Annotated in this window: 106 protein-coding genes and 2 pseudogenes (1 of these 108 running past the window's edge); 47 read left to right on the top strand and 61 right to left on the bottom strand. The window is 59.9% G+C overall.

What is annotated here, in order from left to right:
• The 9 genes from M0D66_RS26580 to M0D66_RS26540 form a co-directional block, all read left to right on the top strand.
• Nucleotides 1–1,714, top strand: the 3' portion of a protein-coding gene (locus tag M0D66_RS26580) for a PAS domain S-box protein (protein ID WP_266212022.1). The gene continues 239 nt to the left of window position 1, outside the view; the window shows 1,714 of its 1,953 coding nt (coding positions 240–1,953); its start codon lies beyond the left edge, outside the window; its stop codon occupies nt 1,712–1,714.
• A complete protein-coding gene (locus tag M0D66_RS26575; protein WP_266212021.1) occupies nt 1,711–2,358 on the top strand; it encodes a response regulator transcription factor in 648 nt (215 codons plus the stop codon). Before M0D66_RS26580 ends, M0D66_RS26575 begins: the two co-directional genes overlap by 4 nt.
• A gap of 191 nt (nt 2,359–2,549) precedes the next feature.
• Complete coding sequence (locus tag M0D66_RS26570) at nt 2,550–2,981, top strand: response regulator transcription factor (protein WP_200659564.1); 432 nt, start codon at nt 2,550–2,552, stop codon at nt 2,979–2,981.
• Nucleotides 2,974–3,756 (top strand): helix-turn-helix domain-containing protein, encoded by a 783-nt coding sequence (locus M0D66_RS26565; protein ID WP_128576503.1) that lies wholly within the window; start codon nt 2,974–2,976, stop codon nt 3,754–3,756. Before M0D66_RS26570 ends, M0D66_RS26565 begins: the two co-directional genes overlap by 8 nt.
• A gap of 27 nt (nt 3,757–3,783) precedes the next feature.
• Nucleotides 3,784–4,815, top strand: a complete 1,032-nt coding sequence (locus M0D66_RS26560; protein ID WP_266212019.1) for a nitroreductase family protein — start codon at nt 3,784–3,786, stop codon at nt 4,813–4,815.
• Nucleotides 4,816–5,124: 309 nt separating this feature from the next.
• Nucleotides 5,125–5,793 carry a nitroreductase family protein gene (locus tag M0D66_RS26555; RefSeq protein WP_266212018.1) on the top strand — a complete coding sequence of 223 codons (669 nt, stop codon included), beginning with the start codon at nt 5,125–5,127 and terminating at the stop codon, nt 5,791–5,793.
• Between the two features lie 153 nt (nt 5,794–5,946).
• Nucleotides 5,947–6,243, top strand: a complete 297-nt coding sequence (locus tag M0D66_RS26550) for a cytochrome C (RefSeq protein WP_266212079.1) — start codon at nt 5,947–5,949, stop codon at nt 6,241–6,243.
• Nucleotides 6,244–6,289: 46 nt separating this feature from the next.
• A complete protein-coding gene (locus M0D66_RS26545; RefSeq protein ID WP_200659565.1) occupies nt 6,290–6,664 on the top strand; it encodes a DUF3564 domain-containing protein in 375 nt (124 codons plus the stop codon).
• A gap of 36 nt (nt 6,665–6,700) precedes the next feature.
• Nucleotides 6,701–7,177, top strand: a complete 477-nt coding sequence (locus tag M0D66_RS26540) for a hypothetical protein (RefSeq protein ID WP_266212017.1) — start codon at nt 6,701–6,703, stop codon at nt 7,175–7,177.
• Between the two features lie 117 nt (nt 7,178–7,294).
• Here the strand turns inward: M0D66_RS26540 and M0D66_RS26535 are convergent, their stop codons facing one another.
• The gene (locus M0D66_RS26535) at nt 7,295–7,486 is read right to left on the bottom strand and encodes a DUF2964 family protein (protein ID WP_266212016.1); all 192 of its coding nucleotides are present in this window, start codon (nt 7,484–7,486) and stop codon (nt 7,295–7,297) included.
• Between the two features lie 445 nt (nt 7,487–7,931).
• Here M0D66_RS26535 and acs point away from each other — a divergent pair, with 445 nt between their 5' ends.
• The 3 genes from acs to M0D66_RS26520 all read left to right on the top strand — a co-directional run bounded on the left by acs (nt 7,932) and on the right by M0D66_RS26520 (nt 11,453).
• Entirely contained in the window at nt 7,932–9,908 is a 1,977-nt protein-coding gene (gene acs, locus M0D66_RS26530; RefSeq protein WP_266212014.1) for an acetate--CoA ligase, read from the top strand.
• Nucleotides 9,909–10,047: 139 nt separating this feature from the next.
• Nucleotides 10,048–10,653 carry an acetate uptake transporter gene (locus M0D66_RS26525; protein WP_266212077.1) on the top strand — a complete coding sequence of 202 codons (606 nt, stop codon included), beginning with the start codon at nt 10,048–10,050 and terminating at the stop codon, nt 10,651–10,653.
• 47 nt (nt 10,654–10,700) lie between these two features.
• Nucleotides 10,701–11,453: a YoaK family protein gene (locus M0D66_RS26520; protein WP_054037486.1), complete on the top strand. Its 753-nt coding sequence runs from the start codon at nt 10,701–10,703 to the stop codon at nt 11,451–11,453.
• 74 nt (nt 11,454–11,527) lie between these two features.
• Here M0D66_RS26520 and M0D66_RS26515 read toward each other — a convergent pair whose 3' ends face one another.
• The 3 genes from M0D66_RS26515 to M0D66_RS26505 form a co-directional block, all read right to left on the bottom strand.
• A complete protein-coding gene (locus M0D66_RS26515) occupies nt 11,528–12,697 on the bottom strand; it encodes a YncE family protein (RefSeq protein ID WP_266212013.1) in 1,170 nt (389 codons plus the stop codon).
• Nucleotides 12,698–12,759: 62 nt separating this feature from the next.
• On the bottom strand, nt 12,760–13,575 hold the full coding sequence (locus M0D66_RS26510) for a creatininase family protein (protein ID WP_266212012.1): 816 nt from the start codon (nt 13,573–13,575) through the stop codon (nt 12,760–12,762).
• A 193-nt stretch (nt 13,576–13,768) separates the two neighbouring features.
• Nucleotides 13,769–14,227: a universal stress protein gene (locus tag M0D66_RS26505; RefSeq protein WP_201126313.1), complete on the bottom strand. Its 459-nt coding sequence runs from the start codon at nt 14,225–14,227 to the stop codon at nt 13,769–13,771.
• A 463-nt stretch (nt 14,228–14,690) separates the two neighbouring features.
• Between M0D66_RS26505 and M0D66_RS26500 the strand changes: the two genes are divergently transcribed.
• From M0D66_RS26500 to pqqE, 6 genes are all read left to right on the top strand, one after another.
• Nucleotides 14,691–16,664, top strand: a complete 1,974-nt coding sequence (locus M0D66_RS26500) for a sigma-54-dependent Fis family transcriptional regulator (RefSeq protein ID WP_266212011.1) — start codon at nt 14,691–14,693, stop codon at nt 16,662–16,664.
• Nucleotides 16,665–16,936: 272 nt separating this feature from the next.
• A complete protein-coding gene (pqqA, locus tag M0D66_RS26495; protein WP_006410019.1) occupies nt 16,937–17,011 on the top strand; it encodes a pyrroloquinoline quinone precursor peptide PqqA in 75 nt (24 codons plus the stop codon).
• A 69-nt stretch (nt 17,012–17,080) separates the two neighbouring features.
• Nucleotides 17,081–18,004: a pyrroloquinoline quinone biosynthesis protein PqqB gene (gene pqqB / locus M0D66_RS26490; RefSeq protein WP_266212010.1), complete on the top strand. Its 924-nt coding sequence runs from the start codon at nt 17,081–17,083 to the stop codon at nt 18,002–18,004.
• A 2-nt stretch (nt 18,005–18,006) separates the two neighbouring features.
• Complete coding sequence (gene pqqC, locus M0D66_RS26485; protein WP_054037492.1) at nt 18,007–18,726, top strand: pyrroloquinoline-quinone synthase PqqC; 720 nt, start codon at nt 18,007–18,009, stop codon at nt 18,724–18,726.
• Nucleotides 18,723–19,004: a pyrroloquinoline quinone biosynthesis peptide chaperone PqqD gene (gene pqqD, locus M0D66_RS26480; protein ID WP_266212008.1), complete on the top strand. Its 282-nt coding sequence runs from the start codon at nt 18,723–18,725 to the stop codon at nt 19,002–19,004. The genes pqqC and pqqD overlap by 4 nt, the downstream gene beginning before the upstream one ends.
• Nucleotide 19,005: 1 nt before the next feature.
• A complete protein-coding gene (gene pqqE / locus M0D66_RS26475; RefSeq protein WP_266212006.1) occupies nt 19,006–20,142 on the top strand; it encodes a pyrroloquinoline quinone biosynthesis protein PqqE in 1,137 nt (378 codons plus the stop codon).
• A 110-nt stretch (nt 20,143–20,252) separates the two neighbouring features.
• On the opposite strand, the gene M0D66_RS26470 is transcribed toward pqqE, so the two are convergent.
• Nucleotides 20,253–21,491 (bottom strand): c-type cytochrome, encoded by a 1,239-nt coding sequence (locus M0D66_RS26470; protein WP_266212005.1) that lies wholly within the window; start codon nt 21,489–21,491, stop codon nt 20,253–20,255.
• Nucleotides 21,492–21,580: 89 nt separating this feature from the next.
• Nucleotides 21,581–23,308 carry a methanol/ethanol family PQQ-dependent dehydrogenase gene (locus tag M0D66_RS26465; RefSeq protein ID WP_266212003.1) on the bottom strand — a complete coding sequence of 576 codons (1,728 nt, stop codon included), beginning with the start codon at nt 23,306–23,308 and terminating at the stop codon, nt 21,581–21,583.
• 467 nt (nt 23,309–23,775) lie between these two features.
• On the opposite strand from M0D66_RS26465, the gene adh reads away from it, so the two are divergent.
• Complete coding sequence (gene adh, locus M0D66_RS26460) at nt 23,776–25,296, top strand: aldehyde dehydrogenase (RefSeq protein WP_266212002.1); 1,521 nt, start codon at nt 23,776–23,778, stop codon at nt 25,294–25,296.
• 80 nt (nt 25,297–25,376) lie between these two features.
• On the opposite strand, the gene M0D66_RS26455 is transcribed toward adh, so the two are convergent.
• Nucleotides 25,377–27,605, bottom strand: a complete 2,229-nt coding sequence (locus tag M0D66_RS26455) for a TonB-dependent receptor (protein WP_266212076.1) — start codon at nt 27,603–27,605, stop codon at nt 25,377–25,379.
• Between the two features lie 375 nt (nt 27,606–27,980).
• On the opposite strand from M0D66_RS26455, the gene M0D66_RS26450 reads away from it, so the two are divergent.
• The 4 genes from M0D66_RS26450 to M0D66_RS26435 all read left to right on the top strand — a co-directional run bounded on the left by M0D66_RS26450 (nt 27,981) and on the right by M0D66_RS26435 (nt 31,762).
• Complete coding sequence (locus M0D66_RS26450) at nt 27,981–28,853, top strand: energy transducer TonB (protein ID WP_266212000.1); 873 nt, start codon at nt 27,981–27,983, stop codon at nt 28,851–28,853.
• 2 nt (nt 28,854–28,855) lie between these two features.
• On the top strand, nt 28,856–29,566 hold the full coding sequence (locus M0D66_RS26445) for a MotA/TolQ/ExbB proton channel family protein (RefSeq protein ID WP_266211999.1): 711 nt from the start codon (nt 28,856–28,858) through the stop codon (nt 29,564–29,566).
• Nucleotides 29,563–29,985, top strand: coding sequence for a biopolymer transporter ExbD (locus M0D66_RS26440; RefSeq protein ID WP_266211998.1), 423 nt, complete (start codon nt 29,563–29,565; stop codon nt 29,983–29,985). The genes M0D66_RS26445 and M0D66_RS26440 overlap by 4 nt, the downstream gene beginning before the upstream one ends.
• A gap of 244 nt (nt 29,986–30,229) precedes the next feature.
• Nucleotides 30,230–31,762: a sensor domain-containing diguanylate cyclase gene (locus tag M0D66_RS26435; protein WP_266211997.1), complete on the top strand. Its 1,533-nt coding sequence runs from the start codon at nt 30,230–30,232 to the stop codon at nt 31,760–31,762.
• 136 nt (nt 31,763–31,898) lie between these two features.
• On the opposite strand, the gene M0D66_RS26430 is transcribed toward M0D66_RS26435, so the two are convergent.
• On the bottom strand, nt 31,899–33,197 hold the full coding sequence (locus tag M0D66_RS26430) for a site-specific integrase (RefSeq protein ID WP_266211996.1): 1,299 nt from the start codon (nt 33,195–33,197) through the stop codon (nt 31,899–31,901).
• Nucleotides 33,198–33,677: 480 nt separating this feature from the next.
• On the opposite strand from M0D66_RS26430, the gene M0D66_RS26425 reads away from it, so the two are divergent.
• Together M0D66_RS26425 and M0D66_RS26420 are read left to right on the top strand one after the other, a co-directional pair.
• On the top strand, nt 33,678–35,318 hold the full coding sequence (locus tag M0D66_RS26425) for an EAL domain-containing protein (protein WP_266211995.1): 1,641 nt from the start codon (nt 33,678–33,680) through the stop codon (nt 35,316–35,318).
• Nucleotides 35,319–35,687: 369 nt separating this feature from the next.
• Entirely contained in the window at nt 35,688–35,996 is a 309-nt protein-coding gene (locus M0D66_RS26420) for a hypothetical protein (protein WP_266211994.1), read from the top strand.
• 740 nt (nt 35,997–36,736) lie between these two features.
• Here the strand turns inward: M0D66_RS26420 and M0D66_RS26415 are convergent.
• Nucleotides 36,737–38,836, bottom strand: coding sequence for a Na/Pi cotransporter family protein (locus M0D66_RS26415; RefSeq protein WP_266211993.1), 2,100 nt, complete (start codon nt 38,834–38,836; stop codon nt 36,737–36,739).
• Between the two features lie 410 nt (nt 38,837–39,246).
• Between M0D66_RS26415 and M0D66_RS26410 the strand changes: the two genes are divergently transcribed.
• The 4 genes from M0D66_RS26410 (at nt 39,247) to M0D66_RS26395 (ending at nt 41,737) form a co-directional block, all read left to right on the top strand.
• Complete coding sequence (locus M0D66_RS26410; protein ID WP_266211992.1) at nt 39,247–39,669, top strand: NUDIX hydrolase; 423 nt, start codon at nt 39,247–39,249, stop codon at nt 39,667–39,669.
• Nucleotides 39,666–39,917, top strand: a complete 252-nt coding sequence (locus tag M0D66_RS26405) for a hypothetical protein (RefSeq protein WP_266211991.1) — start codon at nt 39,666–39,668, stop codon at nt 39,915–39,917. The genes M0D66_RS26410 and M0D66_RS26405 overlap by 4 nt, the downstream gene beginning before the upstream one ends.
• A gap of 126 nt (nt 39,918–40,043) precedes the next feature.
• Entirely contained in the window at nt 40,044–40,658 is a 615-nt protein-coding gene (locus tag M0D66_RS26400) for a hypothetical protein (RefSeq protein ID WP_266211990.1), read from the top strand.
• Between the two features lie 572 nt (nt 40,659–41,230).
• Nucleotides 41,231–41,737: a hypothetical protein gene (locus tag M0D66_RS26395; RefSeq protein ID WP_093647372.1), complete on the top strand. Its 507-nt coding sequence runs from the start codon at nt 41,231–41,233 to the stop codon at nt 41,735–41,737.
• A gap of 408 nt (nt 41,738–42,145) precedes the next feature.
• Here the strand turns inward: M0D66_RS26395 and M0D66_RS26390 are convergent, their stop codons facing one another.
• The 16 genes and pseudogenes from M0D66_RS26390 to M0D66_RS26310 all read right to left on the bottom strand — a co-directional run.
• Nucleotides 42,146–42,382 (bottom strand): hypothetical protein, encoded by a 237-nt coding sequence (locus tag M0D66_RS26390; protein ID WP_301773089.1) that lies wholly within the window; start codon nt 42,380–42,382, stop codon nt 42,146–42,148.
• Nucleotides 42,383–42,639: 257 nt separating this feature from the next.
• Entirely contained in the window at nt 42,640–43,080 is a 441-nt protein-coding gene (locus M0D66_RS26385) for an SET domain-containing protein (RefSeq protein WP_266211989.1), read from the bottom strand.
• 177 nt (nt 43,081–43,257) lie between these two features.
• The gene (locus M0D66_RS26380) at nt 43,258–43,428 is read right to left on the bottom strand and encodes a hypothetical protein (RefSeq protein WP_266212075.1); all 171 of its coding nucleotides are present in this window, start codon (nt 43,426–43,428) and stop codon (nt 43,258–43,260) included.
• A pseudogene (locus tag M0D66_RS26375) lies at nt 43,414–43,542 on the bottom strand (integrase); the annotation flags it as partial. The pseudogene M0D66_RS26375 and the gene M0D66_RS26380, both read right to left, overlap by 15 nt.
• A gap of 490 nt (nt 43,543–44,032) precedes the next feature.
• A complete protein-coding gene (locus tag M0D66_RS26365) occupies nt 44,033–45,181 on the bottom strand; it encodes a porin (protein WP_266211988.1) in 1,149 nt (382 codons plus the stop codon).
• A 135-nt stretch (nt 45,182–45,316) separates the two neighbouring features.
• Nucleotides 45,317–46,303: a YncE family protein gene (locus tag M0D66_RS26360; RefSeq protein ID WP_266211987.1), complete on the bottom strand. Its 987-nt coding sequence runs from the start codon at nt 46,301–46,303 to the stop codon at nt 45,317–45,319.
• 582 nt (nt 46,304–46,885) lie between these two features.
• The gene (locus M0D66_RS26355; protein WP_266211986.1) at nt 46,886–47,527 is read right to left on the bottom strand and encodes a glutathione S-transferase family protein; all 642 of its coding nucleotides are present in this window, start codon (nt 47,525–47,527) and stop codon (nt 46,886–46,888) included.
• Between the two features lie 13 nt (nt 47,528–47,540).
• Nucleotides 47,541–48,077, bottom strand: a complete 537-nt coding sequence (locus M0D66_RS26350; RefSeq protein WP_266211985.1) for a chromate transporter — start codon at nt 48,075–48,077, stop codon at nt 47,541–47,543.
• A 1-nt stretch (nt 48,078) separates the two neighbouring features.
• Nucleotides 48,079–48,627 (bottom strand): chromate transporter, encoded by a 549-nt coding sequence (locus tag M0D66_RS26345; protein WP_266211984.1) that lies wholly within the window; start codon nt 48,625–48,627, stop codon nt 48,079–48,081.
• Nucleotides 48,628–48,704: 77 nt separating this feature from the next.
• Entirely contained in the window at nt 48,705–50,249 is a 1,545-nt protein-coding gene (locus M0D66_RS26340) for a tripartite tricarboxylate transporter permease (RefSeq protein WP_266211983.1), read from the bottom strand.
• Nucleotides 50,250–50,261: 12 nt separating this feature from the next.
• On the bottom strand, nt 50,262–50,783 hold the full coding sequence (locus tag M0D66_RS26335) for a tripartite tricarboxylate transporter TctB family protein (protein ID WP_266211982.1): 522 nt from the start codon (nt 50,781–50,783) through the stop codon (nt 50,262–50,264).
• A 144-nt stretch (nt 50,784–50,927) separates the two neighbouring features.
• The gene (locus tag M0D66_RS26330) at nt 50,928–51,308 is read right to left on the bottom strand and encodes a VOC family protein (RefSeq protein ID WP_266211981.1); all 381 of its coding nucleotides are present in this window, start codon (nt 51,306–51,308) and stop codon (nt 50,928–50,930) included.
• A gap of 45 nt (nt 51,309–51,353) precedes the next feature.
• Nucleotides 51,354–52,322: a tripartite tricarboxylate transporter substrate binding protein gene (locus tag M0D66_RS26325; RefSeq protein ID WP_266211980.1), complete on the bottom strand. Its 969-nt coding sequence runs from the start codon at nt 52,320–52,322 to the stop codon at nt 51,354–51,356.
• A gap of 66 nt (nt 52,323–52,388) precedes the next feature.
• Nucleotides 52,389–53,372, bottom strand: coding sequence for an ABC transporter substrate-binding protein (locus tag M0D66_RS26320; protein WP_266211979.1), 984 nt, complete (start codon nt 53,370–53,372; stop codon nt 52,389–52,391).
• Between the two features lie 172 nt (nt 53,373–53,544).
• Complete coding sequence (locus tag M0D66_RS26315) at nt 53,545–54,282, bottom strand: GntR family transcriptional regulator (RefSeq protein ID WP_266211978.1); 738 nt, start codon at nt 54,280–54,282, stop codon at nt 53,545–53,547.
• Nucleotides 54,283–54,552: 270 nt separating this feature from the next.
• Nucleotides 54,553–54,792: pseudogene (locus tag M0D66_RS26310) on the bottom strand (transposase); the annotation flags it as partial.
• Between the two features lie 156 nt (nt 54,793–54,948).
• Between M0D66_RS26310 and M0D66_RS26305 the strand changes: the two are divergent.
• Nucleotides 54,949–55,368: a hypothetical protein gene (locus M0D66_RS26305; RefSeq protein ID WP_266211977.1), complete on the top strand. Its 420-nt coding sequence runs from the start codon at nt 54,949–54,951 to the stop codon at nt 55,366–55,368.
• A gap of 536 nt (nt 55,369–55,904) precedes the next feature.
• On the opposite strand, the gene M0D66_RS26300 is transcribed toward M0D66_RS26305, so the two are convergent.
• The 9 genes from M0D66_RS26300 to M0D66_RS26260 all read right to left on the bottom strand — a co-directional run bounded on the left by M0D66_RS26300 (nt 55,905) and on the right by M0D66_RS26260 (nt 67,933).
• A complete protein-coding gene (locus tag M0D66_RS26300; RefSeq protein WP_266211976.1) occupies nt 55,905–57,017 on the bottom strand; it encodes an alpha/beta fold hydrolase in 1,113 nt (370 codons plus the stop codon).
• Nucleotides 57,018–57,160: 143 nt separating this feature from the next.
• A complete protein-coding gene (locus tag M0D66_RS26295) occupies nt 57,161–58,201 on the bottom strand; it encodes a fumarylacetoacetate hydrolase family protein (RefSeq protein WP_266211975.1) in 1,041 nt (346 codons plus the stop codon).
• 81 nt (nt 58,202–58,282) lie between these two features.
• Entirely contained in the window at nt 58,283–59,053 is a 771-nt protein-coding gene (locus tag M0D66_RS26290) for a substrate-binding domain-containing protein (RefSeq protein ID WP_266211974.1), read from the bottom strand.
• Between the two features lie 23 nt (nt 59,054–59,076).
• Nucleotides 59,077–60,156, bottom strand: coding sequence for a YncE family protein (locus M0D66_RS26285; protein ID WP_266211973.1), 1,080 nt, complete (start codon nt 60,154–60,156; stop codon nt 59,077–59,079).
• A 239-nt stretch (nt 60,157–60,395) separates the two neighbouring features.
• Entirely contained in the window at nt 60,396–61,541 is a 1,146-nt protein-coding gene (locus M0D66_RS26280) for a porin (RefSeq protein ID WP_266211972.1), read from the bottom strand.
• Between the two features lie 390 nt (nt 61,542–61,931).
• A complete protein-coding gene (locus M0D66_RS26275; protein WP_266211971.1) occupies nt 61,932–63,275 on the bottom strand; it encodes a sigma-54 dependent transcriptional regulator in 1,344 nt (447 codons plus the stop codon).
• A 7-nt stretch (nt 63,276–63,282) separates the two neighbouring features.
• On the bottom strand, nt 63,283–65,175 hold the full coding sequence (locus M0D66_RS26270) for an ATP-binding protein (RefSeq protein WP_211704186.1): 1,893 nt from the start codon (nt 65,173–65,175) through the stop codon (nt 63,283–63,285).
• Nucleotides 65,176–66,147: 972 nt separating this feature from the next.
• The gene (locus M0D66_RS26265) at nt 66,148–66,879 is read right to left on the bottom strand and encodes an SDR family oxidoreductase (protein WP_200622691.1); all 732 of its coding nucleotides are present in this window, start codon (nt 66,877–66,879) and stop codon (nt 66,148–66,150) included.
• Between the two features lie 85 nt (nt 66,880–66,964).
• Complete coding sequence (locus M0D66_RS26260; RefSeq protein WP_211701691.1) at nt 66,965–67,933, bottom strand: zinc-binding alcohol dehydrogenase family protein; 969 nt, start codon at nt 67,931–67,933, stop codon at nt 66,965–66,967.
• 98 nt (nt 67,934–68,031) lie between these two features.
• Between M0D66_RS26260 and M0D66_RS26255 the strand changes: the two genes are divergently transcribed.
• Nucleotides 68,032–68,625: a TetR/AcrR family transcriptional regulator gene (locus tag M0D66_RS26255; protein ID WP_266211970.1), complete on the top strand. Its 594-nt coding sequence runs from the start codon at nt 68,032–68,034 to the stop codon at nt 68,623–68,625.
• A 10-nt stretch (nt 68,626–68,635) separates the two neighbouring features.
• Here the strand turns inward: M0D66_RS26255 and M0D66_RS26250 are convergent, their stop codons facing one another.
• Both M0D66_RS26250 and M0D66_RS26245 read right to left on the bottom strand, forming a co-directional pair.
• Entirely contained in the window at nt 68,636–69,517 is an 882-nt protein-coding gene (locus tag M0D66_RS26250; protein WP_266211969.1) for an NAD(P)-dependent oxidoreductase, read from the bottom strand.
• A gap of 20 nt (nt 69,518–69,537) precedes the next feature.
• Nucleotides 69,538–69,999: a MaoC family dehydratase gene (locus M0D66_RS26245; protein ID WP_266212074.1), complete on the bottom strand. Its 462-nt coding sequence runs from the start codon at nt 69,997–69,999 to the stop codon at nt 69,538–69,540.
• Nucleotides 70,000–70,283: 284 nt separating this feature from the next.
• Between M0D66_RS26245 and M0D66_RS26240 the strand changes: the two genes are divergently transcribed.
• Nucleotides 70,284–71,024: an SDR family NAD(P)-dependent oxidoreductase gene (locus tag M0D66_RS26240; protein WP_093632519.1), complete on the top strand. Its 741-nt coding sequence runs from the start codon at nt 70,284–70,286 to the stop codon at nt 71,022–71,024.
• A gap of 221 nt (nt 71,025–71,245) precedes the next feature.
• On the opposite strand, the gene M0D66_RS26235 is transcribed toward M0D66_RS26240, so the two are convergent.
• The gene (locus M0D66_RS26235; protein ID WP_200654904.1) at nt 71,246–72,169 is read right to left on the bottom strand and encodes a LysR family transcriptional regulator; all 924 of its coding nucleotides are present in this window, start codon (nt 72,167–72,169) and stop codon (nt 71,246–71,248) included.
• A gap of 181 nt (nt 72,170–72,350) precedes the next feature.
• Between M0D66_RS26235 and M0D66_RS26230 the strand changes: the two genes are divergently transcribed.
• The 5 genes from M0D66_RS26230 (at nt 72,351) to M0D66_RS26210 (ending at nt 76,361) form a co-directional block, all read left to right on the top strand.
• Entirely contained in the window at nt 72,351–73,097 is a 747-nt protein-coding gene (locus M0D66_RS26230) for an SDR family NAD(P)-dependent oxidoreductase (RefSeq protein WP_093632517.1), read from the top strand.
• Nucleotides 73,098–73,163: 66 nt separating this feature from the next.
• Nucleotides 73,164–74,261, top strand: a complete 1,098-nt coding sequence (locus tag M0D66_RS26225) for an alkene reductase (protein ID WP_266211968.1) — start codon at nt 73,164–73,166, stop codon at nt 74,259–74,261.
• A gap of 119 nt (nt 74,262–74,380) precedes the next feature.
• The gene (locus M0D66_RS26220; protein ID WP_266211967.1) at nt 74,381–74,716 is read left to right on the top strand and encodes an NIPSNAP family protein; all 336 of its coding nucleotides are present in this window, start codon (nt 74,381–74,383) and stop codon (nt 74,714–74,716) included.
• A 4-nt stretch (nt 74,717–74,720) separates the two neighbouring features.
• Entirely contained in the window at nt 74,721–75,368 is a 648-nt protein-coding gene (locus tag M0D66_RS26215) for a glutathione S-transferase family protein (protein WP_266211966.1), read from the top strand.
• 252 nt (nt 75,369–75,620) lie between these two features.
• Entirely contained in the window at nt 75,621–76,361 is a 741-nt protein-coding gene (locus tag M0D66_RS26210; RefSeq protein ID WP_093632514.1) for a hypothetical protein, read from the top strand.
• A 54-nt stretch (nt 76,362–76,415) separates the two neighbouring features.
• Here the strand turns inward: M0D66_RS26210 and M0D66_RS26205 are convergent, their stop codons facing one another.
• The 17 genes from M0D66_RS26205 to M0D66_RS26125 all read right to left on the bottom strand — a co-directional run bounded on the left by M0D66_RS26205 (nt 76,416) and on the right by M0D66_RS26125 (nt 96,669).
• Complete coding sequence (locus tag M0D66_RS26205; RefSeq protein ID WP_266211965.1) at nt 76,416–77,978, bottom strand: methyl-accepting chemotaxis protein; 1,563 nt, start codon at nt 77,976–77,978, stop codon at nt 76,416–76,418.
• Between the two features lie 242 nt (nt 77,979–78,220).
• A complete protein-coding gene (locus tag M0D66_RS26200; protein ID WP_093632513.1) occupies nt 78,221–80,209 on the bottom strand; it encodes a sigma-54-dependent Fis family transcriptional regulator in 1,989 nt (662 codons plus the stop codon).
• A 178-nt stretch (nt 80,210–80,387) separates the two neighbouring features.
• Nucleotides 80,388–81,707, bottom strand: coding sequence for an Nramp family divalent metal transporter (locus M0D66_RS26195; RefSeq protein ID WP_093632512.1), 1,320 nt, complete (start codon nt 81,705–81,707; stop codon nt 80,388–80,390).
• A 361-nt stretch (nt 81,708–82,068) separates the two neighbouring features.
• Complete coding sequence (locus tag M0D66_RS26190) at nt 82,069–83,706, bottom strand: molecular chaperone GroEL (protein ID WP_266211964.1); 1,638 nt, start codon at nt 83,704–83,706, stop codon at nt 82,069–82,071.
• Between the two features lie 68 nt (nt 83,707–83,774).
• Nucleotides 83,775–84,614, bottom strand: coding sequence for a metal-sulfur cluster assembly factor (locus tag M0D66_RS26185; protein WP_244864070.1), 840 nt, complete (start codon nt 84,612–84,614; stop codon nt 83,775–83,777).
• Nucleotides 84,611–85,636: an amidohydrolase family protein gene (locus M0D66_RS26180; RefSeq protein WP_266211963.1), complete on the bottom strand. Its 1,026-nt coding sequence runs from the start codon at nt 85,634–85,636 to the stop codon at nt 84,611–84,613. The genes M0D66_RS26185 and M0D66_RS26180 overlap by 4 nt, the downstream gene beginning before the upstream one ends.
• Nucleotides 85,637–85,718: 82 nt before the next feature.
• Nucleotides 85,719–86,072 carry an MmoB/DmpM family protein gene (locus M0D66_RS26175; protein ID WP_093632508.1) on the bottom strand — a complete coding sequence of 118 codons (354 nt, stop codon included), beginning with the start codon at nt 86,070–86,072 and terminating at the stop codon, nt 85,719–85,721.
• Between the two features lie 83 nt (nt 86,073–86,155).
• Nucleotides 86,156–87,241 (bottom strand): aromatic/alkene monooxygenase hydroxylase subunit beta, encoded by a 1,086-nt coding sequence (locus tag M0D66_RS26170; RefSeq protein WP_266211962.1) that lies wholly within the window; start codon nt 87,239–87,241, stop codon nt 86,156–86,158.
• Nucleotides 87,242–87,303: 62 nt separating this feature from the next.
• A complete protein-coding gene (locus tag M0D66_RS26165; RefSeq protein WP_093632763.1) occupies nt 87,304–88,386 on the bottom strand; it encodes an NADH:ubiquinone reductase (Na(+)-transporting) subunit F in 1,083 nt (360 codons plus the stop codon).
• A gap of 74 nt (nt 88,387–88,460) precedes the next feature.
• The gene (locus tag M0D66_RS26160) at nt 88,461–90,131 is read right to left on the bottom strand and encodes an aromatic/alkene/methane monooxygenase hydroxylase/oxygenase subunit alpha (RefSeq protein WP_093632506.1); all 1,671 of its coding nucleotides are present in this window, start codon (nt 90,129–90,131) and stop codon (nt 88,461–88,463) included.
• A 467-nt stretch (nt 90,132–90,598) separates the two neighbouring features.
• Complete coding sequence (locus tag M0D66_RS26155) at nt 90,599–90,802, bottom strand: hypothetical protein (RefSeq protein WP_093632505.1); 204 nt, start codon at nt 90,800–90,802, stop codon at nt 90,599–90,601.
• 41 nt (nt 90,803–90,843) lie between these two features.
• Nucleotides 90,844–91,938 (bottom strand): WD40 repeat domain-containing protein, encoded by a 1,095-nt coding sequence (locus M0D66_RS26150; RefSeq protein ID WP_266211961.1) that lies wholly within the window; start codon nt 91,936–91,938, stop codon nt 90,844–90,846.
• Nucleotides 91,935–92,969 carry a GTP-binding protein gene (locus M0D66_RS26145; RefSeq protein ID WP_200621300.1) on the bottom strand — a complete coding sequence of 345 codons (1,035 nt, stop codon included), beginning with the start codon at nt 92,967–92,969 and terminating at the stop codon, nt 91,935–91,937. The genes M0D66_RS26150 and M0D66_RS26145 overlap by 4 nt, the downstream gene beginning before the upstream one ends.
• Nucleotides 92,966–93,280 (bottom strand): hypothetical protein, encoded by a 315-nt coding sequence (locus M0D66_RS26140; RefSeq protein ID WP_244862833.1) that lies wholly within the window; start codon nt 93,278–93,280, stop codon nt 92,966–92,968. The genes M0D66_RS26145 and M0D66_RS26140 overlap by 4 nt, the downstream gene beginning before the upstream one ends.
• A gap of 31 nt (nt 93,281–93,311) precedes the next feature.
• Nucleotides 93,312–94,355 carry an NAD(P)-dependent alcohol dehydrogenase gene (locus M0D66_RS26135; protein ID WP_093632502.1) on the bottom strand — a complete coding sequence of 348 codons (1,044 nt, stop codon included), beginning with the start codon at nt 94,353–94,355 and terminating at the stop codon, nt 93,312–93,314.
• A 467-nt stretch (nt 94,356–94,822) separates the two neighbouring features.
• Nucleotides 94,823–96,154: a chloride channel protein gene (locus M0D66_RS26130; protein ID WP_093632501.1), complete on the bottom strand. Its 1,332-nt coding sequence runs from the start codon at nt 96,152–96,154 to the stop codon at nt 94,823–94,825.
• A gap of 134 nt (nt 96,155–96,288) precedes the next feature.
• Nucleotides 96,289–96,669 carry an MAPEG family protein gene (locus M0D66_RS26125; protein WP_266211959.1) on the bottom strand — a complete coding sequence of 127 codons (381 nt, stop codon included), beginning with the start codon at nt 96,667–96,669 and terminating at the stop codon, nt 96,289–96,291.
• Nucleotides 96,670–97,088: 419 nt separating this feature from the next.
• Between M0D66_RS26125 and M0D66_RS26120 the strand changes: the two genes are divergently transcribed.
• From M0D66_RS26120 to M0D66_RS26085, 8 genes are all read left to right on the top strand, one after another.
• Entirely contained in the window at nt 97,089–98,309 is a 1,221-nt protein-coding gene (locus M0D66_RS26120; protein ID WP_093632500.1) for an MFS transporter, read from the top strand.
• Nucleotides 98,310–98,746: 437 nt separating this feature from the next.
• Nucleotides 98,747–99,613, top strand: coding sequence for a TetR/AcrR family transcriptional regulator (locus M0D66_RS26115; protein ID WP_200652852.1), 867 nt, complete (start codon nt 98,747–98,749; stop codon nt 99,611–99,613).
• A 274-nt stretch (nt 99,614–99,887) separates the two neighbouring features.
• Nucleotides 99,888–102,386: an acyl-CoA dehydrogenase gene (locus tag M0D66_RS26110; RefSeq protein WP_266211958.1), complete on the top strand. Its 2,499-nt coding sequence runs from the start codon at nt 99,888–99,890 to the stop codon at nt 102,384–102,386.
• A gap of 124 nt (nt 102,387–102,510) precedes the next feature.
• Nucleotides 102,511–103,923, top strand: coding sequence for a 3-oxoacyl-ACP reductase (locus M0D66_RS26105; protein WP_266211957.1), 1,413 nt, complete (start codon nt 102,511–102,513; stop codon nt 103,921–103,923).
• A 2-nt stretch (nt 103,924–103,925) separates the two neighbouring features.
• Complete coding sequence (locus M0D66_RS26100; RefSeq protein WP_200652850.1) at nt 103,926–104,846, top strand: MaoC/PaaZ C-terminal domain-containing protein; 921 nt, start codon at nt 103,926–103,928, stop codon at nt 104,844–104,846.
• Between the two features lie 101 nt (nt 104,847–104,947).
• Nucleotides 104,948–106,249 carry an acetyl-CoA C-acetyltransferase gene (locus tag M0D66_RS26095; protein WP_266211956.1) on the top strand — a complete coding sequence of 434 codons (1,302 nt, stop codon included), beginning with the start codon at nt 104,948–104,950 and terminating at the stop codon, nt 106,247–106,249.
• A gap of 138 nt (nt 106,250–106,387) precedes the next feature.
• Nucleotides 106,388–108,193, top strand: a complete 1,806-nt coding sequence (locus M0D66_RS26090) for an AMP-binding protein (RefSeq protein WP_266211955.1) — start codon at nt 106,388–106,390, stop codon at nt 108,191–108,193.
• A gap of 128 nt (nt 108,194–108,321) precedes the next feature.
• Nucleotides 108,322–109,269, top strand: coding sequence for a DUF1571 domain-containing protein (locus tag M0D66_RS26085; protein WP_266212072.1), 948 nt, complete (start codon nt 108,322–108,324; stop codon nt 109,267–109,269).
• 4 nt (nt 109,270–109,273) lie between these two features.
• Here the strand turns inward: M0D66_RS26085 and M0D66_RS26080 are convergent, their stop codons facing one another.
• From M0D66_RS26080 to M0D66_RS26055, 6 genes are all read right to left on the bottom strand, one after another.
• The gene (locus M0D66_RS26080; protein ID WP_093632493.1) at nt 109,274–109,681 is read right to left on the bottom strand and encodes a hypothetical protein; all 408 of its coding nucleotides are present in this window, start codon (nt 109,679–109,681) and stop codon (nt 109,274–109,276) included.
• 33 nt (nt 109,682–109,714) lie between these two features.
• Nucleotides 109,715–111,292, bottom strand: a complete 1,578-nt coding sequence (locus M0D66_RS26075) for an FAD-binding oxidoreductase (RefSeq protein WP_266211954.1) — start codon at nt 111,290–111,292, stop codon at nt 109,715–109,717.
• 39 nt (nt 111,293–111,331) lie between these two features.
• Nucleotides 111,332–111,826, bottom strand: coding sequence for a hypothetical protein (locus M0D66_RS26070; RefSeq protein WP_200652846.1), 495 nt, complete (start codon nt 111,824–111,826; stop codon nt 111,332–111,334).
• Nucleotides 111,827–112,075: 249 nt separating this feature from the next.
• Entirely contained in the window at nt 112,076–112,930 is an 855-nt protein-coding gene (locus M0D66_RS26065; RefSeq protein WP_266211953.1) for an anti-sigma factor, read from the bottom strand.
• On the bottom strand, nt 112,930–113,472 hold the full coding sequence (locus M0D66_RS26060) for an RNA polymerase sigma factor (protein ID WP_054034633.1): 543 nt from the start codon (nt 113,470–113,472) through the stop codon (nt 112,930–112,932). Before M0D66_RS26060 ends, M0D66_RS26065 begins: the two co-directional genes overlap by 1 nt.
• 15 nt (nt 113,473–113,487) lie before the next feature.
• A complete protein-coding gene (locus M0D66_RS26055; RefSeq protein WP_200621312.1) occupies nt 113,488–113,625 on the bottom strand; it encodes a hypothetical protein in 138 nt (45 codons plus the stop codon).
• Nucleotides 113,626–113,976: 351 nt separating this feature from the next.
• Here M0D66_RS26055 and hfq point away from each other — a divergent pair, with 351 nt between their 5' ends.
• On the top strand, nt 113,977–114,486 hold the full coding sequence (gene hfq / locus M0D66_RS26050) for an RNA chaperone Hfq (protein WP_093632488.1): 510 nt from the start codon (nt 113,977–113,979) through the stop codon (nt 114,484–114,486).
• Nucleotides 114,487–114,506: 20 nt separating this feature from the next.
• Here hfq and M0D66_RS26045 read toward each other — a convergent pair whose 3' ends face one another.
• On the bottom strand, nt 114,507–114,734 hold the full coding sequence (locus M0D66_RS26045) for a hypothetical protein (RefSeq protein WP_093632487.1): 228 nt from the start codon (nt 114,732–114,734) through the stop codon (nt 114,507–114,509).
• A 311-nt stretch (nt 114,735–115,045) separates the two neighbouring features.
• Between M0D66_RS26045 and M0D66_RS26040 the strand changes: the two genes are divergently transcribed.
• Nucleotides 115,046–115,237, top strand: a complete 192-nt coding sequence (locus M0D66_RS26040) for a hypothetical protein (protein WP_200621313.1) — start codon at nt 115,046–115,048, stop codon at nt 115,235–115,237.
• Nucleotides 115,238–115,343 lie beyond the last annotated feature (106 nt).

Genomic DNA, 115,343 nt, shown 5'->3' with positions numbered 1-115,343 from the left:
CGCGCCACAACCGGTCGCGCCGGTGACCCAGATGGCGCCGGCCGCCGTCGATGCGATGCCTGTCAGCTACGACCTGGCGAACGCTCCGGCGAGCCGGGCGGCGTTGCTGCACGCTATCGATACAGGGGCAAGCGCGCTCGACGCGGACGCAGCGCCGTTCGGCGATGCCGGCTCGAACCCTCACCCTCGTCTCTACGTCTATTTTCCGGTGTATTCGGACGCCGGATTGCCGTCGACACCACAAGCGCGCCGCGCGGGCATCACGCGGCTGCTGGTAGCGGCGCTCGATACCAGCCGTGTGTTCGACAACGCCGTTGCCCGGCAACGGCGCATCGATCTGCAGGTATTTGGCGGAACCCCCGCCACGCTGGTTTATTCGTCCGCCGCAGCAGACGACGACCTGGTGGAGACGGACCCTGTCTTCCGTAAAACCGATACCTTGCGCGTCGGCGGTGTACCGATCACGCTGTCGTACACCGCGAGCGGCCGCTATCTGCGAGCCGAGGACGAATTCGCAGAAACCGCGGTGCTGATAGTCGGCGTTGCGGCAGCGTGCCTGCTCAGTGCCATGGCTTTCCTGATTGCCAGCGAACGCGGCGGCGGATCGATAGCGACGAGCAAGGCGCGCAGCCAGTCGACCCTGAACGAGGCACGCATGATGGGAATCATCCGCTCGTCGATGGAAGCCATCATTACCGTCGACGAACGGCAGAACATCGTCATCTTCAATCCAATGGCCGAACAGGTTTTTGGATGCACCGCCATGGAAGCGGTCGGCGCTTCGCTCTCGCGCTTCATTCCCGAGCGCTTTCGCGCGGGACACGCGCGGCATGTCGAACAGTTCGGCGTGACCGGCGTTTCCGACCGCCAGATGGGCAAGCAACGCGTGCTGTTCGGCTTGCGGAGCAACGGTGAAGAGTTTCCTATTGAAGCGTCGATCTCGCAGATCCGCGATGGCGATGGCAAGCTGTACACAGTTATGCTGCGCGACATCACTGAGCGGGTAAAAGCGGAAAATGCGCAGCGGCAATCGCGTGAGGAACTACGCGAGCTCTCGGCAAATCTCCAGAAAGTTCGCGAGGAAGAAAAAACCCGCATCGCACGCGAGCTGCACGACGACCTTGGGCAGCAATTGACTGCCCTCAAGATGGACATTTCGTCGGTCGAACAGGAGCTCGAAACCACTGCTGAACCCCGCCTGATGCAGCAACTGCGCGGGATGCGCCGGTTGATCGATGCGACGGTCGCGTCAGTGCGCCGGATCGCTGCCGATCTGCGCCCGGTCATGCTCGACGATCTCGGTCTGATTCCTGCGATCGAATGGCTCGCCAATGACTTTACAAACCGCTATGGCATCGATGTGGAGCGCCGGATCGAAGTCGGCGACACCAGCTTTACGCCGAATGGCGCGACGACGCTATTTCGTATCGTCCAGGAAGCGTTGACCAATGTCGCCCGGCATGCGGAAGCGACGCTCGTCACGCTGACAGTGCGCATCGAAGGAGGTGCTTGCGTGTTGCAAATCGCGGATAACGGTCACGGCGCGAACCGCTCGCCCACCTCCGCCGAGAAATCATTTGGCCTGCTCGGTATCCGTGAACGTGCACATATGCTGGGCGGCACGGTCGAAATCCACACTTCCAATGGCAACGGCTTTGCGCTAACCGTCACCTTTCCGGTCACGGCGGTGCAACAGCAGGAGATGCAAACGTGATTCGAGCGCTGATAGCCGACGACCATGCCCTCGTACGCGATGGCCTGCGGCATATCCTGCAGAACGCAAGCGGCTTCCAGGTGGTCGGCGAGGCCAATGACGGCATCAGCACGATCGCGCTGGTCCGTTCGAGCGCGGCCGACGTGCTCGTGCTCGATCTGTCGATGCCAGGCAGAAACGGCGTCGAACTGATCAAGCAGATCAAGGAGGAAAGGCCGGCACTGCGGATCCTCGTGCTCACCATGCATGCGGAGCAGCAGTACGCGGTACGCGCTTTCAAGGCGGGCGCATCAGGGTATCTAACCAAGGAAAGTGCCAGCGCCGAGCTGGTCGCCGCGGTCACCAAAGTCGCATCTGGTGGCGTTTATGTGAGTCTCGCGATGGCCGAGCGTTTTGCGCAGAGCCTGAACGAGCCTGCCGACACGCTGCCCCATCAGCGTCTATCCGACCGTGAATTCGATGTGTTCCGCCGCATCGCCGCGGGGCAGACCCTGACCGAAATCGCCGCGGAGTTGTGTGTCAGCAGCAAGACGGTGAGCACCTATAAAACGCGCATCCTCGAAAAAATGCAGATGCCGCACGAAGCCGCGCTGGTGCGTTACGCGCTGCGCCACAAGCTGCTCGGAGAAGACGACGAAATCTAGATCTGTATCCGGGACGGCGCGCAGGCCGTCGGGTTAGAGCCAATCGTCACATCAATTCGTCGCTCACGCGGCTACATCTACTTCCGCATTTGCCGTCTGTAGGAAATCCCCTACACGCCTTCGCGCTCGCCTACCTGAAGTTCGTTCGCCGCCGATTTTAAATTGAGACAGCGCGGCCGATACTTCGAGCCATGAACTCCAGCCCGTCCCAGCAAACACTGCGCGTTTTCCTCGTGGAAGACACGATCCCGATCAGACAACGGATGGCGGCGCGCTTCGGCGCCATCGACGGCGTCGAGATTGTCGGCGAAGCCGAAGAATCCGATGCCGCGCTCGCCGGTATCGACGCCACCGGAACCGATGTCGTGGTCGCGGATTTTCGCCTGACCGGCGGCACCGGCATGGAACTGCTGCAGAGCATCGCGCGCAGCACGTCGCCGGTGATCACGATCGTACTGACGAATCATTCGAGTGCGGGCTTCAGGCAGGCGTGCCTCGCGGCCGGCGCTCAGTACTTCTTCGACAAGACGAGTGAATTCGATCTTGCATGCAACACGATCAAGCGGATTGCCCACGAGCGTAGCGCACGTGGCCTCAACTACACAGGAGAACATCATGTCTGACGTCGCCGAATACACTGAAATCATGCCGCTGCAGCGTGTCCCACTGCCGGCGTCAGGCCATTCCCCGCTCGCGCCGTCAGTACCGGCCCGCCCCGCCGCACGCTGCTCGACCTGCTCGCTGCGCTCGATCTGCATGCCGCAAGGCTTGACGCCGGCCGAACTGGAACGCATGGAGTCGCTGATGTGCGTTTCGCGCACCATCAAACAGGGTGAATCGCTATACCGCGCCAACGATTCGTTCCAGAGTATCTATGCGGTCCGCGCCGGTTCGTTCAAGACCGTCGTCATGCATCGCGACGGTCGCGAACAGGTCACCGGTTTTCATCTGGCCGGCGACTCACTCGGTCTCGACGGCGTATGTTCAGGCAAACACAGCTGCGACGCGATCGCCATCGAGGACAGCAACGTCTGCATCATCCCGTTCCATTTGCTCGAAGTCATGTGCCGCGAGGTGAAGGTCGTGCAACAGCACGTCCATCGCCTGATGGGCGGTGAGATCGTTCGCGAGGCGACACTGATGATGCTGCTTGGCACGATGTCCGCCGAGCAGCGGGTCGCCGCATTCCTGCTGAACCTGTCAGGAAGGCTCAAAACACGCGGCTACTCCCCGGCCACGTTCAATCTGCGCATGACACGGGAGGAGATCGGCAGCTATCTTGGGATGAAACTCGAAACCGTCAGCCGCATGTTTTCGAAATTTCAGAAGGACGGCCTTGTCGATACGCACGGCAAACAGATCAGGATTCTCGACCTCGAAGGCCTCGCGCGCGTGTAGCGCCAGACGAAAAGGAGGAGACCTTAAATGAACGCACTTCCCCAGAACAGCGCCTGGTCCATCGACGAACATCAATTCGACCCGAATGCCGGCATCGAAGAAAAACTGCGGTTTGCACTGCGATACGCGGTGCTGGCGCCATCCAACCATAATACGCAACCGTGGCATTTCATTGTCGACGGTGACTGCGTCACGCTGTGCGCGGACCGGATGCGGGCGCTGCCGGTGGTTGATCCCTTTGACCGTGAGCTGATCATCAGCTGTGGCGCGGCGCTTTTCAATCTCCGCGTTGCGCTGAGCCGCTTCGGTCTTGCCTACGCGATCACGCTGTTTCCCTCGCCTGCCGACGTGGACACGCTGGCGCATCTGCGGATCTTGCGCGATGGCCGCTGCGACACCAGCCTTGCACCACTATTCGACGCCATGCCGCGGCGCGTCACGACCCGTGAAACCTTCGCTGACGAACCCGTCCCTGTCGAGCTTCAGTTGCGGCTCGAGGAAGCCGGCGCCGCCGAGGGTGCCGACATTGTCTGCGTCGGCAACGCGGCCATCCGCGAGCGCCTCGCCACGTTGATCACTGAAGCCGATCAGGCGCAATTCAAGGATCCGCGCTTCAGGCGCGAACTCGCGAGCTGGATCCATCCGAAACGCAGCCAGGATGGCATGCCAGCGTTGTCGCCGGGCATGCGCGCCCTACTCGATCTCGCGGTGCCCCTGGTAGGTTCCGTGATTCGCACGTTCGACCTGGGCGGCGGCATGGCAGCCGCCCATCAAACGCTGGTCACCGGCTCGCCGTTACTGCTGTGTATCGCCACCGGAGCGGACGATGCCGCAGCGTGGCTGGCGGCAGGTCAGGCGCTTGAACGGGTACTGCTTATCGCCGCGGACGAGGGCATCACGGCGTCCTATCTCAATCAGCCGATCGAAGTGGCTTCACTGCGTGACACATTGCGTGCCGCCCTGAATCTGGACGGCGTACCGCAATTGCTGCTGCGTATCGGCCGCGGCCGCCAAATGCCTCATTCGCCGCGGCGACCGCTTGCCGAAGTCGTGTCGTAGGAACGCAGCGACCCTCTGACACCGCTTCGCTCGCAGCAACGGAAGTAGCCGCTGTGGAGCATGACCGGCATGCCGACTCTACTTCGTCGAGCAAACGAAGCGTTGCCTGTTCGATCGGATAACGATGGGTATCGAACGCAGCGTCAAGTGGCATCTTTGGCCGGGCGCCGGAAAGCGAAAGTCTGAGTGCATGACAAAGGCGGTTGATTTGAATCAATCATCGACTATGGCAGCAGCGCACCATGGGGTTTGTGCATTCAACGTCCTGGCCTGCAACACCTAATTTCGCCTGGCTCGTACGAGGCTGTCATGAAACATCTGTTCAGACTGGGTACCACGCTGCGCGATTCAGCGCACCCACGCCCGGTAACCGGCGTAGCGCCGCAGCGTATCGCACTGCCCGCACCCCAACGCACCGGTGGCATGCCGATCATGGAAACGTTCGCGAGACGCCGAACGACGCGCCGGTTCGCTTCAACCGCGCTTGACGATACGACGCTCAGTAATTTGCTATGGGCAGCCGACGGCAATAACCGGGAGCCGGAAGACGGACGAACTGCGCCTTCAGTATTGGGCCTGCATGAAATCGCGATTTACGCCGCGCTCTCGTGCGGGCTCTACCGATATGATCCGCACCAGCATTGCCTCGATCTGGTCGTCGCCAGTGATGTGCGGGGCCTGACCGGCTATCAGGACTTTGTGGGCGATGCGCCGCTTGATCTCGTATACGTAGCCGATCTCGCACGAATGCACGAAATCGCCGCATCGCAGCGTGAACCGTTTGCGTCCGCCAGCGCTGGGGCGATCGTGCAAAACGTCTACCTTTTCTGCGCGAGCGCCGGGTTGGCGGTCGCGGCCCGTGGTTGGCTGAACCGCAGCGCACTCGCCGTTGAAATGCGCTTGCCGCGCGACAGCGTCGCCGTGCTCGCTCAGACGGTAGGTCATTTCGATGTTGCGAACCCCGAGGAAAGTAACTGACCGAGGCGGACGCTCGAACGCAACGCGAAACATCGGTTTGATATGAGTCAATCGCAACGGCGACGGCGACTCTACACTGATCTCAGAACCTGTCCTGGAGTGCGTATTGTGAATGCCCCGCCCCTGCACTATCTCACCGCAAGCACACTTGCGCTGTTGCTGGCAGCAAGCGGCGCAGCGCTTGCCCAGTCCGAGCCGACAGCGCTAGTCGATCAACAGCATTGCATGTTCTGCCATACCCGTGATGCGCCATTTCTCGCGCCTTCGTTTCAGCAGATCGCGGAACTCTATCGCGGCGTGCCAAACGCCAGCGTGGTGCTTGAGCACAAGCTGCGGCTCGGCGGCAAGGCCCACTGGGGTGACATGGCCATGCCGCTGCCGGCCGATCGCGGTGGCCCATTGACGCCCGAAGATGCTCACACGTTAATCCAGTGGGTTTTAAGTCAATAGCGGCCCAGATAGTTTGCCCACGTTCGCGGCATGTACGGAGAACCTCATGCGCCTTACCATCCACCTCGACACGTTCGATCGTGTCAATCCAATGGCATTCGCCATCCTGTGGCTCGACAATGAAAAACGCCAATGGTCGCGCGAGGGTCATATGGGGCTCGATTTACCCGAATGGGGCGCCTTGCACGTCGATTGCGGCAACACGCTGATCTGTGGGCCGCACGATTCCACACCCCGCTGCGTCCTCGAAGGACTCGATCTGAACACCGCGTCTGGACCATTCGAGGGTGAAACCGGACACGCACAATGGTGCGCCGACGCCGGCAGATCGCTGATAACCGGCCACTGGCACGTGCAATGCATCGACAACGAGAACACCGAACCCGAAGACGGTATATTCGCCGCCGACGACACCCCTTAAGCGTTGTCAACACGACCAACCGGATGAGGAGCTACCGTGGGAATGAACGCTGATCTGGACGGCGTGCGTCATGCGTACGGACTCTGCTTCGTACGCGCACCATGGGCCTATTTCACGCGTTTGCCGCTCGACCAGCAATGGGGCGACGGCTGGGAACGCGTGCCTTATCAACAGCACGCCGCAGCCCCTTATACCGACAGTCCCGAGCAGATCCTGACCGTCGCTTTCGATGGCCCGCTCTACACGCCCGATCGCGGCTACGACAGCAAGGAACGCAGCGTCAACGAAATCAATCGCGGCGAGGTGCCATGGCTGCGTACGCAAAGCTTTGTCAGCAATGCACCGATTCACATCATGGCAGGCGTCACGCTTGAGTCATTTGTGGAGCAGGTCGAACTTGCGGGCGGTCGCGTGTTTGCACCGCTCGGCTGTGGCGCTTTGCGACTCGAACCAGTTGAGCGCGCGGCGTCGTCGAATACGCCGACTCCGGCGTGCGGCACGGCCAAAGCCTGAAGCGATCAACGCATATTACCCGCATTACCGCATCATCCCGGCTCATCGCGCGCCATCCCAACCTCCTCCCAGCGCCACATACGGCGCCATCGCATCCGCACACCTCCCGGCGGCGTGCTAGGAATCGTCGCCCGCTGAAGGGTTAAGCAGCAGGACGAAACAGGCAACGCCGGCAACAAGCCCGGCCGCGCCGAAACGAATGAAGTCCGTGCTATCGAACAACAGCCCACGGATTAATCCCGCGAGGCCTGCTAACGCGATAAAGACGGCAATGGTCGCAAAGATGATTCTGGATTCTGTCCGGACCATGATTCCTCCCTCTCGGCTCAACGCACGTCGTTCTAGATCGACGTGGCAGTTCGCGAGCCGTCAATGACACATTCATCATCGACCCAATCGAAGTATTGCGATTGATTTGCATCAAGGTCTGGAAGCTCCGCATCACGTGTAGGTGATGCAAGCGCCTTGCAACGTTGAGGGTTAATCCATCAGCAGAAAGGCGACCAGCACTCGGTGCAGCTCACCTCTTGATGTGAATCAAGTGCATCGTCGGCCAGACCGTCATAGTCCTTACACACACCCACGCTGAATCATCACCGGCCCCCGTTCCGTCGTATCTGCCTGGCAGCCGTCGCCGTTCTCGCGCCAGCCCCCCAGACGCATCGGTGTACGCATCATGGCCATCAAGAGCCATCTCAAGTGACCACGCTGTCGATGCGTGGTCGCCGCCATAACCCCTATGAGGAGACTATGCATGTCTACCGTCGAACTTAATCAACCCAACTCCACGGCGCCGCAGATCCCAGCGCTCAGGCACGCAACCATCGACGGCATGGAGGCTTACCATGCACTCGTGGCCGAGGCCGAACGCGACTATCCCGCGTTCTGGGCGCGTCTTGCGAGAGAGCATATCGAGTGGCGCCGACCGTTCACGAAGGTGCTGAACGAAACCAACGCGCCCTTCTACCAATGGTTTGAAGACGGTGAGTTGAACGCTTCATACAACTGCCTCGATCGCAACCTCACCAACGGTCTTGCCGACAAAACCGCTATCGTGTTCGAGGCAGACGACGGCAAAGTCACGCACATCACGTATCAGGCGCTCTATCACCGCGTGTGCAGACTCGCCAACGCGCTGCGCGCGCGCGGCGTGAAAAAAGGCGACCGGGTAGTGATCTACATGCCGATGTCCGTGGAAGGCGTCGCCGCCATGCTGGCGTGTGCGCGCATCGGCGCGCCGCACTCCGTCGTGTTCGGCGGCTTCTCCGCGAAATCGCTGCATGAACGGATGGTCGATGTCGGCGCGGTGGCCGTGATTACCGCCGACGAACAGGTGCGCGGCGGCAAGACCCTGCCGCTCAAGACTATCGTCGACGAAGCCCTTGCGATGGGCGGCACCGAAGCCGTTAAAACGGTCGTCATCTATCGCCGTACCGGCGGCCGGATTCCCTGGATCGCAGGACGCGACGCATGGCTGCATGAACTCGAACAGGACCAACCCGATACCTGCGAACCGGAATGGGTCAGTGCGGAACACCCGCTGTTCGTGCTGTACACGTCCGGGTCGACCGGCGCGCCCAAAGGCGTGCAGCACAGCACCGGCGGCTATCTGCTGTGGGCCGCCGTAACGATGAAATGGACCTTCGACATCAAGCCGGCCGATGTCTTCTGGTGTACCGCCGACATCGGCTGGATCACCGGTCACACGTACATCTGCTATGGCCCTACCGCAGTAGGGGCGACCCAGGTGATCTTCGAGGGCGTCCCCACCTATCCGAATGCGGGCCGCTTCTGGGACATGATCCAGCGCCACAAGGTCAGCATCTTCTACACGGCGCCGACCGCCATCCGGTCTCTCATCAAAAGCGCCGACGCCAACGCCGCCGTGCATCCAGGCAGTTTCGACCTGAGCAGCCTGCGCATTCTCGGCACGGTCGGCGAACCGATCAACCCCAGCGCATGGAACTGGTATGCCGAACATGTCGGCGGCGGTCGCTGTCCGGTGCTCGACACGTTCTGGCAAACGGAAACGGGCGGCCACATGATCTCGCCGCTGCCGGGCGCCACCCCGCTCATGCCGGGATCGTGCACGCTGCCGATGCCGGGCATCGACGCGGCGATCGTCGACGAAACCGGCCATGAAGTGGCCAACGGTCAAGGCGGCGTGCTCGTCATCCGCAAGCCGTGGCCTTCGATGATCCGCACGATCTGGGGCAATCCTGAGCGCTTTCGCAACGGTTACTACCCCGAGGAACTCGGCGGCAAGCTGTACCTCGCCGGCGACGGCGCGATTCGTGACCGGGACACGGGCTACTTCACGATCACAGGTCGTATCGATGACGTCCTGAACGTGTCTGGACACCGGATGGGCACGATGGAAATCGAATCGGCACTGGCGGCCAATCCGCTCGTCGCCGAAGCTGCAGTCGTCGGGCGTCCGGATGAAACGTTCGGTGAGGCCATCGTCGCCTTCGTCGTTCTGAAAACGGCGCGGCCAACCGGTGCTGAGGCTAAGCGCATAGCGGACGAATTGCGCGTCTGGGTCGCCAAGGAAATCGGTCCGATCGCGAAACCGAAGGACATCCGGTTCGGCGACGCCATGCCCAAGACGCGCTCCGGCAAGGTCGTGCGCCGCTTGTTGCGCTCAGTCGCGAAAGGCGAATCGATTACACAAGACACGTCGACTGTCGAAAACCCCGCCGTGATTTCACAGTTCGCCGATTCGATCTGAACGGCCCGGCGGTCCGGCGGTGCGCCTCTCCGGCGCTCCGGCGTTCAGACGCTTGATCCTGTTGTGGCCGATGCGCGGCGCCTGTCTTAAGGACGGCCACGCAATCGACCTCTACCTCTTTCTGAATGAGGAATTCATCATGAATATCAAAGCCCCTAATCCGGCTGCACTCGGCCTGGCCGGTTTTGCCCTGACGACCTGGCTGCTCAGTATGATTAATGCCGGCTGGTTCAGCGGCACTGCGATGGGTATGGTGCTCGCCGTCGCTTTCGCTTACGGCGGCACAGCGCAGATGCTAGCCGGACTCATGGAAATACCGCGCGGCAATACATTTGGCGCGACGGCCTTTCTGAGCTATGGTGCGTTCTGGTGGTCGTTCGCCCTCTTCGTGCTGTTCCTGCACGGTACTGTGCCTGCGGCGTTCATCGGGTGGTATCTGTTCCTGTGGGGCGTGTTCACGCTTTATATGTGGGTCGCCACATGGCGTGCGCCGCGCGCGTTGCAACTGGTGTTTCTATCTTTGTGGGCGACTTTCTTCGTGCTTGCGGCGAGCGAATGGACCGGCCTTGAATGGCTGCGCCATGCCGGAGGTTACCTCGGCCTGGTGACGGCGCTGCTGGCGTTCTATCTGTCCGCGGCGGAAATCATTAACGAGGCACACGGACGCACGGTGCTGCCGGTGGGAACCGTCGCTCAGGAAATCGATGTGACCGTGACGGTCACCGAGGGACTGCGCGGGGCCTGAAACAAGCGGCGGCCGGCGTGCCGCCGCTCACACGGATAAAAATTGGCATGCCAATCAACTATCTTCGAGGATTCACGAAACCTGAGCGCAGCGACGCGGCGAATCTCCGCCTCGGACGATCGCTAGCCTTCGTCGCCGGTGCGGCCAACGCCGGCGGATTCCTCGCGGTGGGACAGTACACATCTCACATGTCCGGCATTGTGTCGTCACTCGCTGACAACCTCACGCTCGGCGAAATCAATGCAGTCGTTGCGGGATTGAGTTCGCTGTTGTCGTTCCTTTTCGGGGCCGCCACCTCTGCAATTCTGATCAACTGGGGGCGTCGCCGGCAAATGCACAGCCTCTATGCGATGCCGTTGATGCTCGAGGCTACGCTGCTCCTCTGCTTTGGCCTGATCGGCACGAATCTCGAGACCCATCGCCTGCTCTTCGTGCCGGTGACCGTTTGTCTTCTGTGCTATGTGATGGGTCTGCAGAACGCGATGATCACAAAGATCTCAAAGGCGGAGATCCGCACGACGCACGTCACCGGTCTCGTGACCGATATCGGCATCGAACTCGGCAAGTTTTTTTACTGGAACCTTGGAGACGTCGGAGCAACAACCGGTGGCGCAGTCCGTGCAGATCGCCAGAAACTGCGACTTCTCGGATCACTATTATTGTCGTTCCTCTCGGGCGGCCTGGCAGGCGCCATAGGCTTCAAGCACTTGGGGTTTATGGCGACCATTCCCCTTGCTATCGTGCTGCTTACTCTCGCCGCTGTTCCGGTCGTCGACGATATGCTCGCGCAGCGCCGATAGCATATTTTTTCGCAATGCCGCTACGTCGCGCCGCATTGATTGATAGGGGGCGCGGCCCGATTGCCAGTTACTGGTCAACGCATATTTCCGGTGTGCCCAAGTGAATAACGCCCCGGTTGCGGCCAGACGGTAAGCCCGTGCGGTTCCGCGCCAACCGGAATGGATTTGACCGAGCCGGTCGTCGTATCGATCGCGTAGACAACGTCATCGAAGCGACCGGACAGCCACAGCATCGTGCCATCCGCGCTGACATTACCCATGTCGGGACTGCCGCCGCCCGGAATCGGCCAGTTCGCGACGACCTTGCGCGTTGCGAAGTCGATCACCGAGACGCTGCCCTTGCCATGTTTCGGCCCGTGCACGCGATTGGAGCCACGGTTGGACACATAGAGCCGGGTGCCGTCGCGGCTCGGGTACAGGCCGTGCGTACCAACGCCGGTCTTGATGAAGCCAACCTTCGTGAAGCTGTCGCCGTCGATCACGTAGACGCCGTCGGCCATCATGTCGGCGACGTAGAACACCTTGCCGTCCGGCGCGATGCGGATGTCCTGCGGCATGCCCTTCCGATCGAGTTCGAGGTAGTCCACGACCTTGCGGTTGACGAGATCGATCTTGGCCAGCTTGCCGCCGAACTCGCAGGTAAAGAGCGCGTACTTGCCGTCGATCGAGAAATCGGCGTGATTGATGCCTTTGCACTGGGGCGCTTCAAGACTCGATTTCAGCGCCATCGTGTGCGCATCGCGAAAGTCCAGTCGCGCGTGTGCTTCGGCCACCACGATCGCCTCTTTGCCGTCCGGTGTGAAGTACATGTTGTACGGATCGTCGACCATGATCGCCTTGCCGGGATGGCCGGTCTTCGGATCGATCGGGGTCAGGCTGCCATCGGGGCGGCCTTCGGCGTTGTTGGCCACCCACAGCGTCTGCAGATCCCATGCAGGGACGACGTGCTGTGGACTGAATCCGACGTGAAACCTGTCGACCACCTTCAGCGTGGCCGAATCGATCACGTAGACGTCGTTCGAACGCAGGTTCGGCACATAGACGCGCGGTAGCGCGCCGGCGACCGCGGCGCTCATATGCCCGGCGCCCGCTTCGCTGTACAGGTTATCGGGGTGCACCACAGGCGGCATGCCGGCCACCGTGGTGACTGATGCAGCCGAGGCAGTGCCGGCGGCACAGAAACCGGCCAGCGCGACGGCGACGGCCGTTGCAACGCGCGAAAAGCGGGGAGCACACAATTGCATGGCGAATTCCGTTATCGAGTGATTGAGTGATCGGAGACGACGTCGGGAGTCTCTCGGATACCTCAGCGGCTTGCGGTCTCTTTCTTGATGGCATCGATGGTCCGCGACACAATCGCGTCAATGCCCAGTTGACCGAGTTCGACGCTCGAGTGCCGCGGATCGCCACCATAGACGCCGTCGGCTGGCCCCAGTTTCGGACCGGTTCGCAGATGATCGAGCCGCACCATTTGCGGTGCTACCGCCAGCAGCAGCGAGGTATCCGCGAGTCCCGCATGAGTGCCGATCTCGGCATCGCTCACGCCGTGCTGCCGCAGGATCTGCGCGTAGCCGTCCGAACTCGTGCCGTAGTACGCCGGCGGCACGAATGCGCGCGCGCTCGAGCCGGCCCAGCTCTTGTTGAGCTGGGCTACGACATGCCTGACATCGTTCTGGTAGCCGCCGTGGTCGCCGAGAAAGACGACGTTGGTGAAGCCGTGAACCTTGAAGCTGTTCGCGGCGGATTCGAGCGTCTTTTCGAACACATCGTCCGCCACTGTGATGGTGCCGGGGAAACGCATGTGCGATGTCGGCGGAGCGTAGCCGCCCTCCGGCACGTAGGCGATGACCGGCGCGACGATCGCGTTGCCGAGGCCTTCGGCAATCCGCTGCGACAGCACCTTGACGCGTGCATTGTGTTTGCCGAGTGCGACGTCGGGGCCGCTTTGCTCGGTTCCGCCGATGGGGATGATAATGGTGGTCTTGCCTGTCTGAATCTGGTCGCGCAGTTCGGTCCAGGTCAGGTCCTCAAGGAAGACGGTTTTCGGAGTTTGAGCAAAAACAGCCTGCGTAGCGATGAGCAAAATGACGGATGCGAAAGCACGTCTTGACGGAAAGCGCATGAAGGAGTCCTCGTGGGAAATGCGTGCCTCGTGAGCGAATATCCGCATAGTATCCCGTGGGGTGTCTACTGTTGTTCTTCGCAGCGGCGAGACTGTGGCCTCATGCACACACGTCGCTTACCGACTTACGAAATCCTTAATGCGCACACTCCGTCCGAACTGACGCGCCTGCGCGGCGGCAACTCCTGGTCGCTCAAGTTGCAACGACCGTATCACGGACCAGCAGCACCGGGCAGTTCGAGAATCGAAGGAATCGCTCAGCGACGCTACCTAGCTTCATGCGTTGTATTCCGCGACGTCCGTGGGTACCCATCACGACAAGGTCCACGTCGTGCCCCTGTACGTAACGCAGCAAGCAGCTGGCGACGTCTTCGCTGATGTTGTCCGTCTCGGCGATAGTGACCTTGCACGCCACGTCGCCCTCCGTCGCGTCTTTAAGCGCATTCGCCAGGATTCGGTCGCCTTCAGCTCGTAGTGCCTCGACCATCGCAAACTGGTCGTAATTGGCTGAATAGGCAAACATCGCGAAACGGTCGAGCACGTACACCATCGTCATCGTGCCGTCGACCAGCTTCGCCATGCGGATAGCTTCCTTTAGCGCACCTTTCGACGCGTTGCTGCCATCCAGTGCCACCAGGATATCTTTGTACATGACCACCCTCTCCGGTTAGTCGATTACGAATTCGCTCCTCATGGCGAATCAACCGCGCTGCCGGGAACGACACGAAGACGCGCACCACCTAGGCTGAAGATGGTCACAAATTCATCATCTGCGTTTCCCCTCGCGCCCGGATTGATTTGTATCAATGGCGTACGCGCTGTCGCTTGTGTACCTGATCGCGAACCCGACGCTTCGCGGATGCGTATTTCGCCAGCATTGATTCAAATCAAGCCGCTTACGCGTATCAGGATGAATATGCGTAAGCGCGCATCGCCAGCGCGGCTGCGGCTAACCGGCTCGATCCGAGCGTCCCGTCACGGCGAAACAAAGGCGATGAGACTCTGTCGGCGCGCGATTACCGCCGACATGGCGCAGGATTTGCTTATTGCTGTACCCACAGTTGTACCCGCACGACCCCGGCGAAGCGACCGGGGCTGACCAGCAGGAGGAGACAATGCGCGATGATGTCGGTCACGCCGTAACGTCAATGGCGACTCGTGAGGCCGGCTGGCTCACGCCGTCGATTCAGAAATCCCACGAGCGCTCCGAAACGTTCGGCTTGAGCGCCGCGATGCGGCCGGATTACGACGTGCTGCCGGCGGCCGAACTCACCTTGAAACTCGAGCAAAGCCGCGTCCTGTGTGCGCATGCCACGCCCGTGATGGAAACGCTGCACGAGCAGATCGTCAACACGCAGAGCATGATTGTGCTGACCGACGCCGAAGGGCTGATTCTTCACTCGATCGGCGACGACGATTTTCTCCGGCGAGCCGAGAAAGTCGCGCTGCGTCCGGGCGCGAACTGGGCGGAAGACCGGCAAGGCACCAACGCAATCGGCACGGCGCTCGCCGAGCGCTGTCCGACAGTCGTGCATGGCGAACAGCACTATCTGGCTGCCAATCGCTTTCTCACCTGTTCCAGCGTGCCGATCCTGGATCCGTACGGCGATCTGATCGGCGTGCTCGACGTCACCGGCGACCATCGCAGCTATCACCAGCACACCCTGGCGCTGGCAAAGATGTCCGTCCAGATGATCGAGAATCATCTGTTTACCAATACCTTTCGCGAGACGCTGCAAATTGCCTTTCACGGTCGGCCCGAGTTTCTCGGCACCTTGATGGAAGGCATCGTCGCGTTTACCTGCGATGGCCGTTTCCTGTCGGCCAATCGTAGTGCGCAATTTCAACTGGGATTGCCGCTCACCAGCTTGCGCGCGCATACCCTGTCCTCGCTATTCGGCCTCACCAGCGCGCAACTGATCGACCGTCTGCGCGTCAGCCGGGACCAGCATCTGTCGCTGAACCTGAGCAACGGCGCAGTGGTATGCGCCCATGTCGAATTCCGGCGTGCCACGCGCACCAATGATGCCTGGCCACCGGAGGAGCATCGTGAGTCACGACCCTCACAACGCGTGGCGTCCCCTCCCCCCGCCGCGAGCGTGCTTTCGAGACTCAGCTATCTGGACACCGGGGACCCGCAGATCGCGGCGGTCATCGCCAAAGTCCGCAAGGTAATCGGCAAGGACATCCCGATCCTGATCACCGGTGAGACCGGTACCGGCAAGGAACTGCTGGCCCAGGCGATCCACAACGACTCGCCGCGCCGCTCGGGGGCGTTCGTTGCGGTTAACTGCGCGTCGATACCGGAAACGCTGATCGAATCCGAGTTGTTCGGCTATGAAGAAGGCGCCTTCACCGGTGCGCGGCGCAAAGGCGCCGTCGGCAAATTGCTTCAGGCCAACGGCGGCACGCTATTTCTCGACGAAATCGGCGACATGCCCTATCCGCTGCAAGTGCGCTTGCTGCGCGTGCTGCAGGAGCGCCTCATCAATCCGCTTGGTTCCTCGAAGTCGATACCGGTCGATATTGCCATCATTTGCGCAACTCACCGCGACCTGCGCGACATGATCGTGCAGAACCGGTTTCGCGAGGACCTGTATTACCGCCTGAACGGACTAGTGGTGAAATTGCCGCCGCTGCGCGAGCGCACGGATCTATCCGCAGTGATCCAGAAGATGCTGCAATCCGCATCCTCCGAAAGCGCGGATGGGCAGCGACTGAGCGTCGCCGACGAGGTGATGGCGCTGTTCGAGCAATGCGCGTGGCCCGGTAATTTTCGCCAGCTCAGCAATCTTCTGCGAACCGCCGCCGCCATGGTCGATGCGGATGGCCAGCTGCGGCGCGAGCATTTACCCGACGATTTTTTCGACGACGTGCGCGGCACTACCGCCGCGCCTGCGAGCACCACGGAAACCTTACCGTTATCAAGTGGGCGGCTGGAGGACGTCGCCGCCGACGCCATCGCCAAGGCGGTTGCGCAGCATGGCGGCAATGTATCGGCCGCTGCCCGCGCCCTCGGCGTCTCGCGCAATACGATCTATCGCAAACTGCCGCCGCAGGGTATGGACAGCGCCGACGACGCGGTCTGACCGCCTGCGTCACAGGTGCTCCAATTTGCAACAGCGGTGTCCTCGAACTGAACAGTGCGTTGTTTCACGCGCTGGACTAGTTAGTCAGTTTCCCTCAGCAAAACGTGAGTCGGTATCCAAGGACGCTTTCGTTCAGGACGCAAAACGCCAATCGTGCGTCGGCTGTACCGTTCGCACCACGTGACACGCCCGGCATAGACCTTGCATTTGATCAATATGACCGCTTCCTCAATGCGGTTTCTCAATCACATGTCGTATCCCAGGAGACAGCCATGCAATGGACCACCCCCGCCTATACCGATCTGCGTTTCGGTTTTGAAATCACGATGTACATCGCCAATCGCTGAAGCAACGATGAAACGCCGCCCGCCCATCGCAGTATGTCAGTGTGCGCGGCGGCGCCCGGAGCATGGCTCATGAAGATCAAAATTCTAGGTTCCGGTGCAGGCGGCGGACTGCCGCAATGGAACTGCAACTGTGTGAACTGCAACCGGGCCCGTTACCAGACTGGCGATGTGTTGCCGCGGACCCAATCTTCGATTGCGGTGAGCGAGAACGGCGTCGACTGGATTCTGATCAATGCCTCGCCGGATCTGCTCGCACAGTTGCGCGCGAATCCGGAACTGCAACCCGCCCGCTCGATTCGTGACAGCGGCATTGCCGCAGTCGTGCTGATTGACGCGCAGATCGATCACGTCACCGGTCTGCTGATGCTGCGCGAACGCACCACGCCCCTGCCGCTGTATGCTTGCGCACCGGTGTTCACCGATCTCTCCATGGGTTTGCCGCTGGTTCCGCTGCTCGACCATTACTGCGGCGTCGAACGTCATGAGATCGTGCTCGATCAACCCTTCACGATTGCGCCTGTGGAAGGTATCCGCTTCACCGCATTACCGATCGAGAGCAAGCCACCGCCCTACTCGCCGCGCCGCGCCCAGGCCGCACCTGGCGACAATATCGCACTGCTGATCGAGAACCTTGCTACCGGTGCACGCGTTTTCTATGCACCGGGGCTCGCGAACGCGCCGGAACCTGTGCTCGCCGCGATGCGTTCTGCGCAACTCGTTCTGGTCGACGGCACGTTCTGGTCCGCGACCGAGATGATCGACCTGGGCCTGTCGACCCACCTCGCGGCCGATATGGGCCATCTGCCACAGTGCGGCCATCGCGGCTTGTCAGGGATGGTTCAGCTGCTGGACGCGCTGCCCAGTGCGACGCGCAAGGTGCTGATTCACATCAACAACACCAATCCGATTCTCGACCCGCATTCCCCCGAACATGCCGTGATACGCGCGCGCGGTATCGAAGTGGCACGCGACGGAATGCAATTCCAGGTATAGCCATGAACGCCCCGCTGCCCACCGCTGTTACCCACGCCGCCCCCTGGTCGCCGGACGAATTCGAAGCGCGTCTACGCGCGCTCGGCGCGCACTATCATATTCATCATCCGTTCAATCTACGGATGAATAGTGGCCAATGTTCGCCTGAGCAGATTCGTGGCTGGGTTGCCAACCGCTTCTATTACCAGATCAACATCCCCCTGAAAGATGCCGCGATCCTGTCCAATTGCGAGGACCGGCAGACGCGCCGCCTCTGGATCGAGCGGCTGCACGACCACGACGGCTACGGCGACAATCCCGGCGGCATTGAAGCATGGGCGCATCTCGCAGACGCGGTCGGCATCGAGCGCAAGGCATTGTGGTCGCTTGAGCACGTGCAGCCCGGTGTGCGCTTCGCAGTGGACGCCTATGTCAATTTCGCCCGTAGGGCGCCGTGGCAGGAGGCGGTCTGCTCTTCGCTCACGGAGATGTTCGCGCCGCAGATTCACCGCGACCGTCTGGCCGGCTGGCCCGACCTGTATCCATGGATCGACGCGCAGGGATTGCAGTACTTCCGCAGCCGTATTCCCCTTGCCCAGCGCGATGTCGAGCATGGTCTCGAGGTCACGCTCAGTCACTTCAAGACCCCCGACGCCCAACAGCGTGCCCTCAACATCCTGCGCTTCAAGCTAGACATTCTCTGGTCGATGCTCGATGCCATCGAAAAGGCGTACCCGGTATGAACGCCCCGCACCCCGATCACTACGTCAACCTGCGCCCGCATCTGCGCGCGATGTTTCGTCTGCAATGGGAAGACGTGCAAGATGCCTACGTATTGCTGTATCCGGAAGGCATGGTCAAACTCAATCCGAGTGCAGGCGAAATTCTCGCGCGCTGCGACGGAACCCGGGAACTGGACGACATCATTGACGAACTGGAAAACCTGTTCAGCGTGTCGAATCTTGCCGCCGATGTATACCGCTTTATCGACCATGCGCGGCAACGCGGCTGGCTGGATTGACATGGATACGACGATCGACTTCCCAGGCACTCGCCCTTCCCCGCCATTGTGGTTGCTGGCGGAACTCACGTACCGCTGCCCGTTGCATTGCGCGTTCTGCTACAACCCCGTCGACTTCGCCAGTCACGGTGCAGAGCTCGATACCGACACCTGGCGAGACGTGATCACGCAGGCGCGCCGCATGGGCGCAGCGCAGATTGGCTTCTCCGGCGGGGAGCCACTCGTGCGTGACGATCTCGAAACGCTGGTCGAGCATGCGCGTGGATTGGGCTTCTATACGAATCTGATTACCTCAGGCGTCGGGCTCAACGAGACACGCATCGCCCGTCTGAAAGAGGCGGGGCTGGACCATATCCAGCTCTCCTTCCAGGACTCGACACGTGAGCTGAACGATTTCGTCTCCAGTACGAAGACCTTCGAATTGAAGCAACGCGTTGCGCGTCTGATCAAGGCGCACGGCTACCCGATGGTGCTCAATTGCGTGCTGCATCGCTATAACCTGCCGCATGTCGGGCAGATTATCGACATGGCGTTGGAGATGGGTGCTGACTACCTCGAACTCGCGAACACGCAGTATTACGGCTGGGCGATGCTCAACCGTGAGCAACTGATGCCGACCTCTGAACAATTGCAGGAAGCCGAGGCCACCGTTAATCAATACAGGGAACGCATCGGCGATCGCTGCCGCATCCTGTTCGTGGTTCCCGACTACTTCGAAGCACGCCCCAAGGCCTGCATGAACGGCTGGGGCTCGGTATTTCTCGGTATCGCACCGGACGGCACTGCACTGCCATGCCACGCGGCACGCTCGTTGCCGGGTCTGGACCTGCCCCGCGTGCAGGACGTTTCGTTGGCGGATATCTGGTACCACAGCCATGCATTCAATGCGTTTCGCGGCGACGGCTGGATGCGCGAGCCTTGCCGGAGTTGTGACGAGCGCGAGATCGATCACGGAGGCTGCCGCTGTCAGGCGTACCTGCTGACTGGAGACACCGCAGCCGCCGACCCGGTCTGCGCAAAATCCCCGCATCACGGACAGATCGAGCAGGTCGTGACGCTGGCGCGGCGGCAGGCGCGTGACACTGAAACCCAACCGTTGATTTTCCGCAGCAGGGATAATTCGTTGCGTTTGGGGTGATTCTGGATGAGAGGTCGCTTCCAGAAAGAAAGCCCGGTGATTCTCCGTTATTCACGAGGATCACCGGGCTTTGTTTTGGGCGTCAATCAAAGCCCCTAAAGCGATCGAAACTATTGCGACTTGCCCGCGTTGAGCGGCGTCTTCGACGCTTTTGCGTTGTCATCCGTCAACTTGGTGGCGCCGGCGCTATAGCCGTTCGAATTCAGCAGGAACGCCATGATGTCAGCATATTCCTGCGGTTTCATCTTGCCGGGACGGTCTGCCGGCATATTGTTGGCCATGTACCCGTACACGCCGCCGATGGTCAGCTTCGCATTTGCCGCCGGCGCGAAGGCCGGACCGCGTAACGCGGGCGCATTCAATCCTTGCAGGTTGGGTCCGTGGCATTTCGCACACGCATTCGAGTATAGCGCTTTGCCGTGCGCCACCTGCGCGCGGTCGAAGCCGGGGACATCGCCTGCCGCGCTCGCATCGACCTTGATGAAGCGTCCCTGCTGCGAGCCGCGATCGGTCGCCGACGTCAAGCGCCAGGCCGCATCGTTGCGGCCGGGGCCATCACGATAGGCAAACGTGGCCACGGATGATCTGGCGGCCTGAGCTGTCTCGGGGAGCATCCATCTGCGGGTCAAGGCCGCCAGCCGGCCGTCGGAGGCCATTTTCGCCAGCGCTGCGTCGATGCGCGGCTGCAATGCCGCGCCGTTCTTCCCGAACGCGAACACCAGTTGCCAATCGGCATATGGCGAGACAGTACTCGCAATCCGGAAGTGCTGCTCGGGGTGCGTGATCCCATACGCCACGACCGCCGGGTACCAGACAATCGCGCGTTGCGCATGCCCGCTCGCCACGGCGTCGACCGTGAGTGCCGCCGTGTTCTCCAGGTCGAGCTTGACATTGGGTTGCTGCACGGCGATCAATTGCGCCGGGCTAGCGTACGTTGCCGCAACGACTTCCGCGGCGCCCGACTGCGTGGACGATTCACGCGTGGTAACGCTGACGTAGCCGGAGTGCAGATAGCCGCGCGAGAAGGTCAGCTTGCTGCCTGAACCATCGGCGACAGTCGAACGCGGAAAGCCAGCGATCACATCGCATTTGCGCGCGAGCGCCTTATTGAGTTCCTTCAGCGAAACGCCGTCGTCGTCACTGCCGTCAAATCCCCCGGGGGCAAGCGACAGTGCAATCCCCGCCGTGCGAAGCGCTTCGCGCGCTACCGCCTCGTCGAGCGCGACCGATGGACTGCCGGGAAACGTGCAAACGCGCACGCCCGTACCCGCACTGGCGAGTCCCGGTGTGAGAGAGCCAGTGGCCAACAGAACACCGGCAAAAGCGAACCAGTTAAGTCGAGTTTTCATGATCTTGCTTCCGGAAAGGGCCTGGCCGCCACGGCCGGATGGCCGCGCCATGTCGGCCCGGCCAAAGTGTCGTGGCAGCCACGTGAACATCAGCCGTGGTTAAGCGCAAACACGTACAGCGTGCCGCCGCGTGGAACCTTCTCTGCGGCTTTCGCCATCGGCCCACCCCAGATCGGGTTCGCGCCGCCGTAACCGGCGAGAATGGCAACGTACTCCTGACCGTTGACCTCGAACACCGACGGTTGAGCGACGATCCCGCTCGCGAGTTTCGGGCTTTGCCACAGCACCTTGCCCGTTGTCACATCGAACGCATACAGGTGGCCGTCGAGCGAGCCGCTAAAGACGAGCCCCCCTGCGGTGGTCGCTACGCCGCCATTCCACGGCAGCTTGCTCCAGTGACTCCAGATTTTCTTGCCGGTATTGACATCGATCGCCTGCAGTTCGCCATAACCCTTGCTGCCCGGTTCCGGTTTGATTTCAAAACCTTCGCCGAGATACGGCAACCCTTCCATATAGTTCACCGACTTGCCGGACAGCGACATGCACGCATGCAAAGCCGGCACGACAGCGATGTGTTTGTCCGGGTCGTACGAGACCGACCACCAGTTCTTGCCGCCAAGGAAACTCGGGCAGGTTTCGATCGTCGTGCCGGCCTTAGGATATTTCGACGCATCCTGGATTGGTACGCCATCTGCCGTATAGCCGGTCACCGACGATGCCGTAACGAAAGGTTTCGCGTAGATCAGCTTGCCGGTGCCGCGGTCGATTGCGTGGAAAAAGCCATTGCGGTCCGCATGGATGATGGCGTCGTACTCTTTGTTCTCGTACTTGATCGTGGCAAGCACCGGTGTATTGACGCCGTCGTAATCCCACGTGTCATGCTTCGTGTACTGGTAATGCCATTTGAGGTTGCCGGTTTTCGGATCGAGTGCGAGCAGCGAGTCGGAGTACAGATTGTCACCCGGCCGCAGATCGGCGAGCCACGGGCCCGGATTGCCGACACCCCAGTAAAGCGTTTTTGATGCGGCGTCATAGGTACCCGTGAGCCAGGCCGGTGCGCCGCCATGCTCCTGCATGCCGTTCGGCCATGTATCGCTGCCCTTCTCGCCGGCTGCCGGCACCGTAAAGCGCTTCCACAGCACGTTGCCGTCATTCGGATTCAAGGCCGCGATAAATCCCCGTGCGCCGTATTCGCCGCCTGCGCTGCCCACCACCAGCGCGCCGTCGAGCGCGAGTGGCGCGAGCGAGAACGCGTAACCCAGACCCGGCTCGAACATCTGCTTGCGCCAGACAAGTGCTCCTGTCTGCGCGTCCAGCGCGACAACGTCGCCGCTCAGCATTGCAACATAGACGTTCTTGCCATACAGCGCCACACCGCGGTTGATCACGTCGCAACACGCAGTCTTGAACGATTCGGCACCGAGCTTCGGCTCGAACTTCCACAATTGCTTGCCGGTGACAGCATCAAATGCATAGACATTGTCCTTCGGCGTGGTCACGTACAGGTAACGGCCATTGACGATCGGCGTGGCTTCGAAACCCTGCTGCAGATCCGCCGGAAACTTGTAGCTCCAGACCTGTTTGAGATTCTTGACGTTGGTGGTGTCGAGTTGCTTGAGCGGTGAATGCGCCTGGCCGTTATAGGTGCGGTAATACGTGAGCCAGCCGGGATCGCTTTGCGCGGCTGTCAAACGCTCATAGGTGACGGCTGGATAGTCGTCGGCCGCTGCGGCCGACGCGAATACCAGACTGACGGCCGCGGCCACGCTCATTGCAAGCGCCGTGGACCGCTTCGCCGAAGCTAAACGTGCTTTCATCCTTGTCTCCTGTTGAATTGTCGACGCGAGGCCATGCGGCGGCGCCATCGTCTAGTGATCGCAGACTGCCTGCGAACCATTCAAGGCAAGTCGCGTGCCATTCGCCCCAGTGCGGCTGCGAGCGACGATGGCTCACGAAGAGCGCACGCGACTTTGCAGGGAAGCGGCCGTCACGGCACAACATGGGTGTTGCACGTTGGCGCAGTCACCCGGCAATGTGTTGCTAAAAATGACAGTTGCCATGCCGGTGGATCGAACGACGCAGAGGGACACTCCATGCATCGTCACGTACACGCCGTGCCCAGCACCCCGGTGCCCGCATGCCTATCGCGAGGGAGATGAGAGTCAATGGCACGCTTCTCGCTGGATGCTCCGCACGATGAAGAGCGTCAGCATTAAGGACACGTCGAGCCAACGCAGACCTTCTCCATCGACACCAGTCACACAATCAATTGGAGGAGTCAGGTATGAATCACGCAGATATGCAGTTTCTCGATGTCGAATTTCCGTACGCACGGCGGTACGCCAATTTCATCGGCGGCCAATGGATTCCGCCGGTACGCGGTGAATACTTCGACAACGTATCGCCCATCACCGGCGAACCCTTCACATCAATCCCGCGCTCAACGGAAGAAGATATCGATCTCGCCCTCGATGCTGCCCACCGCGCCCGCAAAGCCTGGGCCGATACTTCGCCGGCTGTACGTGCGACGATCCTGAACCGCATTGCGGACCGCATGGAGCAGAACCTCTCGCGCATTGCATTTGCAGAATCGATCGACAATGGCAAGCCGATCCGCGAAACGCTCGCCGCCGACATCCCGCTCGCGATCGACCACTTCCGCTATTTCGCCGGTTGCATTCGCGCACAGGAAGGGACGCTCTCCGAGATCGATGCCGATACCGTCGCTTATCATTTCCACGAACCGCTCGGTGTGGTCGGTCAGATCATCCCGTGGAACTTCCCGATCCTGATGGCGGTGTGGAAGATCGCGCCCGCGCTGGCCGCAGGAAACTGTATCGTGCTCAAACCAGCCGAGCAAACACCTGCTTCCATCCTGGTGCTGATGGAACTGATTCAGGACCTGCTGCCGCCGGGTGTGCTGAACGTGGTCAACGGTTTTGGTCTCGAAGCGGGCAAGCCGCTCGCAACGAGCAAGCGGATCGCGAAGATTGCCTTCACGGGTGAGACATCCACCGGCCGCCTGATCATGCAGTACGCGAGCCAGAACATCATTCCCGTGACGCTCGAACTCGGTGGCAAGAGCCCGAACATTTTCTTCGCCGACGTAATGGATCGCGACGACGGCTACTTCGACAAGGCGCTCGAAGGTTTCGCGATGTTCGCGCTGAATCAGGGCGAAGTCTGCACGTGCCCGTCGCGCGTGCTGATCGATGAGAAAATCTACGACCGCTTCATGGAGCGCGCCCTGAAGCGCGTCGCCGCAATCAAGCAGGGGCATCCGCTCGACACGAAGACAATGATCGGCGCCCAGGCTTCCGAGGAACAGCTTGAAAAAATCCTCTCATACGTCGATCTCGGCAAGCAGGAAGGCGCCGAGTGTCTGATCGGCGGTGAACGCAATACGCTCGGTGGCGAACTGAGCAAAGGCTATTACGTGAAGCCGACCGTTTTCCGCGGCCACAACAAAATGCGTATCTTCCAGGAAGAAATCTTCGGTCCGGTGGTGTCAGTGACGACATTCAAGAACGAAGAGGAAGCGCTCGAAATTGCCAACGATACGCTGTACGGTCTGGGCGCCGGTGTATGGACTCGCGACGGTACACGTGCCTATCGCTTCGGCCGGGAAATCCAGGCAGGCCGCGTATGGACGAATTGCTATCACGCCTATCCAGCGCATGCGGCATTCGGTGGCTACAAGCAGTCCGGTATTGGTCGCGAAACCCACAAGATGATGCTCGACCACTATCAGCAAACCAAGAATCTGCTCGTCAGCTATAGCGAGCAGCCGCTGGGTTTCTTCTAACCCGCTACGTACGGATCTGGAGCGGTGTGGGACCCGCTCCGGACAAGCGGCTTATATACGCCGCAGCACGCGTCTCCGCTTTACTTCCACACATAGCGCAATCCAACCCATACGCCACGCGGCGCACCCACACCGAGAAACTGTTCGTTAGTCACCGCATCGGGCGAGAACGAATGGCCGGGGCCGTTGAAAAAATTCTGCCCGAGGATGCCGAAGTCGGCGTAGCGTTTGTCGAACAGATTGTTTACATGCGCGAATAGCTGCAGTTGCTTCGTGACCTGATAGGTCGTGTCTAGATCGACGATCGCATAGCCCGCGATACGCCCATTACTGTCCTGATTGTTCTCGTCACCACGGGCGAATATCGAGCTGCGATAGAGTATGTTTGCTCCTACACTCCATTTCGCGGTAGCCGCATAATCCAGACGCAACTTCAGTGTGTTTTCCGGAATGCCGGGAATACGGTCGCCCGGGTGCACCGTAATGTTGCCTTGGGCGGTAGCGCTCGAGTTGCTCGCGCTTTGCTCGACAAAACTGCTTTGATAGGTTGCGCGCAGATAGGTATAGCCTGCGTTCACAGTAAGCGGGCCTGTCTGCGTACGTGCGTTGATTTCGAATCCTTGCCGTCTTGTAGTGCCGACGTTCTGGAAGTATCCGGTCGAGGTCGCTGCCCCATTACTGCTGACAAACGCAATGTCATCGTGAAGATCGGTGCGGAACAATGCCGCGCTCCAGTGAATTGCCGACGATAGCGTTCCACGGGCGCCCGTCTCAAACGTGCGCGATACGACTGGCTTTAAAGCAGGGTCGGCAATAAAATCGTTCGGCAGCGAACAGGGCGCAGCCGGGTCGGCGCAGGCCAGCTCGATAGCGGTCGGCGTACGCGTGCCCTCGCTGTAGTTAGCATAAGCGGTCAACCAGGGCACCGGGTTATAGGTGATGCCTAGCGCAGGATTGATCCGCGAAAAACTGTGCGAGCCATTCAACAAGGGCTGCATGCCGCTGCGATCCTCGATGTCGACGCTAGCGTGGTTGTAGCGCGCGGAGGCCGTCAGCGCAATCGTGCGAGTTAACGAAAGCGTGTCGGTGACGAACACACCGAGATTGCTGTTACGGGTCGATGCATCGGTTTCCAGATTGAAGCCGCTGGTCCCGACTGTCTGGCGATCTGAGGCAAACTGAGCATTCTGCGTGTACTGGGCGAAGCCGGTGTTCGCAAAATCGCCGCTGAGACCGGCCGTAAGCTGATTGTCCATCCCCGCGACTTTGCCGGTAACGCTCAATTGCAGTGCGAATCCATAACTGTCCTGGGAGATCACAGAGTGCGAGTTTTGCGCAGGTACCGTGTTGATCGCGCCCGTCGCCGGATCGATAGAGCCGTAATCTCCATTGACGTTGCTACTCAGATTGTCGTTGTTGTAGTGCCGGTAGTACACATCGCCGGAAAGCTGCAATGCATCGCTGAAGTCGTGCTTGCCTGACAAGGTCAGCATGATCGCGCGATTCTGGTTCTCGTCGGGATACGTGTAGGCCTGGCGTGGATTGTCGAGAAACGAGCGCGGAATGGTCTGGGTACCCTGCAGCTGATTGTCGGCCGCGGTGAGGCTCAGTTCGACGGTGGTGCGCGTGTCCGTATAGCCCACCTTGCCGAACAGCTGCTTCACGCGGCTGGGATTGTGGTCGGCCCAACCCTGATCGGCTTCGTCGTTGGCGGTGAAGAAATAGTCGAAGTGTCCCAGTTGGCCGCCTTGCGTGAAGACCACACTCCTGCGTCCGAATGAGCCGCCCTCCACTTCAACGCTGCCGCCGGGATTGTCGCGGCCATTTTTTGTGGTGATGGCGATCGCGCCGCCTAGCGTGTTCAAACCGAATAGCGGATTGGACCCGGGCATCACCTCGATGCGCTCGATCGCCGATTGTGCGAGCAGATCCCAGTTGACTACGTCACCGAACGGCTCATTGATCCGCACACCGTCCTGGAAAACCGACAAGCCTTGGGGTGTGCCGAGGAGCGGCGAAGCGGTGAAGCCCCGATAGTTGACGTCCGGCTGATACGGATTGCCCTGACTCGAATTGAGCGTCACGCTGGTGACGTTCTGCTCCAGGTAGGCCGTAATGGAATTCGGGTGTTGCGTCTCGATGTCCTTCGCCTCGACGATCTGCACGGCAGCCGGCACCTCATCCAGCGCCATGCCGAGTCCGGTAAGCGGCGCCGTACCCACCACGGTTACGACTGGCATCACCTGGGAAGGCGACGACACGGGTTCGTCTTGCGCCACTGCGCAAGTACCGTGGGCCATAGCAAGCATGCCCGCTATGGCGGCGGCGATGCGCGTGCGCCGCCAACCGTCGCGATGCGACTTCATGTGTCTCCTCCGTCGTGACGCGCATCGGCTTCATGGCCGTACGCGGTGTGTTCTTTGATTGCGGTTTCCGATGTACCCACTTCAAAGCAACATCGATGCCGGACATCGACGCAATGCGATGCCATGTCGAACGCTGTACCGCGTTTGTCTTCGCTCACGTGACACCTGTGTCGATTTGGTACAGGCAGTGCTCCAAACGGGGGCACCTAAGACAGACCCTCGGAGCGCGCCCGATCCAAACAAACGCCGCACGCGCGTCCTCACGACCGGCACGCATGTTGCGATCCGAATGGCAATCAGAATCTGGGGGTGGCACGCATGATCACTTCAGCGCTGAAAGGTGCAAACGCGGCGCGACGCAGGCTGCGTAGCCTGCAATGCGCGGCGGCAAACCCGCCGGCGCGCGTCGCAGCGTGCCGACTGCCGCCGTACACCACGGGCGCTTTCAACGACCTCCGGGGAGCGCGCGCGCATGCCGTTGCGCTAGTCGTGCTTGCCGTCCATTGCACGGTGGCGCTCAAGGTTTGGCGTATGTCGGTGGAAAAGCAGGAATACACGGCGCCGCATGTGCTCGACCTGCAATTCGACATAGGGGCTGCCGCGTCGCCACCGGCTGCGATTTCAACGAAATCCGCAAACCGTGCCGCCAACCTGCCGTCGGCTATGACGTCACGCGTGTCACCGCCTTCGACCTTGACACTCCGCGCAAGAGACATGGCTACCCCGAGAAACACTACTCAGGCTGCGCCATCGAAACCGCTCGCGAAGATCGCGCCGAGCAACGCATTGAAGTCACGGCCTGCGCCCGCCGCTACGACTCCACCACCGATAACCACCGACGCCGGTCCCGAACCACGCAATACATCGACCTCGACATCACCGGAGTCCCAACCGACGTCCGAACCGCTCACTGAACCCAGCTTCGGCGCCGCTTACCTGCGCAATCCTGCGCCGACCTACCCGAGCGTGGCTGAACAACGCGGCTGGCAAGGCACCGTCATGCTCAAGGTTCATGTACTGGCCAGCGGCCGGCCAGACCACGTCGGACTCGCGTCGTCGAGCGGCCACGAGTCGCTCGATGACGCGGCACTCGAAGCCGTCACCAACTGGCGTTTTGCGCCGGCTCGCCGTGGCGCTCAGCCGGTCGATGGATGGGTCCAGGTACCCATCGAATTCAAACTTGGAACCTGACTATGAACATCTCTGACTTCGCCACTCAGCTCATTGTCGACGCTTCGCTTTGCTTGCTCGCAGCCTGTTCGTTACTGACCTGGTGGCTGATTTTGTACAAAGGCTGCGCGTACTGGCATCTTGCTTCGGAGAACCGGCGCTTCACAGCACTTTTCTGGAGCGCCGCCGAGCGCGATCCGTCGGGCATACCTGGCAGCCCGTCACACGCTTCGGAGTGTCCGAAGGCGCGCGTGGCGCGCGCCGGCTTCGCCGCATGGTCGGGCACCGCCCCAGCGGAGACGGCAGTGGCCAATGCGGAATTCGTGGCCTGGGACCGCCACGAACTGCTCGATCGCTTCCTGAACCAGCAGATCCAGAGAGAAAGGCGCACGCTTGAACGTGGCTTGACGCTGCTTGCATCGATCGCCACTACCGCGCCGTTCATCGGCCTGTTCGGCACGGTGTTCGGCATTATCCATGCACTACACGCAGTCGCTGTGGGCAGCGCGAGCGGGATCGAAGGGGTCGCCGGGCCGGTCGGGCAAGCACTGACTGCGACGGGAATCGGGATCGCCGTCGCCATCCCCGCTGCTCTCGCCTATAACCTCTTTGTGCGCCGCGTTCACGTCTCGATTGCCGATCTCGAGGACTACGCCGCGGATCTCGTCAACGTGGCGCAACGCAACGGTTTTCGCGCGGTGACGGGCGCTCATCGGGCGGAGGTGCTCACATGATTTCCCGTTCGAACGCAAAAGACACGGACCAACCGCTTGCCGAAATCAACATCACGCCGCTTGTCGACGTCATGCTGGTACTCGTCGTGATTCTTCTGGTCATGGCGCCGATGTTGACCAGAACGCTGCACATCGATCTGCCAAAGGTTGCAGCCAGCGCGCCCGAAGCGCGTGATCACGCGGTGACGGTCAGCCTCGATGCAAACGGCAAGCTAAGAATCGACGACCTCGACATCGCCGCGGACCAACTGGAGCCGACGCTCAGGCGCATCGCCGCGCGGGATGACCAGACCGTCGTGAACCTGCGTTCCGATCAAAGCCAACCGTTCGGCGCTGTTGCAAATCTGCTCGCCAGAATCGGCCATGCAGGCATCGTGCACGTCGCAGTCGTAACGGCGAACGTGGTGCCACGGAATTGACGTAGCGCGGTCCTGCGCTTCATGCTCCTTTCATGCCTTTGACTTAAATCAAGGGGGCTGCCCATTTGGTGTTTATAGTCAACGCGCATACGCGGGGACGAACCGAAGCGAGAGTTCCTCATTTCAACGCTCTCTAACGAAAAAATGGCATTGAGCGCCCGGTAAAACACTGCTTTCTCCGCAAACACAGGGAGCAGTCGTCACGCGACGCGGCCTGGCAGAAAATTTCAGATGCGGTCATATCATGCCCGGCAAGACATTCATTCTCGATTCAATTCTTGCGACGCCGGCGCCGCACAACGGCGACGTCACGGTCGCCGTTCGTTCATCACTGCTGTCGACACTGTTTGAAAACATACGGCCGCTCGTCATGTCGGGAGGCGCAAGCAGTTTCATTGCGCTCGTAGCCGTGATCCGTCTGCATCAGACGTGGGCCGCGCTATGGCTCGTGACGGATATTGGCCTCCTGTTAACACGGCTCGGGATCGCTCGTGCTTACATCATGCGCAGCCGTACGGGTGCGGTTCACCCTGGCCCCTGGGCTGTCCGGTACGTGCCGCCATCGCTACTGGCCTGCCTGCTGTTTGGCCTCGGTACGATGGGCTGCATCCTGTCCCATGACGGCGAACTGACGGCGCTCGCCGTCATGGTGACGGCTGGGATTCTAGGCGGAATAGCGTCAAGAAACGCGGCCTTGCCCCGCCTGGCGATCGTGCAGATTTGTCTGGGGGCGATTCCTATTGGGCTGGGCGGGCTGCTCGCGTCCCGTAGCGCAATGTGGATTCTGGTGCCACCGCTTTGCCTGTATGTTGCGGCGATGACTTCGGTGGTCAGGCGCCACTATGCGATGCTTGTTGCCCTGATGACAGCCGAACAAAGGCACGCAGAACTTGCGGCCCAATTCGATGCGGCGTTGGCCTATATGCCACACGGGCTGTGCACCATCGACAGCGCCGCGACGGTGACCATTGCCAATCGCCGAACCGCAGAGCTTTTCGGCGCCCCTGTCGAGATGCTGCAGCTTAATGTCCCGCTACCTGAGCTGATTGGTCAGGTAGTGCTGGCGAAGTACGGTGAAGCGTTTCGAAAGAAGCTTGTCGAGCGGTGTACCGCATGGCTGTCGGAGGAGCACGGCCCGCTCAATCTGAAACTCAACGATGGCCGCCAGCTCGAGATGACTCGCAACCCGGTGCCTGACGGAAGCGCTGTCATCATCATCGAGGACGTGACGCAGCGTAGGACCGCCGAGGCCCGAATTCTTGAGTGGGCCCGTCACGACGTGCTGACGGGTCTGCCGAACCGCCGCTACCTGCGCGAACAACTCGAGCGGAAACTTTCCCGGCGCGCAGACAATCACGACCCAGCATTGGCGGTGATGTATCTCGATCTGGACGGCTTCAAGCAGGTGAATGATGGCTTCGGCCACCCGGCGGGCGACGAGGTCCTGAAAATGGTCGGGGAGCGCTTGCGCAGGACACTGCGGCAAGGGGAGCTGGTGGCGCGGATCGGCGGCGACGAATTCGCCATTGTTCTTGAGAACTCAACCACCTCCTCCGCCGCCGCACTTGCGCAGCGCATTATCCAGCGATTATCCGAACCCTATCCGCTGTCAGCAGGCGCGCTGGTCAAAATTGGAGCAAGCATCGGCATCGCCTTCGCAACGAAATATGAGTCTCTTGATCTGCTGAAGAAGCGGGCCGACGCGGCCTTGTACGACGCAAAGAAAGCGGGCAAAGGGGTATTCCGTTTTTGGACCGTGGACGCGGTCGCCAGCTAGAGCAGTGCCCGCTAGATGTCCGATTCATCAAGAAAAATTTTCGACATACTACCTAATTCTGTTTCTTGCCGTCCAGCGTCAAACATGGCGATCTGAGTGCAAACGGCTGGATTCTTGAGCACACACAAGTTCGAACTCAGGAGATGCACTCACGAGTCTTGGCTGGGTTTGCCAGCACCAGGACGCTCACCTTGGGATTCGTAGCAATCCAGCCGTCGAGCATATCTGCCCATGCCTGGAGCATCGTCCTCCGCTGCTCTGCATACTCCGCCTTGTTGTAGACCGCGCGCACGCCACGCTGTTCGTGAGCGAGGCATTTCTCGATCCAGTCGGTGTTGAACCCTGCTTCGTGCAAGAGCGTGCTGGCCGTCCGACGCAGATCGTGCACCGTGAAAGGATCAAAATCTGTCCCGCCGTCGCGTATCAGCTTGACCGTGCTGTCAATAACGCGGTTCAGAGTCGCCATACTTATTGGGGAGGCCGTCTCATAGCGACCGGGATGCACGTACGAACTTGCCCCGAAGCACGTCTTGAATGCGACCAGAATGTCCAGAGCCTGTTGGCTCAGATAGACAATGTGGGGGCGACCGGCCTTCATCCGTTCCTTCGGAATTGTCCAGACTGCGGCGTCGAAGTCTATCTCACCCCACATCGCCAGAATGAACTCGGACTTGCGCACCAGCGTGAGCAGCATGAATCTGATAGCAAGACGGAGCGTAGGCATCGTCGGCGTCTGTTCCAATGCACTGAAAAACACATGGATTTCGGCAGGCGACAGTGTCCGATCGCGCGGCTTGAAGCTGGCGATCGCAGACGGGCGGATGGCCTCCGCAGGATTGTCCACCTTTAGTCCCCGCGCCTGCACGAAACGGTAAACCTGAAGAACGATGTCGCGCGCCTGCACGGCAGGGGCAGCAGCGCCCCTCTCCTTGATCTTCTCGCAGCGCGCCATCAGTCGTGCGGGCGTGATCTCTTCCAACTTCAGCCGGCCAAATTCCGACGCGAGATTCCGCTCGTATACCGATTTGCGCATCGCTAGTGTGGAGTCGGCAAGAGCAGTCTCCACAAAGTATTTCTCCGCCCACTTACCAAACGTCAGCGCCTCGGTCGCCTCGACCCGTTTCTCGACTTTCGCCCGTGACGGGCTTTCGCCGCGTTGGATTGCTCCGTACGCATGGTCGCGTAGAAGGCGGGCTTCCGGAAGGCTAATAGCCATTCCGAATCCGAGTTCGTCTGGCCTGCGTGGCTTCCGTGCGGGAAGTGATGGATCGTAGCGGCCTATAACCAGGGTTTCCCGGCGACCGTTCACCCGGTAGTCGTACCGGAAGCTCACCGCGCCTGAAGGCGTCACTGCCGCATATAGCCCGCGCTGATCGGCAACCTTATAGATCTTCTGAGCCGGCTTCAGCGCTCGCAACTGCATGTCTGTGAGCATAGGGACTCCTCGAACGTATACCGTCAACCGATACCGTCAGACTGATTTGACGGTATCGGACAAGGCCGTCCGAGGAAGAAATGTCGGTACCGTCACCGATACCGACATTTCCACCAGGCATTGCCCGGATCACAGCAGACCACACCGGACAATAACCTCATGTTTTTAAACGAAAAAACATGGAAAACCGTAACTCCCGGAACGACTTGGGAGCAGTCTAAATCATTCCCGCTCACTGCATCACAGCGGTCGTTCGACAACGGCAATCGCGAAAGGCCGCAGTGGCATCAACGAATGCGTACTTTCGACCCGAAGCGGACTCGGGCGACGAAGCGATAAACGCCCGCTTACTGTCGGAGATCGGCCGCTCGCATTCGTCCTGGAGCGGATAGAGGGCGCATAAATCAGACGCATTGAAAAAATAGCTCCAGATACTATTCTTCATGCTGGCATCGTCATTCCATACGTTCGACTCTGAGCATGCCGCGCTTGTGGCGCGAAGCCTCCCTTGCGGTCATTGACGACGGGACTTGCGAGATGATCAAGCGGCTATCGCTTATTTCTGCTTCTGTCGCACTGGGCTGCATAGCTACGGTTGCCCCAGTTCTGACCAGCATCTATATCGCCGACGAGGATGCAGAACGTCGCGAGCAGGAAGATCTGCAGCAGTTCGCCGCGAAAGCGGTGATGCGCACGGAGCTTGTCACCTACCAGGCATTCGCCGCTATTGCCGACATGGAGGCGCTCCCCGGCGGTCTCTGCTCTCCCGCCCAGGTCGCACAGTTTGCCCGCGTGGTTTTCAATTACCGGTACGTGCAGGACGCGGGTGCTTACGGTGGCGGGCAATATCTGTGCTCGCCGCTTTTAGGCGACGTTCGGGCGCAGCATCTGACGATGCCCCCGCCCGATTGGCTGAGCAAGGACGGCTATCTGCTTTGGTACAGGCAGAAGAACCCCCTCAGCGACGAGCGCCAGGATATTCAGATTGGTCGCAAGGGAAATTATGTCTCGATCGACCCACAGTCCTACGTCGATATTATTGACCCCGCCGGAAGACCGGTCGCAGCGATCAATGTCGAGACGAACACAATCCTTGCGTTGTCGCCTGGTGCGGACGCCGACGACATGCTCAACGCATGGAAGCTGGCTGGGCATGTGAACGATGAACAATGGCACTACGCTGTTGCCCGTTCGTCAAGCCGGCCCCTCGGGGTGGTAGTCAAGTCTCCTCGCAGCAGCCTCGTGGGGCACTGGCCTGGTTTGCTCGTGATGTGGCTTTCGATTGGTCTCGTTGTCGGAGGTGTGCTTGGTTGGCTTGCGTTCAGGCGAATCTCGCGGCAACTCTCCTTCCCCGCGACGCTCGAATGGGCGATAGCACGCAAGAAACTCGACGTGGCTTTCCAGCCGATCGTCCGCCTCACGAGTGGCGAATGCGTTGGTGTGGAAGCGCTCGTCAGGTGGAACCTGAACGGACGCAACATCTCGCCGGAAATCTTTGTCGCGGTCGCGGAGCAAAACGGTCTTATTCAGCAGTTGACGGACCTTGTACTGGACAAGACGATTGACGAGCTGTCAAAGCTCTTGCGCTCGCGTCCTTCGTTCTACGTCTCAATCAATGTGAGCAGTGATGATTTGCGGACACGCCGTTTCCTGAACGTTCTTACCGCCCGGTTGCAGGACACGGGTATTCGACCTGCTCAGGTCAGAATCGAAGCAACGGAGCGAAGCTTCATGGATGCCGACGCAACGCGGCAAACCATAGCGGCATTCAGGGATGCCGGCCACCCTGTCTATATCGATGATTTCGGGACCGGGTATTCCAGCCTGTCGTATCTGCAAACCTTTACGATCGATGTCCTGAAAATCGACAAGTCATTTATCGACACCATTGCACAAGACGCAGCATCCAGCGTCGTCGCGCCTCATATCATCGAGATGGCGCACGAACTGGGGGTGGAAATTGTGGCAGAGGGCGTCGAGCGCGATGTCCAGGTCGAATATCTGGCGCAGAGAGGCGTCCAGTATGGACAGGGCTGGTTGTTTGCGAAGGCCATGCGGGCTAATGAACTTATCGTCTGGCTCAACGAAAGCAGATCGACGCTTCAGCCGATCCATCAATAATCCTGATGCGCAATGCGATGCCACGCGTGCCCAATGCACCTACGAACCGCAACTGGTCGACGACACCGCTTTCCGCGGGATGCTGAAAAACGATCGTCTTTTGTGCCAGGAACAGCAGACGTCTCCGAATCTAATTCGTGGGTCCGGAAATGGCCGCCTACTGCCCGATGCCGACGGCAGAGGCCGCATCGTTCCTACCTCAGTTGGTTTCCGCACACGTCACCACCGCTGTCCAAACCGGCCGTTCCGCCGCACGCCGGGAATTTCATTTCTCAATAATTGGGCGCGCGGCGAATACCGGCCTATAGTATTCGTAATATGAATCGTCAGTGGCCGTACGCGAAAACGAAAACAGGAAGCCGGGGGCTTATGGAAACGTTGATCGACGTGGAGATAGCGCACATCGCGCGGGTGATGAGACCGTCGCTGGTTGGCGGCCCTCTCGGTCCTATACTGCCTGCGCAATACTGGCGCTGGCGACTACACAGGCTCCTGGACGCACCGCACCTGACGCGGGTCCAGCTTTGCGCGCTCGACTGCCTGTTGCTGCAGCTGGGTGCATTTGAAGTCAGCTTCAAGAGCCGGCCGTCAGTAACGAGCGAACCGCCATCGGGGCGATTCCGCGCCAGAAACACCTCCATGCAATCATCAGCCGCACCTGAAAACCCTGCAAACTGATTTTAACGGCCCAGTTCGACCCAACTTAGCCGTTGACCGATTGCGGTCGAGGGACGCGTCTAGGCTCGGAAAGAGACATTCGGACGGCAGGCTCGGTCTTGCTTCTGGCTTCCGAAAATCACACCTTCGGATCTTTACTGAGTAGGGAACTGTGGACTCCGTGCGTCTCCAGGCTTCGTCGGCGCGTTGCTGGGCCGATTTCACGATCCCACGAATGTTAGCGTGACGCGCGCAGCGGCAAAGTCTACGCGCTTCGGCACACCTTGTAGCGCCACTTAATCGACAACATCCATAGTCCTAACAGACGATCTATCGACGTTTGTGACAGAGTTCGCGGCCCGCGTAGACGGCAGAAAACAGGCCGACGATGACGGCCGCTACGGCCAACGATTCATCTTGTCGTTCGGAGGGGGCCGACGACGTTGCATAAAACCATAGGCCCATTCCGATTGCCGTCATGAACACACCAAAGACAAGCCCCCACACCGGCCCCGCCGTGTCGGGACTTCCTAATCTGCGAGACATTTTCATCGCTATACTCCCCGTCCCGCACCGACATTTTCCAATCGCCGCAGCCTGCGAGTTCCGCATTGGCACAGTCTGAAGGTAGCGTACGTAGCCAAAAAGACGCCCTCAACAGGCTAAATTATCATCAAGTCTATTTAGAGTCTTGCGATCAAACGGACAGACACCCATGAAAGAGACGGCAACTGCCGTACGTGAGCGCGTCAATGGTTCGATCACCGATTTTTGAATGCAAAAACAATAACCAGGACAGCGACAAGCACGGCAAGCCATTTCAGGCTGACGACGAGCGTGCTCAACCTCTCGACAAGAGCGTTCATTGAGGTTGCGTCACCAGCGTTTGTTTGCTGTTGATCCTCGCGTGAACTGTCGCGTTGGCCGGGCGCATCGAAGCTGATTTTTCCGAAGTCGAGAGCGAGATGAACAACATATCCGCTCGCAATTTCCGGCGATTCCATAGCACTGCCTTCCTTACCCGGCCTGAGGAACAGGTACGAATCCCCAAGGGAATCAGGAAACACCTGCCCCGACATATAAATGTTCTTCAGACACAGGCCGACCTTGACCGCAGAGAGCCGGCCAGCCTCGACCCCCTGTATCAGCGCCTTCATGCTGCTTTCCGGCACATGGCAAGACGCCCACCACTGATCTGGTTCCTGCATCTCCCGGTCCGTCGGGTTGTAGCCAAGCCTTGCTGTCCCCAACGGGATGTCCGAAAAAGTCGTACCGAGTTCGTCTTGCCATTCGCGCAGGCCCTGCCGATCTGCCGCACGGATTTCTCTGCCCGTGAACGAGATCTGAACTTTGCGGGTGCTGTTCCCGTGTTCGCCAATAATTGACAGGCGAACGTCATCAAAGAAAGCAGTCCCACGGACACAGGTAGTAAGGGTGGATCGCGTTTCTCCCTCGGCAGGTTCCAGTTGCTGAACGATCTGAAGATCCTGCAAGGTGAGCCAGAGGGAGCTTGCGGGGTAATACTTCTTTGCATTGCCATCAGGGCCGACGTGTTCTAGCGAGTGGCCACTGCCCTGCTGCACATCGATTCGTCCGGTCTCCTCGCGATAGATCATGCTGACTTTCTTATCGAAGCGCGGACGCGTCGCCGGGTCGATCTGCCCGGCCCTGGTAGACGTCCGGTAGGCCCCGGCTGCGCCATTCAGGCTGTCCAGAATATCGGCATGCGGGCGTGCCTCAGCAATGAGCTTGCGCTCGCAATCTGCCGGTGCTGCATGGGTGTCCGATAGCATCTCGCCGAAGCGAGCGACGAGGCGATCGACGAACCGAAGTGCCTTGGGTGCGGTCTCCGACGCCCCGGCTGGAATCCGGTTGGAGGTGGAGTCGAGCAAAGGCGGCCGCTGCGGATCTGCAACTGCCACGGGCGAAGGCAGTAATCGGTTCAACAGGCTCGCATAAAGCGGAAGCATCGGCAGGAATACGCAGGCGAGAGCCACGTTGAAAAACGTATGAAAATCCGCAACCACTCGCGCATTGTCCGGTTCCATAGTGACCATGAAGCGCCCGATTGGTCCGAGTGCTGCAAGTGCCAACGCAACGCCGGCTATCCTTGTGAGCAGGTTCCCGACCGGGAGCCGCTTCAAGACGGGATCGTATGGTGCCGTCCCTGCCAGTACGGGGTTGATTGCGGTGCCGAGGTTCGCGCCCATCACCAGTGCAAAAGCCGTATTGGGCGGGACGACGTTCCGCGCGCAAAGCGAGGTGATGAGCAAGACCGCCGCCGCGTTCGAATCTGCGGCCCATGTCAAACCCGCAGCCAGCAGAACATCGACGACCGGTACGGTGGATGCAGCGCCCAGCAGCATGCGAAGGCTTGGGGCATCCTCGTAATCGGTCATCAACTCGAGCAGATGATGTAGCGCGAGCAGCATCAGGCCCAAGCCAATGAACATGCGTCCCAGGTCGTGTGCACGCGTGTTCGATACCTTGCGGAACATCAGCGCGCCTACAAGGATCAGGGCCGGAGAAACGGCGGCCGCGACGTCGAGCGACAGCACCTGCACGATAAACGTTGCGCCGACGTTTGCGCCCAGCATGACGGCAAGCGCGGGCACCAGCCCGACGAGTCCCTCCGCAGCGAAGCTCTCAACCATGAGTCCGGTAGTCGCGCTGCTTTGCAATGCCGCCGTCGCGCCCATTCCGGCCAGGAATGCCCGGAACCGCCCGCCCAGAGACCGGGCGAGAAGGGGGCGAAGACCGGCGCCAAATGCCCGATGCATGCCAGTTTGGACCATCTGCGTGCCCAGCAGCAGCAAAGCAATGGAGCCAGCAAGATCGATCAGCGTGAACGTCGTTATCATGATTCGGACTCCTGGCGTCCAACCGTTCGCCCACGAGACTTCGGCATGTCCCTGCCCCTTGGTCGGCAGAGCGTCACAGCAAATCGACGCTCGTGGCTCGAACCCGGTTTGAGCATGACCGGCACTCGCCTACCCCCGTGCGCGGCTCCATGGAGAGTTGCATCAGTAAAAGGTGCCCGACCGCGAGGTGAGCCAGTTTAGCGCGATACCGTGCCGACTGTTAGAGTGGAAAACAACAGTTAATCCCGGATTACGGCGCTCGATACCGCTATGCCTGCTGGTACGGCACCGATGAGATCCGGGTGCTGCATTTCCGACAGGATTTACAATGCCGGGTAATGGTCGCCGGCGTGGCTTGCATTACCGCCGGTTTCGACCGATGGTAAAGAGATCCGCTATGCAGGGAAAGGATGAAAGTCAGAGCGACCGTGGTATGCGTGCGGGAAAACCGGATTCTGCTGGTTGCCAGAGAACGATCAAGATGGGCGTTACCAGGCGGGAGAATCCGTCGGGATGAAACGCCCCAGGAAGCCGCGCTACGTGAACTGTCGGAAGAAACGACGCTTGCGGCTATTGAGTTGACGTACCTCTTTCAATTTACCGGTTTCAACACATTGCATCATGTCTTTTTCGCCGACGTCGCGCATCATGCAAGCGTACAGCCCAGCAACGAGATCGCGAAGTGCAGGTGGTTCGCCCCGGTCAAGATAGCGACGCTTTCCGCCAGCATCCCTACTCGTGGAATCGTAGAGCTTTTCTTCCGGTATATCCGCACTCTGGAATCGGACGACGTCCAGCGGATTTCGCAGCAGGTGGAACGGGTGAGCCTATGAACCGCACTTATCACCATCAAGGATTCGATGTCGAGGTCGCCGTAGAGACTGACTTCAACTGGCAGGCCGGACGCAGTGGGGGCTATGTCGCGGTCGTGAGAATCTGCAAGGCCGGTGGCGCTCTTGCCGTTTTCTCCCCGTTGCGTTTTGGCGAATCTCAAGGCAAGCCATTTTTCAGCAAAACTGACGCGCTCATGGGCGGCTATAGCGCGGGACGACGGATCGTCGATGATTTGTTCAGTTCATGACACGCGTCCACGCCGTCCCGGAAACATAGCCTTCCATCGAAGAATGAATTAATGACGAGTGACTGTTGTGGGGCCGATGACCCGTCATTTGCCACTGCCGCGGCGCTTTGCATCGCGACGGGGCGCATGAGCCCGGAAGATCAGAAGCTCGTTGGCTGCGTCACGGGCAACCGCTCTAACGGTTACGCCGCCGCAGTCTGCGTCGCAGGCACAAGACTCTCGTCAGAGCAACAGAGGCTTGCAACCTGTGCGGCCCAATATTCCAGCAATCCCTATGCGGCGGCGCTATGCGCGGGCGGAGCCAAACTAACCCCGGAACAATTGATAGTCGCCCAGTGTGCGATTGAGACGCTCATGGAGCCGCACGCCTTCGCCGTGTGCGTCACCGAGCAATTGACGCAAGCGGAGCTTCAAAAATGCCTGTCGGGCAAGATCGGCGGCGACGACGGTTGCTTCGGAAAAAACAACGATCTTGTCAAAGCAGTTCAAGCGGCCTTCAACGGTGCCAAAGCTCTCTCCGGAGGGCCCAACTCGTTGGTCAACAACCCCGGGCAAATTTGGGGCGGTCCGAATTCTTTCGCTCACAACCCGTCGCAAATTTGGGGTGGCGACCATTCGGTCGTGCGCAACCCTGGCCAGATTTGGGGCGGCCCCAACTCGGTCGTCAACAATCCAGGACAACTAGCCGGCGGCAAGAATTCGGTTATCAACAACCCAGGCCAACTCGTCCCAAAGTTTTAACATCCATATTCCCTGACGCCAGGCTCTCACACCTGACAGTCGCACCGGCTTTGATGTTCGAGGAAAGCGCCGCTCAACGGTGGGCGTGATAGCGTGCCCGCATATGGCTCGTCGAACGCGGCTCATTGATTACGCGCGCCAGCATGCCAAAAAGATCCAAGCCTCGTTACGGCGGAGGGGATGGGACGGGAAACTGCCGTTGCACTACAAATCTCCTCGTGGCCGGGCGTTCACATTTCTATGGTCTGTACGGTACTAAAAAGCATAATGGCCCCGAGTGGGTGCTTTTCGTCCTTCCCGAACGTCCGTTAAGAGCAGTTCATTGGACCGTCTATCCGATTCTCTGACGGACCGCTTCGGGTCGGCTACGGAAGTTCGGTGAAGGTCGAGGGCCAACGTGGTGGGGCGATGGTTATTTGTCTCAGTGCGACCCACAGGGGACCTTCAGATTTGCCGAAAGCTGCCGTTCACATAGCTTATAGGCGGCTCCGACGTATAAGATCGGTCTAGGCGAAAATTCAACACTCCGACTCGCTGCAGCGACTCAGAGTTGTCTTGGAGTGGGAATCCTCTTGAAAACAATCGTAAAGCGCTTCCTGTTAGCGCTGATCGTCCTGATGGCTTGCGTTCGCGGTGGAGTTGCTCTGGCAGAAACCCCATCTGATCAGTCCTTTTCTCCTGATCCAAAAATCCAGAAAATTGCGGAAGCCTACTCGCTAGACGCCGTCGACTTCTCCGCAAAACAGTTTGGAATAAAACTCGACTGGTCGGACGCGAGTATTGCAAATGTCGAAAAGGCCTTGGCGCAAATGAGTTCATCCTACGTCGGCACGAGTCCCAAGCCTACGGACGAACAAGTTATGTCGTTTGCGAAAGCCTACGGAAGTTACGTCGGAGAGGTGTATCGCCGCAATCATGGTGGCGAATGGGGTATGGTCACCCTTGGCGGAAGCCGATTCCCGGGTCTGCAAACCACCTCAGGTTCCAGCTTCTGGCCATGGGGACGAGTATTCAATCGGATCACAAAGGGGGCGGAGGACAGCATCGCCGACTACTACGTGGCCCTATTGAAAAGGTAGCGGACGGCGCATCCAGTCAACTTGGCCTTGAAGGTCTCAACAATTCAGGCCACGACGTCGACCGTCCGAAAGTGGCCGATAGCGCCAGTTCGATAAACGTGGCACCGTGAGGACGCTGGAATTCTCAATGGCAGCTTTCCGGCGGTATGTGCGGACGCGTAGTGCCGGCCACGAACAGACACCCGCCTAGAGACATCGAACGACCGAAAAGCATTCGGCAAACAGCCATTCAGAAAATCCGGCGATAACGTGAGTTTGCCGCGCAGTTGGCCTGACGCCGTGCTTTCCATAGCATTTCAGTAAGCTTTCGACTGTATATCTGGCTGCCGGGATTCCACGTCGCCCGTCGCGAAATTTGTATTGAACCGTGTATAAATACGGAGACCGCAATACGACATAACAACCGATTCATTTGCGCGGCAGAGATTCGACAGCGCATTGGCATCGACGTCGCGAAGGCGTGATCCGACCGGCCCACGCAGCAGCTTTCTCGTTGGTCGAGCCGAGCCGCCGGTTCAGATCCGACAGGACTCTGCAGTCCGACATGCGGGGTGGCACCTCGGTCAATGCCAGTTCGAGCCGGTCCAGCAGTTCAGGCAGACTCACTTCACCTTCCCTCGTCCGTGCAAACTTCCGCTTCTTCATAAGGCTGCTCCGCTCTATTCATCGACGATGCGCGCTGGCGTCAACGTCACCGCTAATCTTCGAGATCCAGCGACATCTTTCTCTTATTTGCACCAACAGGACCGTCGGAGGCATCTCCCTTTGGTAAGGGGGCTCAGCATATCGAGATCGATACCACATCCACACCGATGCGGATAATGCCATCGTTCGGCTGCCTCGTAACAAGATCGCTTTCCGCGGGAGTGGCGCTGCCCTCTCTTACCTGCACGGTTGGCCGCTCACGCTGCGTCCGCCAGCATCGACTGACGACAGCCCGATGGCGCACACCGGCAGGCGTACTGGGCCCGAGCCTCTTCACTCGCAGGATCGTCAATCGCCAGCAGATATTCAATGAACAGTTCTTCTCCGGGCTCGATTGCCCGCAGCGTATGAATGAAAATGCGTCCCTCGTCCTCGATGGTCTCGCAGTTGGGCGCGCACGCGTGATTGAGCCAGCGCGCGCTATTGCCGTCACGGCTGCCGTCGATCACACGCCCATCCGACAACCCGAAAAGAAACGTATGTCCTTCGACGCCTTCACGCTGGTGACGACGCACCGCATTTCGCCATGAAGTGACTTCACCTTTGTATTCAAGCACGCGCTCGCCGGCGGTAAGCGGCCTCACTGCGAACACACCCTTGCCGTGAACTGACGATCGCCGGACGACCACACACCTCATACTGTTACCTCGACTGATATGTGCGCAGTATAGAAGAGGCATAAATCCTCATCCACACCGACGTGGATACGTCACTCGCGTCAAGGTTGTGACAACCATTGCGGGTTGAAACTGGAGTTTCGTCCTGGCGCAATCAGTTGGTGGTTCGGAACCCGCCGAACTGAAGGCGGCTCCGGACTAGAAAAGCTGGGCACCGAGATCGCACAGACTGTTCCACTTGACGGTGCTGACGAAGGTCCTGCGCGTCGCGTCGAGAGATTCGATCATCGCGCGCTGCCCACGCGCTTCTGCAGTCACGCGCACGATACGCGTGCGGTAGCGGAGCAGCCCCGCCCATCGATGTATCATCCGGGCATATTGCCGGGTTGAAAGGTGTGGGGACGCCGATAGTCGACTGGGGAAAAGGTACTGTTCCGGCCTCAGAACAGCCTTCTCAAGCCACGCGCTGACCGCCGACCGGGTCCCATTGCGCCTGCCGATACCGTCAGCGATACCGGCATTCCTTCCTGACACACAGCGGCTTCGCGATCGACGCCGGCGTCACAAAGGGCCGACGCCAATCGCACCTGAGGTATTACCCCGACTGAAGGAGTCGCAGCAAAGGGCCGAGCGATGTGGTGCGTAAGTATCTGGCGTTGCTCGATGAGAGCGACACTGATGGGCCAACCGTAGCAGCGTCGCCGGAACCTACAACACCACCAAGGAACATTTCGCTGATCAATCCTGCTGCGCGTTGGACCGCGGCGCCCGGTGGTTCCGTGTCCTATGCCTATTCGTCAAATTATCTGATCGATCTACAGACTGGATGTTAGTCAGAAAACTGCGAGTCCTATTGAATCCGGCCAATCCCCATTGTCATGTCACCTATGCGCGAAGCCGAGCCATCGGATTAGTCCCAAATTGACAAGGCGTGTTCATTACTAAGGCAGTGCACTCTCTTTCCACAAAATTATCAGAACTTGGTTGTCAGCCCGAATATGAGCGCAACCTGATTGGGTGTAGCCGAGCTCGATTCCAGATCCCCCACCGTCCCACCCGCCGATACGATGTGGTTACCATCTTCGCTGAAGGTAGTTCCGTGAGCGTGTGAATAGCCACCGATTGCGTAGAGCGTAGTGCGCTTGGACAGACTGTATTCCATCCCAGCGGCCACGTTATTGTAGGTCGCCGATGAACCGCCGGTTGACCTCGTGTAGGTGTATCCGATGTTTAACGCGACTGCCGGCGTCATCTGATAGTCCAGGGAGGCCGCACCAGTATTAAAGGTTTCTTTCCGGTTAAAAGCAGCAAAGCTCGCGTAAGGTTTCCATTGCGCATTGCTATAGCGCACGTTGGCAGTCAGTTTGTTCCAGACATACTGGACGGCAACGTGGGTTATCAAGCGCGAGCCGACAAACGGGTCGTCGCCAAATAACGGCGTAACCGAACTGTTCTGAGTCTGGTCCGCCGTACCGACACCGCCGGCGCCGTCGTTCTTGGCAAAGACATATCCCGCCGCCGCACTGAAGGCGCCGCGAGCATAGGCGATCGAAGCTGATGAGGACTCCTGTGATGATGCGTCCCCAGCTACGCCTCCCAAGCCGTACATCACCTCAAACTGTAGGCCAGCATACATCGGACTGGTGTACTTGACGGCATTTTGCAGGCGAAATGTATTGTCATTATTGTCGGCGTCTCCCGGAGTGGTAAACGCGGGACCATAGCTATCGGCCGTAAGAGGTTGAACCAGATCGACGGTCGTGTCCAACTGACGACCGACGGTGACTTTCCCGAAGACATCGCTGTTGACCCCAACCCATGCATTTTTGCCAAACAGGCGGCCACCTTGACTCAGTTTTCCCGTATTAATGTTAAACCCGTTCTCGAGGTTGAAAATTGCCTGAAAGCGATTACCCAGATCCTCCACTCCCTTCATACCCCACTGGTTGGCCGTCAGGTCAGCACCTTGCAACTCGACGAGGGAGGCATGCCCAGTGTTGTTGTAATAAGCAATCGCGTTATCAAGTTCACCGTAAAGCGTGATTCTGCTTTGCGCATGGGCAGCGGATGCAACAGCCAGCATGCCCAATGCGACGCTGCTGAAAATGGTTAACTTTTTCATCAAAAATCTCCTATTTATATAGTTATACTAATTACATTTCAGAAATAAGCGACAATAGCGAATTACTACTTATCCATGACGCCGGCAGCGCTTCCCTACTTGATTGGTTGGTCGCCTCGGTCCAAAGAAATGCGGTCAGACAGGTTCGTACACGTCAACCTTGTTGCTGGTGTCGAGATATATAAAGATGCGGTGGGTGGCCGGATCGACGGCCAATGTATGCGCGTTCCTTTCGGTCTTCAGATGATCGACCACCTGCTTCGCGTCGAGATCGACGACCTCAGCGCTTCCAATCTTGTCGCCAACGAAAACCCGGCGGGCCGCCACGTCTACCGCAATCTGATCGATATCGCCGCCCTCGAAAGGGATGCTGTCGACTAGCTTGCCGTCTGGGCTGACGATCAGTATTTTCTTGTCGCGGCTGCCGATAATCAGATGCCCTGCCTGACTGTCGTAAACCATGGGCTTGGCCGCTTTCCTGAGATGGAAATCCCATACTGCAACGACCTGACTGGAGTTCGGATCAATCACGTCGACAACATTGTCGACGGGTTGGTAAATGCGATCCAGACCCGGTACGTACAGGTTGACGTCCGGGCCATCTTTGGCGGGTTGAGGACGCAACTCAATGTTGCCAATGCGCGCGAATGGCGCTTCACCCTCGAATACTGTTTCGGTATTGCTATCGTCATTGGCAACAAAAACCCTGCCGTTTTGCGTGTCTATCGTCACGCCATCGGATTTTTTTCCTCCGGTATCGACGCTCGCAATCTGCTTCAAGGTGTTCTTGTCGATGACCACCAGTTTATTGGCGGTGGCGTCGGCAACGAACGCATACTTGTCGCCGACGGCGATACCGTTACCATCCTCGATGCCCCCGATCACAGCCTTGACGGCAAGCTTGTCTGCATCAATGACCACGACATTGTGCTCGGGCGACTGCACGATCCAGGCGGTACGAGTCTGGGGATCGAAAGTCACCCAATCGCCATGCCCCCCATTTCCTGGTAGATCGATTGTCTTGACAAGCTTGTAACGGGACTGAGCACTAGCCCAGGAAGCACTGGTCAGTGCAACTGCTCCTACGACGACCAGAACCGCAAGCTTCGAAATACGACGCATGATGTCTCCTGATTGTTTTCCATCTTAAATGGTCCTGCCGATCGCCCGGGTTCTCTCAAATCCGGAATCATCCTATGATTAGGATGCCTATTTTTATTGATTAGCCTTTACTACTTACCCAATGAAACGGCATCACTGAATTATTGCCGGTGCCGTGTCTGGCTGTGCGCAGCGTGTCGCCTCACTGTATGGGCACTTGCAGGTAGAGCGCTGACCATACTGCTTTCCAACTCGCATAGCCGCGAATTGGCTATTGAGCGCACGAGGCCATCGCGGATCTCAAGGCCTAAACCGTTCGAAGCACGAGGTGTTGTCCCTTCCTTCGGCTTCTTGCACTGCATTGACCTACGCCTCGAGGAGCGCTGGGCCTTTCATTCCTCAGAAGGCCCAGGCGTTCGCCACTCAGGGTGGCAAAGAAACATGCCCTGCTTTTATCAAAAGCCATGAAATCGAGTCTAGGTTGTCGAATGCCTAATGTCAACACTTTACTTTTAGACATCCCTGCTATTTCAAGCTCATCGCTGCTGTCGCCGTCAACTGTTCGACACCCATGTGCCGCGCCAGCACCGCATCACTCCGTCATCATTGCCGCACAGCCAGGTGATATGCCGGACGATCAGTCACTCTTCCCAGCCAGTCCACCAGGAACGGCCGTTCAGCGTAGGTCCCGAAAACATCAGAGAATTGCCCCGCCAAGTCGAACCAGCGCGCTGCAGCCAGCGCGACGCCTATATCCGCGACTGTAAAGCGCCGCTGTGCAAGAAAGAGCCGGTAGCTCAGCGCCTCATCCACAATTTGAAGCAGACGAGCGGCTTCCCGATGCGAGGTCTTGATCGCGTCGTAATTGCGCTCGGCTTCCGGCACCCGCGTGAGGCCCAGAAATGCGACCCGTAACGTCGCCCACAGTGCCCCCAGTTGCCAGTCCATCCAGCGCTCGACTTCAGCACGCGCCGCCGGATTGACCGGTAACAATGCCCCCGCCTCTCGTGATGACGCGAGATAGCGAACAATGGTGTTCGACTCCCACAACACAACGTCACCGTCAACGAGCGTCGGCACGAGGCCGTTCGGATTCAGCTCAAGGAACTCAGGGGTGTTCACCACGCCGAACTGCAGACCTGCGTCAATGCGCTGAAAATCACGCCCTTCACACAGACCGAGCTCTGCAAGACACCACATCACCTTCTGGACGTTGATCGAACTACGTCTGCCATAGAGTTCCATGGATATCTCCCGATCAAAACATCGCACCGAGACCGGCATGCACGAGTCCAGCCGCAAACAGCACGGCGAGCGGATTCATCCTGGGCCGCGCCACGAACACCACCAGCGCAATGGCCGCGAGGCCCCAGATCATCCACGTTGCGGACGACGAATGCAGCACCGAAAACGCACTCGCGAGAATCAGCCCGGTCGCGACAGGTGCAAGTCCGCGCTCGGCCGTTCGATGCCACCGGTGCTGATGGTGCCGCGTCCACGCAAGCGTCGCGCCATATGCAAGCACCGACGACGGAACGAAGAGCGCCAGCGAAGCGACGACCGCGCCAAGCCAGCCAGCCGCTTTCCAGCCGATCAGCGTAGTTAGCAGCGCGCCAGGTCCGGGTGCAGCCCGTGATATGGCAAACAGGTCGACAAACTCGGCCTGCGTCACCCAACCGTGAATCGCCACGGCCTGCTGGTTAATGTCGGCGACGATACTCTGGCCGCCGCCAAGCGACAGCAGTGAAAGCGGCACAAACACAACAATCAGTTGCAGATACAGGTTGTCGCGCATGCTAACCACCCCTCGAAGCAATGACCAAACCGATTGCGCAAGCAACGATCGCGATCGGCACGAGCGGCAAGCGCAGGACACCGACCGCGAGGAACACGGCCAGGATCAGCAGCAGTGGCCAGCGCTGGTCCGCAAGCAGCGCACGCGCAGTGCGAAACCCCACCGACGCCGTCATACCTACCGCGGCAGCAGCGATACCTTCAAGAAATCGGTGTAGCCACGCAAGCTGAGCAAACTCGTGGAATGTCGTCGCGAGCAGCACGATCACACCCATCGGCGGCACGAGTAGCGAGGTAACCGCCACTACGCTGCCAATTGCACCCCTCATCCGGTAGCCAACATAGATCGACAGATTGACCACGTTGGAACCGGGCAGGATCTGCCCGAGCGTGAGTGCGCCGAGGAACTCCTCCTCCTTCAGCCAACCTCGCTGTGTGACAACCTCGCGATAGATCCATGCAGACAGGCCGCCCCCGAAGCTCGTCAAGCCGACACGCGCAAACAGCAGCAGGATCTGCAGCAACGAGACATCGGTTGCATCACGTCTCACCACCGTTTGCATGTTGGTCTACCTTTGTTGTCCGGGATCTGGACGCAAACCGGGTGCACAGCGCGCCCGGGGTCAGTTCAATGCCGCTCGTTGGCGAGCCGATGCTCCGCTATCTGCTCCTCAGCTTCATGCAGCAGCTTTGTCGACCGTTTACGGCGGCTCCAGATCGACGCGATCACGCTAACTGCCGCGCAGCCAAGCAGGCCGGCCGCGATGGGACTGCGCACGAACGTGCCCGGATCCCCGCCCGAAATCGTCAGCGCCTGACGGAACGACTGTTCGAGCGTATGACCCAGAATCAGGCCAAAAAGCAACGGCGCCTTCGGAATGTCGAACTTGCGGAACGCATAACCGACGATGCCGAAAAAGAGCGCGAGGAACAGGTCGAACACATCAGTATTGAACGAGTAAACCCCGGCCGACGCGATCACGAGAATCACACAGAGAAGCACGCCAGGCGGCACATACAGAATGCGCGACAAAATTCCGACGAGTGGCAAATTGAGCACCAGCAGCATGATGTTGCCGATATACATGCTCGCTATCAGCCCCCACACAAGATCCGGCTGGGTATGAAACAGCATCGGCCCGGGCTGGATACCGTACATGATGAACGCACCCATGATCACCGCGGTCGCGCCGGAGCCAGGGACGCCTAGGGCCAGCAGATGCACGAACGCCCCACACGTATCCGCATTGGTTGCCGCCTCTGGCGCCGCGACGCCTTCGATCGCGCCGTGACCAAACTCCTCGGGATGCTTCGAGATTTTCTTCTCCAGCACATACGAGAGCATCGCCGCAAGCGTGCCGCCGAGGCCGGGCGCCGCACCGCAGATGAAACCGACAATCGAGCCGCGGAAGATCGCCGGACGAGCGCGGCGCCACTCATTGCGGGTGAACCACAGCTTGCCTTCCACCCGCACCGTATGCATCGTGCCGCCAAGCGTACCCTCAACCATCCGGCTCACCTCCGAGATTGCAAAGAGGCCCACGACCACGACCAGGAAGTTCACGCGGTCCTGCAACTGTGTCAAACCGAGCGTGAAGCGCGGTACACCGCTTTGCAGATCAATGCCGACTGTCGCCAGGCCGAGGCCCATGAACACAGCCATCATGCCTTTGGCTAGTGAATCGCCAGTCAGCGCGCCAACTGTCGAGAGTGCAAAACAGATTAGCGCGAAGTATTCTGCGGGACCAAAATGCAACGCGACGGCCGCGAGCGGCGCGGCAACGAACGAAAGTGCGGTCACGCCCATCATCCCCGCGATGAACGAACTGACCGCCGCAATCGCCAGCGTCGCGGCCGCACGGCCCTTTCTCGCGAGCGGATAGCCGTCAAGCACGGTCATCACCGCGGCCGCGTCGCCGGGTGTGTTTAACAGAATGGCCGTGACCGCGCCGCCATACATGCAGCCGTAGTAAATGCCTGTGAGCATCATCAGCGCGGAGATCGGGTCCATGCCGAAGGTAACCGGAATCAGCAGCGCGATGCCGGCCGACGGGCCGATGCCCGGCAGATGGCTGATCATCGTACCGATGAACACGCCGATGAGCGTGTAGAGAAGATGCATGGGCGTCGCAGCGACCGCGAGTCCTTGCAAAATGCCGTGCAAGCTGTCCATGATGCGAGCGCCTCAGAAAGGGAGGAAGCCCGTCGGCATCGGAACACCGAGAAGCTGGGAGAACAGCAGATCAAAGAACACCGTGACACCCAGCGCGATCGTGAGATTCGTCTTGAGGCGGTTGCGATTGAAATAGATGAGCAGGCCGAACAGAAAGACCGAAGTAGCAAACAGATATCCCGCACGCTCGAAAGCCAGGTAGTAGAGCGCCGTCCATGCCACCATTCCGATCAGGATGAGAGGATGGTTTTTCGATTCATGCGCCTCATCTGCGAGCGGTACTTCGGCAACCGCTCCCGCGGCCGGTTTTGCAGGCGTATCGGTATGCGCATGCGAGCGGTTCCTGCTACGCCCCTCAAGCAGCAACACGAGTGCCGACGCGATCAGCCCCACACCGACGAGTGCCGGAAACACCTTCGGGCCGAGCGGGTCGCTCAATCTGACTTCCGGCAATCGCATGTCCATGTAAAGATAGGCGGCGGCCAGCGTGATCACGCAGAATGCGAGCCACACATCTCCCTTGATGCTTTTCATGTCTCCTCCGGTTCGACCCCGGCACGACCACCAGAAAGGCAGTCGCCGCGGGTTCGTATAGCAAGCGAGATCGCGCAAGCCGCTGCGGATTACCTGTCCTCCGCTGCGTACCGCCAACACTATTCGCGTCTTATGTCTGGCGCTTCACTTTTCGTTGTAGCGACCAGGCTTCACGACTTCGGCGATCGTGCCGTCCGGCGCACGGAACTTGAGCGCACCCTCGCCCTTCGCGGACAGGATCTCACCGCCGTATTGCTTGATCCGCTCAGCAGCAGCCTCCTGGTCGTCGACTGTGACGCCCCAGTGATGCAACCGCGGACCGGCTCCGGCCAGTTGCGCTTCATGCGAATCTTCGCTGTCGTACTTCATCAGGGTGAAGTCAATGTGGCCGTCGGTCATGTGGCGCGATATGTGTTCGCGATTACGCCCAGTCTTCACTTCCGTGAAGCCGAACACTTCCGTGTAGAAACGTGTGGCCGCCTCGAGGTCATCGACCTTGACTGCGAGGTGAACGATGCGTGACATATGGTTCTCCATGTCGGTAAGTGCTACGGGTTAAAGAAAAGCACGTTATCTAGCGAGACCTAGATCGGTCAGCAACGGGCTGAGGCGATCACGCTCGCCGTGAAGAAAAGCACGTGTCTGCGTGCTGTTCTCATAGTCTGCAGTCCATAAATTACGCTTGACGGCCACCGCCCATAGCGGCGACGCAGTCGCTTTCTGCAGGACGTTATCCCACCAGGCGATCTCCGCGGGCGTCATGTTCTTCGGACCGACGACTACGCGCCACGTCGTGAAGTCGACGTTCGCGCCCTGCTCCTTCCAGGTCGGCACCATCGCCAGCGCGCCGTCTTCCCGTTTGTCGCCGGAGATTGCAATCAGGCGCACTCGGCCCGCCTGGCTCGGCCCGAGCACGACGCCAGCCGGAGTCGCGGAGACGGTGACGTGCCCGCCCATCAGCGCAGTCATTGCCTCGCCACCCGAGTCGAAGAACACGACTTTCATCTTCTTCGGATCCTGACCCACGCTCTTGACGACAAGCGCCGCCGCATCGTGGCTCTGGCCACCGGGAGAACTCGACACCCCCATCGTGACCGACGAGGGGTCCTTCTTCAGCATCTGGATCAGATCCGCGCCTGACTTGATCGGCGAATCGCCGGGCGCTGAGAACACCACCTGCTCCGTGACCAACACGGCCAGCGGCGTTACATCGTCGATGCCGACGGTGCTCAGTCCGGTGATGCGGTTCGTGATCAGGGGCAGTGCCTGGACGGTGACGTAATGGCCGTCGCCTTCGTGTGAATTGATGTAAGCGATGCTGACCGTGCCGCCGCCACCCGGTCGGTTCATGACGGTTACCGGTTTACTCGACAGCTTTTCCTGCTGGATGACACTCTGAAGCGTGCGGGCTACGAGATCTAGTCCGCCGCCTGGCGCGCTTGGCACGACAATCTCAATCGGTCGATGCGGTTGCCACGCGTCAGCCGCGCGGACGTGTGCGGCATAGATTGAGATCAGCGCAGCGCAGACCCCCAACATGACGCCAGCTCTTCCAAGTCTCCTTCTCATTACATCGTCTCCTGTTTTTTGGCGTTCAGTAGTCGTTTAGAAATTGAATCTGTCGAACGTACTGGTAGCGAAAAGCCGCTCCATCGGCACTGCCTCCTGAATCAGACCGTCGCTTCTTGCGTAACGCTGCAACGTATCGAGATCAGCGCGATTCTCCTTCACGCCGTAACGCCAGTAGTCGTCACCCATCACCGATTTCACACGCTCGAATTCGGAAGTGATCCAGGGATGCATGACGCGCAACGTGTCGGTGACCGCAAGTTCAGCCAACGCCAGGTCCCGTGACTTCCTGAACGCCGCGTATACGTTGACCGGCAGCCAAGGGTGCTGCTCAACAAGCGTCCGGCGGATGCCGAGCATGTGCATGGGTGGAAAAAGACCCGTCTTGCCGAACCACGCCTCCTCGTCGCTCCTGAAGTCTGGAAAGAGCCGTCGTACACGTTCGTTGCGACCGAAGCACGACGGCGGCTTCGGCGCGATGACGGCATCGATATCGCCGGCGTCAAGCATTCTCGAGAGCGTCTGTTCCGCGCCGATAGGCTCGATGCGGATATCTCCCGGCAGGCTGTACGGCACCCGTGCCTCACGCCCCGCCTGCTCGAGCCCACCGACAACCCAACTCACGTCACGAGTATCAACGCCGTATTCGTCACCGAGCATGCCGCGCACCCAGATTCCCGCAGTCTGCTGAAAATCGGGTACACCGACGCGACAGCCCTTGAGCGCTTGCGGAAAATCGATACCACGATCCGTGCGCACGTAGATCGCGGAATGCCGGAACGATCTCGACAAAAACACTGGCACACCGATATAGCCACTCTCGTCGCGCGCCGTAGTCAATAGATGTGTGCCGAGCGATAATTCCGAGATGTCGAATTCGGCGTGACGAAACGCGCGCTGAAAAATCTCCTCGGCGGGGCCACTCATAAAATTGATCTTGCAACCTTCGATCACGACCTTTCCGTCAAGCAGAGCGCGCGTTCGATCGGTAACCTGGCAAGCCAGTGACAGTTCAATCATAGGAAAAATTGCCGTAGGTTGATGTGAAACCCAAGCACAGCCGTCAAAGTGCTTTTGCACTACTACCAATATGGAGTGCAAATTAATTCACTTGTACTTGACCGTTGCTCGAGCAGCCATAGATATCCGTCAGGTCCCGTGAATCACTATCGGCTTGCGCCGCTCCACTTCGTCAAGGGGTTGCGTTACTGGTTTCCTGGCGATCCCCATCCGCTCCGGCCGTCGCCATCCCGTCCAGCGCCATAAGCATCCGCTCCTTGCCTTTCGACACGTGACTGAAGCTCGTTTCGTAGCCAAGGCTTGCATTCCCCGACTTCAAGGCACTGACGATCTCGCGATGCTCTTCGTTCGACTGCAACAGCGCACCGCGCTGAACCAGTCCGTGCACGCGGAACAGATGAAATTCCTTGACGAAGCCGCGATAGAGCTTCGTCAGCCGCGAATTGCCGGTCGACCGCACCATGTAATCATGGAACTCCAGATTCAACGGATCAAAGCGCGAGAAGTCGCCTTTTTCTGCGGCTTCCTGCATCTGGTCGACATACGCATCGAGTTGATTTGCCATTTCTTGCGTCAGGATCGGCGCGAGTAGCGATGCTGCCAATGCGGTAAGCCCCGCGCGCAGATCGTAGACTTCGATCGCGTCGTCGCGTGTTACGCGCTGGATGAATACGCCTCGTTGCGGGATCAGGTATACGAGTCCTAGTTCGGCTAGCGAACGACACGCTTCCCGCACAGGACCGCGACTCACGGAAAGCTTGTCGGCGACAGCCTTTTCGTTCAGCCGCTGCCCAGGCTTGAGCTCACCGCTCAGGATCATTCGCTCGATCTCGTGCTGTACAACACCAGTCAAGGTGTTCGCCCGAAAGTCAGCCAGAGAGACGGTAGCAGGGTTGTGATCAGTTTCCATGAAATGCAGTCTAGGGAGCCCTATCCAAAATGTCAACATTTTATTTTTTTCATTCCACTACCGCCGAGACTCGCTTGGCAGTCCGGAAGGCGAGGTTCGGCGTCTCTGTTGCTTCATTGCCCTAGTCAGACGACCATCGAGGCTCTGGTACAAATAGCCGGTTCGGCCGAGATTCTTTTATGAATTTGGAGACCGTAGAGATTGCAGTGGACGGCGCTCCAGACAAACGGCGCTGCGGTGTCGTTCCTGCACGGTTCGGAACCACCACCGTACCTGAAGGCTCATTTCGGTGCTCACCCTCCCGAGCGTCCGGGTCTGGAAGTGTGTGGCACCCATACAATGCTTGAGCGTGCCGAAGACGTGTTCAACTGTGCTTCTTCGGATGGTCATTGCATCAGACTTCCGGTCGAGTCGACTCTGCATGACTTCCAGTACATATTCGTGCTCCCATCGTCGGATGCGGCGATAGTCGCTGGGCGAACATCGCTCCTTGCGATGGCAACGCGGGCAGCACGCAAATGTAACCTGTGGTCAGCGCCAAAGAGCGCGGGCTATGCCTCAGAAAGCCATTCCATGAGAACCAATTTGGTTCCGCCACGCCATTCCGGCAGGCCGACGACCCCATCAATGCCGCCCCACACTTCGCTTGAAGCGTGATCTAGTACGATGAGTTGGGGATTCCCCTTTTCGCCCTGCACGACGCGAGCCTCCTTTGATCTGCCCGTCAACGCTCGCTTGCGAATCTGCACTGCGCGCAGACGCTCGGTCGCATTCCCAACATCTGTCATGACGCGCTGTAACTCTCGATCGAACGCTGCCGGTACTTCTCTGTCTTTATCTGCGCCCGCTGCGAATTACAACATCAAGAAGTTTCCGGACAAATATCAGGCGGTGTTCTACTACAACCTCTCATCATACGGAATCGGCTTTGGCGTCGACGACAACGGCAAGCGGCTCGCTCGTGCGTTCCAGCAAGCCCTGATCAAGTTGCAGAAGCAAGCGTTTTTCAAAAGTGTGATGCAAAAGTGGGGGCTGCCCGCGAAGGACGGACGCCCCACGTTCCCCGTCAACGATCCGCAGATGTGAAGCCTCTGGCTGGCAGCGAGACCACCTGCACCCCGTGAAAGGAATACCTCCCCTTAACCTGACGAGCCTGCCGTGATGTCACGGCGGTCGAAACTGTCCGTCATGGAACCGCGTCCGGTGGGATCCAATAATTTTGCGTATACACATGCGTATATGTAGCGAAAAGAAATAAAATTTTATTAATTTAAATCAAACACTTAAGCATCGTATTCGAGTCCTCTCCTGGCACCAACAGTTGTTCCGGCGTAAGCCGAAGTAGTCCGAGAAACCCCGTAAGATCAACGTCTTACGGGGTTTTTTGTTCTCTACAGATCCCTTGCGTTCCACTGACATCAACGATTTTTGCGTATGCACGGAATCGAAGCGCCCGTCTCGCAGCTTTCGCGCACTCGATTTAGTAGTCGTGCCGATGTGGAACCAGCATTGATGCTCGACCACACACGTACGCTCTCCGCGGCAGTCTCCTCCTTTAAGGCATCGGCGATTGATTGAAATGCGTCAATCCTGGTAACCGCCCGGCCGTCAGACGGTGCAAGTCACCCGTTTGTGGCGGTACGTTGCGGCGGCATCGTGTAGAAGGCATGCATGGCGTGCCAGATACGGTGGCGGTTGATGCCAAGCACCGCAACGTGGGCGACGCCCTTGATCTCACAGAACTGTTTGTCTTTGTTCGGCAGTTGCGAGAAGAAATCGAGTAATTCAGCATCCGTCGCGTTGCCATCGTGTTCGGCTCTCGTCATGCAAACGGAACACTGAAGCTTTTTGGGGTCGACCATCGGCATGTGGATCGCCATGTCGACATAGGTTCCGTTCGGCGTCCGGTTCACCAGCTTCAGCTCGTAGTCACCCAAGGCTTTCGGTATTGCCGGGTCGACTGTCGACGGATCATCGCGCGAAAAAATGGCGTCGAAGCTCGCTTGCGAGGTCGGCCGGAAGTTGCTGGCCGTAAGCTTCGCAATGTTCGCACGCCGCTTCATGATCTCGGGCGCGCCCTCGCCGGTATAGGTGAACGCATCGAGCACCATGCGGTCGACCCGCTCCGGCTCTTCCATTGCAAAGACACCGAGACGGATCGAGCCAGACGACTGGCCGTAGAACATGACCTTCTTCTGTCCGGTAACTTGCTCGACAACCGGCAGCGCGGCTTTCAAATCATCGACGCCAGATCTGATATCTGAGTTCGATTCGGTCTTGGAGGAGCGGCCATAATTCTCGTGATCCATGGTCCAGACGTCAAAGCCGTATCTTGCGAACTCGTCCATGAACGAGTAGTTCGGCAATCCGGGGACCTGCAGGTCGAAACCGCCCCGCCCCGAGAACGACGAGCCATGCACCAGGAACAATACCGGCTTCGGGCCCGCATCTGCGTTTGCGCCGTCTGCGAGACGCTTGCGGTACAGGTATAGTTTCACCGCGCCTTTTTGCGCCCAGTGATCTTCGGCAATGGTCTGCATGGTGGCAGCGCTGGCGCTTACCGGCATCACAGTCGTCGTGATCAACGTCACTGCTGCGCCTTGCAAAAAACGACGTCGCTGCAAGGCGTTCTGCTTTTCGGTCACATTGTTCATATCATTCATTCTGATTTCCCATGACTGTCCAACAATATTGAAGGTTCTCTGGTATTGCCGATTGATGGAATGAGCAATCAACTGCCAAGTCGAACCGACACACTCACAAAGCAGGACACACAGCGCTCCGATCCATCACGCCAACGCCGGCCCGTCGATCAGGCTGCCGCTCAGGTCAATTTCCCCGGGAGTGGCTTCGCCCTATTCCCGCGCGACACCTGCCGCTAGGTAGTGACCTGACGAATCACATTTCGGATCATGCCGATCCGATCGATTTCGGTTTCCATCACATCGCCAGGTTTGAGGAACTCCGGCGGGTTACGAGCGGCGCCGATGCCTGATGGTGTCCCCGTTGCAATGATGTCGCCGGGCTCGAGCGTCAGACCCAGAGACAGCTCTTCGATGATGCGCGGCACCTTGAAATACATCTGGCTGGTATTGATTTGCTGCTTCACCACACCGTTCACGCGCGTCGTCAGTTGCAGGTTGGTGTAGTCGATGTCGCTGGCGGGAATGATCCAGGGGCCAATCGGGCCGTGACCGTCCAGGCTCTTGCCCTTGAACCATTGGCCGCCATGATCGACCTGCATGTCCCGCGCAGTCGTGTCGTTGATTACGGCATAGCCGAACACATACTGCATCGCGTCGGCTTCCGCGATGTTATGGCCACGCTTGCCAATAATGACCGCCAATTCGCCCTCCCAATCGATCTTCACGGACACCGATGGATTAAAGGGGATGGGGTCAAAGGGACCGTTGATGGTATGCGTGCCCTTGGTAAAGAACACCGGGTGTTTCGGCAGAGCTGCCTGCTTCGCGGTCAGACTCTCGCCAAAATGCTCCAGATAGTTCCAGCCGACAGCGTAGACGTTGCGGGCAGGCACCGGGATCGGCGCGAGTAGCCGCACGCCGTCAAGTGACGCATGCGCTCGCCCGGAGGCCGCGCATCGACGCGCCTGCGCGACGGCATCGGGCCCGGCGGCTATCAACGAGACCATGCTCGCCGGGTCGAAGGCCAGCGTCATACCTAACTCACGAGCAGTCGCGCCAACGTCGATTACCATGCCCTGCGCCGTCACCACTCCAAGGCGCGGCGCTTCTGCGGCAGCATGTTGATAGGTCACCAGCCGCAACGCATCGCCAGCCTGTCCCGAGTCCGCGGGAACCTTGATTGCTGCAGGAGTCGCTCCAGCCCAAGTGGTTACCGCCGAACTGAGGGCGAACCCCGTGCCTATTTTAAGGAGAGTGCGACGCGATTTGTCCAAGATCGTTCCTTTGGAGTAGTAGGCCTGAATAACAGTGCGTGGCAAGCCTGGCAACGTAGGGTCAACGCGGTCAGCTTCCAGCTAGTTCGCCTGTGAAACAGCGTCGAATCCATTCGCTTTCAATGACGCCTGCACTGCCGGTCCGGTGAGATAAGAGAGCAGCTTTTTTGCCAACGCCGGTGACCCGCTGTTGGCGCCGATACCCACTGCGTAGGTCGTCTTGAGCTGCAGGTCCTCTGGAATAGGCCCGACGAGTGTGACGCCATGAACGGGCTTGATTTCGCTGATCTGCCCCAGTCCGACGGATACTTCGCCCCGCGCCATGGCCTCCATAGCCGTTTGTCCTTCGGCGTAGTACTTGATCTTGGCGTCTACCCGGTCACCGATCCCAAGGCGGTCAATCAGTTTGGCGAGATAGATGCCCGACGTCGCTCCGGTTGCCGGGTCGGCCATGCCGATCGATGGAGCGTCGAGCAAGACCTGCGCGAACGCCTGGTCATCCCCGATCGAGGGCACAGCGGTGCCGGTCTTGACCGCCATACCGAGTCGCACGCGAGCGAGGTCTTTTTCCGACCCCTCCTGCACCAGATGACGCTCGACCAGATTGGCGAGCGGCGTGGGAGGAACAATGACGAGATCGAAAGCTTCGCCCGACACTGCCCGATCGTGCACCTGGCCTGCGGTGCCATAGATCAATCGGACATGGTCGCCACTCGCCGCAAAGTATTGCTCTGGCAGTTTCTCAAGAGCGCCCTTCAGCGCGGCCGCCGAAAAAACTACCAGATCCGCTGCGTGAGCCGGCTGAACCCCCGCGAGCAGCACGCCGATCAAAAATCCCGCTTTGACTTTCACGAGAACTGTCCTCACGATTAGCCTCATTGAGTACTGTAGACGCCGATGCAACCACCGCACGGACCACCTGTCTTAGGAAGCGGTACAAACACGTGTCCATTCACGTCGCTCGCGGCAACCGAGTGGGCATTACCGCCCGTCGGGATGCTCTGCAAGAGCGTGTTGGTCCTGGCGTCGATCACGCCCAGAACCGGACCATTCGGCATCTGCCGGCCGCTAATGTAGTACTGCCCGTTTTTGGCGCTATAAGCCACTTCGTCAGCTGCGCCCATATCGGGGACCGAGGCGACAACTGCCCCGCTATCTCCGTTGACGATCAGCGTAACCGGCTTGAGCGTCGATTTCTTGCCGCCGGCGTTGCAGCCGATCACCAGATTCTTTCCCGGCCCGCGTGCCAGCCCGGCAGGTGTGCAGTCGGAAACCTTCAAGACATTCGTGACTTCGCCCTTGAGCGGATCGATCATGGCGATTCCGCCCGTTGACTTGTCGCCCTTGATCTCTGGAACCGTCATCAGGAAGATGCTTTTCGGTGCGTAATAGATCGGCTGCTCGATTCCGTCGGTCGCGTCATTGAAGACGATCTTTTTGAGGATCTTATGTCCCGGTTTGGTCGAGATCAACGTCACGAAAGGAGGATCATCCGCATCGTTGGTGACGATAAAGATATGGTGCCTGGGATCGTATGCCATCTCGTCAGCGCGGTTTTTCCCGCCCGTCTTGATCGTATCGACGATTGTCTGGGACTTGAGGTCGATGACCTTGACCGAGCTATCCCCATCGCCGGCCCAGGCTTCTTTGCCAATGACCAGGACGCCGTTAGGCCCTGCCGTATCGTTGTCCTTGTCGAAGCCGACAAAACCGGGGATCTGGCCAACTACCTTGTCTGTGGCTCCGTCAACAATATCAACGGCCTTGTTGCTTCGGTCGGCCAGGTAATACCGATTTGTCTTCTGGTCGACATAACTGATGTCGAACGAATCCAGGGGTGCGCCCGGAACCTGCACTTTGGAAATCATCTTGAGTTCAGCAGCGCCGACATGGCCGGTCAGGACACAAGAAAACACGCTGCCGAGCAGCGCGAGCGACTTTAGCTTGTATGACATCGTCTCGATCCTTTTTGTGTTACTGCCATTACTTGTTTAAGATTTAACAGCCGACTTTTTTTTGCACGAGTGGTGCCTTGCGGGGGCATGGAAAGAACCCGCTTCCTTCGCGCGTTGCCTGCAAGGTGTTCGTGAATCTCAGGTTCCTTTTTCCAGCCGGATAATTTTTCAAGACAAGCGTTCCGTCTGGGACGCCGCGGCAGTGACTATCAAAACGCTCGCGGCTTCTGCATGCGTCGTCAGAACTTGTGGGTAATGCCCATCATAAAAGCGACCTGATTTGGCGTGCTTGAGCTGGATTCGAGGTCACCCACCGAACCGCCGGCGGCCACGACGCTATTGCCGTCTGCGCTAAAGGTGGTGCCGTGTGCATGCGAGTAACCGCCGATTGCGTAGACGGTCGTACGCTTGGACAAGGAGTATTCCGTGCCTGCCGCAACAGTGTTGTACGTAGCCGAAGAAGCGCCGCTTGATCTCGTATAGGTGTAGCCGACGTTCACCGCAAGCGCTGACGTCACCTGGTAGTCGAGAGATGTGGCTCCGGTATTGAAGGTTTCGGTACGGTTGAATGCCGCGAAGCTTGCATAGGGTTTCCACTGCGCATTGCTGTATCGCACGTTAACGGTAAACAGACCGATAGCATACTGAGCTGCAACGTGGGTGATCAGCCGTGAACCTACAAACGCGACGCTGCCAAAGAGCGGCGTGACGGAGTTGTTCTGAGTCTGATCGGCCGTGCCCAAACCGCCGGGACCGTCGTTCTTGGTGAAGATATAACCGACGGCTAGTCCCAGGCCGCCGTTGGTGTACGACGCAGCAGCCGAGGAAAGTTCCTGCGAAGATATGTTGCCCGCCACGCCGCCCAAGCCGTACATCAATTCATACTGCAGGCCGCCATAAGTCGGGCTCGTGTACTTGATTGAATTGTCAACCCGGAAGGTATTGTCGTTGTTGTCGGCATCTCCAGGGGTCGTAAACGCGGGACCATAACCGTCGGCCGTAAAGGGTTGAACCAGATCAACCGTCGGATCCAGTTGGCGACCGATCGTGATCGTGCCCAAGGTAGTGCTCGACAGACCCACCCATGCGTTCTTTCCAAACTCGCGGCCACCCTGCCTCAACTTGCCGGTGTTGATGTCAAAGCCGTTTTCCAGGTTGAAAATCGCCTGAAAACCGCCGCCCAGATCCTCCTTGCCTTTAATGCCCCACTGGTTGGTGGCCAGGTCAGCACCCTGCATCGTAACCAGGGAGGCGTGACCCACATTGTTGTAGTACGCCAAGGCGTCATCAATCTCGCCGTAAAGCGTGACACTGCTTTGAGCTTGGGCGATAGAAGCCGTGGACAGCATGGTCAGGGTAAAACACGAAATTGCGAGACGTCTCATAAAATCTCCAAGATATTATGGGTATAAGAATCCATAAATCCAGTCAGTTAGTAGACCGATTTAATTTGTGAGGAAGTGCCAACGCAAGACGCTGCGGCGCCCGGTGGAACGGATCGGCAGACCAAGCGATTCAAGCAGTGGAAAGCAAGGGATTCGGCTACGTCGATACGCTCTCACGCGCAGTCACGCAGTCATTCAAGGGCCTCCGTTGTCACTGTAATTGTCATCAACAATTACGCAAACAGCGTGCCAGTCTGTGCGACCACTAAGCGATTGATTTAAGGTGCGTTTGCCGTTTGTTCATTCGGCCTGATTGCGGAAAACCAGAAAAACGGCCATTTGATGGCTGGAAATATGGTCAAGGTCTTCCTGCCCCTGATCCAGGCCGCTTTATTTGAACTCCTCGGTACTGATGCCCAAGCGGCGCATCTTGTCGTACAGAGTTTTTTTGGGTACGCCCAAACGCTCGCACGCGACAGCCGCGCGGCCCGAACATCCGCGCAACGCCTCTTCGATCAATTGGCGCTCGAACAGATTAAGTTTGGTCTCAAGCGAGGGTTTCCCGGTATTGTCGTCGCTGCTGGCTGGGTCTACTCGCGTCGGCATACCTAACGTAAAGCGCTCAGCGACGTTACGTAGTTCCCTTACGTTTCCCCCCCATGGTCTCGACATCAGATCGTGCCTTTGCGCTGGCGAGATTTCCGGTATCGGCCTGTTGTATTCAGCCGCAGCCCGTACGACAAAGTGCTCGAACAGGAGGGGGATATCCTCGCGGCGTTCCCGCAGCGGAGGAATCTCAAGCACCATGACGCCTAGCCGGTAATACAAGTCATCGCGAAAGTGGTTTGTTGAAGACAGCGCCAACAGATCCGCCTTGGATCCCGCGACGATCCGGCAATCCATCTCAAGCAGATCGTTGGAGCCGACACGCTCGAACTTTTTCTCCTGCAGCAAGCGCAACAGTTTTACTTGCAGCGACATCTGCATTGTTTCAATCTCGTCGAGAAACAGCGTGCCACCCCGGGCATACTCAATCTTCCCGATACGCCGCTTGATCGCGCCGGTGAAGGAACCAGCCTCATGGCCGAACACTTCACTTTCGAACAATAGCTCGGGAATACCCGCACAATTGATCGCCGCGAAATTCTTCGCCTTTCGATGCCCGTAATCATGCAGTGAACGGGCGACCAACTCCTTGCCCGTTCCCGTTTCGCCGAGGATCAGTGCATTTGCGTCGGCGTCGGCAAGTTCCAGGATCATTCGGCGCAGGCGTTCGATCGCTGGAGAACGTCCGAGAATCCTTGCTTCTATATTGTCCCGATGCGCAAGTGCCTGACGAACGGATGCGAGTTCAAGCGTCAGGCGACGTTTTTCGAGCGCGCGCTGCGATACGTCGACGAGTTGTTCCGACGAGTACGGTTTCTCGACAAAATCATAAGCACCGCGGCGCATCGCGTCGACCGCCATCGGGATGTCACCGTGACCAGTCACGAGGATGACCGGCAGCGATGCGTCAGTTCCAACCGTATGCTCCAATAATGCGAGGCCGCTCATGCCAGGCAACCGGAGATCGCTGACCAGAATGCCGGGGAAGCCAAACTCTATATAGCGCAGGGCGTGTTCGGCCCGCTCGAATGACTGGACCTCCAGGCCGCTCAAACGAAGTGCTTGCGTGCCGCCAAGGCGCACCGCCGCGTCATCTTCCACAAATAGCACTTTTAGATTATTAGACATTGTCTTCTCACAGTGTGGCCCGTTTTAGCCTGACGGTGAATTCAGTGCCGTCTGGTCTGTTTTGGGCGACCAGGGTGCCTCCGAACTCCTGGATGATGCCGATCGAAATCGTCAAACCCAATCCCAACCCTTCGCCCTTGTCTTTAGTCGTAAAAAACGGCTCGAACAAGTGATTTCGGACCTCGTCCGATATGCCCGTGCCGGTATCGCGCACGCCAATCGAAACGTGATCCGCTTCGTCACAGACGATAATTGTCAGCACGCGCGATCGAGCCAGTCCGTCGATGCCGATTTCGGCCATCGCATCCAGTGCATTACTAATCAGATTGATAAATACCTGCTCAAGACGGTTAGGTTCCGCGATCGCGTATACACTTTCTTCTGGCTCTTCGCGCACTAACTCGACATTGCCGCTGCGAATCCGGGCATCAAGCAGGAAGATGGCGTTGGAAATGGCTGAGCCGATCAGGACCCGTTCGAGGTAAGTGGGCGATTTGCGCGCAAAGCGTTTGAGCTGGCTGGTGATTTTTCCCATGCGTTCGGTCATGTCGCAAATGACTCGCAGGTTTTGACACGCCTCGTCGAATTCAAGCCGCTGCATGAACATCAACGCATTCGAAGACAACGTCCGTAGCGCCGCCAAAGGCTGGTTCAGTTCATGTGTGATGCTTGCGGACATCTGCCCGAGCGCTGCCATTTTTCCGGCCTGGACCAACTCCTGCAATGTCGATTTGAGTACGGTTTCTGCACGCCGGCGCTCCGAAATCTCAAGCTCCAACGTCTTGTTCATTCGATTCAACGCGTCGGTTCGGCGCGCTACTTTGCGTTCAAGTTCCTCATTCATGTGGCGCAGGTTTTCCTTGGCCGCAAGTTCCTGCGCGACGATCCGCCGCCGCTGCAAAAGATACAAAATGAAAACCATCACCAACGTCATCCCCAACCCGACCCCAAGGGCGACGTTCACTGCTGATACTTCTGCGGGCGTGATGTCCGACAGCGTGCTTATCGTCCAGCTTGTATCAGGCACCGCGCGGCTCAACAGCAAAAAACGGGATGTTAGAAAAGCCGGGGCGTGTGGGCTCAAATTGGCCTTAGGCGCGAATCTGGCTATATTGGCCGTGTCCCCTGCCGGCTCTTGCATGATCAAGCCGACCGGTTCCAGTGCGCCCGGCGCATCATATTGATGGTTGGCAATGATCGCCGCGCGCGCCTGCGCCGATAAGACGCCGAGTGACTTGAATCTCCAGCGGTCCTGAGTCGATAGAAAAATAACGCCGTGAATATCGCTGATCGTTGCCGTATCGCCCGCACGTTGCCAAATTTGCTCGATCTTGCTGAGGTTGATCTTGACGGTCGCGATTCCAACGACTTTTCCGCTGGCGTAGATTCGCTCGGCATAGAAGTAGCCAGCTTCCTTGCTTGCGGCCCCTAAGCCGTAGAACGTGCCACTGCCCGTCGAGAGCGCTTCCTGAAAATAAGGTCTGTAGCCGTAGTTAATTCCGACGAAACTGTAGGGCTGGTCCCAGTTACTCGACGCCAGCGTGTTGCCCTGTACATCCATGATGTACAGCGTATCCGAGTGCGCCCCCCGATTGACCGCGGCTAAATATTGGTCGACCCGCCCGGTGAGCGCGGCATCGTTAGGCTCGAGCAACAGTTGCACCACTTCGGGATTGAGGTTCACGAGTGACGGCAAGTAGGCATAGCGTGCCAATTCGCTCTTTAGTGCAGTGTCGTAGATATCGATGCGATGGACCGCCGCTCGGCGAATAGTCTCGATGCCGAGTTGCTCGGCATATTGATAGGACCAGTAGATGCCCGCAACAATGAGCAGCACGACTCCTGCATATCTCTTCAACCATTGCTGAGCATGCACGTGCTGGCAGAGCCAGTTGCGCACCGGACGATCGCGTACTTCCAGCCTGGGACTAACGCCACCGCGTGGCATAGGCAGCTCTCGCTAATGCGGCGACGCAACAATGCGGCAAGCCGGATCGCTCGCTCTCCGGGCGACCGGCACGGGGCATCGCCCACTTGGTGATATAAGCAATGGCGCGGAGAACCGCCCGCGCACGCATATCAACCGCCGCGGCATTCACCGCGACAGCGCTTTAACTTGATCAGGCGCGAGACTTCGCGGTGAATAGGTTCTGGGTTGTTGGCGGCGCGTTCGCCATGTGTGCAAGAGGCGTCGCCAAATACGGAATGCGCAAGACGCGCGCTGCCAGCATGGTCGCTTCACCATGCCATTGCGCCGACCGCGACCCGATGACTGCATCGCCGGTGCCGGCATGATTGAGTGTGAAAGTCAGAACCGCGCCGGCCCGGTCGATCGGGACCGGGTGCGGCAAAGATGTGTTATCCAAGTCGTCTCCTGCTATATGATTATTTTATAGTTATTGTATACAGGGTATTCACCGAATAACAGAATGTCAATGGCCGCTGCAACGAAAGGCACGCTGGCGGGAGAAACCGTCGAAGGGCTGGACCAGGTGCTCGATGCCATCGGCCGCAAATATTACGCGCGGATGCGCACGGTCGATGCTCCCCCGGCATCGGTTGTAGCCTGTCCGGTGACCATTTGTTACGGCCATACCTTGCCCCGCAGTCTGGACAGCGATAAGGCGCAGGTCACTTCCGTTCAATCTCTAACGAACACTAGCATCAGGCGTTTTTGCGTATACCAAGTGCGTATATTTCGCGTGACGAGTCATATTTTTCCGTGTTACTTCACATACTTACGCCAACCATTCGAGTCCTTTCCTGGCGCCTCCCCCCTCTTCAAGTGAAACAAAGCACCCCGTTAAGCCTTAGCGCTTCACGGGGTTTTTTGTTGCCCATAGTTCCCTTGCGTTCCGCTAACAAACGACGCTCAGATCTGCGCTCTGCCCCCGTCCACGAAGAGTTCGATGCCCGTGACGAAACTCGAATCGTCTGAAGCGAGAAACAAAGCCGCTTTGGCAACTTCGTCGGCTTGCCCCATGCGTCCCATCGGGATGGTAGATAAAATCCTCGCAATAGCGTCCGCAGGCTGCTGACCAATGATCGGCGTATCAATTGGCCCCGGACTCAGTACGTTTGAACGGATGCCACGGTCCTTCAACTCCACAGTCCATCCTCGTACGAAATTGCGGATAGCGGCCTTGGTCGCGCCGTATACCCAGAAGGCATGCGTCCCCTTGGCGCTCGCGACGGAGCCCGTGAGAATGATCGATGCACCGTTGTTCAAGAGCGGCAGAGCCTTTTGGACGGTGAAGAGCACGCCCTTCACGTTGGTATTGAACAGTTTGTCGAAATGCGCTTCAGTAATATCGTCCAACGTGGCGAACTCAGCGATGCCAGCGTTGGCGAAGACAATGTCGATTCTTCGCCCTGTCGCGTTGACGCTCTCATAAAGACGATCAAGATCATCCAGATTGGCGACGTCTCCGCGGATGCCGGTCACATTGCCCCCGATGGCCCTCACGGCTTCGTCAAGCTCCCTCTGGCGACGGCCGGTGATGAAGACGTAGGCGCCCTCGGCGACAAAGAGCTTCGCGGCGGCGAGGCCTATCCCTGACGAGCCGCCGGTGATGACAGCCACCTTTCCCTGCAACTTATCCATAGCAACTACTCCGTTGATTGCGAATACCGGTTGGCACCTCTGGGCTGACGGCCAGTTGCCAAAAAATCACCGGACGTCGTGTCGGTCACATCGTCAAAATGACTTTGCCAAACGGCCGATCCTCTATCAGGTGACGCAAGGCTTCACGCGCTTCAGCGAGCGGGTAGACCCGCTCGACGATCGGCTTGACTGACCCGCTTACGACTAACGGAATGATGTGCTGCCACGCAGCGGCGATCGTGGCCGGTGACTGGGCGAACAGCGAGAAGCCGGCCATCCGCGCGCGCTTCCAGATGAGGTCCGTGACATCGATCGTGGTTTTGCGGCCAGCGGAGTAGCCCAACGTGATCAGGACACCGCCGTGACCGAGGCTGCTCAACGCCTCACTCGTCACAGCGCCGCCAATGCTCTCGATGACGATATCGACACCCTTGCCGGCCGTTATTCGACGAACGCCGTCAGCGAGACCTTCCTCGGTGAGGTCAATCACGTCCTCGAAGCCAAGCTCGCGCGCTCTCGCGGCTTTCGCCGCGCTGCCAGCCGTGGAGATCACCTTGCCGGCACCCTGCGCCCGTGCGAGCTGATAGGTCGCGTTGCCGACCGACCCGCCGATTCCTGGCGCCAGCACCGTCATGCCCGGCTTGAACCCGGCGTCGGTGAGGCTGATCTGTGCGGTCAGATAAGCCACCGGAATGCTGGCCGCGACGACGTCGCCAATCGCGTCAGACAACGCCAGATGTTCCGGTCTCACCAGCAGCCATTCCTGCCATGTGCCATTCTCGCCAACGCCGTAGGGCCCGGTGAACATCACGCGGCTTCCCGTCGCGAACCCGGAGTCGCCTGCGTCCTCGATGACACCGGCGCCCTCATTGCCGAGCACCAGTGGCGCCTTGGCTCGAGGGTGTCCACCCGACAGGAGCGTGTAGTCGAGGGGAGTGACACCGGCAGCCGTCACACGAACCAGCACTCTGCCCTTCGCCGGTTGCGGCTTGGGCAATTCAATCTGCCGCAACCCGTCATAGCCCGAAAAGGTTTCCGCTTCGATCACACGCATGGGTATATCCTATAAAGTAACAGACCTGTAACTTTCATACTAGGTACCGATCTGTTACTTTGTCAATCAGAAAATCTGAATCAAAGGAGTTTGCGGATATGAAGGCAGGAGCCCGACCCCGGCGGGGAGCCCCGCCCAAGGGCGAAGTGAGCGCGCGAGAGAAGATCCTCGCGACGGCAAGCGATCTGTTCTACCGCGAGGGCATACGTGCCATCGGCGTCGACACGGTCGTCGAGCAATCCGGGGTGTCGAAGACGAGCCTCTATCGCGTATTCGACTCCAAGGACGCTTTGATCTGCGCTTTCGCCGCCGAGAAAGATCGGTTGTTCTGGGCGTGGTGGGATGACGTTGAAAAGAAGCACGCCGATGACCCGCGCGCTTTGTTGGAGGCACTGTTATCTGGAATCGCGAAACGGATTGCGCACCCCGCCTTTCGTGGCTGCCCCTTTCTTAATCTGATGGCAGAGTTTCCCGACGACAAGCATCCTGGCCGGGTTATCGCTCGAGACAACAAAGAGGAAATGCAGGCGAGGCTCGCAGCGATCGTCGCCAAAATGCGTGTTAGTAATCCCAACCGCACCGCGTCTCAGATAGCGCTGATCATCAACGGCGCATACGTCACTGGTTCGATAGCGGAGTCGGGCAATCTGAAGGGCGACCTCATTGATGCCGCCACGAAGCTGTTGGCCTAGTCGAACGCGATTACTTGCTGGAATCGGTTCTTGCCTCGAATGCGTGGACGACGGCCGCCATGTCGGATTGCCCGTGCCCCAACGCCAGGGTCTCGCCGAATAGCGCGTAGCAGACATCCAATAGCGGTGACGCGACTCCGCCTGCTCTGGCTGCATCCGCAATCAAGCGATTGTTCTCCAGCACATTGACGATCGACGCCTGCACCTCTTCGAAATCGCGTGTCACCAGCTTGTGTATTTTTACGCGCGAGATGCCGCTCGCCATCTGACCAGCGTCGACGATAGTGCGGAACTGCTGCATGTCGAGGCCATACCGTTCGGCAAAATGCGCCGCTTCCGCAAGGCCGGTGACTGTGGTCATTAGAAACAGGTTGACCGCGAGCTTCATGAGAAGCCCATTCGGAACCGGGCCGCACATCATCGTCTGCTGGCACATTGGCTCGAGCAGAGGGCGGACGCTTTCGATGGCAGCGTCTTCGCCTGCCAGCATCGCCAGGAGCTGCCCCGCTTCGGCGGGCTTGCGCGAGCCCGAGACGGGCGCTTCCACGTAGCTGCCGCCGGCTTTGCGAATGTCGGTGTCGAGTCCGCGCGAGTAGTCGGGCGAGGTCGTCCCCATATGGACGATCGTGTGGTGCGCAACGTTCGCGCCGAACTGCGATGTACCGCGACCGAGGACCGCGTCGATTGCGTCGCCATCGACCAGCATCAGGAATACCACGCGGCTTCGTTTAAATATTTCGGCAGGACTCGTCGCGACGGTTGTGCCCGCGGCTCGCAAAGATTCGCATCTGTCAGCAGAGCGATTCCAGACAATGAGTTGTGTTCCTGCGCGGGCCAGATTGAGCGCCATGGGCTGTCCCATGATGCCTAAGCCGATGAAACCGATGTCCATGAATATCCCGCCTTCCGGTATCAAGACGTATGGTGTGTCCGGCGCGGCACGACCATGTTCACGACATGCACGAGCACGGCCTCGTCGTCCTGGTTCAGCGTGGTCGTTCGGAGCTTGATCAGGCCCTGCTCCGGACGAGACTTTGACGGTCGCACCTCGATCACCTCGCACTCGACCCGCAACTCGTCACCGGGGCGCACGGGCCGAGGCCAGCGGCACTCGTCGAGGCCGGCGCCAATGAAGCCGCCAGCCGGCTTGAGTTCGGTCTCGATCATCAACCGCATCGTCACGGCGGCGGTGTGCCAACCGCTGGCGGCCAGACCACCGAAAATCGAGTGGCGCGCCGCCGCCTCATCGAGATGGAAGGGCTGCGGATCGAACTCGGCAGCGAACGCGAGCACCCGCTCCTTGTCGATGCGCAGCCGCCCTGAGCCGAACGTCTGCCCCACTGCAAAATCTTCCAGATAGCGCTGCTTGTTCAACTGATCCATGACCCGCTCACAATAAAGTGACTAACCTGTAACTAATTTTAATATTACGGACAGGTCTGTCACTTTGTCAAGCGAGAAATCGGAACGAGGAGCATGCAGGCATGTCCTCCCCTACTATGCCCAAAACGCATGCCGCCCTTGCTTATAAGGTCTTTGTCGCACCCGTCACGGAAACCTACAATCGTTGCAGCACCATAGATCGAACGTTTGTACTGCAAATCTATTTTCTGATTCTGTGACGCGATGACTCGCTCACGCATACCCTAGGAAATCAAATGTCTGAATTAGCCAAAAAAGTGGCACTCGTTACCGGTGGCTCACGCGGCATCGGTGCGGCAATCGCAAAACGTCTGGCCGCGGATGGAGCGAGTGTGGCCTTTACATACTCGAAGAACGCAAGCGCGGCATCGGCGGTGGTCAAAGAGATCGAACTCAATGGCGGAAAGGCTATTGCAATCCAGGCGGACGCTGCCGATGTCAAAGCTGTCGAAGCCGCGGTCGAAAAAACTTTTGCGACGTTCGGCCGGCTGGATGTGCTGGTGAACAATGCCGGCACGGCCATTCCGAAACCGTTCGAAGACACGACGCTGGAGGAGATGGATAGAGTAATCGACATCAACATCCGCGGCGTATTCGCTACCACCAAGGCTGCGCTGAAGCGTCTGAATGATGGTGGCCGCATCATCATGATCGGTTCGGCGGTGGGCGAGCGTGCGATTGCGCCAGGGCTCGTGCCCTACGCAGCCACGAAAGCGGCCGTCAGGATGTTCACCCAGGCGCTGTCCAGAGAGTTGGGAGGCCGGGGGATTACGGTCAACAACGTCCAGCCAGGGCCGATCGATACAGACCTGAATCCCGCCTCAGGCGACTGGGCGGTGCCGCAGAAGGCCGCCACAGCGCTCGATCGCTATGGTCGCGCTGAGGAGATCGCCGCGATGGTGGCGTTCGTTGCCGGGCCTGAGGCCTCGTACGTTACTGGGACGAATCTTACGGTTGATGGTGGGATGAATGCCTGAGCCCGTGGGCATGTTCGGCGGATGGATCTGAAGAAAGTCAACGTTCCTGCGGACGCAACGGAGAGTTGATGAGCTAACGCAGTTGGCTCTCCGTTAAAGATCCCGCAAATGGAGAGACTCGAAATCCTTTTTGCTGGAAGAGGAGGAACTGAAGCCGTCATCGCCCCCACTACAAGGACAAACGAAAATGCGTATGACCGAGCGTCGCTGCTTCGTGGCAGCTACGCTACGGATGCTTGTTTTTCGGCCGCTATCGATCTGCAGCGGGCGAGTAGATGGTCGATTCTGGAAAGAAACAAACTCAATATCGGCGAAGTGTTGGCCTTGCTATAGCCGATGACCAGGTCGATAGTCGGCGGTTCAACATCAAGTGGACGGCTTGTCACCGACGCGGGAAGGAAATTCCTCGCGTAACACGGAAGCAACGCAAGACCGCGCGTCGATGCCACCATTGACACCGCCATCGCGAGGTTATCCACTTCGTAGCTTGCACGAATGTCCAGACCTGATTGCAGGACAAACTCGTCGATGACGGTCCGCACAGTAGGGGCAGTGTGCGAAACGGTGATGAACGTCTCGCCAACGAACTGCTGAAGAGCGATCTTTTCGCAAGCCGCGAGAGGGTGATCACTTGGCAAAACCACCACCAATGGCTCCTTGACAACAAGCCGGTACTCCAGGTCCGGCACGTTCGGCTCCGGCCGCATGAATGCGAGGTCGAGCTCGCCTTTCACCAGGGCATCGCGAAGCGACGGCGAGTATTGGCTGGAGACCGTAACCTCAATTTTTGGGAGTTCGTCGCGGAGAACCCGCATCGCCTCCGGCAACCACTCGATCTCCTGCCCAGTAAGGAATCCAAGCGCGAATACGGGCTTTAAACGATGCGCCGCCCGTCGAGCCGCTTCAATGGCGGATTGCGCTTGCGCTAACGTTCCACGAGCGTGCTCGAGGAACGCCTGACCTGCCGCTGTCAATTCAACTCCGCGGGCGCCGCGTATCAGCAAATCAACGCCCACCTCCTCTTCAAGATCGCGGATCTGACGGCTGAGGGAGGGCTGGGCCGTATGCAGCCGCTGTTCGGCCGCCGTCGTGAAGCTACCCGTCTCCGCAACAGCGACAAAGTAGCGAAGATGTCGAAGCTCCATTGCTCTCTCCCCATGCCTGCCGAATATGGCTCCAGATATACAAAGTCTTATTCCGGGCCGCCGAAACATTCTACGCTTAAGCCTAATTTGAGTTTCAACCCGGAATTGATCGCGAATTTAGCCGGGTGACGCCATGCGAACCCGAGCAGCAACGGCTAACCCATACCTCCAAGGACTTAACGTGACGAATCGTGTTGTTTTAATTACCGGCGCCCTGACGGGAATCGGCCGAGCCGCGGCGTTCGCTTTTGCGAACGACGGCGCACGGGTGGTGGTTTCTGGTCGCAGGGCGGCCGAGGGCAAAACGTTGGAAGAGGAATTGCGCCGCCTCGGTGCCGAGGCCGAGTTCGTTATTGCTGACGTACGTCGCGAAGACGACGTGAGTGCCCTGGTGGACAAGGCGATGACGCGCTTCGGCCGGCTCGACGTCGTCGTCAACAATGCGGGTGTCGAGGGCAAGCCAGGCCCCGTTACCGATGTATCTGCCGACGCCTACACAGCCTTGTTCGACACCAACGTGCTGGGAACGCTGTGGGGACTGAAACACGCTTTACGCGTCATGCAGCCGCAGGGCAGCGGGAACGTCATCAACATCTCATCGACGCTCGGAGAGCGCGGCGGCGCCAATCTCTCGCTCTACGCGGGCAGTAAGCACGCTGTCGAAGGGATCACGAAGTCCGCGGCGATCGAGGCCGCTGCTTACGGTGTCCGCGTGAATGCGGTGGCGCCTGGACCGACCGAGACAGCAATGCTGGACCGCCTCACTGGCTCAACCGACAAGCGCGCGGCGTTCTACTCCGCGGTACCGCTCAAACGCGGCGCCACGCCTGAGGAAATCGCCGATGCCGTCGTCTTTGTCGCATCAGACAAGGCAGCCTTTATCACCGGACAAATCATCAGAGTAAACGGCGGCAAGACGGCGAGTTGAAGATAGTCGATTCGATTTTGACGCGCCTGGAAAGCGCCGCTGGCCACGTTATTTACAGGAACCTGTATGTCAAAGCTTTTCTCACCGATCCGCATCGGCGCAATCGAACTGTCGCACCGTGTGGTGCTTGCGCCGCTCACGAGAATGCGGGCGGACGTCCCCGGTAACGTGCCGGGCGACCTGATGGTCACATACTACGAACAGCGTGCATCTCAAGGAGGGCTTCTGATAGCGGAGGCTACTTTCATCACGCCAGCCGGGAATGGGGGTTATGGATCACCTGGAATCTATACCGACGAACAGGTGGCAGGATGGCAGAGAATTGTCGACGCAGTGCACGCGAAGGGTGGACGGATCTTCCTGCAACTTTGGCACGTTGGGCGACAATCGCATGTCGACCTTCAGCCAAACGGCCAGGCACCGATTGCGCCGTCCGTAACCAATGCTGAAGTTCGGGCGCTTCTAGCGAATGGCCCTAGCGCCGCGTCTGCCCCGAGAGCAATCGAACTCTCCGAAATACCAGGACTTGTTGACGACTATCGCCAAGCGGCCCGACGAGCGAAGGAGGCCGGTTTCGACGGTGTGGAACTACACGCCGCGAATGGCTATCTCATCGACCAGTTTCTTCAGGACAACTCCAATCTACGTACAGATGCATACGGTGGCTCTGTAGAGAATCGCGCCCGCTTCCTCCTCGAAGTTGTCGACGCCGTGGCAAGCGTCTGGGGCGCTGATCGCGTCGGTGTTCGCATTGGACCAAGCAATAAGTTCGGTGGCATGGGCGACAGCTCGCCAGCAGTGACTTTCCCTTACGTTGCCCGAGCGCTATCGGCATACGGTTTGGCTTATCTTCATGTCATCGAACCGCGGGTCACGGGAAACGTCTCAGACGATTCGCAGAGCCCCGTGGCCGCCGGGCAACTCCGACCTCTATTCGGTGGTCCGGTGATCGCCGCTGGTGGGTTTGACGCAACCGGTGCTGAAGCAATCATCAGAGCGGCCGACGCGGACCTTGTCGCGTTCGGCAGGCACTTCCTCGCAAATCCGGATCTTCCCGAGCGGATGAAGCGCGATCTCCTCCTCAATCCCTACGACCGCGACACGTTTTACTACGGTGGGAAAAAAGGATACGCCGATTACCCTATATACGAGGCCAAACATTGACCAAGGAGACCAGATGCGCCGGCTTTCGTAAGCTCGCAGCCAGCGACGCCGACGCACCTGGATCAGAAACTCGGGAGCGGCCCGAGTGTGACATTGGCCAGAGCACCTGGAACTAGAGAATGATCTTCGATCACCGTACTTACACCATCAAGCCGAACCGGCTCGCCCGATTTTTGGAGACCTACGAGCGCCTGGCGTTGCCGCTTCAGCGAAAATATCTTGGTGAACCCTATGGTTTCTTTGTGACCCATATCGGGCCGCTTAGCCGGGTTGTTCATCTCTGGCAATACGACAGTTTGGCGGATCGCGAGCAACGCCGCGACGCCATGGAAGCAGATCCGGAATGGCAAGCATACCGGCGCGTCGCGCTGGAAGAAGACACACTTGTCGATATGGAAAATCTGATCGTTAAGCCTGTTCCCTTCTTCCAACCGCGCGCAGTCACAACGGATTAACAAAATGCCAATCGAAACGCCCCTCTTGTACGAATCCAAAGGTTCACCAAATGCTCGCCGTGTTCGTGTCTTTATCGCCGAGAAGGGTATTGAAATTGCACGAAGAGCGATTGATCTTGGTAGCAGGGAGCAATTTTTAGACGCCTTCAAGGCCGTGAATCCACGAATGCAGGTTCCTGCGCTGCAACTCGCCGATGGAACAGTTATCACGGAAGTGCTTGCTATCTGGCGCTATCTTGAGGAAGCCTATCCACACAAGCCGCTTCTTGGTACGACAGCCAAGGACAAGGCACTCGTCACCATGTGGGAGCGACGCGCGGAGCTGGATGGCTTCGCCCCGGTCATGGAAGCGGTCCGAAATGCTCTGCCCGGATTGAAGGGACGAGCATTGTCGGGGCCGCACGATTACGAGCAGATTCCTGCATTGGTAGAGCGTAGCAAGCAGCGCGTGTCGAACTTCTTCGCAGATTTCAATGCACGACTCGAAAGTGCCTCGTTTGTCGCTGGTGACGAATTCTCAGCTGCAGACATTACGACCCTCGTTACCGTCGATTTCGCGGCAAATGCTCTGAAAATGCCAATTCCCGAATCTCACCAATCGTTTAGGCGCTGGTACGAAAGCATCTCGTCCCGGCCAGCTTCGAGTGCATGATCGCGACATCGGGAAGGCTACTCGACCGTAGAAAAAATCTTTTGACTTTGTCAGTGTTGGGTAAGTCCTGTTGGGCAAGTATGGGATTGCTGACCGCGGCCCGCTGGCCGCGTCTCGCCTAAGCGTGTTCTATTAGTCAGTCCGACGACCTTAGGCCAATGCTGCTTCGACTTGATGCGGACTGAAGGTTGACCGGGTCCCGTGCCGGCCGAAATCGTCGCCGCTTCCTCAAACAATCAACAGGAAATCTCTATGCGTTTGAAGGTCACTCCAAACGTCAGCGCCAGATACTGGGCGGCGATCATGCTTGCGAGCATCTGCGGAACGAACCTGGGTGACATCATTCCCGACGTCCTCAAGCTGGCACCGGCCAAAGGCCTGATCGTGCTAGCGCTTATGTTTGCAATATTGGTGCTTGTTGAGCGTGCAAGCGCCAAAGGCAGCGAAGCCTTTTACTGGATCGCCATACTCCTTGTGCGAGCGGCAGCAACCAATATTGCGGACTATTCGATAGACCACGCGCATCTCACCTACTTCGACGTTGTTACCACCTTGGTGGTCATCTTCATCGGAATTGTGATGCTACGACGTCGATCGACACTCGAACAAACAAAGGGCGCATTGCAAACAGACGGCTTTTATTGGCTGACCATGCTGATCGCGGGAACCCTTGGAACAGTAACTGCGGACGCAATTGGCCACTCCTTCAATTCAGTCAGGATTGGCGTCCCGATATCCGCGTCAATCGCAACGCTAGTACTGCTTCTGATCTTGATTGCGAGAGCACGCCTAATGAAGTTCGGTGCCACAAGCTACTGGGTGGCTGTCGCCGCCATCAGATGGTGGGGCACCAATGTCGGCGACATGTCGGCATTTTTTCTTTCGCTGATCCCAAGTGCTGCAATAAGCGGGTTTGCGCTCTCTGCCCTGTTGTCAGCTTCGGCCATCATTTCTTCATCCGCGACCAGGCGCCAGCTCGAAGAGCATTCGTAACACGTCCGCCATCGTCCGGATCGGCAGTGGGTGCGAGGATGGCACACGCCAAAATTACACTTGGGAGCTTACTCTAAAGATGGAAACAGTCTCGTCGAGGCGCGTCGCCTGTTCGTCGAGCGATTGCGCAGCGGCCGCCGCCTCTTCGACCAGCGCCGCATTCTGCTGTGTAACCTGATCGATCTGACCGATGGCAACGTTAACTTCCTCGATGCCATGACCCTGCAAATCCGACGCCGCAGCGATCTCCTCGACTATGCCTGCGACCCGGCGTATCGCCTGCTGCACCTCTGCGGTAGCGCGCCCCGCCTCTTGCGCCTGTTGCGAGCCCGCTTGAATCGTTGCTACTGATTGCTCGATTAGATCCTTAATCTCCTTCGCAGCAGACGAAGAACGTTGCGCAAGACTGCGCACCTCCGCCGCGACAACCGCGAAGCCCCGCCCTTGTTCGCCCGCACGCGCCGCCTCAACCGCCGCATTCAGCGCGAGAATGTTGGTCTGGAAGGCGACGCCTTCGATCATCGATATGATTTCCGCGATCCGTGAGGAGCTCGACGCGATTTCGTTCATCGTGTCGACCATCCGTTCAACCGCCCTATTTCCTTCATCAGAAATTCGCGTCGTGCTGATAGCAAGCGCGTTGGCCTGCCGCGCGGCGTCGGCGTTTTGCTGCACTGTTGCCGTGAGCTCGCCGAGGTTGCTGGCCGTCTGTTGCAGCGACGCGGCCTGCTGTTCAGTACGCGAAGACAAATCGAGGTTGCCGGCGGCAATCTGCTTCGACGCCACACCGACCGCATCGCTCGATGAACGCACCTCGGCGACAACGCCGGCCATCTGCTCAAGCAGGCTGTTCAATGCCGTTGCCGTGTGACCGATCTCGTCCATTCGCACAACGCTTGCGCGCTGCGAAAGATCCAGTGACTGGCTGACCCGCTGAAGCGTTTCCTGCATCTGACGCATACCCAGGCTGATAAGCGCATAGAGGCGGCTCCCCAGCACCCCGGTCACCACGAGTGCCGCGCCTGCAACGGCGAGCATCAGGCCGAATGCAAATCGGTACGCATTCGCGTTTTCTTCGCGCACGAGGTTACCGCGAGCGATGTCCTCGCTCAGATGCTCGTGCAACCCATCGTTCAGCGCCAGCGCAGCGTTATGAACGGCGCCGCCGTCGTGAAGCATTGCGAGGGCGCCATCGCGCTCGCCCACCTGCATCTTCTCGAAGAACGCTTGACGGGCGTCGCGATACGCGGTCATGCGGGTACGATCCGCTTCGAACAGTTTTCGATCGGCGTCGTCGGAGACTTCGTGAGCCAGCGCGCGAGCAATCACGTCGTCAAACTGACGGTCTGATTCGGCAATTTCCCGTTTCATGCCCGAGCGGCTGGCATCGTCGACACCGTCGACCACATAGCGGTAAACGGCAAGCCGCATTGCGGCAACGTTATCAAGCGCGGCCGATATCGATTTCAGGCTCGGCACCGTGCGCGTCTCCAGCCCTTCGATACGCTGGTAGGATGCGCGAAGTTGCATTAATCCGTAGCCGCCAACCACCGCCAGCGCGAGCAACGCGCCACCGAGTGTCATAGCGAGCCAGCGAACAATCGTCATGTTTTTCATTATCTTTGCGTTTCCTGCGATTGCGCGCGGTGGATCCCGAGAGCATCCGTGTATAACGGCTCACCGCAGACGATTATTCAGCGTTGCCGGCATCAAATTAATCAAAAGGCCCGATAGATAAAAGTTATGTGTTGCGCACGAGCTGGCGCTGCTGTGCCGCTATCAACTTAAACCAACCCGCCTCCACGATTCCCGCGGCAATTCCGGGGCAATTCAATCGGCAGCAGGTCTGCGGCAAGCGCTCATTCGCCAGCCGGTTTGGCAATGGCGTCCAGTTGATAGAGTTCCAGCTTGCGATATAGCGTGCTGCGCGAGACACCCAATGAGCGGGCCGCCTGGGCGAGATTGCCGTGCGCATCCTGCACTGCCCGGACGATGGCCAAACGCTCCGTTTCCTCCAGACTGCCCGATTGCTTGTGCGCAGGCAGTACAACGCCGGCGGTGCCGGTTTCGTCGAGCAGTTCAGCAGGCAGCTCGTCGAGCGTCACCGCCTCTTCGTTGGACGTCAGGAGCAGATTTTCTATGACGTTGCGCATCTCCCTGACATTACCGGGCCATGAATAAGCGCGTAGCACCGTCATGATGTCGTCGCTTAGTCGCCGCTCGGGCACCGCGTGGCGTTGCGCGAGTCGCCGGTTGAAAAACGCGACGAGGAGATCGATATCGATGTCCCGTTCGCGCAGCGGCGGAATGCGGATACGCGTCACGCTGATGCGGTAGTAGAGATCACGTCGGAAGTGGCCCGAGTCGACCTCTTCGCGCAGATTGCGATTGGTCATTGCCAGCAGGCGCACGTCGACGCGCCGCGGCTGAGTGTCCCCTAGCCGGTAAATGACGCCCTCCTCCAGGGCACGCAACAGGACCGGTTGAAGTTCGAGCGGCATCTCGCCGATTTCGTCGAGACATAGCGTGCCGCCGTGAGCCAGTTCGAATCGCCCTGGCCGCCCTTCGGCAGTCGCGCCCGTAAAGGCACCACGCACGTGGCCGAACAACTCGCTGGCGATCAGTTCTTTCGACGCGGCTCCGCAGTTGTACGCGACGAAAGGTCCACCTCCTCCTTCTTCGCCATGGATGGCGCGCGCGAAGAGTTCCTTGCCGACCCCGGTTTCGCCCTCGATCAGAACCGGAACACGCCTGCGGGCCAGCTGACGACCGCGGTTGATGGCGGCCAGCATTGCTGCACTTTGCCCCTGGATCTGCGCGAAGCAGCTGCGCTGCGGATCGGCCTCGCCACTGCGCTCGGCGATCCGGGCGTTGATGGGCTGCGACCGCACGGGAACAACGAGCATGGCACCGATCGTGTTGCCATCGACCACAACCGGATTGAGCCAGTCGGCATGCAAACCTTTGGGCAGATGTTGCGCCCAGTCCTCCACCGCGGAAGTCTCATCCATACCGGGGAAGCGTTCTCCGATGCTGACCGGCAATGGCACCCTGCCGGTGGTATGCACAAGCCGCCCGGCCCGATCGATCGCGATCATCCCGGTGGCATCGGATGACGACAGGCGCTGCAGACAGAACGCCAGCAGGCGCATATGCTCGCGAGCCGCCTGTTCGGCCAGCACCATTTCAATCTGACGCGCGGCCGTTACCGCCAAGGTGAGGTTGTTGATCTGATAGGTGGAAGGCGGCCCGGAAATGTCGAGCACGCCGAGAATCTTGCCGGTGCCAGGTTCGCAAATCGGCGCCGCCGCGCAACTCCACGACTTGATCCCTTCGCAGAAGTGCTCGGAGCCGTGGATATAGCTGGGCTGGCCGGTGGCGAGCGTGGTGCCGATGCCGTTGGTGCCGGCCTGGCCTTCACGCCAGTCGCCACCCATCGTCAAATGAATTTTTTCGCCGGCCGCCAAGGTACGCAAGTCTCCTGCGGCCTTGAGAATCACACCATCCTGATTGGTGAGCAGCAGGATCGAATGCGAATCCGCAAAGAGATCTGCGGTCACCGTGAAAAGACGATCAGACGCCGCCAGCAACTCCCGGTGCCGCCAGCGCAGCGCCTCGACTGCGTCGCCGTGAACCGCGAACGGTGCCGATCCCGCAGTGGGATTGACCCCGGATTGCAGACTGCGTCGCCAGGAGTCGATCAGCGCCGAAGGCGCGGACGTGGACGGCTCGCCCGCGAGAAAACGCTCCCATGCGAGCATCGTGACCCGGTCTGAGTGACGGTCGTTCGCACGCTGCGCGTTAGCCACTACCCGGCGCAGAGCGGCCTGATTGCCAAGACCCGACATGGTGCTGAGCTGCTGTCTCGTCACAACTCTCCTCCTATGCGATGGGTCAGCTCGGAACCTGCTCTGCGGCTGGCTTCGGCGTGACTCGCAAATATGTCGCGGCGTGCTTTTTTGCTCGATTGCCAGTCAAACCCAGCGACGCGATCGCTGATTAGTATATGCCTGCATCGCGATCCATTCAGGCTGGCAAGCCAGGAATCGCAACGCCGAACGTTTGCAGTATCAGCACGACATTGAACAATAAGACCACGAATGCCGCCAGGGTGGCGATCACCGCGATGAACGCGCGATTTCTGTAGATGCCCATCACGTCCTCGCGGCAGGTGAACCATAGCAACGCGGCCATCGGCAGCGGCAACGCGAGGCTTAATACAACCTGACTGAGGACGAGCGCCTGGGTCGCATTGACCCCAAGCGCCACCACGACGAAACTCGGCACCATCGTGACGGCCCGGCGCAACCATAACGGAATGCGAAAACCCACGAAGCCTTGCATGATCATCTGACCCGCCATCGTGCCGACCACGGAACTCGATATGCCCGAAGCGATCAGCGACAACAGAAAAATCCCTGCCGCCCCAATGCCTAATAGCGGCGCCAGCGTGTGATAGGCCGTTTCGATCTCCGCCACCTCGGGATGCCCGTGATGAAATGCACCTGCGGCCATGATCACCATCGCCATATTGATGAGACCGGCGATGGCCAATGCAATGACGACCTCGATATTCGAGAATTTCAGCAACTTTTCCCGCTCGCGCTCCGTTCTCGCGGGTGCTCGCCGTTGCGTTAGTCCGGAGTGCAGGAAAAGCGCGTGCGGCATCACCGTTGCACCCACGATTCCGACCGCAATCGTGAGCGCATTCGCGTCGGGCAATTGAGGGGAAAACGTATGGGCCAGGACACTCGGCCACGCGATCGGCGTGATGAACAATTCGGCAAGGTAGGACAACCCGATGATGCCGACGAGCGCTCCGATCGCCAGTTCAAGAGGACGGAAACCGGCGCTCTCGAACAACAGCAGGCCGTAAGTCACTACCGCCGTGACCGCCATACCGGCGAGCAAGGGCATATGAAACAGTAACGAGAGTCCGATCGCGCCGCCGAGAAATTCGGCCAGATCGGTTGCCATCGCGGCAATTTCGCTTACACCCCACATGATCAGCAAGACGGGTTTCGGAAACCGTTCGCGACATAGCTCCGCGAGGTTTCGCCCTGTGACGATGCCGAGCTTCGCCGAGAGCGCCTGAAACAGCATCGCCACAAGGTTTGCCAACAGCACCACCCAGAGCAACGCGTAACCGTATCTGGCGCCCGCCTGAATATTCGTCGCAAAGTTGCCCGGATCCATATAGGCAACAGAGACCACCACTGCCGGTCCCGCAAACGGCAGAAGCATCAGCGCGCCGCGGCGGCGGCCATCCAATACCTCTCTTACCGCAAGCGTTGTGCGCTCGGTTCTCGTCGCCGGTCTGGCTGCCTTACGAACGCGATCGTCCAAGCTGTGGCTCCTTGCTCATGAAAATGACAGGAGTGCCCGATTTACCGGGCAGGCATGGCATTCACGGCATCGCACTGCCGATTGCACCGACTATGCCTCGCAACAGCGGAGCGACCGCCGTGCCCATATCGGACATAATAATCAATGTACCGCAGAGTGTGATTGTCCACCCCGACGCGAGTTTGAGCAGGCGAATCGGGGACCGTGCACCGAGGTACCGAGCCGTCGTCGCGACGGCATTGAATCGAGGAGTCGCGCCAATACTCATCGTTGTCTCCGTGTCTATTGATGGCCGCCCGAAACACGCCGGCAGCGGCCGTTTTTTTGCCGGTCCTCGACCCGAAGACCGGTTGTAGCGTCACTATTTTCGGCCGAGCAGTTCGGCGCCGGCGCCAAGCGCCGGTCCAGCGGTCGGATCGATCGTGTCCAGCTTTTTGGCAATCAGTGTCTGGGTGGTCAGAATCAGGCCGGCGACCGAAGCAGCGTTGCGTACCGCGCTATAACTGACCTTGACCGGATCGATGATGCCCGCCTCCATCAGGTTGACGAACTTGCCCGTGCGGGCGTCGAGACCCACGCCCGGTTTCGCACGCACCGCCTCGGACACGATCGCCGCGCCGTCAAGGCCGCAATTGGTCGCGATGTGATAGAGCGGTTTCGTCAGCACGCGCTGCAGCAATCTGGCACCCTGTTGCACACTGCCGTGGGTCCGCGCAATCACGCCTTCGAGTTCCGCGGACACGCGCAGCAGCGCCATCCCGCCGCCTGGCACGATGCCCTCGGCAATCGCCGCGCGTGCCGCATTGATTGCATCCTCGATCAGGTGAAGCCGGCGCTTCTGTTCGACCGGCGTGGCGCCGCCGGCGAGGATCATCGCGGTACCGCCGGACAGCTTGGCGAGACGCACCTGAAATTTGTCGCGTTCGACATTCTCCGGGGCCATCTCATACTGCCGCGCGACCTGCTGACGGCGTGCGGCAACAGCAGCCGGATCGCCGCCGCCAGCGGTAATGATGGTCTGGTTAGACGAGATGCGCACCTGCCTTGCGCTGCCAAGATCGCGCAGTTCCGTGGTTTCGAGCTTGCCGCCCAGATCACGGGCGATCACCCGCCCGCCTGTGACGATAGCGATATCCTCGAGCATGGCCTTGCGCCAATGCCCGTACTCCGGCGGATGAATCGCCGCCACCGGCACCTCGCCATTGTCCCGCCACGCCAGCAGGGCCATGACACAGGCGGGGGCGACCTCCTCCGCAATGATCAGCAGCGGGCGTTTGCTGTGTGCGGCAAGCGCCTGTAGCGCCGCCACTTCCTCTGCCGACTGTAGCCGCTGATCGGTCATCAGAATGAGCGGATTGTCGAGCACCACCTGCATTCGTTCGATGTCCGTGACCATATGGTGAGAAAGGTAGCCGCGATCGAACGCCATCCCATCCACCACTTCAAGACGGGTTTCGACCGTCGTGCCGTACTCGACATCGACGATGCCATCCGGACCCACCCGCTCGAGCGCTTCGGCCACCATCGCGCCGGTGACCTCGTCATTGGCGGCGACCACGGCCACGGCGCGCACCTCTTCGCTCCCGCGCAGCGGTGTCGCTGCCCGCCTGAGCGCCGCGATCACCTCGTCTACCGCGATCTCCAGCCCCTGAACCAGTTCAACGGGGTTGGCGCCGTCCGCGAGACTGGTGAGACCCTCCTGGACCAACGCATCGGCCAGCACGGTGGCCGTGGTGGTGCCGTCGCCGGCGACTTCATTGGTCTGCTTCGAGACTTCGCGCACCACCTGCGCGCCGATGTTTTCGAACGGATCTTCCAGCTCGATCTCGTTGGCGATGCTCACACCATCGCGCGAGATGATCGGCGTGCCAATCGGACGGTCGATGATCGCATTCATTCCGCGAGGCCCGAGCGTGCCTCTTACCGCTTTGGCCAGTTTGGCGACACCGCGGCCGAGCGCCATGCGGGCCTCGTCGTCGTGCAGCATGATATTCGGCATGATTCATCTCCTCCTGTTGGAATATTCTGGATTGCTACATTTCAAACCGATTCCGCGGTGTTGCCGAATTACGCGAGCCTGACAGCGCTCTTCCAATCGCCGAGCGGCACGAAATGCACGGGCTTGATCTCGACTTGCGGCACGGCTGCGGCTGCGTCCTCCTCGCCGTACCGCGCCGCCAGCAAGCCGCGACACAACGCACTGTTGAATTCCGCATTGACGCCGACCCGCCGTAAGGCGCGCAAGTAGGCGCCAAGCCCGTCCGCATCGAGCAACGCACCGTGACTGTCGACGAAAGCTGCTTCGTCGGCCTGCGCAGCGTCAATGGCACAGCCTGTGACGACGAAGCGCCGCGCCAGGTAGCGTTCCACGAGTCGCCGGCTTGCGGAATCATCAGGCAAGCCAGCGAGTTCCGCCACGCTCATGCGCACGAGCCGCGCAGGTTCAAGGCCCCGTTCGAGCAGCGACGTCAGGAGCGCTTCCTGTCGCCGCTGAAAAGCCTTGACCATGAAGGTCCGGCGGATGTCCTCGAGTTCACCGCTGGCCTCAGCGCCGAAGGTGTCCTGGAATGACCGCCCGGCCGCCACGCCGCGGTTGATCTCGTCGGCGTACATATGTTCGCCGAGTCCGATCGTCACCTTCGTCACCCACGGTAAGCCCGCGACAGCAATGCGCATGTCGTCGGCCATCAGGAAGGCGAAGTTGGCGGCGCACCAGTACGTCGGCAGCCGGAAGCCAATCTGCACGCCGCCGCCGGCATCCACCTCCACGCGGGTGACGAAACCCAGCTCGGTCACCGATTCGTCGAGTTCGGGATCGGCGACCGATGCGAGTTGCGCCCACACCTCGGCGGCCCGATCGACGGCGGCCGTTGCAGCTTTCGCGCTCGTGGCGGCCATGGTATTCATGCCCCGACCGCAGCCGGTTGCCGGACATCCTTCAGCAACTTCTTCTGCGCCTCGACGTCAATACCGTACAACCGCGCCGCATTGAGCCCGAGAATCTTCTTCTTCGCCGTCAGCGACAGTTGCACGCCGGTTTCCTTGCTGACGGACTCCGGCAATTCGAAAGCCATGAACTTCTCGATCAGCCACTTGGGCGACCAGATACCGTAGTCGCTGCCGTAAAGGATCTTGTCTTCGCCGATCCAGAACAGCAGCTCCGAAATCACATGCGCGAAGTACTCCGGACGCGTGTGAATGAACGGCAACACCACCGCAAGACCGCCGTAGACGTTCGTCTCCTGGGTCGCGATCCAGCAGAAATCGTCCAGACGCGGCAGGCCGCAGTGCTCAACAATGAAGTTCAGGTTCTGGAAGCTGGTCGCCACATCGTCGACATCGGCAACGTCGAAAGCGTCGCGATTCAGCGGCAGGATCGTCGGGCCCTTATGGACGTGGATATTCTTGATGCCCAGCTTCTCGCAACGCTCCAGGTACTTCTGCACGCTCGGGTCCGACAGCTTGTAGCCCTTGCTGTCACCGCGCCACTCCGCCGTGTAGAGCTTGACGCCCTTGATCCCATACGTCTCGGACAGCTCGTCCAGATAGTCGAGTCCGGCCTCGCCGTCGCGCGGGTCGAACGCACCGTTGACGATGAAACGGTGCGGATGCTTTTTCTTCAGCTCATAATTTTTCTCAGTCGTGTTGAATCCGTTCTTGTAAAAGTCCGTCAGGTAAGTCGGCTGGCAGATTGCCATGTCGTCGTAACCTTTGACAAACAGGTCGTCAAACATGACTTCCGGGCCGTAGTTGTCGAACTTCTCCTTCGGCCACAAATACTCCTTGGGACTCAGGTTCGAGTGATACGCGTAAAAGCAATCGATGAACTGCTGGCCATGCACGTTCTTCAAGTTGGCCTTGCTGCCGTCCCATAGATGGACGTGTCCGTCGATGATGAAAATGTCTTCACCGTCCGTGGTTCGATACATGGCATGTGTCTCCGTAGTTGTTGCGAGCGGCCCGCCACCCGTCAGGGCGGCCGGACGCCTCATCAGATAGCGGGCTGCACGATCACTCGTAGGCCATCGCGTCGTCCATGTTGCCGAACAGCACGACGGTCTCGTCATCGACCATCACCATCCGCCCATAGTGAGTCGAGGTGGATATCTCGAACAGATGCGGGGTCATCTCCCGGCCCAGTGCTTCGCTGATCTCGCCCATTTTGAATTCGATCTTGCCCTGCCCGTCGATCCGGATCATGGCGGGCAGATAGGTCACCGTGATGCCGGGCTTATGGGTCATCAGTTCGGCGATAGCACGAGCCTCGACGCTGTCGTTCATCGTGACGCCGCACTGATGGGAAATGGTCTGCTCGAAGCGAACATCTTTCATCGACTTGAAAATGTTGTCGTTGTGCACTGACATTGCGTACTCCTCTTCGCGGTTGGGTTGTGCGGTTGGGTTGTGCGGTTGGCTTGCCCGGTTAGATCAACTGGGCAAGCAACCCGTCAGGCCTGGAGTGTCAGCGGAAAGTGGACGCCAATCTCTCTGGCGATCATCTCCGCCCGCTCGATCGAGCTGTTCAGGCAGTCATTGAACTGCGCCGTCTTCACATGAGGAATCGACCAGATCGGCTGCAAGTGCTTCGCGGCCGAAGCAGCAAGCGCACCGTGCTTCTCCAGCCACTCGCCGAACAGCTTCCGATTGGCCTCGCCGTGCCTCGGATCGTTGGCCAGCATGTGAAACAGTTCAACGGCATTGGCCAGATTGCGCTCGTAGTCCCCCTCCGCTGCGGACACGACCGTGGGCGTCAGGAAATCGTTCTGCGAAGCGGCGACCTGCATGATGAAACCGCTGCGGAACAGGTCCGCCACCATCGGCTCGAACACGACATTCACCGCAAAGTACTTTTCGAGGAAGTCGGTGGCGCCGCCGATAGCCTCGACCGCGCGACGCGTTTCCTGCCAGATGGGATCGTTCAGCCAATGCTCCTTGCCGGCATCAAGATCCATATTCGCCAGGTCTAGTGCGATCTCACCCAGGTAGAGCGTCAGGTCCTGAGCGAAGCGCAGCTTGTAGGAGGCGTTGGTCAGGATCGCGCTATTGATCATCTGCGTGTAGCCGTAGCGCTGAGCGTGCATGGCGGCGGTGCCGAGACCGAACTCCGCATGTTTGTACGCGCCAAGATGCTGCTCCAGCACCTTGACCCAGGTCTTATCGAAGCGCTTCACCGCGCCTGAGCGCCGCGCGTTGTTGACGGCGCCCGTGATCATGCCGACGATCGTCGACTGACGCTGGTAGTGCGTGCGTTCCCACTCCTCGTCGACCGCGCGGAATTTATGCCAGTCCGTGCTTTTCACTGCCGTCCAGGTTTCCGAATAGGTCGGCGTACCATCTGCGAACGCGAGAATCCAGTCCTGAAGCAGATAGCGCTTCGGGTCCGGCTGGACATCGACGGTCATGTCCTCGTAGTGGGTCGCCTTGCGTCCCTTCGGTTCGAAGTAGTTGTACTTGCGGCTCTCCGAGCCCGCAAACTGGGCCGCGCCGGCTGCGCCTGACTTCGTCGGTGCGACTTCCTGTAGCGACGTGCTCATGTTGCTCCTCCTTCCTCTTTCGGTTATCGGACTTTCGATCTGGCGCGATGCCTTGGCTTCCGTCAGCGAATAGCCTGGGTAAACTTGTCGAAATAGAGCCGCTCGGGCGCAACGCCCGCCATCTGCAGGACCGGCATCACTGCGTCGATCATCGGCGTCGGACCGCATGTATACGCGTCGATCTCACCGTCCAGCGATTCCTCACGCAATGCACGGCCCAGCACTTCGTGAATGAAGCCGGTCGCGCCGGTCCAGTCATCGCCCGGCTCGGCATCGGAAAGCGCCGGAATAAAGCGGAAATCAGGCAGCCGGTCCTCCAGTTCCGCGAAATCGTCGAGATAGAACAGATCGCGACGGCTGCGAGCGCCGTAGAAGAAACGAATCGGTCGTTCTTCGCCGCTTTGCACGTGATCGTTGAGAATCGACCACAGCGGCGACATCCCCGACCCTCCGCCTACCAGCACCAGCGGCCCCGGTTGGTCCTCACGCCGGAAACACGTGCCGTACGGTCCCTTCGCCACCAGCCTGTCGCCCGGTTTCAGACCGCCGTCCAGTTGCGACGAGAAGGCGCCGTTCGGATACTTTTTGATGATGAATTCGAGCTTTCTCTCACCGTTTGGCGTGCTCGCCATCGAGAACGATCGCGTAATACCGAGGCCGGGAATCGTCAAGTCCACATACTGACCCGCCCAGAAGCGCAGCGGCCGAGACAACTCCACCTCCAGCAGCCTGATGTCATGCGTCAGCGCGGTGATCTTCGTCAGCGTTGCGTCGTATTCACTCACGGCTATCGAACGGCGCATGAGGTCTTCGTCGTAGTTCAGCAGTTCGACCGTCAGATCGCTGAAGGCGAGTGTCCTGCACAACAGGATGTGATTGGTTTCGCGCTCGTAGTCAGGCAAAGCGAAGGTCGAATACTTCTTCATTTCGACATCGCCCTCGATCAGCAAAGACTTGCAACTGCTGCACTGCCCCTCCTTGCAACCGTGCATCACCGAGATACCCTGGCGAAAAGCGGCATCGAGCACGGTCTCGCCTTCCTCAACCGTCATCTCCACGCCGACCGGTTCGAATCGCACGGTATGAAGTACCTTGTCCTCTTCTGCATCCGGCATGTCGGCCCTCTTCTCTTGCGTGTCACTCATGTCCATGTCGCCCACCTCACGCTTCTCGTTCGTCCGGGGCAGCCGCGCCGCTGCCGCCGGACGACATGACCTCGTCAGTTCACCGGATTGATCTTGAAACCGGCGCGATATTCGGCGATGTGCTTCTCGCGCTGTTCCGGTGTCATGTTGCGCAGCAGAACGATCGGGCTCTGGATCGTGTGGCCGCGAACATCGTCGAGCGTCCACATGTTCCTGTCGTCGAAACGCAGGTGCGGTTGAGGCACCAGTGTCTTGCCGTCACTGCGCACGAAACCGAGATCCTTGATGCAATCGGCCAGATCCCAGCCGTGGTAGCACTCCTCCCATTCGCGGCGTCCGCTGAAGCGGCCCATTGCCGGAGTCGGCCGCCCCTCGTATTCCGAGGCGAACGCCACCTTGTGAGTCCAGCGGCACAATTCAGAGCAGTACGTGTAGAGCTGACCATCGACCTCGTCGACCACGAAGTCTTCACGGATCAGACAAGGCACCAGACAGCTCCAGCAGCGGTGCGGATACACATAGCCGTTCTCCTGGTCGAACAGCATGTTGGTCTCGCCGGGCACGCTCTTCTTCGCGTACCACTTCCAGAAGTCGCCGAATTCGGCGTACCAGCCCGGGTACTTGTGCTCGAACCACTCGAAGTCTTTTTCGGTCTGCGCTTCGATGCGCCAGAAGTTGACCGGCCAGCCCACGGCAAAGAACTGCGCGACCTTGTGGACATAGTTCTGTTTGACGATGCGATCCCAGGCGGCGGCGACATCGTCGTGATGGATCTTGATGCCGTACTTTTCAAGCGGCAGCATGTAGGTACGGTAGTAATCCTCATAGATCCACCGGTGCCACAGCTCGGCATACGATTCCTTGTTCTTGTCGCGATCCGCGGTGCCGTATTCGATGAACGTACCGATTGCCGCATCGACGATCGCGTGGTTTTGCCAGAAGGCGTAGCGCAGGTCGCGCTCGAGCAGCAGGTGATTGTCCGGGTCGTTGATGATCGACATCACCAGCGAATGGCCGTTGCCGATGTGCCGGCTTTCATCGGACTGCACCGAGAGAAACACCGTCGGCAGCGCATAGTCGCCGTTGCGTGCCGCTTCCGACGGCATGGCGACGAACAGCGTATTGGTGAATGCCGTTTCAGCGACCACCTGCAGAAACACGTTGGCCGCGGTGACTGCATCGCCGGTGAGGAAGCCTTCGGCAAACTGACGGCCGATGGTGGTGGCGTAGCATTTGCCGAATGCCGCCTCGGTAATATCGAATCCGGCGGGATCGATATAGTTCTCCATGTACCACTTCTTCAGATTCATCTGGATCGTCGAGTGCCGGAACTCGTCGACCATCTGCATCGTGAAGCCGGTTCGCAGCTCTTCGCCGGGCGCGAGCCGTCCAAGCATCGCCATCGAACGTGCCGCCGAGATTTCCGGGAACGGGATGATCGCAAGGAACAGCTTCATCCACTCGACCCAGCGCGGCTCGACATTGCGGAACATGTCGCCGCGCAACGCCGCGTCGAGCGCGCCATAGACACGATTATCCTTTTCCTCCTGCATCGGAAAATAGGAGCGCAGCACCTGCTTCATCGGGTCACGCGGCGCCTTGCTGATCTTGTAGTCGGTCGGGAAGGTCATCGCTTCCTGGACGTAACTGGGTGTCCAGCCGAGATCGGCGACGCGACGGGCCGCCTCGCCGATACTGATCCCTCGCTGCGAGGTGATCTTGTTTAGCGTTAATCCATCAGACATTGGGCTCTCCTTGTTCCATTTCACGATAACCGTCGTACGGCGACGCTTCGGGGCAGGGCTGGCCAGTGCCGCGGCCAGAGTCAACAACGCGGGTGTAGTCGCACACGCTAGCGAAGATTGGCGGGAGCAATGCTGAAGGACTTATGTCCAGATTCGTTCTTCATGAATGTGTCTCCTGCCATTTCTGTTTTGCGCTTCGGGACTGCAACGCTTTCCTTGTGACTTGCCCTAATAGAGCGACAAGCGTGCCAGGCAACGTTGGCTCAGCGTTGATGAGGCTGAGCCGTGCAAACAGGTCTTTGTGAAGCCATCAGCGCAAGTGTTCTGTTGTGTTATGCGACATTCGCGTTTGATGGACCTGTCCGATATTGGGACATATCCCCTGCCGATTAAATAATCTGGTGTACTGATCTAACTTCGTGAATGACGGCATGAGGAACCGCAAAAAATTCAGATGCGAACCGCTACTACAGGCCAATCCCCCCGTGACTTTCGCCCTTATAGATCACGCTGGGAGAGTTATTAGCAGGCGGCTTGCCCTCGGCGACAAAGCGCGCGGCGAGGATCATCGCGCCCATGGCGAAATCTTTGCCATAGGCCGCGATCATCGCGTCTGCGAGCGAGCCTAAGCGCTCGAAGAACTGGTCCTTGGACGGGTATTGCTCATTCATAGCTGCCTCCTTCCTCGTATGTGATGAATCTCGTTACAGGTTCATCCCGGACTTCTGAAGCGGAACAGCAGGTCCGGCAAGAACACGAGCGCAAGCTCGCCAGCCTCCGTGCCCAACGCTAAGCGTGTGCCGTCAGGAGACCATGCAACCGTGCTGACCGGACTGCTGCCGGAATGCTTGACGACCAGGACATCGCCGCTGCCCGGCTGGCACAGCAGCACCGCGCCGCTGTGGTAACCCACCGCGATCAGCGGATGCGTGGGATGGCAGGCGATCTGGCTGACCGGCGTCTTGCCGGCCACGCCGCATTCGTGCGGCTGGTCATCGCCGCCGGGCGGATCGAAGCGCCAGCAGACGGGCCGCAGACCACCGCTCGTTGCAAGAAACCGGCTGTCCGCGGAAAAAGATAGCGATCGAGGTTGTCCCGGGTACCCGCCCATTTCGATGTCGCCACCGTCGGAGAGCCGCCAGCCGTGCAGCGCGTTTTCTTCCATACCGCTCACCAGATAGCGGCCGTCAGGGCTCCACGCGACGGTGCGGTGATAACCGGGCCACGCCAGATGGCGTTGGTCAAGGGTGTCAGCGGACCATAAGGTGACTCCGCCTTGATGCGAGATCGCCAATTGCGTGCCGGCAGGGTCGAAAGCGAGGGCAGTCGCCGAACCGGGCAACGTCAGGCTGCCGGGCTTCGTCCCCAGCAAGTGAACCCGGCGGCCGCTTGCATACGCACGGCCGCCTGCAGGACTCGCGGCGACCAGGTCGATCCACTCGCCGGCCAGGTCCGCCAGGACTTCGCTGGCGCCATCGACGTTCAGGTGAACGAGGCGACCGTCGTCACCGCCGCTGAGAAATCCTCCTGCAGGGTCGGCGGCCAGCCCAAGGCAGGTACCCTCGTGGACGCTAAAGCACGCCAGTGGCGTGGGCGGCGCTTGCGCCTGCACGAACTCGACACCGCCGCTCTCGCGCGGCGTGAGCCGCGGCCCGCCTTCCCATGTGCCGGTTGCGAGCGCCAGCGTGCCGTCACCCAGCGCGAAGCCGGCGTATAGCCCGGTGACGTCCCAGACGGCCGCAACAACGGGCGCCTCCGCCACCCAACGCGCGCCGAGCAACTCGATCAGCGGTGGGGGCGCATTCATGAGTCGATCTCACAGTGTCGAATGCTCTCGCGCAAGCCGCGCCGATCGAGATTGCGCCCGATGAACACCAGCCGGCTATCCCGATGTTCGTCCACTCGCCAGGGTCGGTCGAAGTCCGTGTCCATCGTCATGTGTACGCCCTGGAAGACGAAGCGGCGCTCCGATCCGGCCAGGTCGACGATGCCTTTCGCCCGCAGCAGATCCTGGCCTTGCTCAACCACCAGTTGCTGCAGCCAGGAGAGGAAGCGGGTGCGCTCGAGCGGCTTGTCGACGCGCAACGACACGCTGTCTATGTCGTGACTGTGCCGTCCGCGATGCATGGAAGCGCGAGAATCAGCGCGAGAGTCGAGGGGAACATAGCGATAGCTGCGGTCGCCACGCGGCAACTCGCTACCCTCCTCTTGCGACGGGGCGAGACGCATACGCTTGAGATCGAACGCGCCGCGATCGAGCAGCGTAGCGAGTGGCACCGCACACCTGACACTGGGCAGCAGTTCCGCGGTCGGGTTGATGCGCCGGATTTCCTCCTGTATCGCCGCGAGCCCGGCCATGTCGACCAGATCGGTCTTGTTGAGCAGCACGATGTCCGCTTGCGCGAGTTGCTCCGCCGCCTCGCGACTGTCGGTGAGGCGCGCTTGCAGGTGGCAGGCATCGGCGACGCAAATCACGCTGTCGAGGCGCGTGTGCTGCCGGATGAGATCGTCGATAAAGAAAGTCTGCACCACGGGTGCGGGGTCCGCCAAACCGGATGTTTCGATCAGGATTCCATCGAAACCGCCCTTGCGTCTGACGAGTCCAGACACCACGCGAATCAGGTCGCCCCGCACCTTGCAGCAGATACAGCCGTTATTCAGCTCGACGACTTCGTCTTCAGCGCCCACGACGAGATCGCCGTCGATACCGATTGCGCCGAATTCATTGACGATCACCGCATAGCGCCGGCCATGCTGCTCACGCAGAATGCGATTAAGCAGTGTCGTCTTACCCGCGCCGAGAAAACCGGTGAGAACAGTGACCGGGATTCGATTCATTGCCAGCCTCCCCGGTTCGCGCCCGGAAGCATAGCGTCGAGATTGACCAACTCGTCTTCGAGCCGGATGCGCTCGGATTCGATCGCCTGCAACGCGCGTTCGGCGTCACTCAGCCGTTCACGCAATTGCGCGATGTTCCGCGTGCCATCGGGCGAGACGCCGTCGCGCTTCTCGCTGGCCAGCGCGCACGCCAACTCGATCTCGGCGCCCGCACGCCGGCTCTCGCCACGCAAGTGGTGGGAGTTGACCTCAGTCAGTGCGATGACCAGTCGCATGCGTTCAAAGAGCCGCATTGCGTCTTGCTGCGCCACGGTGTTCTCCCTTCAGGCCGAAGCCGATCCGCTACGGAATCAGCACCGCACGGCCCTTGATCTTGCCGTGGTGCAGATCCTTGAGCGCCTGGTTCGCGTCGCTCAAGCGGTATTCCCGGGTCGCCAGATGAACCAGTCCACGGTCGGCGAGCGCCATCAATTCGACCAGCTCGGGATAGGTGCCGACCAGATTGCCGACAATCGTTTTCTCGCTGGTGATCATGTCGATGGTCGGCAACTCGATCTTCCCGCCATAGCCGACGATGTAATAGAACCCGGCGTTGCGCGTCATGGCGAGTCCCTTGGCGATCGCATCGCCTTCGCCGACAAAATCGATCACTGCCTCCGCGCCGTTGCCGCCAGTCAACTCAAGCACGCTCTCGACTTCGTTTCCATCGCCCTTGACGGTATGGTGCGCACCGCATTCCTTCGCAAGCTGCAGCGCGGTCTCGGACCGATCGACCACGATGATTTCCGCCGCGCATAGGGCGTTCAATACCTGAATGCCGATGTGACCCAGGCCGCCAGCGCCGATCACGACCGCAAACTGGCCGGGAAGCAGGTGGCGCGACGCCTTCTTTGCAGCGCGATACGCCGTGAGTCCGGCGTCGGTATAAGGTGCGACGTCTTTGGGTGCGAGCGACTTCGGTAGCTGAATCAGCGAGCGTTCACCGGTCAGCAGATACTGGGCATAGCCGCCATTCGCATTGATGCCGGGAAACCGGCTGTCGGTCGCGTGCATATCGTCGCCACGACGGCATGCAAGACAATGACCGCTTGTCACCAGCGGATGACAGATCACCGGATCACCCACCTTCACGCTTTCGACGCCGCGTCCGACCGCTTCGACCCAGCCGGCATTCTCGTGGCCCATGATGTAGGGCAAAGCCACGTCGACCTTGCTGCGCCATATGCCTTCAACAACATGAAGATCGGTGCGGCAGACACCGGCGCCTCCGATACGGACGATCACGTCGGTGGGACGTTCGATTTTCGGATCCGCGAATTCTTCGTAGCGCACGAATTCGTCGCGGGACAATGACTCGTCGTACTGATGCAGCACTGCGGCTTTCACGTTTCGCCTCCTCCAATCGTTGTGTTTCGAGTTCGAGCAGGTGGCCGGCCACCGCAAGACTCGCCTCGGACGCTTGCGACTTTTTTGTAGCTTTCTGAGCAAGCCCTATGCCAATGATCCTGAATTCACCAGGCGTGGGCGCGGTCTACACGATGGACAAGGCGCGATTGATACGCACGGAACTCAACGCCAGTCGTGGCCGGCCCGTGCTGTCGCATAATCGGACATATGGTTAGAGACAGACTGCCGGGTCTGTTTCAAAATGGGACATATCGCTTTTGATGAAATGTGCGATTTTTCGAGGCATAGCGCGGCGAGTATGTTCAGCCACCAGCCGCTCGTCATGAATTCGTCGAAATCCAACTCAGTGTCCGAACATCAGTGAGTAGCGGCGCTCGGTCTGCAGCGACTTGACGTCGGCGTTCAACTTTCGGAGTGCTGATGCTGTCCGGCAAAGGCAAAAAATCCTACCGCGCTTTGCCCGCACCACCCCAATTGAAACCAGAACCGAACTGCAGCGCCGGCGCCCACTTCACGCATGCCTGAAAACTCAACGCAGCGCCGCCGACGGCAAACAGAACCGGAATCAAAAAGTCTTGGCTCACACGGGTAAATTCAAAAACGAGCACCACCGCCGTAATCGGCATCTGCATCGAAGCAGCCAGAAACGCCGTCGCGCCGACAACGGCAAACGCGCCTGAAGAAGCGCCCGGCCAGAACAGACTCCACGCGCCACCGAGCACGATCGCCAACAACGCGCCATTCGCAAGCCCAGGCGTCAACAAGCCGCCTTCGGCACCCGCACGCAAACTACTCGCTGTGATCACCACCTTCAGCACCAGCAGCATCGCCGCGAGCGCCATCGTCAGGTTGCCATCGAACGCCAGTCCCGCAGGCCCTTTGCCATTGCCGAGCAACTGCGGAAAGTGCATCGCCAGCACGCCGATGATCGCGAAGTTCAACAACGACAACACGGGCAAACGCCAATCCTTGGGCGCCTCTGCGCGCGCGCGTTTCGTGAGTTCCGTAAAGCCCCACGCCGCAGCACCGAAAATCGGACCGCACACGACGGACCAGACGACGAGCGAGGTACTCACCGTCAACGACGGCACGAGATACTGATGCTCGTTGCCCAGACCGAATTGCGCGACCAGCGCCGCGACGGCCGATGTCACCGCAGCAGGCACCACAGCTTTCCAGCCAAACGTGCCCAACAGCACCTCGAGCACGAACACCGCGCCGCCGAGCGGCACGTTGTACACAGCGGCCAGACCCGCGCCCGCACCGCACGCAACCATGATCCGGCTCTGCTCGACCGATAAGCCCGCGCGGTGGGAAAGCCAGCCGGCCAGCGCCGAACCGATCTCGCGCGGCGCGACTTCGCGTCCGAGCGGCGAGCCGAGCGCCACCGTCACGATCTGCAGCAACGCATGCACGGTGGTGCTCAACACAGGCATACGTGGATCGTCGGATTTGACGGCCTGGCGAATGCTCACGAGCGGCCGCCCGAAGCGATACAGCAACCACCAGCCGAACCCGGCCACCAGTCCGCACATCATCAGGACGAGTACACGCCGCTCAGGCGATGCATCGGTGACACCTTCCAGGAAACTCTCGCTGCTGATTGCGTGCGTCACGCTGTAGCCGTATGCGAGGTGCTGAATACCGTGCAGCAGCAAGGCGAGCAACATGCCGCCGAAACCGGCCCCGATCCCCGTCAGCAACGTGACGACGGCCAGTGCAGCAAGTGGATTGCGCGCGCGGCGCCGTGACTCCGAAGTGATTGATTTGGCTGACATGATGCGTCGACAGAGGCGGAATTAATGGGATAGCGATCATCTTATTCCGCGTCGCAACATGAATCAAATTGCTTTTTCTACTCGACTGATGCGTCATGCGCATAGGTCAAACGCACCCACGTCCTCGTGTGCCCTCAGTTCATCGACACGAAAAACATCGACAGCACGCAAGCGACGCCGACGAACCACACCAGCGAGCGAAGCGGCGCCAGATTCGCCACATACAAAACCCCGTGCAGCACGCGCGCGACGACAAACGTAATCGCCAGCCAGTTGATCCACGGGCTCGAACCCGACCCGCCTGCCTGCCCTGCGACGACGATCGCTGCGGTGAACATCGCCAATGCTTCCCACGCGTTCTGATGCGCAGCGTGAGCACGCGCGCGCCAGCCTTGGAGGCCCGCGAGATAGGTGCGCGGCGCGGCATTGTCGTAGCGCTTGCTCACTTTCGCCAGCATGATCCACGGGAACGGCAGCACCACTACGATGAGCAGGCATAAATGCGGAATCGTCATTCGTCAGTCTCCTTGTATGCGCGGCACGAATGCCGCGAGCCGCTGTTATACCCGCCAGCATCCGCTGTCGCCAACCTGAATCCCGCGAGCGGCGCCTCTACAGACGCTCGAAACGAGGCAGTCAGATTGACCGGTTTACCCGCCTCGTAAACGCGAAGAAAAGCGCCAAAAAACATTACAAATAACAAACAATTCATCAAACGCGATTAATACAATAATTACATTAAGCCAACATTCGCCATGCGTTGAGATTCGCACCGGAATTCGCTCCAGGGATTAATACGGATAAACGCGGCATCTACCATGCAAGCGTTTAACGCTCGGCGTACACTCGCTCGAAGCCCGCGCTACGGGTCGCACGGGGCTGCAGAGCCGCCCGTCGTCAAACACGGGTTATTGGAGACTCAGGAGAACAATCAATGAGCTGGACACGGGAACAGAGAAACGTCACGATCGCCGCCTATCTGGGCTGGACTCTCGACGCATTCGATTTCTTTCTAATGGTGTTCGTATTGAAAGATATCGCGGCGGAATTCAATACAAAAATCCCGACGGTTGCCTTCGGCATTATGCTGACCCTGATAATGCGTCCAGTCGGCGCATTGATTTTCGGCTGGCTCGCTGACAAGTACGGTCGCCGTCCGACGCTGATGGTCAACATCGCGTGCTTCTCCCTGCTGGAATTGCTGTCCGGCTTCTCGCCTAACCTGACCACCCTGCTCGTGCTGCGCGCCTTGTTCGGTATCGCGATGGGCGGCGAATGGGGCGTGGGTGGCGCACTGACGATGGAAACCGTGCCGCCCAAGTCGCGCGGCATCGTCTCGGGTCTGCTGCAGGCCGGCTATCCGAGCGGCTACCTGCTCGCTTCCGTCGTGTTCGGCGTCTTCTATCAATACATCGGCTGGCGCGGCATGTTCTTCGTCGGCGTGCTGCCGGCGTTGCTCGTGCTGTACGTGCGAGCACACGTGCCGGAGTCGCCGGCCTTCAAGACGCTCGAGAAGAAAGTGCGCCCGGGTCTCGTCGCCACGTTGAAGCAGAACATCGGCCTGTCGCTCTATGCGATCGTGCTGATGACCGCGTTCAACTTCTTCTCGCACGGTTCACAGGATCTGTATCCGACCTTCCTGCGCGTGCAGCATGGATTCGACGCGCACACGGTGTCGTGGATCACGATCACGCTGAACATCGGCGCGATTTGCGGCGGCCTGTTCTTTGGCTGGTTCTCGGAGAAGATCGGCCGCAAGCGCGCAATCTTCATCGCCGCCCTGATCGCGTTGCCGGTGTTGCCGCTGTGGGCCTTCTCCACCACGCCTGTGCTGCTCGCAGCCGGCGCGTTCCTGATGCAGATCTCCGTACAAGGCGCATGGGGCGTGATTCCAGTGCACCTGAACGAAATCTCGCCCGATGAAATTCGCGCGACGTTCCCCGGTCTCGTGTACCAGCTCGGCAATCTGATCGCGTCGGTGAACGGCCCGCTGCAGGCGAGCGCCGCCGAAGCGCACGGCAACAACTACGCGCTGATCATGGCCATTGTGATCGGTATCGTGGCGGTGGTGATCGCCGCGCTGATTCCGTTCAGCCGCGAACGCCGCGGCATCGACATGACACAATCGGCGAAAGAGGTCGCGGCGAGCACCTAGGGAAGCCGCCTCGCGGCACAGCTTTAAGCGTTCGAACTAAACAGCTATTTCGCCGGCGCGTTATCGGGCACAATAGCGACAAAGACGGCTCGAACCGTCATAAAGCAGCATAAGCAGCACTGCAGGCGCCGGGTAAACGCAAAGCGGGATCACGCGAACCCGGCGCCAGAAAACAAACGCAAGGCCAAACACAGGTAGCAAGCAATACGAGGCCGTTCCGATTTCGATCGGAACGGCCTTTTTTATTTCCGCGCGGTTTGACGGGCCCGCGCACATTGGAAAAACGGACCTTCGTCAGGTCTTCTAGAGGAGTTAGTCCACACCGAGCCCTTGATCGCAGTCCCGATCCTTCTTTATCCTGAAAAAAACGGCTGTTTCAAATAGTCATTTGAATCGCTTGTTTGCGGGCCGGATGCCCGGCAACTGGGAGACGCAAAATGGCAGTTCGCACAACAGGCCGGCATGCCGGCGACACGAAGTCCCGCATCCTCGACGCCGCCGAAACACTTTTCATCGAATGCGGCTATGAGGCCATGTCCCTGCGCCAGATTACTTCGCGGGCCGAAGTGAATCTCGCGGCAGTCAACTACCACTTCGGCAGTAAGGAATCGCTGATTCACTCGATGCTGTCGCGCCGGCTCGACCGGCTCAACCAGGAGCGGCTCAAGCTGCTCGATCGCTTCGACCAGATGCTCGGCGCGCGTCTGACCTGCGAGCACGTGCTTGGCGCCATGTTCATTCCGGCGCTGCGGCTGTCGCGCGATCCGCGCGTCGGTGGCAAGGCGTTTCTGCGTTTGCTGGGGCGCGCCTACACGGATCCATCGTCGTTCATTCGCGACTTTCTGAATGCGCACTACGAATCCGTGGCGATACGCTTTTTCGATGCGTTCCAGCGTGCGCTGCCGCATCTGCCGCGTGAAGAACTCGGCTGGCGTCTGCACTTCGCGATCGGCGCGCTGTCCGGGGTGCTGGCCGGCACCGATACCGACAGCCTGATCTCGGAGTTCTCGCAGGGCAAGTCGATGAACGACCTGCAACTGATCGCACGTCTTGCTTCGCTCATGGTCGCCGCGTTGAAAGCGCCTCTGCCCGACGGCTCGCAACTGGCCACGTTCGCAGCCGTGCTGGGCGACGCCACGGAAGGAGGCGCCGAAGGTCTGACGGAAGGCGCGAATCCTGCTGCAGGTACGCAGCAGGCGTCGTGCGGGTTTGAATCGTCGGCACCAGCAGTCTCGGACGGTGAGCATCGCGGTGGCAGCGTGGAGGCGAGTTCGTTCCAGCCCGCGTTGCACGGCACGGCTTGAACCGAACGACGCGGGCGGCGCCGCGATGGGCCGTCCGCGTGCAAAAACATGAATGAATACCGCATATCCGAGCAGCACGTCTAAGTCCCGCACCTAAACAACGTCACGCTGTCGAATTGAAAAAACGACACGAAAAACGCAGCAGGGGCGCAACGCAAAAGCGTCCTGAGCACGCGACGTAGCAGCAACATCGCCAGTAGAAGATCAATAGAACGCGAGCCGTCCGCGACCCGTGGATGCGTCCGCACGCACCATCGAAACAGGAGGAAACGTCATGCCGTGGTTCATCCTAGTGTTAGTCATTGCCGCTCTCGCGCTCGTCTACATTCAGGCGCGCGCCTCATGGTGGCTTGCCTTCATGATCGTCTGGGTGGCTGCCGCGCATGTCAGCGGAGCAGCGGGGCCGGTGGCGACAACCTTGCTCGCGATCGTCTTCGTCCTCCCCGCCCTCGTCCTTACGATCAAACCGCTGCGCCGTACGTGGCTCACGAAACCCGTGCTCGACATTTTCCGCAAGATCCTGCCGGAGATGTCGCCGACCGAGCGTGACGCCATCGAAGCCGGCACCGTCTGGTGGGACGCCCAACTGTTCTCCGGACGCCCGCATTGGGACACGCTGCTCGGCTACGGGCCAGCCACGCTCTCCGCCGAAGAACAAGCGTTTCTCGATGTCGAATGCGAGCAACTCTGCGATCTCGCGAACGACTGGGAAACCAGCATGGTGTGGCAGGACCTGTCGCCGGAAACCTGGCAGTACATCAAGGAGCGCGGCTTCCTGGGCATGATCATTCCGAAGCAGTACGGCGGCAAGCAGTTCTCCGCTTACGCGCATTCGCAGGTCATCATGAAGCTCTCCACGCGCTGCTCGGCCGCCGCCGTTTCGGTGATGGTGCCGAACTCGCTCGGCCCGGCCGAGTTGCTGATGCACTACGGCACCGAAGAGCAGAAGAACCACTATCTGCCGCGCCTCGCTCGCGGCGACGATATCCCCTGCTTCGCGTTGACGAGCCCTTACGCGGGTTCCGATGCCGCGGCGATTCCCGATGTCGGCATCGTCTGCAAGGGTACGTTTGAAGGCCGCGAAACGCTGGGATTTCGCGTCACTTGGGACAAGCGCTACATCACGCTCGGACCGATCGCGACCGTGCTAGGCCTCGCCTTCCGCGCCCTCGATCCGGACCATCTGCTCGGCTCGGAGGAAGAGCCCGGCATTACCTGCGCGCTGATTCCGACCGACCATCCGGGCGTCAACATCGGCCGCCGTCACTGGCCGCTTAATGCCGTGTTCCAGAACGGTCCGAACTCGGGCAAGGACGTCTTCATTCCGCTCGACTGGGTGATCGGCGGCCGCGCGCAAGTCGGCAACGGCTGGCGCATGCTGATGGAGTGTCTCGCCGCGGGCCGCGCGATATCGCTGCCGTCGTCGAATGTGGGCATGGCGAAGATCGCCGTGCGCGGCACCGGCGCCTATGCCGCGATTCGTCGCCAGTTCCGCACGCCCGTCGGCAAGTTCGAGGGCGTGCAGGAAGCGCTCGGCCGCATGGGCGGCAATCTCTACGTGATGGACGCCGCGCGCCGCCTGTCGGCGCATGCAGTGGACCTCGGCGAAAAACCCTCGGTGATTTCGGCGATTGCGAAGTATCACATCACCGAACGCGCCCGCATGGTCATCAACGACGGCATGGACGTCGCCGCCGGCAAGGGCATCTGCATGGGACCGTCGAACTTCCTCGCGCGCGCCTATCAGCAGGTGCCGATCGCGATCACCGTGGAAGGCGCGAACATTCTCACCCGTTGCCTGATCATCTTCGGCCAGGGAGCGATTCGCTGTCATCCGTATGTGCTGAAGGAAATGGAAGCCACGCGTGAAACGGATCGCAGCAAGGCGCTGCGCGATTTCGATGCGGCCTTCTTCGGCCACGTGAGCTTCACGCTCTCTAACGTGGTGCGCAGTTTCGTTTATGGCGTCACGGGCGGCGCCTTCATCACCAAACCGCGCACGGCGTACGCCCCGCTGCTGTCGTACTATCGTGCAGCCACTCGCATCTCCACTGCATTCGCGTTGCTCGCTGATGTCTCCATGTTCGTGCTCGGCGGCGACCTGAAACGGCGCGAACGCATCTCCGGGCGCCTCGGCGATGTGCTTTCGCAGCTCTACCTGATCTCCGCAACGCTCAAGCGTTTCGAAGACGAAGGCCGTCAGGAAGAAGACCTGCCGCTGGTGCGCTGGGGCGTCGAAGATTCGCTGTACAAGGCACAGCATGCGCTCGACGGCGTACTCGCGAACTACCCGAACCGCCTCGCCGCGGGTCTCGTGCGCGTGCTGGCATTTCCGTTCGGACTGCCGCATCGCGAGCCGTCCGATCGCCTCGGCACCGAGATCGCGGAACTGATGCAAACGCCGGGCGCGGCACGCGACCGCCTCGTGTCCGACTCGTACGTGCCGCATCCGGATGTCGACGCGCTCGGCTACGGCGAGCTCGTATTCGAGCTGAACCCGCGCTTCACGGAGATCGACCAGAAACTGCGCGACGCGGTCAAACAAGGCCTGCTCGAACCGATGCCGCAGAGCCTGCCGCAACTGGCCGCGTGGACCGAGACGGCGCAACAGAAAGGCCTGATCGACGCCGACGATCGCCGCGTGCTCGAGGACTATGCACGGTATGGCGCGCAAGTCGTGAAGGTCGACGACTTCCCGGCCGACTTCGACATGCTCGCCAATTTGCAAAAGCGCAAGGACGCGCTCGAAAAAGCGCTGGAGCTCGCGGCCTGAGCACCTTGAAAAAAACATCCAGGCGGGGCACCCCCAGATGCCCCAAACTGGGTGCACACTGACACACGTTTGAAGTCCGCGATGGGACTTCCTTCGGAGCGTGGCCAGCGGAGCAACAAATAATATGAACGACTCTTACCTGAACTTCGTCAATTCGCCATTTGGCGCACGCCTCGCGCGCTCCTTAGGCTTACCGAAGCCCGAGGTGCTGCGCCGCTATCGTGCCGACCGTCCCGAGTTCGACGGACTGATCGCGATCGGCGCGGGCCGCGAACCGCATCTGCTCGACGCGCTCGCGAATCTCGTGGCGAACGTCGGCATGACCAGCGTGGCGCATGAAAGCGCGGGACTATGGGTGCCGCTCGCGAATCGCCATGGTCTGATGACGGGCCGTTTCGAACCGGCGGAGTCCGGTTCGCACGGCAAGCTCACCGCCCTGCTGTTCGATGCGAGCGGCATCGAAGACAGCAGCCAGCTCGAACCGCTGCACGGATTTTTCCACGATACGTTGCGCTCGCTCGGCAGGTGCGGCCGCATCATCGTGCTGGGACGACCGCCGGAAACCTGTGCGAGCCCACGCCAATGGACCGCGCAGCGCGCGCTCGAAGGCCTCACACGTTCGCTCGGCAAGGAAGCGCGGCGCGGCATTACCGCGAATCTGGTCTACGTGGAGCAAGGCGCCGAGAACGGCATCGAAGCGACGTTGCGCTTCTTTCTATCGCCACGTTCCGCGTATGTGTCGGGCCAGGTCGTGCGCATCAGCGTGCGCGCCGGCGCCGATGCCTTGCCGGCATTCGACTGGAATCAGCCGCTCGCGGGCCGGCGTGCCGTCGTGACCGGTGCGGCGCGCGGCATCGGCGCATCGATTGCGAGCGTGCTCGCCGCGGAAGGCGCACACGTGATCGGCATCGACATTCCGTCGGCGCGCGAGGCACTCGACTCGACCATGCGCCAGTTGAACGGCACCGCCCTCGCCTTCGACATCGCCGCGCCCGAAGCGCCCGCGCAGATCGCCGCGGCGCTCGACGAACAGGGCGTGGACATCGTCGTGCACAACGCGGGCATCACGAAAGACAAAACCATCGCGAAGATGACCGACGCCGCCTGGCAAAGCGTAATCGACACCAACCTGTCCGCGCAGGAGCGAATCGATGACGCCCTGCTCGCGGCAGGCATTCTGCGCGACGGTGGCCGCATCATCGGCGTGTCGTCAATTAGCGGCATTGCCGGCAATCTCGGCCAGACCAATTACGCCGCGTCGAAAGCCGGCGTGATCGGCCGCGTGCAAAGCATGGCGCCGCATCTGCGCGCACGCGGCATCACGATCAACGCGGTGGCGCCCGGCTTTATCGAAACGCAGATGACCGCGAAGATTCCGTTGACCATCCGCGAAGCCGGCCGCCGGATGAACTCGATGAGCCAGGGCGGCCAGCCGGTGGATGTCGCGCAGACCATCGCCTGGCTCGCGCATCCGGGATCGGCGGGCGTAAGCGGCCAGATCGTGCGCGTGTGCGGACAAAGCCTGATTGGAGCATGAGCATGGGTGAACCGGGTGATCCGTTCCGGGGTGGTCACGCAGCGGGCGCGGCCCGTCCGAAGACCGTCGTCATCGAGCAATTGCCCGCGCCGGCGAAGCTGTATGGCCGTGCGTTGTCCGGCATCGTCAAACGCGGCCGCGACACGCAACTGCCAGCGTTGCGCCTCGTACGTCCCGCGGTCGCCCTCGACCCCGGACCGATCTGGCGTTATTCGCGGGTCTGCGGCTTCATCCCCGAGCACGGCGTGCCGCTCACGTATCCGCATCTGCTGGCCTTCCCGCTGCATCTGCTGATGCTCACCGACCCGGCGTTTCCCTGGCCGGCGCTCGGCCTCGTGCATCTGGCGAACCATGTGCGGCTGCGCCGTCCGCTCACTTATAAGGACATGTTGCGCGTCGAGGTGGAATTCGGCGCGCTGCTGCGTCATGACAAGGGTCAGGCGTTCGTGCTGCATACCCGCATGTACCGCCGCGGCGAAGCGGTATGGGACGGCGACAGCGTCTATCTGAAACGCGGCGTGCCCGCGAGCGGCAGTCCGCTCGATCCGCTGGAGCTCGGACCCGATGCGTTGGAACGCATCTCGCGCTGGCAACTGCCGCCGCAACTGGGCCGCGACTATGCACGTGTGTCCGGCGATTACAACCCGATTCACCTCAGCGCGCTATCCGCGAAGGCATTCGGCTTCCCGCGTGCAATTGCACACGGCATGTGGACGTTGGCGCGCGCCGCCGCCGCGCTGCAACCGCCGAAACCGCTCGCCGAGGCTACGTTGAGTGCCGAATTCAAATTGCCGATGCTGCTGCCGGGCGAGGCGTCGTTGTGGAGCGCATCGCCCTCGCTGATCGAGCGCGACATCGAAGTACGCGACATTGCCGGAGAAAAACCGCATTTGCGCGGCCGCATGCAGTGGAAGTTGCTATGACACACGCACAGGTACGCGCAGGTTTTCGTCACAGTACGGGACTCGCCATTCGTCTCATTCGCACCGTTCAATAACCAGGGAACGACCCAAAGGAGCCAAGCATGTCCAACCCGCTGCCCGCCGTGCGCCGCGTCGCCATCATCGGCGGCAACCGGATTCCGTTTGCCCGCTCGAACACCGCTTACGCGACCGCGTCGAACCAGGACATGCTGACCTTCACGCTGCAAGGCCTGATCGACCGTTACAACCTGCACGGTGAACGTCTTGGCGAAGTGGCGGCCGGCGCCGTCATCAAGCATTCGCGCGACTTCAACCTGACGCGTGAATCCGTGCTGTCCACCACGCTCGCCAAGGAAACGCCCGCCTACGACGTGCAGCAAGCCTGCGGCACCGGGCTGGAAGCGGCGATTCTCGTCGCCAACAAGATCGCGCTCGGGCAGATCGAAGTGGGCATCGCGGGCGGCGTCGATACGACCTCCGACGCACCGATCGGCGTCAACGAGCGCATGCGCAAGATCCTGCTCGAAGCGAATCGCGGCAAGAGCACCGGCCAACGTGTCGGTGCGCTCGCCAAACTGCGGCCGGGCATGTTCTTCAAACCGCTTTTGCCGCGCAACGGCGAGCCGCGCACAGGGCTTTCGATGGGCGAACATTGCGAGCTGATGGCCAAGCGCTGGAACATCTCGCGCGAAGCGCAGGACGTGCTCGCTTACGAGAGTCATCGCAAGCTCACCGATGCGTACGCGCGCGGCTTCGTCAACGATCTGATGACACCGTATCGCGGCCTTGCGCGCGACAACAATCTGCGTTCCGACCTGACGCTCGAGAAACTCTCCGGTCTGAAGCCGGTATTCGATCGCGACGCGGGCACGCTGACCGCCGGCAATTCGACACCGCTAACAGACGGCGCTTCCGCCGTGCTGCTCGCAAGCGAAGACTGGGCAGCCAAACATGGCCTGCCGGTGATGGCGTATTTGAGCTGGTCCGAAACCGCCGCCGTCGACTTTTTCGACAAGAAGGAAGGCCTGCTGATGGCGCCCGCCTACGCCGTGCCGCGCATGCTGGCGCGCGCCGGACTCACCTTGCAGGACTTCGATCTATACGAAATTCACGAAGCCTTCGCGGCGCAAGTGTTGTGCACGCTCGCGGCGTGGCAGGATGACGAGTATTGCCGCACGCAACTCGGTCTGCCCGGGCCGCTCGGCGCGATCGATCGGACAAAATTGAATGTGAATGGCAGCTCGCTCGCCACCGGCCATCCGTTTGCCGCCACGGGCGGCCGCATCGTCGCCGGACTCGCAAAGATGCTCGCGCAACTCGACAAGCCGGCCGGCACCGCGCGCGGACTGATTTCGATCTGCGCGGCGGGCGGCCAGGGCGTGGTGGCGATTCTGGAACGCTGAGCGTCGCGCGTGTTTCAACGAATACCTTATTTCGAAGGCTGCAGCAATGACCGCTTTGATTGCCGCCTTGATGACTTCAATGACTGGCTGCAAGACCAGCATACAAACCGATGAAGCGATTGCTTCAGGAGACGACCGATGACCCAGCCCACGCAAGTCCCGCTCTCGCCCGCCGCCGGATCCACACCGTTCGCGAATGCAGCGGACCCGGCGCCCAGTCAGGCAGCGAATCGCGCGCCCAACACCGACGGCATCTGGTACGCGTCCTATCCTGCAGACGTCCCGCATGAGATCGACGTCAACCAGTACGAATCGGTCGTGCAGTTCTTCGACGAATGCATCGCGAAGTTTCGCGAGCGCGTTGCGTACGTGAGCGTCGGCGCGAACATGACGTACGGCGAACTCGGCCGCAAGGCGGCCGCGTTTGCCGCGTATTTGCAAAGCATCGGTGTGAAGCCCGGCGAGCGCGTCGCGATCATGCTGCCGAATACGTTCCAGTATCCGGTCTCGCTGTTCGGCGTGCTCAAGGCGGGCGGCGTGGTGGTCAACGTAAATCCGCTCTACACGGTGCGTGAACTCGCGCATCAGTTGAAGGACAGCGGCGCGCAAACCATCATCGTGTTCGAGAACTTCGCGAAGACCGTCGAAGACGCGCTGCCCGGCACCAAAATACAGAACGTTATCGTGACGGGTCTCGGCGATCTGCTCGCCGACGGCCTGAATCTGAAGGGACGTCTGCTCAATTTCATGCTGCGCCATGTGAAGAAGATGGTGCCGGAATACAAGCTGCCGAAAGCGGTGCCGCTGCTCGACGCGCTCTCGATCGGTTACACGCGGCCGCTGACGCCCGTGCGTCCCACGCACAACGACATCGCCTTCCTGCAATACACCGGCGGCACCACGGGTGTGGCCAAAGGCGCGATGCTCACGCACAGGAACATCATCGCCAACCTGCTGCAGGCGAAGGTCTGGTCCGAGGGGCAGTTGAGCGGCGACATCGAAACGGTGCTCACGCCATTGCCGCTCTATCACATCTATTCGTTGACGGTGAACGCGCTGATCTTCATGGGCCTCGGCGGACGCAACATCCTGATCGCCAATCCGCGCGACATGAAGCGCGTGATGATGATCATCCGTCACGAGAAATTTACCGGCATCACCGCGGTGAACACGCTCTACAACGCGTTCCTCGACAACGAAGAATTCTGCAAGCGCGACTTCTCGAACCTGAAACTCGCGATGGCCGGCGGCATGGCCACGCAGAAGTCGGTCGCCGATCGTTTCAAGGCAGTCACCGGCAAACCGATCATCGAAGGCTATGGGCTGACCGAGTGCTCGCCGATCGTGTCGATGAATCCGGTAGACCTGACCAATCTTCGCGACTTCGAAGGCTCGATCGGTTTGCCCGCGCCGTCCACGCAAGTACGTTTCAGGAAAGACGACGGGTCGTGGGCAAACATCGGTGAAGCCGGCGAACTGTGCGTGAAGGGCCCGCAGGTAATGAAAGGCTACTGGAATCGTCCGGAAGAAACCGCCAAGGCGATCGATGGCGACGGCTGGCTCGCTACCGGCGACATCGGCGTGATGGATTCGCGCGGCTTCATCCGCCTGATCGACCGGAAGAAAGACATGATCCTGGTGTCGGGCTTCAACGTCTATCCGAACGAAATCGAAGACGTGATCGCGATGCTTCCGGACGTGCGCGAAGTCGCCGCAATCGGCGTGCCCGATGAGGCGCAAGGCGAGCGCGTGAAGGTATTCATCGTCAAACGCAACCCGTCGCTGACCGCGGACCAGGTGATCGCCCACTGCCGCAAGAACCTGACAGGGTATAAGGTGCCGAAGCTCGTCGAATTCCGGGACGAGCTGCCGCAAACCAATGTCGGCAAGATTCTGCGCCGCGCGCTGCGCGACGAGGAACTCGCGAAGCAAAAACCTGCCTGACAGGCAAGGCGCCTGGCACCATGCCTTGCGCCATCCTTTCGGAGAGATTCATGAAGCACAGCATGTCCGCACGCTCACGCCGCTCGCCGGCCTTCATGCGCCTCGCACGTTTTTCGTCGGAGACCGCCATGTTGGGCGCGTCTCTCGCCGCTTCATGGCGTGCGGGTTCGTCACGCGGACTTCTGATCGGCGCGCTGGTGGCCAGCGTCGCCGCTCTGGCAACGCCAGCGGCGTTCGCGCAGAACGACGACACGCCGCCCGCGCTCGACACCGCTAACGCCGTCAAGGCGCCCACCACGCCCTCCTCGCAGGTCGGCAAGCTCACGCTCGATCAGCAAGTCAAGTGGCTGCGCGCTGCGCAACAGAGCGGCGCCATGGAAAAACTCGACGACGCGCAACTGGTCGCCCTGTTCCAGTCGCTCGATCCGCTTGCGTTACCGCGCTACATCAAGGAAGGGCCAAACGGTTTTCCGTCATATGAGTTAACCATGTCGCGCTCGGAACGCATTCACGGCCAGTGGCCCGACAAGCCCGATCACATGCTGGTGCGTATCGCCCACGATCCGCTGCGAATCTACGCAAAGTGGCTGCCCGACGGCGCGCACGCCGGCCAGGAAATCATCTACGACGAGTCCAAACGCACCGACGAAATGTATGGTCACCTCGGCGGCATCATGAACGTGATGCCGCTGTGGACCTCGCTGACCGGTGCGCTCGCCCGTGCGCAATCGAACCACCAGGTGCGCGATCTCGGCACCGAGTACATTGCTGGCCAGTACCTCTCCGAAGGCAAGAAATACATCGAGGCCGGCTTGCCGCGCTCGACTCAGGTGGAAGTGAAAACGATCGACGGCGTGCGCGTGGTCGCCTTCACCTTCGAAACGCCGAACGGCCAGCCGCAGTTCTATGCGAAGAAAGAAACGCTCGGGCTGGATCTGCGGCATCCGTATTTCCGCACCGTCGAGTCTTATGACAACGACGGCAAGATCTTCGAGAAGATCGTCTTCGAAAGCATCACGCCGAAAACGTTCGACGACTCCACCTTCGATCCAAAGAACAAGGCTTATAAGTTCTAGGGTGCTAGCGGATAAGGCGCGGCGTCAGCGCGAAAGCGACATGCGCGACGGGCCCCGCGCCCTGCTCGTAGCTGTGCTCGACCAGTTGGCCCACGCGGGTGGCAAGCTCCCTGAGCACGAAGTAATCGGATACGCGTGTGAGGCCGATCAGCGACGCTGGCGATTGCCCGGACGTCTGCCCGAATCGCAGTGCAAGTGTCGTGTACCAGAGCGCGCCGATGTCGTCACCGGCTTCGAAGACGGGCAGCTTCATGTGTGCCACGTAGGCGGCGAATGCGGGGCCGCCGGCGAGCGTGGAATCGATCACGGCAAACGTATCGTGGCGAGCGGCTGCGTCAGCGAGCCACGGCCACACGCCCCCTGCCGCGGTCGAGAGCCATGCACCGGTCATCATGAAAGCGCGTCGGTCCATTTCCTGTTCACCTCACTCACTGACTCACTCGCCTCACGTATAACCCCGCCGGTCGCGCCATGCCGCCGGCCAGATCCCCTGCTTGCCCGGCGCGAGAATGCCGTTCGGGTCGAGTGCGTCCTTGATCGTTTCCGAGAGCCGCAGCAACGCGCCGTCGTTGAAACTGTACTGCGCCGCCGCGAAATCCATATACGCGAGATGCGCGCGATATTCGCCGTAACCCGCCGCGCGCGCATCGCTCATCAGCGACCGCAATAGAGCACCGGCCTGCTCGACCTGATTCGCGTCGTCGCGGTCGAAGATCGCCGCGAAGATGTGATGCAGATGACGCACGCCCGCTGTAAAACCGCCGTAGTAATCGAAGCCATATTCCGCCGCGCGCGTCTTGACCATCGTATATTGGCGCAGCGCGTCGCGGCCGGTCGCTGGGCACACCGGTGCGAAGTCCACATGCGCGCCCGCGCCGCCGCGCCAGTCGAGCATGCGAAACGCGCTCATCGCGGGGATGCCGGCCAGGTTGCGGTCGCCGCCCGCGGTGGGTTGCGCATCGCCCTTATAACGGACCGCTGACAGTTTCGCCTGTGGCACGCGGGCGAACGCGCGCTGCACGATCGCATAACGCGCGTCGATCACTTCAGGCGTGCCGTATAGCGCGAAATGCAGATTCCAGCGGCCCACGTTCAGCTTGTCGAGCATGGCGGCCACCGCGCTTTCGGGCATCGCGCCTTTACCTTCATACCACTGTTGCCGGGCCGACAGTCCCGCGGCCCGGCGCAAACCGCCTTCGATCACCGCGTTGTTGCGGATCGTTTCATCGAGCCGCAATGGCCGCAAAATATCGACGATCGTTTCGAGGTCCTCTTCGTGCCGGAACTGGATTTCGCCGAGCAGATATGCGGGCGGCGCGGGCATTAGCCAGACACCGAGCTTGGTGACGATGCCGTAGTTCGATTGCATGAACATCGCATCGAAGGAAGGTCCAAAGCCCGGTTGATACAGTTGCCACGCGGTGCCGATTTCGATTCCGCCCATCCCGGTTCGCAACACGTCGCCGTTGGCGAGCACCACTTCCATGCCGCACTGCGTCGCCGCGTGATCGCCGTACGCGGTATAGCCGAAGCCGCGCTCGAGCGTATTGCCGACCACGCTGCCCCAACCCGCAGCAGGCGGATCGACCCAGAGCTTGTAGCCCTTTTCGCGCAGATGCGCATAGAGATCGAAGTAGCTGACGCCCGGTTCGACCAACGCGTAGGCGAGCGTCTCGTTCACTTCGATGATGCGATTCATCCGCTGCAGATCGAGCACGACTGAACCCGCCAGTCGCGGTGCGGCGCCACCGTATGCGAAGTTGCGTCCGGTCGAGACTGTCCACAACGGAATGCGAAATTGATTGGCAATCCGCAACACTGCGCGAATCTCGTCGACCGATGCGGGAAACAGCGCGGCCGACGCGGAAAACGCTTCGCGCTCGCCGGGCGCGAACGGATCGAGGTAGGAGGCGAGCCCGGCGGCCGAGGTCACCACGTACGACTCGCCGACGATCGCGCGCCAGCCGGCGAGCGCGCGATCGAACCCGGCGGCGGAAACTTTCGGCGGCAAGCTACGCGTCAAGGCATCTCCTTTGCGGCGATACGTGTGTGCGGCGGCAAGCTAGCGGTGCATCCCGCCACCGCCGTGCGACATGCCATGCGACATGCCGCCCCACATGTGTGCCGACCCGCCGCCGTGCCAGCCACGCCCACCCATTCCGTACGATCCGTGCACATAATGCACGTGATCCATGTGATGAAAATGATGAAAACGGTCGACGAAGATGACCGATACGCCACCAAACAACACCGGCGGCCCCCAGTACCACGGATCGTAGTAATACGCCGGCGCCGGCGCCATAGCCTGTGCGGCGGCATCGTCTTCGACGATCTGCCAGCTGCCGTCAGGCTGCTGGCACGCGCGGCCGCTGACCTGCTGCATGACGCCGTCGATTTCCGCCTGGCCCACCACAAAACGGCAGGTCGACGTGTCAGTCGACGGCGCATTCGCATTCGCATCCGATTGCGCTTCGACCGGCGCCGCGTAAACGGCGCACAGGCACAGACACGCTACGCCGAAACGCAGCCGCGTGCCGAACTGATGAGAAGTAAGCATGATTTCGCTGCCTCGACGCGCCGGCGTTGCGACTCGCAAAAAGCGTGTCGACACCGTAAAGACCCCGTCGGTTTGCCTCGCACGAGACCCTGCCGTACCAGCGTGCTTGCAAGGAGGAACAGCATGATCCTGCATCGAGTAAACGTTGCGCCGCGCGACGCTATTCCGACTGCGCGCGCGAACGCACGGCGTTTCTGTTACCGCGTGTTGCAGGGGAATCCAATGGGGGTGCTCGCCGTGCGCTCAGTGCTACTGCCAGGCCTCCGGCTTGCCGCCTAGCGCGCTGCATACTTCGATGGCAATCGAGCGCAACTTGTCTTCCGAAATCGGCCCGGATAACGCGTAGCCCATGCGGTCGCTGACCCAGTAGAAGGTCCGGCGGTTACCGTCGCGGAACAGGCGGAACGCGGTTTCGTCGCGAGCAATTCCGGTGATGTACAACGTGAGGCGCGCGCCGCTGGTATTTTCGTACATGAACTGCGCGGCCGGTCCTGCTTCGCCGGGCAACAGACGCCCACCCACCAGCGAATAACCGTACTCCTGCAACGACGGCACCGAGAGCGGCCGGTTCAGGCGTTTGGACAGCCAGTTGATCAGATGCTCTTCCTCGTTCGCGGCGACTTCTACGGGATGACGCCGCTCGGGCGTGTACACCGCGTAGGCGATATCGGCGCGTTCGGCAAAGCTCGGCGGCTGGCCGCCCAGACCGTTCCACGCGCCGCCCGTCAGACGCGGGGCGAGCGGCCCCAAGGCGAGCGCAATTCCCGCGCCGGCTGCGAGCCAGCACGCCGCGAGACCGACGCGCTGCCACCACGGCGTCGGCCGCCGCACCACGATGAAGGCCGGCTCGTCGTCCGCGTCGCTCTGTCCGGCGCTTGGTCCGACGCGCTCGCTGCGTTCGCTGCGCTGCGGCGCACCACACAGCGCCTGCAGCGCCGCTTTTTGCGCGCGCCACGCCGCGACTCTGGCGGCAGCCTGCGGCTGCTGCGCCAGTTGCGCCTCGATCGCGGCGCGCTCCCCAGCCGGCAATTCTCCGTCGACAAACGCCGACAGCGCCCGCAGATCGGGCTCCTCAGGCAAGCTGGAATCGTGGTCGTTATTCATCACGGATTTCTCACTACTTTCAGCGGCGGGACTTTTCGCGCCAACCCCACAGCGCCCCCTTCAAGCGGCCCCTCCGTCATCAGCACGCGCATGTGTTCCCGCGCGCGCGACAGCCGCGACATCACCGTGCCGATCGGCACGCCGAGCGCTTTCGACGTTTCCTGATAAGACAGTTCCTCCACGCAAACGAGCAGCAGCACTTCTCGCTGCTCGACCGGCAGGCAATACAGCGCCCGCTGCAGATCACGCAACACCAGACCGTCGACCTCGCCATGCGGCGCTTCGAGATTGCGCCACGGCGCGCTTTCGTCGTCAACGGCAATTTCGCGGCGGCCGCGCAACTGATCGATGTAAAGATGCCGCAGAATCGTCAGGAGCCACGCACGCAGGTTGCTGTTCGGACGGAACGCCGACCAGCGCGCGAGCGCGCGCTCCGCCGTATCCTGCACGAGGTCGTCGGCCCAGGCGCGGTCTCCCGTCAGTGCGCGCGCGTAGCGGCGCAACTGCGGGAGCCACGAAATCACTTCCGCTTCGAAACTCACCCGGCGTGGCAATGCTCAGTAGCCGCCGCCACTACTACTGTTACCGCTGGCGCCCGAAGCGCTGCCGTCAGTGGTGCAGCCGCTCGTTGCGAGCGAGCCGAGCGCGAGCGCCAGCAGCACGAAGGTGGCGGAAAGAATGCGGGATACTTTCATGGTCAGTCTCCTGATGAGCGCCCGGCCGGCGCCTGCGAACCGGGGATCCGATCGGCCACGTGCGAAATGCAACGCTGCCATGTCTGACTTAACGTGGGCAGGCTGTGTTTTATTCCATGTGTAGCACCGGCACGAGCTATCTTTTTCCGCCGCCCCGTTCGGGCGCGCCGAACGGGGCCGATGAAGGCGCTATTCGTCGGCAGATTCGTAACTCAACGTTACAGCTAATAGTTATCAGATGCTTATGTCCGCGCAAGCCGTTATAGTGGACGCAGTTCGCCCGCCGACGCGTTCTGCCCCCACACAGGGTAGAATCGCGGCGAACAACCGTCTTTCTAACCTGAATTGTCCATGGCTTCCGCAGAATCGCATCCGCAAAACGACTTCATGAACGCTGCGCGCAAAGAACGAAAGCGCGTCGAGATCTATCTTGTCAACGGCATTCGCCTGACGGGGTGCATCGAGTCGTTCGATCAGTATCTGGTGATGCTGCGCACGCCTGTCGGCCTGCAAGGCATCTACAAGCGCGCGATCTCGACGATCCAGCTCGACACCGGCACGCGTCCGGCGCCGCGCGCCGGTGGGCGGCCTTCGCACGGCGAGCACACCACGCGTGGCCCGCACGGTTCGCGTGAACCGCGCGATCACCGTGAGCCGCGGGAACCGCGCGAATCATATGGCGCGCCGTCTTCGGATCGCCCTGCGTCCGACCGTAGCAGCAGCACGTCCGACGGTCCGGTGGTCGTAACACGCCGCCGGCGTCTGTTCGGCACGGGCGGCGGCGACGGTGGCAACCATGGTGGCGGCAATCATGGTGGTAATGGTGGCACCGGCGGTGGCACCAGCGGCGGCAACGAATAAAGCGCCGTTTTGGCGGCCGGCTACTCCGACGGATAGCCGAGCCGCTGCAAGATTTTCTCTAGCCGCATCACCTGCAATTCCGTCAGCTCGAATCCGCATTTGACCGCCAGCACGCGGCGGCGCCAGTACACGGCGTCCAGCATGCGTAGCGCCGGTTGCCGTGTTGCCCAATCCAGATGTTCCAGTTCGGCTTCCACCACGTGTGACGCGTTGAAGCGCTGCGCGCGCGCCGGTTTTTTTCGGTCCATGTCGTTCGCTGCCTAGTTGTTCGCTGCTTCTGTTTGCTCCCCTCCCGAGCTTGAACGTTGCCCGTTCACGGTATGCCGTGGTTTTTTTGCCGGGCTGTTTGGCCGGCGGGTGCTTTTGTTGTCAGGCGACATTCGGAGAACGACTTGATGCGGGTTGGTTTTAAGTTTTGTTTTTTGCCTGGTGGTTTCTGGTTTCTGTTTTTTTTGGGGTTTGAAGGAAATGCTTACGGTGAGAGGTTGTTCGGCTGATGCTCGGCCGGGGTTGCTTTGCGCTATGCTGGGTTGTTGAGTCTCTTCTCGTGGAGTACGTCATGACCAAGTCGAAGCAGCATGCAACTCATCCGAAGGAAGCGGTGCGGCCGCCCGCTCAGTCCGCCGATAGTCGGCTCGATGAGGCTCTCGAAGAAAGTTTTCCTGCTAGTGATCCGATTGCAGTTGATATGAGTGAGCCGCGGCACCCGGCTGTGGATGAAGTGCCTTCGGCGGGGAAGAAACGGCACTAGGTTTTGGGTTTTTCCTTCGCGGGGCGCGTGTTTTGGTGGGGCGCCTGGGGTTTTGGCCTTTCCTTGTTTTGTTAGTGGTCTATTAGCGTTGCCCCTGTGCGGGGCG

It is taken from the genome of Paraburkholderia sp. SECH2 (genome assembly GCF_030464795.1).
GTDB lineage: Bacteria > Pseudomonadota > Gammaproteobacteria > Burkholderiales > Burkholderiaceae > Paraburkholderia > Paraburkholderia aspalathi.
This window is presented reverse-complemented; position numbering and strand designations above follow the sequence as displayed.

Coding starts and splice junctions, on each gene's coding strand:
- M0D66_RS26570 (WP_200659564.1), top strand. CDS start 2,550: ATGAACTCCAGCCCGTCCCAGCAAACACTGCGCGTTTTCCTCGTGGAA.
- M0D66_RS26565 (WP_128576503.1), top strand. CDS start 2,974: ATGTCTGACGTCGCCGAATACACTGAAATCATGCCGCTGCAGCGTGTC.
- M0D66_RS26560 (WP_266212019.1), top strand. CDS start 3,784: ATGAACGCACTTCCCCAGAACAGCGCCTGGTCCATCGACGAACATCAA.
- M0D66_RS26555 (WP_266212018.1), top strand. CDS start 5,125: ATGAAACATCTGTTCAGACTGGGTACCACGCTGCGCGATTCAGCGCAC.
- M0D66_RS26545 (WP_200659565.1), top strand. CDS start 6,290: ATGCGCCTTACCATCCACCTCGACACGTTCGATCGTGTCAATCCAATG.
- M0D66_RS26535 (WP_266212016.1), bottom strand. CDS start 7,486: ATGGTCCGGACAGAATCCAGAATCATCTTTGCGACCATTGCCGTCTTT.
- acs (WP_266212014.1), top strand. CDS start 7,932: ATGTCTACCGTCGAACTTAATCAACCCAACTCCACGGCGCCGCAGATC.
- M0D66_RS26525 (WP_266212077.1), top strand. CDS start 10,048: ATGAATATCAAAGCCCCTAATCCGGCTGCACTCGGCCTGGCCGGTTTT.
- M0D66_RS26520 (WP_054037486.1), top strand. CDS start 10,701: ATGCCAATCAACTATCTTCGAGGATTCACGAAACCTGAGCGCAGCGAC.
- M0D66_RS26515 (WP_266212013.1), bottom strand. CDS start 12,697: ATGCAATTGTGTGCTCCCCGCTTTTCGCGCGTTGCAACGGCCGTCGCC.
- M0D66_RS26510 (WP_266212012.1), bottom strand. CDS start 13,575: ATGCGCTTTCCGTCAAGACGTGCTTTCGCATCCGTCATTTTGCTCATC.
- M0D66_RS26505 (WP_201126313.1), bottom strand. CDS start 14,227: ATGTACAAAGATATCCTGGTGGCACTGGATGGCAGCAACGCGTCGAAA.
- M0D66_RS26500 (WP_266212011.1), top strand. CDS start 14,691: ATGCGCGATGATGTCGGTCACGCCGTAACGTCAATGGCGACTCGTGAG.
- pqqB (WP_266212010.1), top strand. CDS start 17,081: ATGAAGATCAAAATTCTAGGTTCCGGTGCAGGCGGCGGACTGCCGCAA.
- pqqC (WP_054037492.1), top strand. CDS start 18,007: ATGAACGCCCCGCTGCCCACCGCTGTTACCCACGCCGCCCCCTGGTCG.
- pqqD (WP_266212008.1), top strand. CDS start 18,723: ATGAACGCCCCGCACCCCGATCACTACGTCAACCTGCGCCCGCATCTG.
- pqqE (WP_266212006.1), top strand. CDS start 19,006: ATGGATACGACGATCGACTTCCCAGGCACTCGCCCTTCCCCGCCATTG.
- M0D66_RS26470 (WP_266212005.1), bottom strand. CDS start 21,491: ATGAAAACTCGACTTAACTGGTTCGCTTTTGCCGGTGTTCTGTTGGCC.
- M0D66_RS26465 (WP_266212003.1), bottom strand. CDS start 23,308: ATGAAAGCACGTTTAGCTTCGGCGAAGCGGTCCACGGCGCTTGCAATG.
- adh (WP_266212002.1), top strand. CDS start 23,776: ATGAATCACGCAGATATGCAGTTTCTCGATGTCGAATTTCCGTACGCA.
- M0D66_RS26455 (WP_266212076.1), bottom strand. CDS start 27,605: ATGCTTGCTATGGCCCACGGTACTTGCGCAGTGGCGCAAGACGAACCC.
- M0D66_RS26450 (WP_266212000.1), top strand. CDS start 27,981: ATGATCACTTCAGCGCTGAAAGGTGCAAACGCGGCGCGACGCAGGCTG.
- M0D66_RS26445 (WP_266211999.1), top strand. CDS start 28,856: ATGAACATCTCTGACTTCGCCACTCAGCTCATTGTCGACGCTTCGCTT.
- M0D66_RS26440 (WP_266211998.1), top strand. CDS start 29,563: ATGATTTCCCGTTCGAACGCAAAAGACACGGACCAACCGCTTGCCGAA.
- M0D66_RS26435 (WP_266211997.1), top strand. CDS start 30,230: ATGCCCGGCAAGACATTCATTCTCGATTCAATTCTTGCGACGCCGGCG.
- M0D66_RS26430 (WP_266211996.1), bottom strand. CDS start 33,197: ATGCTCACAGACATGCAGTTGCGAGCGCTGAAGCCGGCTCAGAAGATC.
- M0D66_RS26425 (WP_266211995.1), top strand. CDS start 33,678: ATGCCGCGCTTGTGGCGCGAAGCCTCCCTTGCGGTCATTGACGACGGG.
- M0D66_RS26420 (WP_266211994.1), top strand. CDS start 35,688: ATGGAAACGTTGATCGACGTGGAGATAGCGCACATCGCGCGGGTGATG.
- M0D66_RS26415 (WP_266211993.1), bottom strand. CDS start 38,836: ATGATAACGACGTTCACGCTGATCGATCTTGCTGGCTCCATTGCTTTG.
- M0D66_RS26410 (WP_266211992.1), top strand. CDS start 39,247: ATGAAAGTCAGAGCGACCGTGGTATGCGTGCGGGAAAACCGGATTCTG.
- M0D66_RS26405 (WP_266211991.1), top strand. CDS start 39,666: ATGAACCGCACTTATCACCATCAAGGATTCGATGTCGAGGTCGCCGTA.
- M0D66_RS26400 (WP_266211990.1), top strand. CDS start 40,044: ATGAGCCCGGAAGATCAGAAGCTCGTTGGCTGCGTCACGGGCAACCGC.
- M0D66_RS26390 (WP_301773089.1), bottom strand. CDS start 42,382: ATGAAGAAGCGGAAGTTTGCACGGACGAGGGAAGGTGAAGTGAGTCTG.
- M0D66_RS26385 (WP_266211989.1), bottom strand. CDS start 43,080: ATGAGGTGTGTGGTCGTCCGGCGATCGTCAGTTCACGGCAAGGGTGTG.
- M0D66_RS26380 (WP_266212075.1), bottom strand. CDS start 43,428: ATGATACATCGATGGGCGGGGCTGCTCCGCTACCGCACGCGTATCGTG.
- M0D66_RS26365 (WP_266211988.1), bottom strand. CDS start 45,181: ATGAAAAAGTTAACCATTTTCAGCAGCGTCGCATTGGGCATGCTGGCT.
- M0D66_RS26360 (WP_266211987.1), bottom strand. CDS start 46,303: ATGCGTCGTATTTCGAAGCTTGCGGTTCTGGTCGTCGTAGGAGCAGTT.
- M0D66_RS26355 (WP_266211986.1), bottom strand. CDS start 47,527: ATGGAACTCTATGGCAGACGTAGTTCGATCAACGTCCAGAAGGTGATG.
- M0D66_RS26350 (WP_266211985.1), bottom strand. CDS start 48,077: ATGCGCGACAACCTGTATCTGCAACTGATTGTTGTGTTTGTGCCGCTT.
- M0D66_RS26340 (WP_266211983.1), bottom strand. CDS start 50,249: ATGGACAGCTTGCACGGCATTTTGCAAGGACTCGCGGTCGCTGCGACG.
- M0D66_RS26335 (WP_266211982.1), bottom strand. CDS start 50,783: ATGAAAAGCATCAAGGGAGATGTGTGGCTCGCATTCTGCGTGATCACG.
- M0D66_RS26330 (WP_266211981.1), bottom strand. CDS start 51,308: ATGTCACGCATCGTTCACCTCGCAGTCAAGGTCGATGACCTCGAGGCG.
- M0D66_RS26325 (WP_266211980.1), bottom strand. CDS start 52,322: ATGTTGGGGGTCTGCGCTGCGCTGATCTCAATCTATGCCGCACACGTC.
- M0D66_RS26320 (WP_266211979.1), bottom strand. CDS start 53,372: ATGATTGAACTGTCACTGGCTTGCCAGGTTACCGATCGAACGCGCGCT.
- M0D66_RS26315 (WP_266211978.1), bottom strand. CDS start 54,282: ATGGAAACTGATCACAACCCTGCTACCGTCTCTCTGGCTGACTTTCGG.
- M0D66_RS26305 (WP_266211977.1), top strand. CDS start 54,949: ATGAGTTGGGGATTCCCCTTTTCGCCCTGCACGACGCGAGCCTCCTTT.
- M0D66_RS26285 (WP_266211973.1), bottom strand. CDS start 60,156: ATGTCATACAAGCTAAAGTCGCTCGCGCTGCTCGGCAGCGTGTTTTCT.
- M0D66_RS26280 (WP_266211972.1), bottom strand. CDS start 61,541: ATGAGACGTCTCGCAATTTCGTGTTTTACCCTGACCATGCTGTCCACG.
- M0D66_RS26275 (WP_266211971.1), bottom strand. CDS start 63,275: ATGTCTAATAATCTAAAAGTGCTATTTGTGGAAGATGACGCGGCGGTG.
- M0D66_RS26265 (WP_200622691.1), bottom strand. CDS start 66,879: ATGGATAAGTTGCAGGGAAAGGTGGCTGTCATCACCGGCGGCTCGTCA.
- M0D66_RS26260 (WP_211701691.1), bottom strand. CDS start 67,933: ATGCGTGTGATCGAAGCGGAAACCTTTTCGGGCTATGACGGGTTGCGG.
- M0D66_RS26255 (WP_266211970.1), top strand. CDS start 68,032: ATGAAGGCAGGAGCCCGACCCCGGCGGGGAGCCCCGCCCAAGGGCGAA.
- M0D66_RS26250 (WP_266211969.1), bottom strand. CDS start 69,517: ATGGACATCGGTTTCATCGGCTTAGGCATCATGGGACAGCCCATGGCG.
- M0D66_RS26240 (WP_093632519.1), top strand. CDS start 70,284: ATGTCTGAATTAGCCAAAAAAGTGGCACTCGTTACCGGTGGCTCACGC.
- M0D66_RS26235 (WP_200654904.1), bottom strand. CDS start 72,169: ATGGAGCTTCGACATCTTCGCTACTTTGTCGCTGTTGCGGAGACGGGT.
- M0D66_RS26225 (WP_266211968.1), top strand. CDS start 73,164: ATGTCAAAGCTTTTCTCACCGATCCGCATCGGCGCAATCGAACTGTCG.
- M0D66_RS26220 (WP_266211967.1), top strand. CDS start 74,381: ATGATCTTCGATCACCGTACTTACACCATCAAGCCGAACCGGCTCGCC.
- M0D66_RS26215 (WP_266211966.1), top strand. CDS start 74,721: ATGCCAATCGAAACGCCCCTCTTGTACGAATCCAAAGGTTCACCAAAT.
- M0D66_RS26210 (WP_093632514.1), top strand. CDS start 75,621: ATGCGTTTGAAGGTCACTCCAAACGTCAGCGCCAGATACTGGGCGGCG.
- M0D66_RS26205 (WP_266211965.1), bottom strand. CDS start 77,978: ATGAAAAACATGACGATTGTTCGCTGGCTCGCTATGACACTCGGTGGC.
- M0D66_RS26200 (WP_093632513.1), bottom strand. CDS start 80,209: ATGTCGGGTCTTGGCAATCAGGCCGCTCTGCGCCGGGTAGTGGCTAAC.
- M0D66_RS26190 (WP_266211964.1), bottom strand. CDS start 83,706: ATGCCGAATATCATGCTGCACGACGACGAGGCCCGCATGGCGCTCGGC.
- M0D66_RS26185 (WP_244864070.1), bottom strand. CDS start 84,614: ATGAATACCATGGCCGCCACGAGCGCGAAAGCTGCAACGGCCGCCGTC.
- M0D66_RS26180 (WP_266211963.1), bottom strand. CDS start 85,636: ATGTATCGAACCACGGACGGTGAAGACATTTTCATCATCGACGGACAC.
- M0D66_RS26175 (WP_093632508.1), bottom strand. CDS start 86,072: ATGTCAGTGCACAACGACAACATTTTCAAGTCGATGAAAGATGTTCGC.
- M0D66_RS26170 (WP_266211962.1), bottom strand. CDS start 87,241: ATGAGCACGTCGCTACAGGAAGTCGCACCGACGAAGTCAGGCGCAGCC.
- M0D66_RS26165 (WP_093632763.1), bottom strand. CDS start 88,386: ATGAGTGACACGCAAGAGAAGAGGGCCGACATGCCGGATGCAGAAGAG.
- M0D66_RS26160 (WP_093632506.1), bottom strand. CDS start 90,131: ATGTCTGATGGATTAACGCTAAACAAGATCACCTCGCAGCGAGGGATC.
- M0D66_RS26155 (WP_093632505.1), bottom strand. CDS start 90,802: ATGAATGAGCAATACCCGTCCAAGGACCAGTTCTTCGAGCGCTTAGGC.
- M0D66_RS26150 (WP_266211961.1), bottom strand. CDS start 91,938: ATGAATGCGCCCCCACCGCTGATCGAGTTGCTCGGCGCGCGTTGGGTG.
- M0D66_RS26145 (WP_200621300.1), bottom strand. CDS start 92,969: ATGAATCGAATCCCGGTCACTGTTCTCACCGGTTTTCTCGGCGCGGGT.
- M0D66_RS26130 (WP_093632501.1), bottom strand. CDS start 96,154: ATGTCAGCCAAATCAATCACTTCGGAGTCACGGCGCCGCGCGCGCAAT.
- M0D66_RS26125 (WP_266211959.1), bottom strand. CDS start 96,669: ATGACGATTCCGCATTTATGCCTGCTCATCGTAGTGGTGCTGCCGTTC.
- M0D66_RS26120 (WP_093632500.1), top strand. CDS start 97,089: ATGAGCTGGACACGGGAACAGAGAAACGTCACGATCGCCGCCTATCTG.
- M0D66_RS26115 (WP_200652852.1), top strand. CDS start 98,747: ATGGCAGTTCGCACAACAGGCCGGCATGCCGGCGACACGAAGTCCCGC.
- M0D66_RS26110 (WP_266211958.1), top strand. CDS start 99,888: ATGCCGTGGTTCATCCTAGTGTTAGTCATTGCCGCTCTCGCGCTCGTC.
- M0D66_RS26105 (WP_266211957.1), top strand. CDS start 102,511: ATGAACGACTCTTACCTGAACTTCGTCAATTCGCCATTTGGCGCACGC.
- M0D66_RS26100 (WP_200652850.1), top strand. CDS start 103,926: ATGGGTGAACCGGGTGATCCGTTCCGGGGTGGTCACGCAGCGGGCGCG.
- M0D66_RS26095 (WP_266211956.1), top strand. CDS start 104,948: ATGTCCAACCCGCTGCCCGCCGTGCGCCGCGTCGCCATCATCGGCGGC.
- M0D66_RS26090 (WP_266211955.1), top strand. CDS start 106,388: ATGACCCAGCCCACGCAAGTCCCGCTCTCGCCCGCCGCCGGATCCACA.
- M0D66_RS26085 (WP_266212072.1), top strand. CDS start 108,322: ATGTTGGGCGCGTCTCTCGCCGCTTCATGGCGTGCGGGTTCGTCACGC.
- M0D66_RS26080 (WP_093632493.1), bottom strand. CDS start 109,681: ATGGACCGACGCGCTTTCATGATGACCGGTGCATGGCTCTCGACCGCG.
- M0D66_RS26070 (WP_200652846.1), bottom strand. CDS start 111,826: ATGCTTACTTCTCATCAGTTCGGCACGCGGCTGCGTTTCGGCGTAGCG.
- M0D66_RS26065 (WP_266211953.1), bottom strand. CDS start 112,930: ATGAATAACGACCACGATTCCAGCTTGCCTGAGGAGCCCGATCTGCGG.
- M0D66_RS26055 (WP_200621312.1), bottom strand. CDS start 113,625: ATGAAAGTATCCCGCATTCTTTCCGCCACCTTCGTGCTGCTGGCGCTC.
- hfq (WP_093632488.1), top strand. CDS start 113,977: ATGGCTTCCGCAGAATCGCATCCGCAAAACGACTTCATGAACGCTGCG.
- M0D66_RS26045 (WP_093632487.1), bottom strand. CDS start 114,734: ATGGACCGAAAAAAACCGGCGCGCGCGCAGCGCTTCAACGCGTCACAC.
- M0D66_RS26040 (WP_200621313.1), top strand. CDS start 115,046: ATGACCAAGTCGAAGCAGCATGCAACTCATCCGAAGGAAGCGGTGCGG.